The organism is Microbacterium awajiense (genome assembly GCF_039536545.1).
Lineage (GTDB): Bacteria > Actinomycetota > Actinomycetes > Actinomycetales > Microbacteriaceae > Microbacterium > Microbacterium awajiense.
Window position 1 is genome coordinate 1009062 of record NZ_BAAAYU010000005.1, and the last position, 113170, is coordinate 1122231.

General features: G+C 69.9%; 106 protein-coding genes and 1 riboswitch (1 of these 107 running past the window's edge). Of the genes, 59 read left to right on the plus strand and 47 right to left on the minus strand.

All coding sequences use genetic code 11. From position 1 onward, the window contains the following. The 4 genes from ABD663_RS11455 to ABD663_RS11470 form a co-directional block, all read left to right on the plus strand. Nucleotides 1-870, plus strand: partial view of a substrate-binding domain-containing protein gene (locus ABD663_RS11455; protein WP_344738617.1) — the 3' portion only. 174 nt of this gene lie to the left of the window's left edge; only the last 870 of its 1044 coding nucleotides appear in the window; its start codon lies beyond the left edge, outside the window; it ends in the stop codon at nucleotides 868-870. A 138-nt stretch (nucleotides 871-1008) separates the two neighbouring features. Continuing rightward, on the plus strand, nucleotides 1009-2151 hold the full coding sequence (locus ABD663_RS11460; RefSeq protein ID WP_344740223.1) for a Gfo/Idh/MocA family protein: 1143 nt from the start codon (nucleotides 1009-1011) through the stop codon (nucleotides 2149-2151). A gap of 30 nt (nucleotides 2152-2181) precedes the next feature. Continuing rightward, the gene (locus tag ABD663_RS11465; protein WP_344738619.1) at nucleotides 2182-3186 is read left to right on the plus strand and encodes a sugar phosphate isomerase/epimerase family protein; all 1005 of its coding nucleotides are present in this window, start codon (nucleotides 2182-2184) and stop codon (nucleotides 3184-3186) included. Between the two features lie 49 nt (nucleotides 3187-3235). Beyond that, nucleotides 3236-4408 (plus strand): thiolase family protein, encoded by a 1173-nt coding sequence (locus tag ABD663_RS11470; RefSeq protein WP_344738621.1) that lies wholly within the window; start codon nucleotides 3236-3238, stop codon nucleotides 4406-4408. A gap of 25 nt (nucleotides 4409-4433) precedes the next feature. Here ABD663_RS11470 and ABD663_RS11475 read toward each other — a convergent pair whose 3' ends face one another. Genes ABD663_RS11475 through ABD663_RS11485 form a run of 3 tightly spaced genes read right to left on the minus strand, consistent with a single transcriptional unit; the run spans nucleotide 4434 to nucleotide 8829 of the window. Then, a complete protein-coding gene (locus ABD663_RS11475; RefSeq protein ID WP_344738623.1) occupies nucleotides 4434-6020 on the minus strand; it encodes a peptide MFS transporter in 1587 nt (528 codons plus the stop codon). A 42-nt stretch (nucleotides 6021-6062) separates the two neighbouring features. Then, nucleotides 6063-7466, minus strand: coding sequence for an MFS transporter (locus tag ABD663_RS11480; protein ID WP_344740225.1), 1404 nt, complete (start codon nucleotides 7464-7466; stop codon nucleotides 6063-6065). Between the two features lie 46 nt (nucleotides 7467-7512). Then, entirely contained in the window at nucleotides 7513-8829 is a 1317-nt protein-coding gene (locus ABD663_RS11485) for a peptide synthetase (RefSeq protein ID WP_344738625.1), read from the minus strand. Between the two features lie 73 nt (nucleotides 8830-8902). Here ABD663_RS11485 and ABD663_RS11490 point away from each other — a divergent pair, with 73 nt between their 5' ends. From ABD663_RS11490 to ABD663_RS11535, 10 genes are all read left to right on the plus strand, one after another. Further along, a complete protein-coding gene (locus ABD663_RS11490) occupies nucleotides 8903-9706 on the plus strand; it encodes an alpha/beta fold hydrolase (protein ID WP_344738627.1) in 804 nt (267 codons plus the stop codon). Between the two features lie 39 nt (nucleotides 9707-9745). Next, on the plus strand, nucleotides 9746-10465 hold the full coding sequence (locus ABD663_RS11495; protein ID WP_344738629.1) for a GNAT family N-acetyltransferase: 720 nt from the start codon (nucleotides 9746-9748) through the stop codon (nucleotides 10463-10465). A 29-nt stretch (nucleotides 10466-10494) separates the two neighbouring features. After that, complete coding sequence (locus ABD663_RS11500; protein WP_344738631.1) at nucleotides 10495-10890, plus strand: hypothetical protein; 396 nt, start codon at nucleotides 10495-10497, stop codon at nucleotides 10888-10890. Between the two features lie 28 nt (nucleotides 10891-10918). After that, a complete protein-coding gene (gene menC / locus ABD663_RS11505) occupies nucleotides 10919-12052 on the plus strand; it encodes an o-succinylbenzoate synthase (RefSeq protein WP_344738633.1) in 1134 nt (377 codons plus the stop codon). Continuing rightward, nucleotides 12049-12942, plus strand: a complete 894-nt coding sequence (locus ABD663_RS11510; protein WP_344738635.1) for a hypothetical protein — start codon at nucleotides 12049-12051, stop codon at nucleotides 12940-12942. Before menC ends, ABD663_RS11510 begins: the two co-directional genes overlap by 4 nt. A gap of 53 nt (nucleotides 12943-12995) precedes the next feature. Beyond that, entirely contained in the window at nucleotides 12996-14345 is a 1350-nt protein-coding gene (locus ABD663_RS11515) for an alpha-hydroxy-acid oxidizing protein (RefSeq protein ID WP_344738637.1), read from the plus strand. Between the two features lie 16 nt (nucleotides 14346-14361). Next, on the plus strand, nucleotides 14362-15378 hold the full coding sequence (locus ABD663_RS11520) for a sodium:calcium antiporter (RefSeq protein WP_344738639.1): 1017 nt from the start codon (nucleotides 14362-14364) through the stop codon (nucleotides 15376-15378). A 40-nt stretch (nucleotides 15379-15418) separates the two neighbouring features. Further along, a complete protein-coding gene (locus tag ABD663_RS11525) occupies nucleotides 15419-15805 on the plus strand; it encodes a DUF4870 domain-containing protein (RefSeq protein WP_344738641.1) in 387 nt (128 codons plus the stop codon). A 118-nt stretch (nucleotides 15806-15923) separates the two neighbouring features. Further along, nucleotides 15924-17309, plus strand: a complete 1386-nt coding sequence (locus ABD663_RS11530) for a glycine--tRNA ligase (RefSeq protein WP_344738644.1) — start codon at nucleotides 15924-15926, stop codon at nucleotides 17307-17309. Nucleotide 17310: 1 nt separating this feature from the next. Further along, a complete protein-coding gene (locus tag ABD663_RS11535) occupies nucleotides 17311-18003 on the plus strand; it encodes an aspartate/glutamate racemase family protein (protein WP_344738646.1) in 693 nt (230 codons plus the stop codon). A 94-nt stretch (nucleotides 18004-18097) separates the two neighbouring features. Here the strand turns inward: ABD663_RS11535 and ABD663_RS11540 are convergent, their stop codons facing one another. The 17 genes from ABD663_RS11540 to ABD663_RS11620 all read right to left on the minus strand — a co-directional run bounded on the left by ABD663_RS11540 (nucleotide 18098) and on the right by ABD663_RS11620 (nucleotide 33302). After that, nucleotides 18098-18586, minus strand: coding sequence for an Imm61 family immunity protein (locus ABD663_RS11540; protein WP_344738648.1), 489 nt, complete (start codon nucleotides 18584-18586; stop codon nucleotides 18098-18100). Continuing rightward, nucleotides 18583-18936, minus strand: a complete 354-nt coding sequence (locus ABD663_RS11545; RefSeq protein ID WP_344738650.1) for a hypothetical protein — start codon at nucleotides 18934-18936, stop codon at nucleotides 18583-18585. The genes ABD663_RS11540 and ABD663_RS11545 overlap by 4 nt, the downstream gene beginning before the upstream one ends. Nucleotides 18937-19002: 66 nt before the next feature. Further along, a complete protein-coding gene (locus ABD663_RS11550) occupies nucleotides 19003-19512 on the minus strand; it encodes an Imm61 family immunity protein (RefSeq protein ID WP_344738652.1) in 510 nt (169 codons plus the stop codon). Continuing rightward, nucleotides 19509-20012: an Imm61 family immunity protein gene (locus ABD663_RS11555; protein WP_344738654.1), complete on the minus strand. Its 504-nt coding sequence runs from the start codon at nucleotides 20010-20012 to the stop codon at nucleotides 19509-19511. The genes ABD663_RS11550 and ABD663_RS11555 overlap by 4 nt, the downstream gene beginning before the upstream one ends. Then, a complete protein-coding gene (locus ABD663_RS11560) occupies nucleotides 20009-22495 on the minus strand; it encodes a glycohydrolase toxin TNT-related protein (protein WP_344738656.1) in 2487 nt (828 codons plus the stop codon). Before ABD663_RS11560 ends, ABD663_RS11555 begins: the two co-directional genes overlap by 4 nt. After that, a complete protein-coding gene (locus ABD663_RS11565; RefSeq protein ID WP_344738658.1) occupies nucleotides 22496-22840 on the minus strand; it encodes a DUF6507 family protein in 345 nt (114 codons plus the stop codon). A 21-nt stretch (nucleotides 22841-22861) separates the two neighbouring features. Beyond that, nucleotides 22862-23173: a pore-forming ESAT-6 family protein gene (locus ABD663_RS11570; protein ID WP_344738660.1), complete on the minus strand. Its 312-nt coding sequence runs from the start codon at nucleotides 23171-23173 to the stop codon at nucleotides 22862-22864. A 14-nt stretch (nucleotides 23174-23187) separates the two neighbouring features. After that, nucleotides 23188-23523: a hypothetical protein gene (locus tag ABD663_RS11575; protein WP_344738662.1), complete on the minus strand. Its 336-nt coding sequence runs from the start codon at nucleotides 23521-23523 to the stop codon at nucleotides 23188-23190. Nucleotides 23524-23654: 131 nt separating this feature from the next. Beyond that, entirely contained in the window at nucleotides 23655-24044 is a 390-nt protein-coding gene (locus tag ABD663_RS11580) for a hypothetical protein (protein WP_344738664.1), read from the minus strand. Continuing rightward, on the minus strand, nucleotides 24034-28020 hold the full coding sequence (eccCa, locus tag ABD663_RS11585) for a type VII secretion protein EccCa (protein WP_344738666.1): 3987 nt from the start codon (nucleotides 28018-28020) through the stop codon (nucleotides 24034-24036). The genes ABD663_RS11580 and eccCa overlap by 11 nt, the downstream gene beginning before the upstream one ends. After that, nucleotides 28017-28802, minus strand: coding sequence for a hypothetical protein (locus ABD663_RS11590; RefSeq protein WP_344738668.1), 786 nt, complete (start codon nucleotides 28800-28802; stop codon nucleotides 28017-28019). Before ABD663_RS11590 ends, eccCa begins: the two co-directional genes overlap by 4 nt. A 4-nt stretch (nucleotides 28803-28806) precedes the next feature. Next, complete coding sequence (locus ABD663_RS11595) at nucleotides 28807-30111, minus strand: EsaB/YukD family protein (protein WP_344738670.1); 1305 nt, start codon at nucleotides 30109-30111, stop codon at nucleotides 28807-28809. Further along, nucleotides 30108-30374, minus strand: a complete 267-nt coding sequence (locus tag ABD663_RS11600; RefSeq protein WP_344738673.1) for a hypothetical protein — start codon at nucleotides 30372-30374, stop codon at nucleotides 30108-30110. The genes ABD663_RS11595 and ABD663_RS11600 overlap by 4 nt, the downstream gene beginning before the upstream one ends. Next, complete coding sequence (locus tag ABD663_RS11605; RefSeq protein ID WP_344738675.1) at nucleotides 30374-31465, minus strand: DUF6177 family protein; 1092 nt, start codon at nucleotides 31463-31465, stop codon at nucleotides 30374-30376. The genes ABD663_RS11600 and ABD663_RS11605 overlap by 1 nt, the downstream gene beginning before the upstream one ends. After that, nucleotides 31462-32229, minus strand: a complete 768-nt coding sequence (locus ABD663_RS11610; RefSeq protein WP_344738677.1) for an FHA domain-containing protein — start codon at nucleotides 32227-32229, stop codon at nucleotides 31462-31464. The genes ABD663_RS11605 and ABD663_RS11610 overlap by 4 nt, the downstream gene beginning before the upstream one ends. 66 nt (nucleotides 32230-32295) lie before the next feature. Next, nucleotides 32296-32721 (minus strand): DUF1801 domain-containing protein, encoded by a 426-nt coding sequence (locus ABD663_RS11615; protein ID WP_344738678.1) that lies wholly within the window; start codon nucleotides 32719-32721, stop codon nucleotides 32296-32298. After that, a complete protein-coding gene (locus ABD663_RS11620) occupies nucleotides 32718-33302 on the minus strand; it encodes an HhH-GPD-type base excision DNA repair protein (protein ID WP_344738681.1) in 585 nt (194 codons plus the stop codon). Before ABD663_RS11620 ends, ABD663_RS11615 begins: the two co-directional genes overlap by 4 nt. A 122-nt stretch (nucleotides 33303-33424) precedes the next feature. Here ABD663_RS11620 and ABD663_RS11625 point away from each other — a divergent pair, with 122 nt between their 5' ends. The 7 genes from ABD663_RS11625 to ABD663_RS11655 all read left to right on the plus strand — a co-directional run bounded on the left by ABD663_RS11625 (nucleotide 33425) and on the right by ABD663_RS11655 (nucleotide 38742). Continuing rightward, on the plus strand, nucleotides 33425-34900 hold the full coding sequence (locus ABD663_RS11625) for a protoporphyrinogen/coproporphyrinogen oxidase (RefSeq protein ID WP_344738683.1): 1476 nt from the start codon (nucleotides 33425-33427) through the stop codon (nucleotides 34898-34900). A gap of 81 nt (nucleotides 34901-34981) precedes the next feature. Next, nucleotides 34982-35374: a hypothetical protein gene (locus ABD663_RS11630; RefSeq protein WP_344738685.1), complete on the plus strand. Its 393-nt coding sequence runs from the start codon at nucleotides 34982-34984 to the stop codon at nucleotides 35372-35374. 2 nt (nucleotides 35375-35376) lie between these two features. Next, nucleotides 35377-35778, plus strand: a complete 402-nt coding sequence (locus ABD663_RS11635) for a phage holin family protein (RefSeq protein WP_344738687.1) — start codon at nucleotides 35377-35379, stop codon at nucleotides 35776-35778. Next, nucleotides 35768-36046 carry a hypothetical protein gene (locus ABD663_RS11640; RefSeq protein ID WP_344738689.1) on the plus strand — a complete coding sequence of 93 codons (279 nt, stop codon included), beginning with the start codon at nucleotides 35768-35770 and terminating at the stop codon, nucleotides 36044-36046. The genes ABD663_RS11635 and ABD663_RS11640 overlap by 11 nt, the downstream gene beginning before the upstream one ends. 158 nt (nucleotides 36047-36204) lie before the next feature. Next, entirely contained in the window at nucleotides 36205-37005 is an 801-nt protein-coding gene (locus tag ABD663_RS11645) for a uroporphyrinogen-III synthase (protein WP_344738691.1), read from the plus strand. After that, nucleotides 37002-37997, plus strand: a complete 996-nt coding sequence (cofD, locus tag ABD663_RS11650) for a 2-phospho-L-lactate transferase (protein WP_344738693.1) — start codon at nucleotides 37002-37004, stop codon at nucleotides 37995-37997. Before ABD663_RS11645 ends, cofD begins: the two co-directional genes overlap by 4 nt. 1 nt (nucleotide 37998) lies before the next feature. Then, entirely contained in the window at nucleotides 37999-38742 is a 744-nt protein-coding gene (locus ABD663_RS11655; protein ID WP_344738695.1) for a sulfite exporter TauE/SafE family protein, read from the plus strand. Here ABD663_RS11655 and cofC read toward each other — a convergent pair. From cofC to cofG, 4 genes are read right to left on the minus strand one after another with little or no spacing between them, the layout of a single operon-like run. Beyond that, nucleotides 38735-39418 carry a 2-phospho-L-lactate guanylyltransferase gene (gene cofC / locus ABD663_RS11660; RefSeq protein ID WP_344738697.1) on the minus strand — a complete coding sequence of 228 codons (684 nt, stop codon included), beginning with the start codon at nucleotides 39416-39418 and terminating at the stop codon, nucleotides 38735-38737. The two genes, ABD663_RS11655 and cofC, sit on opposite strands and share 8 nt — an antisense overlap. Then, entirely contained in the window at nucleotides 39415-40428 is a 1014-nt protein-coding gene (gene fgd, locus ABD663_RS11665) for a glucose-6-phosphate dehydrogenase (coenzyme-F420) (RefSeq protein WP_344738699.1), read from the minus strand. The genes cofC and fgd overlap by 4 nt, the downstream gene beginning before the upstream one ends. Continuing rightward, nucleotides 40425-41903: a flavin-containing monooxygenase gene (locus tag ABD663_RS11670; RefSeq protein WP_344738701.1), complete on the minus strand. Its 1479-nt coding sequence runs from the start codon at nucleotides 41901-41903 to the stop codon at nucleotides 40425-40427. The genes fgd and ABD663_RS11670 overlap by 4 nt, the downstream gene beginning before the upstream one ends. Continuing rightward, nucleotides 41900-44302, minus strand: coding sequence for a 7,8-didemethyl-8-hydroxy-5-deazariboflavin synthase CofG (gene cofG, locus ABD663_RS11675; protein ID WP_425561799.1), 2403 nt, complete (start codon nucleotides 44300-44302; stop codon nucleotides 41900-41902). The genes ABD663_RS11670 and cofG overlap by 4 nt, the downstream gene beginning before the upstream one ends. 101 nt (nucleotides 44303-44403) lie before the next feature. Here cofG and ABD663_RS11680 point away from each other — a divergent pair, with 101 nt between their 5' ends. Continuing rightward, nucleotides 44404-44859, plus strand: a complete 456-nt coding sequence (locus ABD663_RS11680; RefSeq protein WP_344738705.1) for a hypothetical protein — start codon at nucleotides 44404-44406, stop codon at nucleotides 44857-44859. Nucleotides 44860-44937: 78 nt separating this feature from the next. Here ABD663_RS11680 and ABD663_RS11685 read toward each other — a convergent pair whose 3' ends face one another. After that, a complete protein-coding gene (locus tag ABD663_RS11685; RefSeq protein ID WP_344738707.1) occupies nucleotides 44938-45759 on the minus strand; it encodes an ABC transporter permease in 822 nt (273 codons plus the stop codon). Beyond that, nucleotides 45756-47084 (minus strand): ABC transporter ATP-binding protein, encoded by a 1329-nt coding sequence (locus ABD663_RS11690; protein ID WP_344738709.1) that lies wholly within the window; start codon nucleotides 47082-47084, stop codon nucleotides 45756-45758. The genes ABD663_RS11685 and ABD663_RS11690 overlap by 4 nt, the downstream gene beginning before the upstream one ends. A gap of 70 nt (nucleotides 47085-47154) precedes the next feature. Between ABD663_RS11690 and ABD663_RS11695 the strand changes: the two genes are divergently transcribed. The 4 genes from ABD663_RS11695 to ABD663_RS11710 are packed head-to-tail and all read left to right on the plus strand — an operon-like array spanning nucleotide 47155 to nucleotide 50503. Further along, nucleotides 47155-48216, plus strand: a complete 1062-nt coding sequence (locus ABD663_RS11695; protein ID WP_344738712.1) for an enoyl-CoA hydratase/isomerase family protein — start codon at nucleotides 47155-47157, stop codon at nucleotides 48214-48216. Then, nucleotides 48216-49061, plus strand: coding sequence for an LssY C-terminal domain-containing protein (locus ABD663_RS11700; RefSeq protein WP_344738714.1), 846 nt, complete (start codon nucleotides 48216-48218; stop codon nucleotides 49059-49061). The genes ABD663_RS11695 and ABD663_RS11700 overlap by 1 nt, the downstream gene beginning before the upstream one ends. Then, nucleotides 49058-49573 (plus strand): hypothetical protein, encoded by a 516-nt coding sequence (locus ABD663_RS11705; protein ID WP_344738716.1) that lies wholly within the window; start codon nucleotides 49058-49060, stop codon nucleotides 49571-49573. The genes ABD663_RS11700 and ABD663_RS11705 overlap by 4 nt, the downstream gene beginning before the upstream one ends. Before the next feature lie 3 nt (nucleotides 49574-49576). After that, the gene (locus ABD663_RS11710; RefSeq protein ID WP_344738718.1) at nucleotides 49577-50503 is read left to right on the plus strand and encodes a J domain-containing protein; all 927 of its coding nucleotides are present in this window, start codon (nucleotides 49577-49579) and stop codon (nucleotides 50501-50503) included. A gap of 121 nt (nucleotides 50504-50624) precedes the next feature. Here ABD663_RS11710 and ABD663_RS11715 read toward each other — a convergent pair whose 3' ends face one another. Beyond that, nucleotides 50625-52229 (minus strand): D-alanyl-D-alanine carboxypeptidase family protein, encoded by a 1605-nt coding sequence (locus ABD663_RS11715; RefSeq protein WP_344738720.1) that lies wholly within the window; start codon nucleotides 52227-52229, stop codon nucleotides 50625-50627. A 62-nt stretch (nucleotides 52230-52291) separates the two neighbouring features. Beyond that, nucleotides 52292-52401, plus strand: a riboswitch (TPP riboswitch). Here ABD663_RS11715 and ABD663_RS11720 point away from each other — a divergent pair. The 6 genes from ABD663_RS11720 to ABD663_RS11745 all read left to right on the plus strand — a co-directional run bounded on the left by ABD663_RS11720 (nucleotide 52394) and on the right by ABD663_RS11745 (nucleotide 57879). Then, on the plus strand, nucleotides 52394-53053 hold the full coding sequence (locus ABD663_RS11720) for an ECF transporter S component (RefSeq protein WP_344738722.1): 660 nt from the start codon (nucleotides 52394-52396) through the stop codon (nucleotides 53051-53053). It overlaps the preceding riboswitch by 8 nt. Continuing rightward, the gene (locus ABD663_RS11725) at nucleotides 53050-54516 is read left to right on the plus strand and encodes an ABC transporter ATP-binding protein (RefSeq protein WP_344738724.1); all 1467 of its coding nucleotides are present in this window, start codon (nucleotides 53050-53052) and stop codon (nucleotides 54514-54516) included. The genes ABD663_RS11720 and ABD663_RS11725 overlap by 4 nt, the downstream gene beginning before the upstream one ends. Continuing rightward, a complete protein-coding gene (locus tag ABD663_RS11730; RefSeq protein WP_344738726.1) occupies nucleotides 54513-55298 on the plus strand; it encodes an energy-coupling factor transporter transmembrane component T family protein in 786 nt (261 codons plus the stop codon). The genes ABD663_RS11725 and ABD663_RS11730 overlap by 4 nt, the downstream gene beginning before the upstream one ends. A 160-nt stretch (nucleotides 55299-55458) precedes the next feature. Beyond that, complete coding sequence (locus ABD663_RS11735; RefSeq protein WP_344738728.1) at nucleotides 55459-56220, plus strand: SDR family NAD(P)-dependent oxidoreductase; 762 nt, start codon at nucleotides 55459-55461, stop codon at nucleotides 56218-56220. 11 nt (nucleotides 56221-56231) lie between these two features. Further along, nucleotides 56232-57002, plus strand: coding sequence for an enoyl-CoA hydratase/isomerase family protein (locus tag ABD663_RS11740; protein ID WP_344738730.1), 771 nt, complete (start codon nucleotides 56232-56234; stop codon nucleotides 57000-57002). Nucleotides 57003-57042: 40 nt separating this feature from the next. After that, complete coding sequence (locus ABD663_RS11745) at nucleotides 57043-57879, plus strand: SDR family oxidoreductase (protein WP_344738732.1); 837 nt, start codon at nucleotides 57043-57045, stop codon at nucleotides 57877-57879. Nucleotides 57880-57892: 13 nt separating this feature from the next. Here the strand turns inward: ABD663_RS11745 and ABD663_RS11750 are convergent, their stop codons facing one another. Further along, nucleotides 57893-58717: a hypothetical protein gene (locus ABD663_RS11750; RefSeq protein ID WP_344738734.1), complete on the minus strand. Its 825-nt coding sequence runs from the start codon at nucleotides 58715-58717 to the stop codon at nucleotides 57893-57895. Nucleotides 58718-58770: 53 nt separating this feature from the next. Continuing rightward, nucleotides 58771-59409, minus strand: coding sequence for a LysE family translocator (locus ABD663_RS11755; protein ID WP_344738736.1), 639 nt, complete (start codon nucleotides 59407-59409; stop codon nucleotides 58771-58773). A 39-nt stretch (nucleotides 59410-59448) separates the two neighbouring features. Here ABD663_RS11755 and rlmN point away from each other — a divergent pair, with 39 nt between their 5' ends. The 4 genes from rlmN (at nucleotide 59449) to ABD663_RS11775 (ending at nucleotide 62664) form a co-directional block, all read left to right on the plus strand. Then, nucleotides 59449-60678, plus strand: coding sequence for a dual-specificity RNA methyltransferase RlmN (gene rlmN, locus ABD663_RS11760; RefSeq protein WP_344738738.1), 1230 nt, complete (start codon nucleotides 59449-59451; stop codon nucleotides 60676-60678). A 9-nt stretch (nucleotides 60679-60687) separates the two neighbouring features. Then, a complete protein-coding gene (locus ABD663_RS11765) occupies nucleotides 60688-61701 on the plus strand; it encodes an aldo/keto reductase family protein (protein WP_344738740.1) in 1014 nt (337 codons plus the stop codon). A 10-nt stretch (nucleotides 61702-61711) separates the two neighbouring features. Further along, nucleotides 61712-62194, plus strand: coding sequence for an NUDIX hydrolase (locus ABD663_RS11770; protein ID WP_344738742.1), 483 nt, complete (start codon nucleotides 61712-61714; stop codon nucleotides 62192-62194). A gap of 98 nt (nucleotides 62195-62292) precedes the next feature. Continuing rightward, complete coding sequence (locus tag ABD663_RS11775) at nucleotides 62293-62664, plus strand: VOC family protein (protein WP_344738744.1); 372 nt, start codon at nucleotides 62293-62295, stop codon at nucleotides 62662-62664. On the opposite strand, the gene ABD663_RS11780 is transcribed toward ABD663_RS11775, so the two are convergent. From ABD663_RS11780 to ABD663_RS11790, 3 genes are read right to left on the minus strand one after another with little or no spacing between them, the layout of a single operon-like run. After that, on the minus strand, nucleotides 62631-63146 hold the full coding sequence (locus ABD663_RS11780; RefSeq protein WP_344738746.1) for a GbsR/MarR family transcriptional regulator: 516 nt from the start codon (nucleotides 63144-63146) through the stop codon (nucleotides 62631-62633). The genes ABD663_RS11775 and ABD663_RS11780 overlap by 34 nt on opposite strands. Continuing rightward, nucleotides 63146-64756: an ABC transporter permease gene (locus ABD663_RS11785; RefSeq protein ID WP_344738748.1), complete on the minus strand. Its 1611-nt coding sequence runs from the start codon at nucleotides 64754-64756 to the stop codon at nucleotides 63146-63148. The genes ABD663_RS11780 and ABD663_RS11785 overlap by 1 nt, the downstream gene beginning before the upstream one ends. Next, nucleotides 64753-65736 carry an ABC transporter ATP-binding protein gene (locus ABD663_RS11790; protein WP_344738750.1) on the minus strand — a complete coding sequence of 328 codons (984 nt, stop codon included), beginning with the start codon at nucleotides 65734-65736 and terminating at the stop codon, nucleotides 64753-64755. The genes ABD663_RS11785 and ABD663_RS11790 overlap by 4 nt, the downstream gene beginning before the upstream one ends. Before the next feature lie 163 nt (nucleotides 65737-65899). On the opposite strand from ABD663_RS11790, the gene ABD663_RS11795 reads away from it, so the two are divergent. Next, nucleotides 65900-67342 carry a sulfatase family protein gene (locus tag ABD663_RS11795; protein ID WP_344738752.1) on the plus strand — a complete coding sequence of 481 codons (1443 nt, stop codon included), beginning with the start codon at nucleotides 65900-65902 and terminating at the stop codon, nucleotides 67340-67342. A 12-nt stretch (nucleotides 67343-67354) separates the two neighbouring features. On the opposite strand, the gene ABD663_RS11800 is transcribed toward ABD663_RS11795, so the two are convergent. The 5 genes from ABD663_RS11800 to ABD663_RS11820 are packed head-to-tail and all read right to left on the minus strand — an operon-like array spanning nucleotide 67355 to nucleotide 72259. After that, a complete protein-coding gene (locus ABD663_RS11800) occupies nucleotides 67355-68311 on the minus strand; it encodes a sugar kinase (protein WP_344738754.1) in 957 nt (318 codons plus the stop codon). Further along, nucleotides 68301-68939 (minus strand): bifunctional 4-hydroxy-2-oxoglutarate aldolase/2-dehydro-3-deoxy-phosphogluconate aldolase, encoded by a 639-nt coding sequence (eda, locus tag ABD663_RS11805; RefSeq protein ID WP_344738756.1) that lies wholly within the window; start codon nucleotides 68937-68939, stop codon nucleotides 68301-68303. The genes ABD663_RS11800 and eda overlap by 11 nt, the downstream gene beginning before the upstream one ends. Then, the gene (locus ABD663_RS11810; protein WP_344738758.1) at nucleotides 68936-69712 is read right to left on the minus strand and encodes an SDR family oxidoreductase; all 777 of its coding nucleotides are present in this window, start codon (nucleotides 69710-69712) and stop codon (nucleotides 68936-68938) included. Before ABD663_RS11810 ends, eda begins: the two co-directional genes overlap by 4 nt. After that, complete coding sequence (locus ABD663_RS11815; protein WP_344738760.1) at nucleotides 69709-70737, minus strand: zinc-dependent alcohol dehydrogenase; 1029 nt, start codon at nucleotides 70735-70737, stop codon at nucleotides 69709-69711. Before ABD663_RS11815 ends, ABD663_RS11810 begins: the two co-directional genes overlap by 4 nt. 28 nt (nucleotides 70738-70765) lie before the next feature. Then, nucleotides 70766-72259, minus strand: coding sequence for an aldehyde dehydrogenase family protein (locus ABD663_RS11820; RefSeq protein WP_344738762.1), 1494 nt, complete (start codon nucleotides 72257-72259; stop codon nucleotides 70766-70768). Nucleotides 72260-72435: 176 nt separating this feature from the next. On the opposite strand from ABD663_RS11820, the gene ABD663_RS11825 reads away from it, so the two are divergent. The 10 genes from ABD663_RS11825 to ABD663_RS11870 all read left to right on the plus strand — a co-directional run bounded on the left by ABD663_RS11825 (nucleotide 72436) and on the right by ABD663_RS11870 (nucleotide 85483). Continuing rightward, entirely contained in the window at nucleotides 72436-73518 is a 1083-nt protein-coding gene (locus ABD663_RS11825; protein WP_344738764.1) for a LacI family DNA-binding transcriptional regulator, read from the plus strand. A 158-nt stretch (nucleotides 73519-73676) separates the two neighbouring features. Then, nucleotides 73677-75014: an ABC transporter substrate-binding protein gene (locus tag ABD663_RS11830; RefSeq protein WP_344738766.1), complete on the plus strand. Its 1338-nt coding sequence runs from the start codon at nucleotides 73677-73679 to the stop codon at nucleotides 75012-75014. A gap of 42 nt (nucleotides 75015-75056) precedes the next feature. Next, nucleotides 75057-76016 (plus strand): carbohydrate ABC transporter permease, encoded by a 960-nt coding sequence (locus tag ABD663_RS11835; RefSeq protein WP_344738768.1) that lies wholly within the window; start codon nucleotides 75057-75059, stop codon nucleotides 76014-76016. A gap of 15 nt (nucleotides 76017-76031) precedes the next feature. Continuing rightward, the gene (locus ABD663_RS11840) at nucleotides 76032-76913 is read left to right on the plus strand and encodes a carbohydrate ABC transporter permease (RefSeq protein WP_344738770.1); all 882 of its coding nucleotides are present in this window, start codon (nucleotides 76032-76034) and stop codon (nucleotides 76911-76913) included. 20 nt (nucleotides 76914-76933) lie between these two features. Continuing rightward, nucleotides 76934-78052, plus strand: coding sequence for a glycoside hydrolase family 117 protein (locus ABD663_RS11845; RefSeq protein WP_344738772.1), 1119 nt, complete (start codon nucleotides 76934-76936; stop codon nucleotides 78050-78052). Beyond that, nucleotides 78052-79143 (plus strand): mandelate racemase/muconate lactonizing enzyme family protein, encoded by a 1092-nt coding sequence (locus ABD663_RS11850; protein WP_344738774.1) that lies wholly within the window; start codon nucleotides 78052-78054, stop codon nucleotides 79141-79143. The genes ABD663_RS11845 and ABD663_RS11850 overlap by 1 nt, the downstream gene beginning before the upstream one ends. Nucleotides 79144-79304: 161 nt before the next feature. Then, complete coding sequence (locus ABD663_RS11855; protein WP_344738776.1) at nucleotides 79305-82112, plus strand: glycoside hydrolase family 2 TIM barrel-domain containing protein; 2808 nt, start codon at nucleotides 79305-79307, stop codon at nucleotides 82110-82112. Nucleotides 82113-82218: 106 nt separating this feature from the next. Further along, nucleotides 82219-83142, plus strand: a complete 924-nt coding sequence (locus tag ABD663_RS11860) for a carbohydrate ABC transporter permease (RefSeq protein WP_344738778.1) — start codon at nucleotides 82219-82221, stop codon at nucleotides 83140-83142. Continuing rightward, complete coding sequence (locus ABD663_RS11865; protein ID WP_425561778.1) at nucleotides 83139-84068, plus strand: carbohydrate ABC transporter permease; 930 nt, start codon at nucleotides 83139-83141, stop codon at nucleotides 84066-84068. Before ABD663_RS11860 ends, ABD663_RS11865 begins: the two co-directional genes overlap by 4 nt. Nucleotides 84069-84139: 71 nt before the next feature. Next, entirely contained in the window at nucleotides 84140-85483 is a 1344-nt protein-coding gene (locus ABD663_RS11870) for an ABC transporter substrate-binding protein (RefSeq protein WP_344738780.1), read from the plus strand. Nucleotides 85484-85562: 79 nt separating this feature from the next. Here ABD663_RS11870 and ABD663_RS11875 read toward each other — a convergent pair whose 3' ends face one another. From ABD663_RS11875 to dgoD, 3 genes are all read right to left on the minus strand, one after another. Then, nucleotides 85563-88586 (minus strand): glycoside hydrolase family 2 TIM barrel-domain containing protein, encoded by a 3024-nt coding sequence (locus tag ABD663_RS11875; protein ID WP_344738782.1) that lies wholly within the window; start codon nucleotides 88584-88586, stop codon nucleotides 85563-85565. A gap of 74 nt (nucleotides 88587-88660) precedes the next feature. Further along, nucleotides 88661-89416 carry a FadR/GntR family transcriptional regulator gene (locus ABD663_RS11880; protein WP_344738784.1) on the minus strand — a complete coding sequence of 252 codons (756 nt, stop codon included), beginning with the start codon at nucleotides 89414-89416 and terminating at the stop codon, nucleotides 88661-88663. A 62-nt stretch (nucleotides 89417-89478) separates the two neighbouring features. After that, a complete protein-coding gene (dgoD, locus tag ABD663_RS11885; protein WP_344738786.1) occupies nucleotides 89479-90624 on the minus strand; it encodes a galactonate dehydratase in 1146 nt (381 codons plus the stop codon). A 146-nt stretch (nucleotides 90625-90770) separates the two neighbouring features. On the opposite strand from dgoD, the gene ABD663_RS11890 reads away from it, so the two are divergent. Genes ABD663_RS11890 through ABD663_RS11915 form a run of 6 tightly spaced genes read left to right on the plus strand, consistent with a single transcriptional unit; the run spans nucleotide 90771 to nucleotide 96385 of the window. After that, on the plus strand, nucleotides 90771-91634 hold the full coding sequence (locus tag ABD663_RS11890; RefSeq protein ID WP_344738788.1) for a fumarylacetoacetate hydrolase family protein: 864 nt from the start codon (nucleotides 90771-90773) through the stop codon (nucleotides 91632-91634). Next, nucleotides 91631-92404 (plus strand): SDR family NAD(P)-dependent oxidoreductase, encoded by a 774-nt coding sequence (locus ABD663_RS11895; protein WP_344738790.1) that lies wholly within the window; start codon nucleotides 91631-91633, stop codon nucleotides 92402-92404. The genes ABD663_RS11890 and ABD663_RS11895 overlap by 4 nt, the downstream gene beginning before the upstream one ends. A 2-nt stretch (nucleotides 92405-92406) precedes the next feature. Beyond that, on the plus strand, nucleotides 92407-93399 hold the full coding sequence (locus ABD663_RS11900) for a phosphotransferase family protein (protein WP_344738792.1): 993 nt from the start codon (nucleotides 92407-92409) through the stop codon (nucleotides 93397-93399). Next, entirely contained in the window at nucleotides 93396-94688 is a 1293-nt protein-coding gene (gene eno, locus ABD663_RS11905) for a phosphopyruvate hydratase (RefSeq protein ID WP_344738794.1), read from the plus strand. Before ABD663_RS11900 ends, eno begins: the two co-directional genes overlap by 4 nt. A gap of 16 nt (nucleotides 94689-94704) precedes the next feature. Continuing rightward, nucleotides 94705-95496, plus strand: coding sequence for an SDR family NAD(P)-dependent oxidoreductase (locus ABD663_RS11910; RefSeq protein WP_344738796.1), 792 nt, complete (start codon nucleotides 94705-94707; stop codon nucleotides 95494-95496). A 31-nt stretch (nucleotides 95497-95527) separates the two neighbouring features. Then, nucleotides 95528-96385: an SMP-30/gluconolactonase/LRE family protein gene (locus ABD663_RS11915; RefSeq protein ID WP_344740229.1), complete on the plus strand. Its 858-nt coding sequence runs from the start codon at nucleotides 95528-95530 to the stop codon at nucleotides 96383-96385. A 93-nt stretch (nucleotides 96386-96478) separates the two neighbouring features. On the opposite strand, the gene ABD663_RS11920 is transcribed toward ABD663_RS11915, so the two are convergent. Then, nucleotides 96479-97282 (minus strand): IclR family transcriptional regulator, encoded by an 804-nt coding sequence (locus ABD663_RS11920; RefSeq protein WP_344738798.1) that lies wholly within the window; start codon nucleotides 97280-97282, stop codon nucleotides 96479-96481. A 244-nt stretch (nucleotides 97283-97526) separates the two neighbouring features. Between ABD663_RS11920 and ABD663_RS11925 the strand changes: the two genes are divergently transcribed. From ABD663_RS11925 to ABD663_RS11935, 3 genes are read left to right on the plus strand one after another with little or no spacing between them, the layout of a single operon-like run. Further along, the gene (locus ABD663_RS11925; protein WP_344738800.1) at nucleotides 97527-98915 is read left to right on the plus strand and encodes an aldehyde dehydrogenase family protein; all 1389 of its coding nucleotides are present in this window, start codon (nucleotides 97527-97529) and stop codon (nucleotides 98913-98915) included. Continuing rightward, nucleotides 98912-99898 (plus strand): sugar kinase, encoded by a 987-nt coding sequence (locus ABD663_RS11930; protein WP_344738802.1) that lies wholly within the window; start codon nucleotides 98912-98914, stop codon nucleotides 99896-99898. Before ABD663_RS11925 ends, ABD663_RS11930 begins: the two co-directional genes overlap by 4 nt. Next, nucleotides 99885-100511, plus strand: coding sequence for a bifunctional 4-hydroxy-2-oxoglutarate aldolase/2-dehydro-3-deoxy-phosphogluconate aldolase (locus ABD663_RS11935; protein WP_344738804.1), 627 nt, complete (start codon nucleotides 99885-99887; stop codon nucleotides 100509-100511). Before ABD663_RS11930 ends, ABD663_RS11935 begins: the two co-directional genes overlap by 14 nt. A 78-nt stretch (nucleotides 100512-100589) precedes the next feature. Here ABD663_RS11935 and ABD663_RS11940 read toward each other — a convergent pair whose 3' ends face one another. The 6 genes from ABD663_RS11940 to ABD663_RS11965 all read right to left on the minus strand — a co-directional run bounded on the left by ABD663_RS11940 (nucleotide 100590) and on the right by ABD663_RS11965 (nucleotide 107853). After that, entirely contained in the window at nucleotides 100590-101750 is a 1161-nt protein-coding gene (locus ABD663_RS11940) for a mandelate racemase/muconate lactonizing enzyme family protein (protein ID WP_344738806.1), read from the minus strand. 119 nt (nucleotides 101751-101869) lie between these two features. Then, on the minus strand, nucleotides 101870-103165 hold the full coding sequence (locus tag ABD663_RS11945) for an ABC transporter substrate-binding protein (protein ID WP_344738808.1): 1296 nt from the start codon (nucleotides 103163-103165) through the stop codon (nucleotides 101870-101872). A gap of 119 nt (nucleotides 103166-103284) precedes the next feature. After that, nucleotides 103285-103971, minus strand: a complete 687-nt coding sequence (locus ABD663_RS11950; RefSeq protein ID WP_344738810.1) for a GntR family transcriptional regulator — start codon at nucleotides 103969-103971, stop codon at nucleotides 103285-103287. Between the two features lie 28 nt (nucleotides 103972-103999). Continuing rightward, nucleotides 104000-105919, minus strand: a complete 1920-nt coding sequence (locus ABD663_RS11955; RefSeq protein ID WP_344738812.1) for a glycoside hydrolase family 127 protein — start codon at nucleotides 105917-105919, stop codon at nucleotides 104000-104002. Nucleotides 105920-105984: 65 nt separating this feature from the next. Next, a complete protein-coding gene (locus ABD663_RS11960; protein WP_344738814.1) occupies nucleotides 105985-106893 on the minus strand; it encodes a carbohydrate ABC transporter permease in 909 nt (302 codons plus the stop codon). A 3-nt stretch (nucleotides 106894-106896) separates the two neighbouring features. Continuing rightward, nucleotides 106897-107853 (minus strand): carbohydrate ABC transporter permease, encoded by a 957-nt coding sequence (locus tag ABD663_RS11965; RefSeq protein WP_344738816.1) that lies wholly within the window; start codon nucleotides 107851-107853, stop codon nucleotides 106897-106899. Nucleotides 107854-107973: 120 nt separating this feature from the next. Here ABD663_RS11965 and ABD663_RS11970 point away from each other — a divergent pair, with 120 nt between their 5' ends. Genes ABD663_RS11970 through ABD663_RS11980 form a run of 3 tightly spaced genes read left to right on the plus strand, consistent with a single transcriptional unit; the run spans nucleotide 107974 to nucleotide 113086 of the window. Further along, nucleotides 107974-110862, plus strand: a complete 2889-nt coding sequence (locus tag ABD663_RS11970; protein WP_344738818.1) for a glycoside hydrolase family 2 TIM barrel-domain containing protein — start codon at nucleotides 107974-107976, stop codon at nucleotides 110860-110862. A gap of 53 nt (nucleotides 110863-110915) precedes the next feature. Then, a complete protein-coding gene (locus ABD663_RS11975; protein ID WP_344738821.1) occupies nucleotides 110916-111569 on the plus strand; it encodes a GntR family transcriptional regulator in 654 nt (217 codons plus the stop codon). Further along, nucleotides 111566-113086, plus strand: coding sequence for an MmgE/PrpD family protein (locus tag ABD663_RS11980; RefSeq protein WP_344738823.1), 1521 nt, complete (start codon nucleotides 111566-111568; stop codon nucleotides 113084-113086). The genes ABD663_RS11975 and ABD663_RS11980 overlap by 4 nt, the downstream gene beginning before the upstream one ends. The last annotated feature ends 84 nt before the right edge of the window (nucleotides 113087-113170 follow it).

Consider the following 113170-nt stretch of genomic DNA (forward strand, 5'->3'; position numbering starts at 1 on the left):
TTCTCGGGTCCGGCTGCCGACCACGGCTGGCTCGGCGCCATCAACTCCGGTGCCCAGGCCGCGGCCGACAGCTTCGACGACGTCGAGCTGCGGGTCGCCGAGGGCACCAACGACGCCAACGCGCAGATCGCGGCCGTCGAGACCTTCATCAACGAGGGTGTCGACGCGATCGTGCTGCTGCCGACCGACGGCGCCGCCCTCACCGAAGTCGCGATCAAGGCGATGGACGCCGGCATCCCGGTGATCAACGTCGACCGCGAGTTCTCGAGCCCGTTCGCCGCCCGCACCACGATCCTGGGCGACAACTACGGCATGGGCGTCTCGGCCGGCCACTACATCTGCGAGGAACTGGGCGGCGAGGGCTTCGTCGCCGAGATCGCCGGCATCGACTCGCTGCCGCTCACGCAGGACCGCTCGCAGGGCTTCGCAGATGCGCTGAGCGACTGCGGCCTCGAGGTGAACGCGCGCGTTGCGGCCGACTTCACGGTCGCCGGCGGCGAGGCGGTCACGTCGCAGCTGCTGGCCGCCAACCCGCAGATCGATGCGATCTGGAACCACGACGATGACCAGGGCGTCGGTGTGCTGGCGGCCATCAACGCCGCCGGTCGCGACGAGTTCATCATGATGGGCGGCGCCGGCTCGAAGAATGCGATGGACGCCATCGCCGCCGACGACTCGGTGCTCAAGGCCACGGTCATCTACCCGTCGACGCAGGCCGCAGACGGCATCGCGCTCGCACGCCTGATCGCCCAGGGCAAGACGATGAGCGACCTCATCACGCCGAGCGTGCCGAACCGCATCGTGCTCGACGCGCCGGTCGTGACCCAGGAGAACGTCGACGAGTACATCGACCTCGCCTTCACATCCTGAGAACACGGACGGGGCGCCCGCGCCGCGGCGCGGGCGCCCCCGTCCATGGAGTACGCGACGATGGGTCGCATGAAGAAAGGAACCCACGTGACCGACGAGCTCAGCGCAGCGGATGAGCCCCGGCGCCTGCGGGTGGCGATGATCGGCTACGGCTTCATGGGAGCCGCTCACTCGGTGGGCTGGCGGCAGGCGCCGCGCGTGTTCGACCTGCCGGCCGATGTCGAGATGGCGGTCGTGGTGGGCCGAAACGCGGAGGCCGTGGCGGATGCCGCAGCCAAGTGGGGCTGGGCCGAGTCGGCCACCGACTGGCGTGAGGTGATCGCGCGTGACGACATCGACATCGTCGACGTCGTCACCCCCGGTGACTCGCACGCCGAGATCACCATCGCCGCACTCGAAGCCGGCAAGCATGTGCTGTGCGAGAAGCCGCTGGCCAACACGGTGGCGGAGGCCGAGGCGATGCTCGCCGCCGCCGAGCGTGCCGCCGCGAACGGTCGGCGCGCGATGGTCGGGTTCACCTATCGCCGCGTGCCGGCGGTCACGCTCATGCGCGACCTCATCGCCGAGGGCGTCGTGGGCACGGTGCAGCAGGTGCGCGCAGCGTATCGGCAGGACTGGCTCGTCGACCCGCAGATGCCGCTCGCGTGGCGGCTGCAGAAGGAGCACGCCGGATCGGGCGCGCTCGGTGACATCGGCGCCCACATCATCGACATGACGCAGTTCGTCACCGGTCTCAGCGTCGATGCGGTCTCAGGGACCATGGAGACGATCGTCAAGGAACGGCCGCTGCTGGGATCCGGATCGGGACTGTCGGGCACCGCCGCCGAGGGCATGGGCGCGGTGACGGTCGACGACGTCGCGGTCTTCACCGGTCGTCTGTCCAACGGCGCACTCGCTTCCTTCGAGGCCACTCGCTTCGCCACCGGCCGCAAGAACGGACTCACCGTGGAGGTCTCCGGCGACAAGGGCGCACTCGCGTTCGACCTCGAAGACCTCAACGCCCTGCACTACTACGACCGCACCGCTGCCCACGACCGACAGGGCTTCACCAAGATCTTCGCGACGGAGGCGGCGCATCCGTACGTCGCCTCGTGGTGGCCGCCCGGTCACATGCTCGGCTACGAGCACGGCTTCGTGCACCAGGTCGTCGACCTGGTCACCGCCATCGCGGAGGGCACCGACCCCCACCCGACGTTCGCCGAAGGTCTCTCGGTGCAGCGCGTGCTCGACGCGGTCGAGCGCAGCTCCGAGGCGGGCTCGGTGTGGACCGAGACCAACTGAACTGACGTCATCGACGAAGGAGACACGACAATGCCACGCCCGATCACCTTGTTCACCGGCCAGTGGGCCGACCTGCCGTTCGAGGAGGTCGCACGCCTCGCGGGCGAGTGGGGCTACGACGGATTGGAGATCGCCTGCTGGGGCGATCACCTCGATGTGTCGCGCTGGGACGACGCCGACTATGTGCAGTCCCGCAAGGACATCCTCGAGCGCAACGGGCTCAAGGTCTGGGCCATCTCGAACCACCTCACCGGCCAGGCCGTCTGCGACGACCCGATCGATGCGCGGCATCGCGACATCCTCTCCGACCGGGTGTGGGGCGACGGTGATGCCGAGGGCGTTCGGCAGCGCGCCGCGGAAGACATGAAGGACACCGCCCGCATGGCCGCCAAGCTCGGCGTGACCCAGGTGAACGGCTTCACGGGCTCGTCGATCTGGAAGGCCGTCGCGATGTTCCCGCCGGCCTCCGACGAGTTCATCGCCGCCGGCTACCGAGACTTCGCCGACCGCTGGAACCCGATCCTCGACGTCTTCGAGGAGCAGGGTGTGCGGTTCGGCCTCGAGGTGCACCCGAGCGAGATCGCGTACGACTACTGGACCGCGAAGGCGACGCTCGAGGCGATCGACCGACCCGGCGTGTTCGGCTTCAACTTCGACCCGTCGCACTTCGTGTGGCAGCAGCTGGACTACGTCGCGTTCGTGCTCGACTTCGCCGACCACATCTTCCACGTGCACGTGAAGGAGTCGATCACCAACCTCGACGGCCGAAACGGCGTGCTCGGCTCCCATCTGCCGTGGGCCAACCCGCGGCGAGGGTGGACCTTCGTGTCGACCGGGCACGGCGCCGTGCGCTGGGAGCCGCTGTTCCGCGCACTCAACGCGATCGGCTACGAGGGTCCCACGAGCGTCGAGTGGGAGGACGCCGGAATGGACCGCCTGATCGGTGCGAAGGAGGCCGTCGGGTTCGTCCGCGCTCTCAACGAGATCACTCCGCCCGGCGCGTCGTTCGACTCGGCGTTCTCGACGAAGGCCTGACGCGCCCGCGTCGCTCGCGTTCGCCGACGCGGCGCGAGAGGATGCCGTCATGCAGACGTACATCTACGACGCCGTGCGCACACCGTTCGGCAGGGCCGGCGGCGCGCTCAGCGGCATCCGTCCGGACGACCTCGCCGCGACCGTGATGCGTGCGACGATCGAGCGAACGGGGCTGGACCCCGCCCGCATCGACGACGTGATCTTCGGCGACGCCAACCAGGCCGGCGAGGACAATCGCAACGTCGCACGAATGGGGGCGCTGCTGGCAGGATTCCCCACGACCGTGACCGGCGTCACGGTGAACCGGCTGTGCGCGTCGTCGGTCGAGGCGGTCGTCCAGGGCTCGCGCGCGATCGAGGTCGGCGACGCCGACATCGTGCTCGCCGGCGGCGTCGAGTCGATGAGCCGCGCGCCATACGTCATCGAGAAGTCTGCGCGGCCGTTCCCCGCGGTCGGCAACCAGACGCTGTGGAACACCGCGATCGGCTGGCGGATGGTGAACCGTCGCCTGCCGAAGGAATGGACGATCTCCAACGGCGAGTCCGCCGAGAAGATCGCGCGCGAGTGGGGCATCTCCCGGCGGGAGCAGGACGAGTTCGCCGTGCGTTCGCACCGCCTGGCGGCGCAGGCGTGGGACGCCGGCGTCTACGACCGCGAGGTCGTGACGGTGGACGGCGTCGACCTCGCCCGCGACGAGGGCATCCGTCCCGACTCCTCGCTCGAGAAGCTCGCGGGCCTGCCGGCACTGTTCGCGAACGACGACGCCGGGTCGGTCACAGCCGGCAACTCGTCGCCGATCAACGACGGCGCCTCGGCGGTGCTGCTGGGCGCCGAAGGCGCGATCGACGCCGAACCGCTGGCGCGCATCACCGGACGCGGCAGCCACGGCGTCGACCCCGACGTCTTTCCGATCGCGCCGATCGAGGCCGCGAACACAGCGCTGGCCCGGGCCGGGCGCACGTGGGCCGACGTCGATCTCGTGGAGCTCAACGAGGCGTTCGCATCGCAGTCCATCGCGTGCCTGCGTGGCTGGCCCGACCTCGACCCGGACACGCTCAACATCCACGGCGGCGCGCTCGCGATCGGGCATCCGCTCGGAGCATCCGGTGGCCGCATCATCGGCCATGCCGCGCACGAGCTGGCCCGCCGGGGCGGGGGAGTCGCGGTCGCCGCGATCTGCATCGGCGTGGGCCAGGGCCTCGCCGTGGTGTTGGAGCGCTGACCGGCGCGCACCTCCGAGGCAGCGGCTACCGCACACCCTTCATGAGCTTCAGCACCGGCTTGACGGCGGCGAGCATCGCGAGGCCGATCACGATCGCCAGCGCGCCGAGGAACGTGAAGTACGGCACCTCATCGTCGGGGTTGTAGAACTGTGCGAGCCATCCGGCGATCGCGGTGCCGAGCGCGACCGACAGGAAGAACAGCGCCACCATCTGCGTCGTGTACTTGTGCGGCGCCAGCTTCGTGGCCACGGACAGGCCCACCGGCGAGAGCAGCAGTTCGGCGACGGTGAAGACGAACAGGATCAGCACGATCGCCAGCAGGGGAGTGCCGTTCGGCCCCGACCCCGCCCACGGCAGGAACAACAGGAACGCGATGCCCATGACGATCGATGCGAGACCGAACTTCACCGGAGTCGACGGCTGACGGCTGCCCATCTTCGTCCAGATCGCCGCGAAGACGCCCGACAGGATGATGATGAACACCGGATTGATCGACTGCACCCACGACACCGGCATCTCCCAGCCGAAGATCGTGCGATTCAGCTGCTTGTCGGAGTAGATCGTCAGAACCGTGAACTGCTGCTGATACAGCGACCAGAACCCGACGCTGACGATGAACAGCGGGATGAAGCCGAACACGCGCGAGCGCTCGGTCGAGTCGACGAGCTTCGAGGTGAGGATCACCGCGAAATAGGCGACCGCGGCGACCACCGTGCCGATGATGACGACCACGGCGAGATTGTCGGCGCGCACCACCCCGATCAGCACCGAGACCACGACGACCACGATGGATGCCGCGGCGATGCCCCAGAACAGCGGATAGCGGTTCTTCGGCAGCGGGTTGGGCACGATGCGCGAGGCTGCAGGCAGCGACGTGCGGCCGAACGAGTATTGCAGCAGCCCCAGGCCCATGCCCACCGCGGCCAGGCCGAACCCCCAGTGGAATCCCATCGTGGTCTGCAGCAGCCCGGTCAGCAGCGGTCCGAAGAAGGCCCCGAGGTTGATGCCGAGATAGAACAGCGAGAAGCCCGCGTCGCGGCGGGGGTCGTCGGGGCGGTAGAGGGTGCCCACCACCGAGGTCGCGTTCGCCTTGAGGCCGCCCGATCCCACTGCGACGAGGATCAGGCCCGCGCCGAGTCCCCACACACCGGGCAGCAGCGCCAGCGCGATGTGACCGGCCATGATCACCCACGCGCTGATGAAGAGCACGCGCTCGGATCCGAGCATCCGGTCGGCGATCCACGCCCCCAGGATCGTCGAGAGATACACCGAGCCGCCGTATGCGCCGACGATGCCGGTGGCGACGCTCTCGTCGATCCCCAGGCCGCCCTCGGCGACCGAGTAGTACATGTAGATGAGCAGGATTCCCTGCATGCCGTAGAAGCTGAACCGCTCCCACATCTCGACGCCGAAGATGTGCGCCAGCGCCCACGGCTGCCCGAAGAACCGCGTGTCCGAGTCGCCCGGGCCGCTCGTGCCCGCCGCGTCCGTTCCGCTCTCGGACGCCGCTTCGGCGGCGTCCTTCGTCGTCGTCTCGCCGGCGGCGGTGGCACCGTCGGGCGGCCCGACCGGCACCTGCTCGGGGGACTGGTCGCGCTCGTCGGCCGTCATGCGCTCACGCTAGCGCGGAGGGCGGATGCGCGACAGGGCGGGTCAGTCGGGCAGTGACGGATGCCGCTCCTGCGGTGCCGGACGCGCGGGGATGAACAGTGCCGTCACCAAGGCGATTGCGGCGGCGGCGAGCCCGAGCGCGAACGACACCTGGAAGGCCGCCGGTGCGGGGACCTGCACGCCGTCCTGGTCGAACGACATGGCTGCCAGCACGGCGCCGATCACGGCGGCGGCGGTGCTGGTGCCCAGCGAGCGGAACAGGGCGTTCAGGCCGTTCGACGCGCCCGTCTCGGATCGAGGCACCGACCGCATGATGAGCATGGGCATGGCCGCATAGCCGAGCCCGATGCCGACGCCGACGAACAGGTTCGCCACGAAGATGTGCCACACCTCGCTCGACCACAGCAGCGTGAAGGCATACGCCACGATGAGCGCGACGGCGCCGAGCGCGAGCAGGCGCTGCGGGCCGATGCGGTGGGCGAGGCGACCGGCGACCGGCGAGAGCACCATCATCACCAGACCCGCCGGCATCACGACGAGGCTGGCCGCGAGCAGCGACAGGCCGAGCCCGGCGCCGGTGCCGACCGGCAGTTCGAGCAGCTGCGGATAGATGACGTTCGAGGCGAACAGCGCGAAGCCCATCGCGACCGAGGCGATGTTGGTGAGCAGCACCGGGCGCCGTGCGGCCACCCGCAGGTCGAGGAGGGGGGCGTCGATGCGCAGCTCGTACCAGCCCCACACCAGCAGCACCACGATGCCGCCGAGCCCGAGTGCGAGCACGGCGGGCGAGGTCCATCCCCACTCGTTGCCGCGCGAGATCGCGAGCAGGATGCCGAGCAGGCCGACCGCGAGCGCGACCGCGCCGACGTAGTCGAAGCGGCCGGGCGCGCGCAGCACGCTGACCGGCACGATCCACAGCACGAGCGCGAAGACGATGGCGCCGAGGCCCGCGGCGACCCAGAACAGCACATGCCACTCGAGGTACTGCGTGACCAGGGCGCTGATCGGCAGTCCGATCGCGCCCCCGACACCGAGAGTGGCCGAGATGAGCGCGATCGCGGTGTCGACGCGATTCTCGTGCAGCACGTCGCGAAGGATCGAGATGCTCAGCGGCACGACGCCCATCGCCGCGCCCTGCAGTGCGCGGCCGACCACGACCCCGACGATGCCGGGCGACAGGGCGGCGATGACCGAGCCCGCGACGAGGGTGAGCAGCAGCACGAGCACGATGCGCCGCTTGCCGTAGAGGTCGCCCAGACGCCCCGAGATCGGCGTGAAGATCGCCGAGGCGAGCAGCGTGGCGGTGACGACCCATGCGGTGTCCTCGCGTGAGGCGTCCAGCAGTTCGGGCAGCTCGGACTGGATCGGCACGACGAGTGTGAACATGAACGACGCGCACAGACCCGCCGTCGCCAGCACGGCGACGATCGCCCCCTGCGAGGGCATCCGGGTCAGGCGGCGCCGATCCTCGTCGCCGCGTCCACCCATCAGGTCAGGCTATCGGCGCCGCAACCGGCACGGGCCGCCGGGCGGCGTCTTGGAACGCGCGCGCGACCGCATCCACCCAGCGGCTCACGCTCGCATGGGCCTCGGGGGTGTCGGGATGCCGCGACCGCAGGTGCAGCCCGTCGTCGTTGACCACGAACCAGATCATCACGCCGTCGGTGCGGATCGCCGCCGAGATCCACTGTCCGCCCGCCTCGGCGGGCAGGTCGACGGGGATTCGTCGGGTGTCGAGCCACGACAGCGCGAACATGCCCGGCGGCGCCGGCATCCCCCCGTGCGGTGCGAAGACCGGTGCCAGCGGGTACGAGCCGAGCCGCAGTGCCTGCTTGACGGCCGCGGCGCCCGCACGCGGGTCAGGCTCGTCGCACGTGAGCACCGAGTTCGTGATGAACCAGCCCACGGCGCCGTGCCAGCGGGTCTCGAAGCGGCTGTGCACCGGGAACACGGCGCGCAGGCGGGTGCCGGCGAGCTGTCGCGTCACCTCGGCCATCAGGCCGATCGCGAGCGAGGTGATGCGCACCCGCTGCGCGTCGGCGTGGTCGTTGAGCCGTGCGAAGGCGTCCGAGTCGAGCACATCCTGCACGGTGACGACCTCGGGTCGGGGCTCGGAGAGATTGCCGAGCGGGAGCGGGAAGGTCGGCAGGAGCGCGGGCTCCTCGGCGAGCAGGTGAGCCCACTCGTCACGCACGTCGGCGGGGGCGGGCGGCATCCCCTCCAGCAGTGCGGTGTGCACGGCGAACGCCTCGACGGGCCCGTCCAGGGGCACGCCCTCCACGTGCGCCAGCAGATCACGTGCGAGCACGAGCAACGACCACATGTCGACGTGGGCGTGGTCGGCCCCGATGATCGCGATCGGACGGCCGTCGGGCTCGCTCGGATCGGGTTCGAGCAGGCACACCCGATGCGACGGCGCCGCGTAGGGGCGGCACTCGCGGTCGAAGACGGCGCGGACGCCGTCGCGCGCCGGGGTGCCTTCGGGCAGCGGATGCCGCACCCACTCGGCGCCGGTCACCTCGGCGCTGTGCAGCTGCGGACCGGCGGGGGTTTCGCTGAACACGGTCCGCAGGGTGCCGTGGCGGCCGACCACGTGCAGCCACGCGGCCTCGAGCACCGTGGGTGACGTGCCGTCGGGCAGGCGGAACGAGATGGCCATCCACGATCCCGGACGGTCGCCGAGCTCGACATGTCGACGCTGGTCGAACGACACCGGCAGCGGGCTGTCCGCGCGCACGCGCATCTCCACCCTGAGGCTCGAAAGGCTGCCGTTCGGGAGCGACAGCCGGGTGACATTCGTCAGGCGCATGGCGTCGTAGTCTAAGGGTCCGGTATTTCACCTGTGCGACACCTCATTTCGGATTCGGACGACGGGAGCGGACGTGCCCACCCTCGAGGTCGACGACGCGACGCTGGACTACGAGATCATCGGCGACGCCGGCCCGCTGGTCGTGCAGCTGCACGGACTGATGTCGAGTCGCACGCGCGACGCCCACCTCGGACTCGACCTGGGGCGCGCGTTGCGCGACCACCGCATCCTGCGCCTCGACGCGCGCGGCCACGGCGGGTCGACCGGGTCGCGCGACGAGAGCTCCTACGGATGGGATCGCCTCGCCGACGACCTGCTGACCGCTCTCGACGCGATCGCGCCGGGAGAGCGCGTGCACGGCATCGGACCGTCGATGGGCACCGGCACTCTGCTGCATGCCGCGACGCGCGAGCCGGGCCGATTCGAGACGCTCACCCTCGTCGTACCGCCCACGGCGTGGGGCAGCCGCCGCGCGCAGGCCGACACCTACCGCGCGAACGCCAAGCTCATCGAGAAGAGGGGCATCGCCGCGTTCGTCGAGCTGGGGACCACGACGCCGGTGCCGCCCGCGCTCGCCGACGCGCCCGAGACGCGCCCCGCCGTCGACGAGGAGCTGCTGCCGACGATCCTCCGGGGGGCGGCGGCCACCGACTTCCCCTCGCGTGAGGCCATCGAGACGATCGACGTGCCGACCCTGATCCTCGCGTGGACCGGCGATCCGTCGCATCCGCTGCGCACCGCGACCAAGCTCGAGCAGCTCATGCCGCAGGCGCGGCTGGTCGTCGCCCGCACACCGTACGGCGTCATGGCGTGGCCGGGGCTGTTCGCCGAGCACGTCTTCACCGGTGGCCACGTCACCGCCGACGACCACGCGTGACCGCGGTGTCGGGGCGTCGCCGGCGTTAGGGTGTGAGCCATGGTCGACCCGCACCAGCCCTCACCTCCGGACGTCGAGATCCGCGAGCTCGAGACGGTGGACGAGGTCTTCCGCGCCTCGGAGGTTCTCGCCGAGGTGTGGGGCGGCGATCGATCGGGGATGCCGCCCAATCTGCTGCGCGCGATCGCGCACTCGGGCAACTACGCCGTCGGCCTGTACGACAGCGACCGCATGATCGGCGCATCGGTCGCTTTCTTCGCCGCGCCCGCCCGGCGATCGATGCACAGCCACATCACCGGTGTGCTTCCCGGATTCCGCAGCCGGGGTCTGGGCCGCCTTCTCAAGCGCCATCAGCGCGAGTGGGCCCTCGCCCGTGACGTCGGTCACATCACGTGGACCTTCGACCCGCTGGTCGCCCGCAACGCCCACTTCAACCTGCGTGTGCTGGGCTGCGAGGTGACCGAGTACCTCGTCGACCACTACGGACCCATGGACGACGGCGTCAACCGCGGCGACGAGACCGACCGCATCATGGTGTCGTGGGCACTCGCGTCACCGCCTGTGCCGACACCACCAGCCGATCGTGTCGTCGCCGCCGTCGCCGTGCCGCCCGACATCGAACAGGTGCGCCGCCGCGACCTCGACCAGGCCCGCGCCTGGCGCGTGCGCGTGCGCGACGGCATCCTGAGCGAGCTCTCCCGGGGGCGCCGTATCGGCGGCTTCGATGATCTGCGCGGCTACCTGCTCGTCGAGGGCTGACGCGCACCGGCATCGGCTACCGTGTCGGGGTGACCACCACCGACTGGACCCCGCACCGCCGTGAGGACGGCGAGCTGCTGGGGTGGATCCGTCCCGACGGCGAGGACTGGGTCGCCGTCGACCTGCTGGGTCGTGCGGCATCCGACGCGGGCGACTGGCTCGATGCCGAAGAGGCGCTCGAGGCATCCGGCCTCGCGTGGCTCGCCGAGCCGTGGATGCTCGAGCTCGACGGCGCCGACGCGGTGCGGGTGAAGATCGCCGAGGTGGTGCCGCCCGGCGAGCAGGCTCCGGGTCGCGTCGTCGTGCACACCGACGACTTCGGCGCGATCGACGCCCCCGTGACCCGCTACGAGCTGCCGTGGCCCGCGCCCGGGGCGCTGCGGCCGAAGCGACCCGGTGAGGTCGGCGCGGCGCCCTTCGCCTGAGACCGCGCGGCGCGCGTAGCCTGGGCCCATGACCACGCGCGCCCCCGCCGCACCCGTGTCCCTCGACGGCGTCGAGCTGCGGGTGCTGCACCTGCCCCTCGTGTCGCCGTTCACGACCTCGTTCGGCACCGAGACGGTGCGCGAGGTGATCGTCGCCCGGGCGCTCACGCCCGACGGCGACGGCTGGGGCGAGATCGTCACGATGCCCGCGCCGCTGTACTCGAGCGAGTACACGCAGGGTGCGTGGGACGTCGCGCAGCGCTGGCTCATCCCCGCCCTGCTCGAGCGCGGCACTCTGGCTCCGGAAGAGGCCGCGACCGTACTCGAGCCGTTCATCGGCCACCGCATGGTCAAGGCCGGCCTCGAACTGGCGGTGCTCGATGCGTCGCTGCGCTCCGAAGGACGTCCGCTCGGCGAGTACCTCGGCGCCGTGCGCGACCGCATCCCGTCCGGAGTGTCGGTGGGGATCCAACGCGACCCCGCCGCGCTCGTCGATGCCGTCGGGGGCTACCTCGATGAGGGGTACGTCCGGATCAAGATCAAGATCAAGCCGGGCCGCGACGTGGCCGACACGGCGGCGGTGCGCGATGCCTTCGGCGCGATTCCGCTCCAGGTGGATGCGAACTCGGCGTACACGCTCGCCGACGTCGATACGCTGGCCGAGCTCGACCGCTTCGATCTGCTGCTCATCGAGCAGCCGTTGCAAGAGGACGACCTGGTCGACCACGCCGCGCTCGCCCGGCACCTGCGCACCCCGGTGTGCCTCGACGAGTCGGTGACCTCGCGCAAGGCCGCCGCCGATGCGCTCGCGCTCGCAGCGGCGTCCGTCATCAACATCAAGGCGGGCCGCGTCGGCGGCTATCTCGAAGCCGTGCGCATCCATGACCTGTGCCGGGACGCCGGGGTGCCGGTGTGGTGCGGCGGGATGCTCGAGACCGGCATCGGCCGTGCCGCCAACGCCGCGCTCGCCGCTCTGGAGGGCTTCACCCTGCCCGGTGACGTCTCGGCGTCGTCGCGGTTCTACACGCGCGACATCGTGACCGACCCGATCGTGGTCGAGGACGGCCACGTGCGGGTGCCGACCGGGCCGGGGCTCGGCATCGAGATCGACCGTGTCGCGCTCGACGACGTCACGGTCGAACGCGTCGAGTTGCGGCGATGACCCGCGCCGGCCGAGCGGGGATCGCGGCGCTCGTCGCCGGAGCCTTCCTGCTGGCCGGCTGCACCGCGGCGCCCGACGCCGACCCGAGCGGTCGGGAGTCTGCACACCCCGCGCTGGCGCCCGACGGGCTGGAGGTGTCACTCCTTCAGCTGCGGGCCGACGTCGCACCGCGGCAGGCGCAGGTGCACGTCGTCAACGACACCCCCGACACCCTCGTCGTCGGCGCGGTGCGCGTCGAGGACCCTCGTCTCGACGGGCCCGCCGCGCGGGTGGTGGCCGACCGCACCAGCCGCGTCGCGCCGGGAGGCGTGGTCGACATCCGGGTGCAGCTGCCCGGAGTCTCCTGCCCCGCGCCGGCCGATGCCGCCCCGATCGTCGTGCTCGAACTGCTCGACGGGGATGGCGCCGTGACCGAGGTGGAGGCGCCCGCCGCGGTCGCGCTCGGCTTCCTCGCGCCGCTGCACGAGCGCGAATGCCGCGCACAGGCCCTCGCCGAGGCCGCCGATGTCTCGTTCACCGACTTCGAGCCGGGTGCTCCGGGCGAACCCGCCCGACTCGAACTCACGATCACACCGACGGGCGCCGCAGCGGCGACGATCGTCGGTGTGCAGAGCACGAACCTGATCGGCTTCGACGCCGAGACCGTCGACGGGGCATTCCCCGTCGATGTCGACGCCGCCGTCGGCGACACGACCCCGATCGTCGTCGATCTGCCGTTGGTGCCGTTCCGCTGCGACCCGCATGCGGTGCAGGAGGACAAGCGCGGCACGATCTTCGACGTGCGCATCGTGGTCGGCGGCGAGGCGGGAGAGATCGAGCGCTTCGTCGGCGAGGACATGCGCGGGCGCATCCTCAGCTGGGTCGCCGCCTGGTGCGGCTTCGGTCGCTGAGAGCAGGCACCCCGAGCCGCCCCACCGTCCGGGTCGCCCGTAGGCTGGCCGACATGACCCCGAGCAGTGCAGATCCATCCGATCCCGCCGCCGCCCGCGGCATCTCGCGGCGGGCGCAATCCGACATCTACCGCGCGGGCATCAGCGGGTCGACGCCGCGCGTCCCGGTCGCCGGTGATGCGCTCGAGGCCGCCGCCCGCTCTGCGATGAGCGCTGAGGCGTTCGCATACATCGCAGGAGGCGCGGGCGCCGAGCGCACCGTCGATGCCAACCGGGCCGCGTTCGGACGCCGGCAGCTGTGGCCGCGGCCCCTGCGCGACGTCTCCACTCGCGATCTGTCGACGACGTTCCTGGGTGTGGATCGGCCTTCGCCGCTGCTGCTCGCCCCGCTGGGGGTCATGGAGCTCGCCCACCGCGACGCCGACCTGGCCGTCGCGCGTGCGGCCGCAGCACTCGGCGTGCCGTACACCCTGTCGAATCAGGCCTCCGTCGCCATGGAGGACGTGGCGGCCGCGGCTCCCGGCGGCTCGCGGCTGTTCCAGCTGTACTGGTCGGCTTCGGACGAACTGAACGCCTCGCTGCTGCGGCGGGCCGAGGCATCCGGCTGCGAAGCGATCGTCGTGACGCTCGACACGCACCTGCTCGGCTGGCGCACGCGTGATCTCGACCTCGCCTACCTGCCCTTCACGCGCGGGCTCGGCATCGCCCAGTACACGAGCGACCCCGTGTTCCAGCAGCTCGTGCGCGACCGCGTTCGGCGCGGGCCGGATGCCGCAGCCCCTGCGGCCCCGCCGGTGCGGCTGACGCCCAAGACGGTCGCCGCGGGTCTCACGATCGCCCGACGGGCCGGTGCGGTGACCGGGTCGGGCAGCATCCGCGACAACCTGCGCTCGCCGCTGCCGCGGGCGGCGGTCGAGACCTTCCTCGACGTGTTCTCGACCCCGGCGCTGACGTGGGACGACCTCGCGCGGGCCCGGGAATGGACGACGCTGCCGATCATCCTGAAGGGCATCGTGCACCCCGACGACGCCATCCGCGCGCTCGATGTCGGCGTCGACGGCGTGTGGATCTCGAACCACGGCGGACGCCAGCTCGACCAGTCGGTGCCCACGCTCGACGTGCTGCCGACGATCGCCGAGCGCATCGCCGGACGCGTGCCGGTCGTGTTCGACTCGGGCGTGCGCCAGGGCTCCGACGTCGCGATCGCCCTCGCGCTCGGTGCGGATGCCGTCGCCCTGGGTCGCCCGTACGCATACGGTCTCGCGGTGGCCGGCGAAGAGGGGGTGCGCGAGGTGGTGCGCAATATCCTCGCCGAACTCGACATCACCCTCGGACTCACCGGGCACACCGCCGTCGGCGACCTCGATCACCACGCGCTGCGCGACGTGCCGGGCGGTTCATGACCGGGCGGGGGGACGCATGACGGGCACGTGGCCGCTGTGGCCGAGTGTGCTCGCCCTCCTCGCGAGCGCCGCGGTCGTCGTCTTCGCCGGCAGTCGGCTGGCTCGCACCGCGGACGAACTCGCAGACCGGACGGGGCTCGGCGAGGCCGTGGCGGGCGCGGTCTTCCTCGGCGCCGTGACGTCGCTGTCGGGCATCGTGACGACGGCGACCGGGGCGCTCGACGGAGACGCGGCCTTCGCGCTGGCCAATCCGATCGGAGGGATCGCCCTGCAGACGGTGTGGCTCGCCGTCGCCGACCTCGCCTACCGCCGCGCCAATCTCGAGCACGCGGCGGCGTCGCTCGAGAACCTGCTGCAGGCCGTCATCCTCGTCGCGCTGCTGTCCCTGCCGGTCATCGCGTTCGCGACACCCCAGCTGCAGATCGGCTGGGTGCACCCGGTCACCTTCGCGATCCCGCTCCTCTACCTGTACGGACTGCGGCTGGTGCGTCGTACGCACGAGGCGCCGATGTGGCGCCCCACGCGCACGGAGGAAACCCGTGAGGACGAGGGCGGCCCCGTGCGCACCCAGTCGCTCACCCGACTCTGGGTGACGTTCGGCCTGCTCGCCGTCGTCGTCGCGGGCATCGGCTGGGTGATCGCCAAGGCGGGAATCGGCGTGATCTCGGCCACCGGCTGGTCGAGCGGCGTGACGGGCTTCACCCTGACGACCGTGATCACCTCCCTCCCCGAACTCGTCGTGCTGATCGCGGCGATACGGATGGGCGCCCTGACGCTGGGCGTCGCCAACATCATCGGCGGCAACGTCTTCGACGTGCTGACCCTGTCGGTCGCCGACGCGTTCTACCCCGAGGGGTCGATCTACGGACCCGCCGGTCCGGTGACGCTGGTGCTGCTGGGCGGCACCCTGCTGATGACCGCGGTGCTCACCGCCGGTCTGCTGCTGCGCGAACGCCGGGGGGTCGGGTTCGAGGGTGCGGCGATCCCCATCGTCTACGCCGTCACGATCGCGCTCGCGGTGTTCGCCGTCTGACGGGTCGCACAGGCCGCGTCGCGGACTCTAGGCTGGCGACGTGACCGTCCCGCCGCCGTACTATCCGCCACCGCCGCCGTACGGCGGCGCGTACGTGCAGCCGATGTCTCCCGCAGACGAGAAGCTGTGGGCGACGCTGATCCACCTCGGCGGGCTCTTCTTCGGGTTCCTCGCGCCGTTGATCGGATACCTGGTGCTCAAGGATCGCGGCCCGTTCGTGCGCGCGCATACGGCGACCGCGCTGAACTTCCAGCTCACGCTGCTCATCGCCTATTTCGCGGGTGTCGTCCTGACCGTCTTCATCATCGGCATCTTCGTTCTCATCGCCGCGTACGTGCTCAACATCGTGCTGTGCATCATCGCGGCAGTGAAGGCGAACCGGGGCGAGTGGTACACCTACCCGCTGTCGATCACGTTCGCTCGCTGACCGCCGCACGACTCCGCGCCGGCGCCGGACGGCACCGGCTCGACGACTAGAATCGACGGATGCCGCGACCCGCGGCTCTCCGCGACATCCGCGACCTCTCCCGACCATTGGAGCCACCGTGGCCGAGCAGTCCCGCCTCGACAAAGTCATCGCCCTCGCCCGCCACCGCGGGTTCGTGTTCCAAGCGGGTGAGATCTACGGCGGATCGCGCTCGGCGTGGGATTACGGACCCCTCGGTACCGAGCTCAAGGAGAACATCCGCCGCCAGTGGTGGCAGAACTTCGTGCGCGGCCGCGGCGACATGGTGGGCCTGGACTCGTCGGTGATCCTGCCGACGCGCGTGTGGGAGGCATCCGGGCACGTCGAGACGTTCACCGACCCGCTCGTGGAGTGCCTGCAGTGCCACAAGCGCTTCCGCGCCGACAACCTCATCGAGGACTTCGAGGCGCGTAAGGGACGCACGGCCGAGAACGGCCTCGCCGAGGTGCCGTGCCCGAACTGCGGCACGAAGGGGCAGTACACCGAGCCCAAGGCGTTCTCGGGACTCGTGAAGACCTACCTCGGCGTCGTCGACGACGAGTCGGGCCTGCACTACCTGCGCCCCGAGACCGCGCAGGGCATCTTCGTGAACTTCACGAACGTGCTCACCGCCAGCCGCAAGAAGCCGCCGTTCGGCGTCGGCCAGATCGGCAAGGCGTTCCGCAACGAGATCACGCCGGGCAACTTCATCTTCCGCACGCGCGAGTTCGAGCAGATGGAGATCGAGTACTTCGTGCCGCCGGCCGAGGCCAAGGAGTGGTTCGACCACTGGGTCGAGGAGTGCTGGAACTGGTTCACCGACCTCGGCATCGACGAGGCGAACCTGCGGCGCTTCGACGTGCCCGAAGACGAGCGCGCCCACTACTCCGACGGCACGATCGACCTCGAGTACCGGTTCGGCTTCTCGGGCAAGGAGTGGGGCGAGCTCATGGGGGTCGCCAACCGCACCGACTACGACCTGTCGCGGCATGCCGAGGCATCCGGTCAGAAGCTGTCGTACTTCGACCAGGCCTCGGGTGAGACCTACACGCCGTACGTCATCGAGCCGTCGTTCGGCCTGACGCGCGCGATGATGGCGTTCCTCGTCGACTCGTACCACGAGGAGCAGGCGCCCAACGCGAAGGGCGGCACCGACACCCGCACCGTTCTCAAGCTCGACCCGCGGCTCGCGCCCGTCAAGGTGGCCGTGCTGCCGCTGAGCCGCAACGAACGCCTGTCGCCGTTGGCCCGCGAGACCGCCGACGCGCTCCGCGGCCGGTGGACGGTCGACTTCGACGACGCCGGGGCCATCGGACGCCGGTACCGCCGGCAGGACGAGATCGGCACGCCCTTCTGCGTCACGGTCGACTTCGACTCGCTCGACGACCACGCCGTCACCGTGCGCGACCGCGACACGATGGGCCAGGAGCGCGTGCCGCTCGAGGGGCTCAACGCCTACCTCGCGGAGCGGCTGCCCGGAGTCTGACGTGCGCGTCATCGGCATGCTCGGCGGCATGAGCTGGGAGTCGTCGATCGAGTACTACCGGCTCGCCAACGAGCGCGTGCGCGAACGCCTCGGCGGCGTGCATTCGGCGCGCATCCTGCTCGACTCGGTCGACTTCGCCGAGGTCGAGCGCTTTCAGGCCGAGGGGCGGTGGGACGAGGCGGGACGCATGCTCGCGGGCCGTGCGCAGGCACTTCAGGCGGGCGGCGCCGAGCTGATCGTGCTCTGCACCAACACGATGCACAAGGTCGTCGATGCGATCGAGGCCGCGATCGCGATCCCGGTGCTGCACATCGCCGATGCGACCGCCGACGCGATCACCGCCGCGGGCCTGGATCGGGTCGGGCTGCTGGGCACCGCGTTCACGATGGAGCAGGACTTCTACCGCGAGCGCCTCCGCGCCCGCGGTATCGATGTCATCGTGCCCGACGCCGACGACCGCGCGCTGGTGCACCGCGTCATCTATGACGAACTCGTGCAGGGCGTCGTGTCGGATGCCTCGCGCGACGCCTACCGCGCCGTCATCGGCCGTCTCGTGGCTGCCGGGGCGCAGGGCGTCATCCTCGGCTGCACCGAGATCGAGCTGCTGGTCACCGCCGACGACAGCCCGGTGCCGGTCTTCCCGACGACGCGCATCCACGTGGATGCCGCGGTCGACGCCGCGCTGCGCGCGTAGCGGCATCCGGTTCGGTCGGAGAATCACGCTCCGGTCGGAGGAATCCCGCTCGACAGTCCGGCCGGCGACCGATTCTCCGACCTGGGTGCGGGCGTCAGGTGGGCAACCGGCCGGCGGGGGCGGTGATCAGGGCGCGCACGTCGTCGGGCGCGAGGTGCGCGTAGCGGCTGTAGCGAGCAGCGTCGACGTCGCTTGCGAACGTCCACGACCGCCCCGATGCACTGTCGGTGAGCACGAAGCCGTCCGACAGGTCGCCGGTCAGCGTGTAGCCGGGTTGCGCGACAGACGTGCCGTCGTCGAGTTGCACATCGTTGCGGAGGCGTTCAAGGCCGAGACGGGTGCGCACCTCGCCTGCGCTGATGACGGCGAGGTAGCGGTCGACGTCGGCTGCGGCAGCGGCGGCAAACGTGACGCCCCGATCCTGGTCCCGCCAGAATTTGCGGACCGTCCACCCCTCACCCGAGGAGCGTACCTCCAGGACAGTATCGTCGCCGCCCAGGTCGAGCCCGGTCTCGGTGAGCCGAGCCGACTGGCCGTGGTCGGTGAGCCATCGGGCGATTGTCGAGAGCGTCGTTGCCGTCACCAGCCCCGGGCCTCGAGGAACTTGTCGGGCACCCACAGGCGCGCGGTATCGGCAAATGCATCCACCATCTGGGCGACATCCTCGGGGCTCGCGATCCCGCTGGTCGGCTGCGGGACGTTCATGCCGATCCTCCGGGCCCCGTAGTCGACGCTGAAGCCGCCCCGGCCACGGTCGTAGACGAAGACCACGGGCAGGTAGTCGAAGACACGGAACTCGAGGGTCAACCATGGCGTCGGCTCATCGCGCGTCTCCGCGACCACGAACCCGGCGACGGCCGCGCCCAACCTCGCTCGGAGCGAGTCGATCACGACGTCCTCGAGACGCGTCATCGACTCGGGGAAGGTGGGCATGCGCCTCAGCATCTCACGCGCGGAACACGTACCGGCGTCGGCTCGGCCCGGTACCTTTCGAGTCGCTCACGTCATCCCGGCGAAGACCGGTGCCCCCGATTCCGCGACCAAGGAGCTGCGCAGATCCTCGAGCTCGGCCTCGGCGTAGTACGAGAACCTGACGGCGGGGTGCATCGACCAGTCCCGGAACCGCGCAGCGATCGGCCCACGATCCTCGCACAGTAGTGTCGCCCAGCCGCCGTCCAGCGCGGCGAACACGAATCCGGGTGCGCATCGGTCGATGGCGAAGGGGAGGCGAAGCCGCGGAAGATCTGCCTCTGCTCGCAGATCGATCCCCAGCTGGACGGTGAGATACCGCTCGATATCGGCGGGCTGCGTCGACACCATTTCGGGTTGTGGTGGCTCGGCGCGCTCCGCTCGGGACAGATGGAACTCGTCGTCGAACCGGCGGACCGTGTAACGGATCTCACCGCCGGGTTCGGTGGCGACGGTCGTGGCGTCGTCCTCTCGGGTCACGGCGTACCCGGCGCGTCCCGCCCATGCCTCGAACGCATCCGACAGCACGCTGGTGGTCATCGATTTCGAGCATCCCCGAAGTCGGGATGGGGCGATGTGATCGCCCTTCGCAACAGGTCGGGGGGCGTGGAGGCGTACCGGCTGAATCGGGACGCCTCGATATCGCTGGCGAATCGCCATGCGCGGCCCGTGGCACCGTGAGTCAGGACGAACCCCGCCTTCAGATCGCCTGTCAGGACGAAGCCATCGGCGGGCATCGCGATGCCATCCGCGTCGGTTTGCACGCCGTGGCGACTCCGCGGGAGTCCGAGTCGAGCGCGCACCTCGTTCGCCGACGTGAGGGCGAGATAGCGATCGACGTCCGTCGCGTCAGAAGCCGCGAACACCACGCCGCGGTCCTGGTCGCGCCAGACCTTGTGGACGATCCAACCGTCGGCGCGGCGACGCACTCTCAGCTCGACCTCGCCGTCTGCGAGGTCGAGCCCTTCGTCTGTGCTGACGACCGTCTGCCCGTACTCAGCGAGCCAGCCGGCCACCGCAGTCAAACCCTTGGCGTTCACAGCAGAACCTCCAGATCGATCAGCTCATCGACGCTGAGGTAGGTCGGCGTGCCGTCGTGCGCGACACGGAAGAAGCGGATCTGCCAGCCGCCTCCGGGGAATCCGAGCGCCTCTGCGACGACGGAGACCTCGATTCGTACACCCGTTGGCAGGGTGGGTGCCAGGTCGAACGTGGAGTACTCCATCGCTCGGTGCCCCGGAGTGAGTCCGCGCTGCTCGAAGGATGTTCCCTCTACCGTCAGGTAGTCGCCGCGCCAACCCCCGATTCGGTCGAGGTCTGAGAACTCGGGGTAGTCGCGGGTCAGCGCCTCGACGCTGTCGTACTGCACCCGCGTGCCGGCGACCGCGCCGTCGTTCGCCGGCCAACGAACTCCACCGGGGCTGCCGTCAGCGTGATCGGTGTAGGTGTAGCGCGAGTTCCAGTCCGCCTGATCGGCGATCGGCGTGCCGTCGGCGTCGCGTCCGAAGGGAGCGGAGGGGTCTTCCACAAGCGCCGCAATATCGGGGTTGTCGACCTCGGAGCCGGCGTACCAGGGCTGTGGAGTTCCACTGTCATCGCGGTGCTTCCCATAATCGGGATCGACCGAACCAGTGTCAGGCGTGCGTGACCACCCAGGCCCGGACTCGGCATCGGAGTACAGCGGGCCTTCGGCTCTCGCGACGGGCTGCTCGGCAGTCGGGTCGCGAGGGACATCGCCGTCAGTCGGACCGCCGTGATTCGCTGACGTGCCGGCGGGAGGTGTATCGCCGCCGTCGCCGGCGGATCCTGCGGAACCGCCCGAGTCGGATCCGCCACCGCCACCGCCACCGCCACCGCCACCGCCGGAGTCGGAGCCGCCGCCAGCCGGACTCGGCCCGTCACCCGGGGAGCCTCCGCCACCGTGCGCCGGACCGGAGTCGACCACCGAACCCGACCCGCCCGACCCGCCGGCGCCGACCAACTCGGGCTCGCGCACGGTCGCGGGAACCTCCACGCCGCCGTCCGCTCCGCGCACCGACCCGAGCGCGTCGTCGAACGCGCCCGCCGGAAGCTCGATCGCGCCGCCGGGGAACTCCAGGACAGGGATGCCATCGTCGACACGAGCGGTGACGGTGCCGAGGTCGACACCCCAGTCGTCGAGCATGTCGATCGCGGATGCCGCATCCGTCGCGGTGTGCACCTCGACGTGCGGCGGGTCGAAGTGGGGCAGCGTGCCGTTGAGGCGCGCGACGAGGTTGTCGATCGAGCCCAGGGTGAGGTTGCCCACGCCCCCGGCGCCGCGGAACGCCCACGTGGCCGGGTCGACGAGGTCGACGATGCGGGCCATGCGCCCCATGACGCTGGCAGCGCCACCGGCCGTCTTGACACCGGTGATGGCGGCGCCGGCCGGCACCAGGATCGTCGCGACATTGAACACCGACTCGCCGAGCGCGGTGCCGGGGTCGTCCTCCCACGAGTCCCACGCGATGAGGCCCTTGCCCATCTCGAGCGCCACCTCGTCGGCGCGGGCCTTGAAGTCGCGCACCTCCTGCGGCAGGAACCCTCCGCCGCCCCAGGACTCCATGCCCTGGTCAGCGAGCATGATCGGCATGAACAGCGGGGAGTTCATGACGCTGCCGGCAGCCAGCATCCCGAGCCCGCCCCACGCGGCGCCGTAGGCCTCGCCCGAGAAGAAATCCCCGGTCGCGGGGTTGTAGCCGAGCGTGAGCGTGCCGAGGCCCTCGACGGTGCCCCAGATGCCGCCGACGACGACGCCCTCCCACAGGAAGTCCTTGACGACGAAGTTGAAGGTCGCCTCGCCGCAGCCCTCCGAGCGCTCGACTGCGGCGCCCCACGGCATCTCGGTGCCCTCGGGGATCTCCTCCAGGCCGTACCCGAGCGGGTCGTCCTCGGACTGGAATGCGCGCAGCGGGGCTGCGCCGTACAGCGCCCGGATGGTATTCGCGCACGTGCGCTCGGCGTCCCACAGCCGCACCTGCGCGGCGTTGACGGCGGCGATCAGCTCGTTGTTGCGATCGACCGACTCCTGGTGCTCGTGCCACGCTCTGTGCACGTAGTGGTACTGCGGGATGTTCGCACCGCCGCTGCCGTCGGCGCGACCCGGGCGCGAGCGGCTGCGGATCCACGCCGGGTTCGTCTCGCGCACCTGCACGCCGGGGCCCACAACGTCGTCGACGAACGCGGTGGCCTGGGCGCGCAGCGAGTCGAGCTCGGCCTTGATGGGTCGCACGTCCTCGGCGAAACGCGACAGCGCACGGCCGAGCGTCTGGAGGTTGTCGCCCGCGGTCGTCGCCTGCGTGCCGACCGGCGACATCACGTCGAGCAGCTGGCCCGACTCGGGTGCGTCGTAGACGCCGGCGAGCGCCTGCCACTTCGTGTGCACGTCAGAGCCGTTGTCGCGCACGCTCGCGCCGGCGGCGGTGATGACCGCGGCCTGCTCCTCGATGACCTCGGGCAGGATCTCGGCGCCCGGGATCTCACCGGGCTTGATGGCGTCGGGCACTCAGCGCACCCCCGGTGGCAGGGGTGCGGTGCGGAACGCGTCGATGCTCGCGGACTGCGCGGTGGCCGCCATCTCGAGATCTCCGGCGACGTAGGCCTGCGTCGCCGCGACGACGCCCGAGGACGCCGCGGCGATGCGCTCGCTCATGGCTTCGATGCGGGGGCCCTCCTCGCCCTCGAAATACTCCTGCACGGCCTGCGAGATCGCCGCGGACGAGGTCGCGGTCACGCCGGCCTGCAGGGCGGGCACGAGCGTGTTCAGTGCCTCGCCCAGAGCGGTGGCGGGCACGTTGACGTCTTCGAGGACACCGGCCACACCGGTGGGATCGATGCTCCAGCGCGACATGGGTCAGCAGCGCCGGAGGGGTCAGCCGATGGCTTCGACCGCGGCGCGGGCCTTGCGAAGGGCCTCCTGCGCCGACTCGTCGTTGCGCTCCAGCGACGAACGGAGGGTCTGGATGATGCCGCGCACCTCGGCGGCGGCGTTCTTCCAGCGCAGCTCCTTCGCGCGGTAGTCCTCGGACACGCCTTCGGCGGCGTAGTCGGCCATGGCCGCCTGCACGTCGCGATCGCGCTGGTCGATGAGCGCCTCGAGCTGGGCGGCGACGCGGTTGAAGTTGTCCTGCGCGTTCTGGGATGCCGCGATGTCGTAGTCGCGACGGTCGTTCTGATTCGCCATGATCGCCTCTCCCGTCAGCGTCCGGAACCGAAGCGGGCAGCGTCGAACGACGACCCGGACTCCAGTGACTGCGTCGAATCCACCATCTGCGATTCGCCCTCGAGGAACGAGCGGTTCATGCCGCCGATACCCGCGAGCACGCCGTCGAGCGCCGCCTTCAGCTCGGCGCTGATGGCGTCGGTGCGACCCTTGAAGCGGTCGAACGCCGCGCGTCCCGCGCCCTGGAACCGGCCCTCGAGCGGCTCGGCCGCTTCGAAGAGCTGGCGCACCAGCGTGGAGAGCTCGTCACTCGATCCCGATGTCGCCTTTCCGAGCACGCTGAGCGTGTCGGCCCCCATTGCGAACTTCATCCCGTGAATCCCTTTCCGCAGTGCGGCCGAAGTCGACCGCCGATCACCGATGGCGAGGTCTGTCCAGGCTAACCCAGGTCGCGTCCGGGGCCGTGTCCCCCATTCGGCGGACAAGCCGCGAAAAGTCCAGGTCAGCGGATGTCTCGGCCGAAGCCCTGATGCACGGCGACGCCGCGCGCCCCCGACGCGGCATCCAGAATCGCCACGCCGATGCGACCCTCGTCGGTCCACGGCGTGTAGGCCTCGGTCCACCACGACACCGGCGGCAGCGGGTCGCGCGCTTCGGGCAGCAGCCGGAAGACCTCCTCCACGGTCGGGAGCATGCGCGGCCGCAGCACCGTGAGCACCGGGACCCCGGCGGCGAGCACCTGCAGGGCGGCACCGCCGTCGACGGTCTGCAGGGTGAACGCATCGGCGTCGGGGTCGAGACCGTCGCCGGCGGCCCAGACCTCACCGGCGGCGCGTGCGATCGCATCGCCGTCGACGGGGCCGGGGGTGAGCAGGACGCTGCTACGAGGCATCCGACCTCCTCGCGCGGCGGGTCGTGGGCATGGCTTCGGAGTCGAGCCCGGCCGCGACGCCGTCGGGCTCGACGGCGGCACCGAACTGAGCGATCTGCACGAGCGTCGGCCGCTCGCCGCGGCGGGCCAGCCGCCCGCGGCCCGCGATCATCGGCTCGGCGTACAGCTTGGGCAGCAGTTGACCCTCGGCGCGGTCTCCCGACATCACAAGGGCGGTGCCGCCGGTGTCGCGCACGCCCTGCAGTGCGACGTCGAACATCGCACGGGAGGCGCCGGCGACCGGCCGGGCGACGACGACGTTGAGTCGCAGATCGCGTGCCGACGCGAGGTAGGGCAGCAGCGGGCGCAGCGGCTCGGCGCCGCCGGCCGCCAGGATGTCGAAGTCGTCGGCGACGACGAGGATGCGAGGGCCCGGCTTGGTGCGATCGGCCTGGCGACCCGCGAGCTCGACCGCGATCGACTCCGCCAGCTGCCGTGCCTGCGCGCCGCTGGTCGCGTGTCCGCCCAGGTACGCGTCGGGGATGTCGGCGGCCAGATCGCCGCGACTGTCCATGAGCCCGATGACGAGCTCCTCGGGGGAGTGGCGGTCGATCGCACCCTGCACGACGCCGCGCAGCAGGGTCGTCTTGCCGCATCGGCTGTCGCCCAACACCAGCAGGTGCGTGTCTCGTGAGGCGAGGTCGAGGGCGACCGGCGACATCGTGTCCTGTCGCAATCCGATCGGAATGACGTCGGGTTCGTCGAGCGCGTCGGGCAGCTCGGACGGCGGCAGGTTCTCGGGAAGCAGGCGGATGGGGGCGGCACCCGGTCCGCCCCACCGGGTCGCCGTGTCGCGCGCTATGCGCTCGAGCGCGTCCCCGATGTCGGCTCCGTCGACTTCTTCGAGCAGCGGCAGCGCGACCTGGGCGAACAGCTTGCCGTCGGTGAGGACGCGGCCGGGCTCGTCGGCGCGCAGCGTCGCGGCGAGCTTGCGGGCGATCTGCGAATCCCCGGGGTCGTTGAGCTTCAGTTCGAGCCGCGTGCCCACGAGACCCTGCAGGTTCATGCGCAGCTCGCTCCAGCGCGAAAGGGTGACGACGACGTGGATGCCGAAGCTGCCGCCGCGCTCGAGCAGCTGACCGAGCGGCTGCTCGAGCTCTTCGAACTCGCTGCGCAGAGCCCCCAGTCCGTCGACGAGCAGGACGATGTCGGCGCTGGGCAGCTCGGGCAGTCGGCCGTCGGCGTGCTGGCGACGCATGTCGGCGAGCGAGTCGAGCCCGCGGTCGCGGAACAGCCGCTCGCGCGTCGCGAGCATCGCCGTCAGCTCTTCCAGCAGGCGCTGGAGGCGCTCGCGGTGGCCGCGGGTGGCGACGCCGCCGACGTGCGGGAACGGCTCGATGCGCGCGAGGCCGCCACCGGTGAGGTCCATGCCGTAGACGCTCACCTGTCGCGGAGAGTGGGTGAACGCGAGGGATGCCGCGAGGGTGCGCAGGAAGGTCGACCGGCCCGACTGCGGGGCGCCGGTGATCGACACGTGACCGCCCGACCTGGTCAGGTCGAGCATCCACGGCTGCTGCGTCTGCCGTGCGGGGTCGTCGAGCAGGCCGATCGGGGCGCGCAGCGCTCCCCCTTCGCGTTCGGCGCTGGGCAGAACGGCGCCCAGGGTGAGCACCGGCGGAAGCGGCGGCAGCCACACCGGCCGCGTCCGCTCGACGCCGCGCGCCAGCCGCGATGACGCCGCCTGCACGAGCGTGCGGCCGGTCGTGGGTTCGTCGGGCATCGCCGTCGTCACGTCGTCTGCCGCGTCGTCGGCGGTGTCGGGCAGGTCGTACGCCGGAAGCTCGGCGACCACGGGACCGTCGTCGACGACGATCTCGGGGGCTGCCGCATCGGGTACGGGCCCGGACACGTACCCCGCGCGGAACCGCGTGTAGACCGAGGTGTCGACTTTGAGATAGCCGAACCCGGGGATGGCGGGCAGGTGGAAGGCGTCGGGCGTGTCGAGCACGACCGCCGACTCCGACTCCGAGAACGTGCGCAGGCCGATCCGGTACGACAGGTACGTGTCGAGACCGCGCAGGCGTCCGCCCTCGATGCGCTGGCTCGACAGCAGCAGGTGCACCCCGATCGACCGGCCGATGCGTCCGATCGTCAGCAGCAGTTCGACGAAGTCGGGCTCGGCCGTGAGCAGCTCGCCGAATTCGTCGATCACGAGGAACAGGTGCGGCAGTGCGGGCAGGTCGGGACGGTCGGCGCGCATCCGCCGGTAGTGGCCGATGGAAGCCGCGTTGCCGGCATCCTTCAGCAGTCGCTGGCGTCGCACGACCTCGCCGGCGATGCTCGCCCGGGCACGCTCGGTGAGCTGCGGGTCGTCCGCGAGGTTGTCGATGATGCCGGCGACATGGGGCAGGCCCGCGAACGGGGCGAACGCCGCGCCGCCCTTGTAGTCGACGAGGATCATGTTCAGGTCGTCGGGCGAGTGGGTGAGTGCCAGCCCGAGGATGAGCGTGCGCAGCAGTTCGCTCTTGCCCGACCCGGTCGCGCCGATGCAGATGCCGTGCGGGCCCATGCCGAGCTGTGCGGACTCCTTCAGGTCGAGCAGCACCGGGCTGCCCGCGTCGTCGACGCCGATCGGCACGCGCAGGAAGTCGCCCGCCGAACGCGGCTTCCAGGCGCGCGCGAGGTCGAGGTCGTCGACGTCGCCGATCGCGAGCAGCTCGGTCACGTCGGGAGCCAGCGAGGTCTGCGCGTCGACGGCGGAGGTGCGGGTCAACCGCAGCCCGGCGAGGGGACGGGCGACGACGGTCAGCAGTGCGGTGTCGACCGGGTCCACGCGGATGCCGGTCACGGCCGGCTCGCCGGTGCCCGGCATCTCGATCATCGCCGATCCGTCGGCGAGCGTGATGCGCGCCGACACGGCCGAGGGCTCCTTGAGCCGGTCGTCGACGATGTGGACGACCGTGATTCCGAGCTCGGCCAGATCGAGCGCGGAGTCGAGGCGGGGGAACCCGGTCGCCGTCGCGGTGCCCTCGTCGACGAAGACGACCAGTCGCGCGGGTCGCGCGCGGCGCCCGCTGCGGCGCGCGGCCGACGCCTCGGCGACACGGTCGCGCAGGTCGGCGTGCAGCAGCCCGAGCAGATCGGGAAGCGTCGGCGCGACCAGTCGCGCGCTCACCCGACCGTCGACGGGGGCGGGCCGGTTCGCGTGCGGGAGCAGGTCGAAGCCGACCCATGCGTCGCGCCGCTCAGGCGGCACGACGGCGGCCAGCTGCACGTCGTCGGGGGCATGCAGCGCCGCGAGCTGTGCGACGAGTGCGCGCACCGCCGTCATCGTGTCGGCATGTTCGCCGACGATCGACACGTGACCGCCGCGGTCGAGGTCGACCGTCGCGGGCAGGTCGACCGCGACGCCGGCGAGGTTCACAAGCCGCTCGGCCGAGCCCTTCATCACGGGGTCGAACGGCTGCACCGGGTTCTGTTCGTCGGGCAACCGCACCGGCACCGCCCGCAGGTCTGCGGTGCCCAGCCGCAGGCGCAGGAAGTCGATGTCGCCCCGGCGGCGCTCCCAGCGCCGAGCGGGATCGACGGCGATCTGCACCAGTGCCGCCGGCTCCGGGTCGAGCAGCTCGACGGCCGCGCGGTGATCGTGGGCGCGCTCGCGTACGGTCGCCCGGGTGGTCTCGAGGTAGTCGAGGTAGCGCTCGCGCTGCACGCGGCGCTGTCGGGCCGCGTTCCCGCGCGCGGTGAACGCCATGCCGATGCCGCCCACGAGCGCGACGACCAGGATGACCGCCCCGATGACGACGAACACCGGATTGTTGCGCAGCAGCACGATCATGGTGATCGACGAGAGGCTGCCCACGATGGGCAGCAGCGACTGCAGGGGGAACCCGCCGGCATGGTCGCCGAGCGGCGGGGGCGGGGCGAGCACGGTCTCGGCGGGGGGCTCGACGGGCACCGTCGCGCGTGCGGGGCGGTGGACGACGTGAACGGTCATGCCGGTACCGCCTGTGCGCCGATGGCCGTCGCCGACAGGCGCAGCAGCGCGCGGCGCGCGCGTGCCGTGCGCGCCGCGGATCCGCCGCGCAGGCCGGCGTCAAAGGGCACCCCCACGACCGGGTACGGGTCGGTCGCCAGCGCGCGTGCGACCGCATCGCCTGCGCGCGCATGGTCGACCAGCGCGAGCACCGGACGAGGGGCTTCGGGCAGGGCGGCGATGGCCGGTGCCGCGGCGCGGGCGAGCTCGGCGGGCCCGCGGCGCGCATCGGCGACGAGCACGACGACGTCGCAGAGGGCGGCACACGGTGCCAGGTCGACGAGCGGATGCCGCACCCCGAAGTCGGTCACCGACACTTCGAAGAACCGCGTGATGGGTGCTGCTTCGGCCAGCCAGGCGTCGACGGCGTGGCCGGAGTCCGTCCGCAACCCGAACCAGCCGGCACCGGACGCGAGGCCCGACTGAGCATCGGACGAGGTTCGTGCCACCGCCCGGGTGTCGTCGATGCCGGTGACCGGGATGCCCAGCCGTGCTCCGAGCCCGGTGGTCGCGGCGGAGACGTCGACTGCGAGCACCGGCTCCGACCGCCTCGCCGCCGCCGTGCGTACGATCTGCTCGGCGAGGGTCGACCCCCCGGCACCCGGCGAGAGCGACATGACGCCGATCCGCTGAGCCGTCGACCGCGGACCGCGGATCGCGGCGTCCCACGCCGTGAGCGCGCGAGCCGAGGCCGCGGCACTCGTGAAGAGCGTCGCGGGCAGCTCGCGCAGGTCGACCGTCACCGCGTCATCCCCCGAACATCCCGAGCAGCTCGGCGTAGACGCCGAGCGCGCCGAGCAGCAGCGGAAGCAACGACACGACCGCGAGGGTTTCGAGCACATTCCCGAGTCCTCGCAGCCGAGCCCGCGTGTGGGGGCGCGGTTGGGCGAGCACGACGAACGCGATCACTATCGCCGATCCGGCAGAGACCGCGGAGCCGACCCAGCCGTCCAGCAGAACGACGGCGGCGACGGCGATCGCGGCGACCGCCGTCCACAGCGTCCACCCCTGCATCCGCAACGGGAAGGCCCGCGTGCGCATGGCCGCCACGAGTGCGACGGCCAGCGCGAGGAGGCCCGCCCACAGCTCGGCGGCGAGCACGAGGGAGACGCCGGCGACCCCGATCGCCGCCGCGACGAACGCGACGCTCCACGAGAGACTCGCGTAGGCGTCATCGATCGCGGCGGCCGCGCGTGCGCGCGTCGCCGGGTCGCCGTCGGCCGCGCGCTGGTCGAGTTCGGTGAGACCGGCGGCCGACAGCGCGATCCACGGCAGCGGGCCGGTCGCGAACCCCGCGACGACGGCGACGACCGCGGCAGCCGCGGTGGGCGGCACGCCGACCAGCAGCAGGATGAGCAGCAGCGTTCCGAGGACGCCGCCCAGCGCGCCGCCTGCGGCGGCGCCACGGTTGCGCCGAGCGACCCCGATACCGACGAGGACGACCAGGCCCGCGCTGGCGAGCGCCACCGCGGCCGCGGTGAGCGGCCCCGACGCCGTCGTCGCCGCCAGGGCGAGTGCGGGAACGAGTCCTGCGGCCGCCGCCGCGGCACACGTGGCACTGCCGCGCACACCGCCCAGACCGAGCCCCGCGGCGATCGCGAGGAGTGCGACGAGCCCGCCGAGCATCCACCAGGCCGCGGCGACGTCGTCACCGTACGGCGGGAGCGTCGCCGCGAGCGCGGCGGCGATCGCGATCGCCGTGCCTCCGGCGGACATGCGCGCGCGGGCGTCCCAGCGGTCGGCGCGGATCTCGAGGGCGTCCGCCGCCGCGTCGGTCACATCGATGACGACGGGCGGAGGGGGTGCGGCATCGAGGCGGACCAGGCGCAGCAGCGTGCCGTCCCGCAGCTGCAGCTGCGACGGGGTGCGCGCGATGTCGACGGGCTCGCCGTCGGCGGTCACGAGGCTCAGCGGTCGGGCGACCGTGCCCCCCGCTTCGCCCAGCAGGTCGAGCAGCTGCGGCAGGGCCGAGCCGAGCGGCTCGGCGTCGGCCACGACCACCTCGGCTCGGCGGGTCGCGCCGCTCAGGGTGAGACGGGTGAAAGCGGTCACGGCGTGCCTCCCGAGGTCGGGGCCGCGGTGCTGACGGCGGCCGGTGCCGCTTGCGCCTGCCCGGTGAGCAGATCGGCGACGAACGAGATGCCGACGCACACGGCGCAGGCCACGGCGGCGAGGATGAGCGAACCCATGAGGCGCTTGGCGTGGTCGTTCACGGTGCGCCTCTCGTCGATGCGCCCGTACAGCAGCGCGGCGGCCAGACGCTGACGCTGGATGCGGGCCTGCTCGATGAGCGCGGTGTCGCGATGGTCGGCCATCAATCGTCCCTCCCTGCCCGCGGTCCGCGCCCGAGCTGGGCAGCGGCCGCCGGCGCAACGGCGAGCAGTTCGGCGACCCGGTCGGGGCCGAACGCGGCGAGCACCTCGTCGAGTCGGCGCCATCCGCCACCCTCCACCGAGCCGAGCGGCAGGAGGAGTCCCGGCAACCGGGGGCTGCCCACGAGGGCGGCGCCCAACTCGTCGGCCCACCGGTCGACCGGCGACCCGAGGGCCCGCACTCCTGGCGGCCCGATCATCAGGGCGAGCGGTTCGGGAGGAGGCGTGCCCGTGCAGCGGCGGGCGAGGTCGTCCGAGCCCAGGGCGGCCATTGCGACGCCCATGAGCGGCATCCCCACCGCGGCCGCATCGGCGAGGAACAGCCGGGCGCGCTCGCCGAGATCGGCGGCGGCGTCGTCCCGGGCGCCGGCGACGTCGGCGTGCACGCGGGTGGTCTCTTCGAGGCCTTCGACGGTGCGTGCGACGTGGAGCGTGCCGATGAGGGGATGATCGGATGCCGCAACCGCCGCCCAGCGGCTGTCGCGCGGCATCCGCCGCCGGGTGCGCTCGGTGAGGTCGTCGCGGTCCCACGGTGCCACCAGCGGCTCCGTCGCACCCCACGCGGTGGGTGCGGTGCCCGCGAACCGGGTCGCGGCGGCCTCGATCACGCCGCCGAGCCGCACCGGCCGGCTGACGCGGTGCCGTGTCGAGACGGTCGCGGCCAGCTGCAGCCGGGTCGTGATGCCCGACCGCGCGAACGCGGGGTGCGCGTCGGCCGTGCGCGGGATGCCGTCAACCTCGAGGACGTCTTCGGGGCGGGCCAGTCGTCGGCCGGTGCGGGCGTCGTAGCATCCGTCGTCCGCGGTGCGCACGACCCAGCGCCCGCGCACGGACGACAGGGCATCAGCCAGCGGCCGCGTCATGCGCGCGTGGTCCCCGCTCACCACGATCGGCCGGTCGCCGCCGGTGGCGGTGCGGGCGAGGAAGTCGCTCATCCCCGACGTGAGCGCCACGACATCGGCGCGCGTCTCGGTGGCCGCCCACCCGGGGCCGGCGCCGTCGAGCAGCGGATGCCTGATCGCCGTGGTGCTCATGCCGACCTGACCGTCACGATCCGGTCGCCGAGTTCGAGGGTGGCGCTCGCGGGCAACGGAGTGCGCTGGTGAGGCAGCAGCGTCTGCGGAGCGCCGGCGGCCCGCAGCACCGTCCCGTTCGTCGACCCGAGGTCCGTCACCCACACCAGGCGACCGTCCCACTCGAGGCGCGCGTGCGACTTCGACAGCGTCCGCGAGAGGTCGGGCCATCGGTACAGCTCGTCGTCGAGGACGCTCGGCGACGGATCTCGACCCAGCACGAGCGGTGTGTCGAGCGTGAGCCGCTGCCCCGAATCGAGCTCGATGCTCGGGGCGCGACCACGCAGCGTGATCGGTCCGGTCTCGGGTGCGGGGCCGGGCTCGGGGAAGACGTAGGGAGCCAGCGCCGGCGCGAACGGATCGCGCCCCCGTCGCAGGTCTGCAGTGCGCAGCCGCCCGCTGACGAGGTCTCGCAGGATCGATCCGCCTGCCGCGGCCCCCGATGCCGCCTCCACGGTGCGCAGTCCTGCGAGCGCCGCGCCGGGGGTGCGTCCGGTGCGGGCCAACAGGACGACGACGATCGCGGTGACGACGAGCGCGAGGATCAGCAGCACCCACGCGATCGAGGGATCCCCCGCCGCGGCCATCGCGATCGCACCCGCAACGAGGGCGATGGGGGCGGCGGCGTCGACGGTCCCGCCGAGAAGTCGTCGCCCGACCGATGGGCGGGCGACGAGGACGAGCGGATCCACCTCGGCTGGGCGGTTCGTGTCCGGTGTCGTCATGGGCTGCGCTTCCGTCCGCGGGGACGAGATGAGTCTAGACGCGCGCCCGGGCGCGGACCCGGCCGCTCAGTCGATCACCGTGATGTTCGCGTACTGCCCGCCGCCCGAGCGCACGTACTGCTCGGCATCCGAGAGGATGCGCTTCAGGGCATCGCGGTCGACCGCCTCGACGTCCGGGATGTAGAGGCATCCCACGCCCGTCTTGTGCGGGCCCAGCGACGTCAGATCGTCGCGGTGCGCGTCGACCCCGTCGAGCAGGTAGACCGTCGTGGCCTGCTTGCGCGGCGAGAACCCGATGATGGGCGAGTCTCCCTCGTTGCCCGTGGGGTAGCGGTAGTGGCACGCGCCGAAGCCGATGATCGTGCCCCACAGTTCGGGCTCGAGGCCGGTGACCTCCGTCACGAGGTCGACCATGCTGATCGCGTCCTCACGCCGCTTGGCCGGGGTCACCCCCGCGATGAACTCGGCGACGTCGCCTCCGGTCTTCTTCATCGTGCCTCCTTCGCGGCGCTCTTCGCGGCGCGCTTGGTTTCGCGCACCTTCGCGAGCGACTCGGGCGAGGTGATGTCGGCGACGCTGCGGAACGAGCCCGGCTCGCCGTATGCTCCTGCCGCCTCACGCCAGCCGTCGCCGCCGTACCCGCACTGCTTGCCCAGCAGCGCGAGGAAGATCTTCGCCTTCTGCTCGCCGAAGCCGGGCAGCTTCTTCAGCCGCTTCAGCACTTCGGCGCCGGTCGGGGTCGCGCCGTCGCCGCCGTCGGTCCAGATCCGCGCGGCGTCGCCGCCCCAGTCCCCGACGACAGCGGCCGCGAGTGCCTGGACGCGACCCGCCATCGACCCGGGGAACCGGTGCACGGCGGGGGTCTGCGAGAACGCGGCCGCGAACGCCTCGGGGTCGTACCCGGCGACGGCCGCGGGCTCGAGCGTGCCCACGCGGTCGAGGATCTTGCGCGGACCCGCGAAGGCGGTCTCCATCGCGACCTGCTGGTCGAGCAGCATCCCGACCAGCAGCGCGAACGGGTCGTCCTGCAGCAGTGCGTCCGCCTCGGCGTCTCCGGTGATGTGAAGCGTCATGTCGCCCAGTCTTCCACCCGTGGTGCCGTGTGTCCCGTCCTCCACCGGCGGCGCGTGCCGGGTCGACGCGGTCGACCCGCCGGACGTGGAAAGGCCCGAAGGGCCGGTGGGAGGATGGAGGGATGGTCGACGTCCCCGAAGACATGCCCGAGCTCGCGGCGCAGGCGCATGCGACCCACGTGGTGGTGGTGGGGGCCGGGATCGCCGGGCTCGTCGCGGCGCGCGAGTGCGCCAAGGTCGGCCTGCGGGTGACCGTGCTCGAGGCGCAGGAACGGCTCGGCGGCATCGTCGAGACCGCCGACGTGGGCGGCGGCCCGGTCGACCTCGGTGTGACGTGCTGGTCGGGGCGCACCGGTGCGGTCGACGCCCTGGTCGGCGAACTCGACCTGTCGGACGATGTGATCGCTCCGCGAGACGGAGGGCAGTGGATCGCGGGTCTTCCCGGCGGGGCGGCGGCGCCGATGCCCGCCGACTCGATCGCCGGCATCCCGTCGAACCCGTGGGCCGAAGACGTGCGCCGCATCGTCGGCACCCGCGGTGCGTGGCGTGCCTACGTCGACCGGCTGCGCCCGCCGCTGACCATCGGGCAGGAGCGCAGCCTCGGCCGACTCGTCACCCACAGGATGGGGCGGCGCGTGCGCGACCTGATCGTCGCGCCGCCGTCTGTGTCGGGTTTCGGCGTCGACCCCGACGACATCGACGTCGAGGCGGTCGCCCCGGGGCTCAGCGCCGCCTTCACGCGCGGCGGCACCCTCAGCGGCGCCGTGGGACAGCTGGCCGCGCACGAACGTCCTGGTCTGCGCTCGCTGCGCGGTGGCATGACGCAGATCGTCGACCGGATCGGTGCGCACCTCGCCCAACTCGGCGCCGACGTGCGCACCGGCACGCCGGTGACGTCGCTCACGGCGACCGAAGACGGGCGCTGGCACGTCGAGACGGCTTCGGCCGGCGACGACCCCGCCGCCCGCGGCGAATCCGCTCCGGTGGACGCGCCTCCGCTCGAGGATGCTCATGCGGTGATCGTCGCCACCGACGAGGCGACCGCGCGGATGCTGCTCGCCCCCCTCACGGGCATCTCGACCGCGTCCCGGTCTCGGCATCGCGACACCGTCACGCTCGTGCTCGCAGCCTCGGCACTGGACGCCGTGGAACGGGGTCCGGTCATGCATGTCGTCCCCGGCAGCCGTGCGGCCTCGGGCCTCGTCCACGAGAGCGCCCGGTGGGGCGAGGCGCACGGCCAGGTCGTGCACGTCTGGTTCGACCGTGCCGACGGTGCCGGTCTCGCACGCGACGACGCCGACGTGATCGCAGAGGCGCTCGCCGAGGCATCCGCTCTGCTCGACGTTCCGCTCGGCGACGGCGACCTCGTCGCCGCGGAGCGACGCGTGTACGCTCTCAGCCTTCCCGCAGCTGCGCTCGACCAGCCTGCGATCCGTGCCGAAGCCCGGCGCACGCCTGCGGGCCTCGCGGTGATCGGCGGCTGGGTGTCGGGCAGCGGACTGGCCCGGGTCGTCGGCGATGCGCGGGCCGAGGCCGAGCGCGTGCGCCGCAGCGTGCTGTGGGGCGCGGAGGGCGCATCGAACGCGGGAAGTCGCTGAATGTCAAGGGTGGATGCCGGAATCGGAATGCGGCGTTACGCTGGGTAACGACCAGCAGCCGGACAAGCGTGAGGAGACCCCATGCGGGGCAAGACAGGGCTCGTCGTCGGACTCGCGGTCGGGTACGTACTCGGTACTCGCGCGGGGCGTGAGAGGTACGAGCAGATCAAGACCCAGTGGCTGAAGCTGTGGAACCTTGATCCAGTGCAGAAGCAGGTGACCAAGGCGAAGGACTTCGCCAAATCGAGCGCGATGGCGCTGCCGAGCACGCTGTGGGAGGCCGGCGTCAAGGTGACCAAGGCCGCCACCGCCAAGGGCACCCCCGGTGAGCGTCTCGACGCGACCCTGAAGGCCGGCGCCGACTCGGCGGAAGAGGTCGGCAAGGCCGCCAAGACCACGGGCAAGGCCGTGAAGGAGGCCGCCGACGACGCCCTCGAGGATGCGACCGAGTCCGGCGAGCGCAACGGGGCCTGACGATGACAACCCCTCGCGGATTCCGCGACAAGGCCGACGACAGCCTGTTCACGCTGATCGGCGAGATCCCCGAACTCGTCCGCAACCTCGTCATCGCCGAGGTCAATTCGGCGAAGGCGTGGGTCTCGCGCACGGCGAAGGACGCGGGAATCGGTGCGGGCTGGATCGCGGGCGCCCTGTTCGTGCTGTTCTGGTCGATCCCGGTGCTCGGCACCTTCATCATCGCCGGCCTGTCGTCGTGGTGGCCGGTGTGGCTGTCGGCGCTCGTCGTCTTCGCGGTGATGCTCGTCGCGACGGCGCTGCTCGTGCTGCTCGGGGTGTTGCGCTTCCGCAGGATCGCCACGTCGCAGAACCCGGTGCAATCCATCGCGGAAGACGTCAAGGAGGTGCGCGATGAACTCTGAGGCGCCCGTTCCCGTGCCCCGCACAGGTGTCCCCCTCGGTATCGACGACCCGGTCGAACGGGCCCGTGCCGAACTCAAGGCGGCCCTCGCGGCGATCGAGCAGAAGGCCAACTTCCCGCGGCGCATCGCGCAGCGCATCGACGCGACGATCGACGCGGCGCAGTCGTTCACCAAGCAGAGCCCGGGCGTCGCGATCGCCGCGGTGGTCGTGGTGGCCGGCGCGGTGGGCGCGGGCGTATGGGCGGCCGTGCGCGCGTACGTCCGCTGATCCGCGATGACCTCGCCCCGACCGCCCCGCGCGGTGCGGGGTATGCTCGGGGTCAGGCAGTGCGATGAAGCGGATGCTGCCGACAGCGCGAACCCGATTCGTATCGCGCGTCGGCTGCTCATGCGGGCGGCCGACTGAGTACCACGAGAGTCGACCCCATGCACAGCCTCCACCATTCCCCGGACGACAAGCCGCTCGTCGGTCGACGCGTGCTGGTGCCCCGGGGCGGCCCGTGGGGTGACGGAGTCGCAGCGAACCTGCGGCGCAAGGGGGCGACCCCGGTCGTCGCGCCGCTGATCAACTTCGCGCCCACCGAAGACCAGAGCACCCTCGAGCGTGCTCTGGCAGACCTCGCCGCCGGCTCGTTCGACTGGATCACGCTGACCAGTGCGACGACCGTCGATGTGCTCTACGCCTACCGCGCGGTCATCCCCGCCGCGACCAAGGTGGCGGCCGTCGGCGAGACGACCGCAGCGGCGTTGGCCGCCGTCGGCTACCGCGTCGACCTCGTGCCCGACCTCGACAACTCGGCGGCGGGCATGGCCGAGCAGATGATCCAGCTCGAGCCGGAGGCCCGCGACATCCTCACGCTCCGCAACGAGAACGCCAAGCCGGTGCTCACCCGCATGCTCGCCGAGGCGGGGCACCGCGTGCGCAGCGTCGTCGCCTACCGCACCGTGGGCGTGCCGGTCACCGATCGGATCGCCGCTGACGTGCGCAGCGGCCGCATCAACGCGATCCTCGTCACCAGCGGCTCCGTGGCGGAGCAGGTGCGCGCGCAGTTCCCCGAGATCCCCGACTCGACCGTGATCGCCGCGATCGGCCCGCGTACGGCCAAGGACGCCAAGCGGACGGGGCTTCCGATCGACATCGTCGCGGCGGCGCAGACCGTCGATGCGCTGATCGACGCCGTCGCGCAGACCCCGCTGCCGCACGCCGCCGACGAATTCGCGCCGTGACCGCGGCGTCCCCGCGCGTCGTCGTGCTCGCCGGCGGGGTCGGCGGATCGCGCTTCACGGCGGGGGTGAGATCCGCCCTGCGTGATCGCGACGTCGTCGACACGGCCGCGGCGCTGACCGTCGTCGTCAACACCGGCGACGACCTCTGGCTGTCCGGGGTGCGACTGCAGCCCGACGTCGACTCGATCCTCTACGCCCTCGCCGGAGTCAACGACACCGGGCGCGGGTGGGGCCGCGCCGGCGACACCGAGCGCGTCAACGGGGAACTGGCCGAGTGGGGCGCCGGCTGGCCGTGGTTCACCCTGGGCGACCTCGACCTCGGCACCCACCTCGCGCGCACCGGCTGGCTTCGCGACGGGGCATCCGTCGGCGAGGTCGTGGCGCGGCTGGCATCCCGCTGGCCGCTCGGCGCCCGTCTGCTGCCGATGACCGACGCCGAGGTCGACACCCGCGTGACGGTGCGCGAGGGCGCGACCACTCGCACCCTGCACTTCCAGGAGTGGTGGACCCGTCATCGTGCCGCCCTCGCCCCGATCCGTTTCGCCAACCCCGGTATCGACGAGGCCGCACCGTCCGCCGGCGTCGTCGACGCGATCGCCCAGGCCGATGTCGTCCTGCTCGCGCCGTCGAACCCCGTCGTGTCGATCGGGCCGATCCTCGCGGTCGCCGGCATCCGCGACGCGGTGGCGTCCACGTCGGCTCCCGTCGTGGGCGTCTCGCCGGTCATCGCAGGGGCTGTCGTGCGCGGCATGGCCGACGTGTGCCTGACCGCGATCGGCGTCGACACCGACGCGGCGGCCGTCGCCGGGCACTACGGTGCGCGCGCCGATGGCGGGGTGCTCGACGCGTGGCTGCTCGGCGAGGAGGACGCGGCGTCCGCTCCCGACGTCGAGGCGGTGGGCATCCGACCCATCGTCGCCCCGCTGTGGATGCGGGATGCCGCGACCGCTGCGGCATTGGGCGAGGCCGCGCTCGCCGCGGCAGGCCTCTGACGTGCCCGAACTGGCCTGGTACGCCTGGGCGGCGCTCGCCCTCGCGTCGGTGATCATCGGTCTGTCGAAGACCGCCGTGCCCGGTGCGGGAACGCTCGCGGTCGCGCTGTTCGCGGCGGCACTGCCCGCCCGCGCCTCGACGGGCACGATCCTGCTGCTGCTGATCGTCGCCGACATCTTCGCCGTCACGATGTACCGCCGTGACGCCAACTGGCGGGCGCTGCTGCGCCTGGCGCCGGCGGTCGTCGCCGGCATCCTGGTCGGTGCCGTCTTCCTCGCCTTCGCCGATGACCTGTGGGTCAAGCGCACGATCGGTGCGATCCTTCTCGCCGTGATCGCGATCACCCTGCTGCGGCGGCGGATGGGCGCCGCCGTGTCCGAGACGGGGCCGCACCGCGTCGCCGCAGCGGCCTACGGCGCGTCGAGCGGCTTCACGACGATGGTGGCCAACGCGGCCGGTCCCGTGATGTCGATGTACTTCCTCGCAGCGCGATTCCCGGTCAAGGAGTTCCTCGGCACCGCCGCGTGGTTCTTCGCGATCGTCAACATCGCCAAGGTCCCGTTCTCGGTGGGCATCGGCATCATCACGCCCGCGTCGCTGCTGATCGACGTCGTGCTCGCGCCGGGTGTCGTCATCGGTGCGCTCGTGGGCGGCTGGATCGCGGGGAGGATCGACCAGGTCCTGTTCGAACGTCTCGTCATCGGCTTCACGATTCTGGGCGCGCTCTACCTGCTGGTCAGCTGAGGGCGAGCAGGGCCGAGGTGCGCTCGCCGACGCCGAGTGCCGCGGCGGCCTCGAGCTGCGCGGCGGTGTCGACGTCACGGCGCACGGTCGAGGTCGGGGCGATGTCGAGGGGAGCGCACCCCAGGCCGACGTGGCGCGCGAACGAGCCCGCGCCGAAGGCCGACCGCCAGCTCACGCGGGGCGCCGCGGTGACGAGCGTCGACCCGGTGCCCTCGCCGTCGGCGACGACGGCGCGGTCGACGGATGCCGCGGTCCGCAATGCCGCGGCGAGGTCGTCGGGGCGCAGCGCCGGCAGGTCTCCGAGCAGCGCGGCACGCGGCATCGTCTCGCCGGCTTCGGCCATGCCCAGCGCGACCGCGCCGTCGAGCCCGGCTTCGGGCAGCGTCGCGGCGGCACCCCCCGCGCCTGCCGCGGCGAGGCGCTCGCGTGTCGCGGTCTCGTCCACCCACCGCAGATGCGGGATGCCGACCGCGTGCAGCGGAAGGGCCGCGTCATCGGTCACCACGATCACGCGCTCGACCTCGGGGCACGCGGCCGCGGCGGCGAGGGTGTCGAGCGCGATGGCACGGGCCAGCGCGACCCGGTCGACGCCCGCGACCTCGAGCCGCGACTTGCCGCGGGCCGGGTCCTTGACCGGGACGACCACAGCCCACCGCGTGGGGTCGGCTGAGGTCACGCGGCGAACCGCGCGCGCAGCCGCGGCAGGATCTCGGCGCCGTACCGCCGCAGGAAGGTCTCCTGGTCGTGGCCGGGGTCGTGGAAGACGAGGTGGCGGAAGCCCAGCGACACGTACCACGCGATGCGCTCGACGTGCTCGTCGGGGTCGTCCGACACGATGAACCGCGACGCGGCGCGCTCGATCGGCAATTCCTCGCCGAGGCGCTGCATCTCGAGGGGATCGTCGATGCCCATCTTCTCGTCGGGCGTCAGGGCCAGGGGAGCCCAGAAGCGCGTCTTCTCCTGCGCCGCGTCGAGGCTGTCGTCGAGCGACACCTTGATCTCCATGAGGGTGTCGATGTCGTCGCGGGTGCGACCCGCCTTGCCCAGCCCGTCATCGAGCGCGGGCAGCAGCGTGTCGGTGTAGAGCTCGCGCTTCTTGCCGCTGGTGGTGATGAAACCGTCGGCGAGGCGTCCGGCCAGTCGCGTCGCCGCGGGACCGGCAGCGCCGATGTAGATCGGCACCGGCTCGTCGAGCTTGTCGTAGATGGTGATGTTCTTCGCGTGGTAGTAGGTGCCGTCGAAGTTCACCCGATCCTCGGACCACAGCCGGCGAATCAGCCCGATCGCCTCCTTGAGTCGCTGGAACCGTTCGGGCGGGTCGGGCCACACGATGCCGAGATTCGCTTCGTTGAGGGCTTCGCCCGTGCCGACGCCGAGGATCACCCGGCCGGGGTTGAGCACGCCGAGCGTCGCGAAGTCCTGCGCGACGACGGTCGGGTTGTAGCGGAAGGTCGGCGTGAGCACCGAGGTTCCGATCAGCACCTTCGACGTGCGTGCGCCGAGCGCACCGAGCCAGGGGATGGATGCCGGGGCGTGCCCGCCCTCGTGCAACCAGGGCTGCAGATGGTCCGAGATGAAGACCGAGTCGAAGCCGACCTCTTCGGCGAGCACGGCATAGTCGATCAGCTCACCCGGCCCGAACTGCTCGGCGGACGCCTTGTACCCGAACCTCAGCGGAATCGTCATGATGCTCCTCTCATCGTGCGCGCCGGGACGGCGGCGAACTCGGATCCGTCGGCACGGGCCAGTCGCGCCCGGAAGGCGTCGACCGTCCCGGGCCACAGCAGCGTGAGCCTGCCGGACCGCTCGTCGACGTACCAGTTGTGGCAGCCGCCCGTGATCCAGGGGGTGGATGCCGCGGCTCGCGCGATCTCTTCCGTGTAGGTGTCTTCCGCGTCGGGGTCGACCCGCAGCACGCCGCCGACGCGGTCACGCAGCGCGAGCGAGCGGGCCACGTACGCGGCCTGCTCCTCGATCATGAGCACCGACGACGAATGGCCGAGCGAGGCGTTCGGGCCGTTCAGCACGAACAGGTTGGGGAAGCCTGCGACGACCGTGGAGCCGAACGACGTCATGCCCTGCGACCAGTGCTCGGCCAGGGTCACGCCGTCATCGCCGCGCACGAGGTCGGCGTAGGGCTGCTGCGTCGAGGCGAACCCCGTGGCGAGGACGAGCACGTCGGCGCGGTGCGTCGAACCGTCGGCCGCGGTCAGCACCTCGCCGTCGACGGCGCCGAGTGCGGAGGGCACGAGTTCGACGGCGTCCGAGGCGACGGCGGGATAGAACGTGTCCGACAGCAGTACCCGTTTGCAGCCGAACGCGTAGTCGGGAGTGAGCGCGGCGCGCAGGGCGGGATCGGTGACCTGGGCCCGCAGGTGTGCGACGGCGTCGGCGCGCGCGGCCGCCGCGGCCGCGGCATCCCCCGACCGTGACGCGAAGCGCGACTCGCCCTCGGAGTACAGACGCGCCCGCAGGGCCGCGAGCTCTTCGGGATGGTCGGCGAAGCGGGCTCGCTCGTCGTCGGAGTAGAGGGCCCCGCCGCGGGGCACGATCCAGGCGGGCGTGCGCTGGAAGAGGGTCACGCCCGCGCCCAGTCGCGCCAATTCGGGCACGAGCTGCACCGCGCTGGCGCCGGTGCCGACGACCGCGACACGGCGCCCTTCCAACTCGGTCGTGTGATCCCAGCGCGACGAGTGGAACAGCGGACCGGGGAACGACTCGAGGCCGGGGATGTCGGGGATGAGCGGCTCGGTCAGCCGGCCGCACGCGAGCACCAGCGCGTCGGCGACGATCTCACCGCGCTCGGTTCCGATGCGCCACACCGCCGCACCCTCGTCCCACATCGCGTCGCGCATCGTGGTCGACAGCCGCAGCCGGTCGCCCACCTGCTCGCGCTCGGCGACGTCGCGCAGGTAGCGGTGCAGCTCGGGCCCGGTCGCATAGACCCCCGACCAGTCGGGGTTCGGGTAAGCGGCGAACCCGTAGAGGTGGCTGGGGACGTCGCACGCGATGCCGGGGTAGGTGTTGTCGCGCCAGGTTCCGCCGACCGACGCGCCGCGCTCGATCAGCACGAACGACTCGCGCCCTGATCGTCGCAGCGCCATCGCGACGCCGAGCCCGGCGAAGCCGGCGCCGACGATCGCGACCTCGACGCGCGTCATCGGACCTCACCGCCCTCGGCGAGCCGGTAGTCGGTCGTGCGCAGGCGGAAGGGGCGGAACAGCGGCGCGACCAGACGTGCGGCATCCGCCACCGGCAGCTCGAGACCGCGCTCGATGCCCGCTTCCGGCTTGACGCGCCCGTCGAGCAGGGTGCCGCCCAGGTCATCGCCGCCACTGCGAAGCAGCACGGCCGCGACCGGTCGGCCCACGCGCGTCCACGGGATCTGGATGTGCGGGATGCTGCCCGACAGCAGCAGCCGCGACACGGCGACCATCGCACGGTGCTCGTCGACCGCGGCGCGACCCTCGACGAGGGGCACGCCTCCCGCGGGACCGGGGAGCGGGATCGGCACGAACTCGGTGAACCCGCCGGTCTGCTCCTGGATGCCGCGGATCGTGCGCAGATGTGCGACGCGTTCTGCGGCCGTCTCGACGTGGCCGTAGAAGAGCACGCTCGTCGAGCGGAATCCGACGCGGTGCGCAGCGGTGATGGCCTCCACCCAGCGGTCGATCTCGAGGTCGCCGGGTGCGACGACGGCGCGGACCCGTTCGCTCAGCACCTTGACGCCGGTGCCCGGCACGGTGTCGACGCCCGCCTCGCGGAGGCGGTGCAGCGCACCGTCGAGGCCGAGTCCGGTGCGGTCGGCGAGGTCCCATACGTCCTGAGGGCGATAGGCGTGCAGATGGATGCCGCCGGCACCGGCGCGCAGCGCGCGGACGAGCTCGATGTACGCGGCGGGTTCGTCGGCGGGGATGAGACCCTGCACGCAGATCTCGGTGGCGCCCAGGTCCGCGGCATCCGCGGCGATCGCCTGCGCGTCGGCGAGGTCGAACTCGGCGGGGTCGGTGCCCGGGCGGGCGCGGAGTCCGCTGGAGGTGAGGTTGCGGTTGACCACGAGGGTGACCGCTTCGCCCACCGTGTAGCGACGCACGTCGTCGGCGGTCGCCGTGAGCGCGTCGAGGTCGTCGCCGGTCGCTTCCAGCAGAGTGGTCCACTCGGCGTCGTCGAGGGTGGCGGGATCGTCGGCCGCGCGCTCGGCGAGCCGGCGCACCCCGTGCGCGGCGGCGGGGCGTGCAGTACTCCACAGATCTGCTCCGTCGCGGCCGGAGTCGAGCTTCGGCGCGACGCCGGCGGCCGACTCCGTGGAGTTCTGCACGGACGTGGTGCGCGCCAGCCCTGTCTCGGGATCGGCGAGCGCGGCGACCGGCGCCCGCATCGCGGGGTCGAGCCACGTCTCGGCGTCGCCGACGTACTCGGGGTGGGCGGTCAGGCGCTCGCGCAGCGTGAAGCCCAATTCGGCGGTGCGCGCGGCGAGGTCGTCGAGGTGCGGCCACGGACGTTCGGGATTCACGTGGTCGGCGGTCAGCGGTGACACCCCGCCCCAATCGTCGGCGCCGGCTCCGACCAGCAGCGCGAACTCGGTGGCGTCCGAGAGGTTCGGGGGCACCTGGATCCGCATGTGCGGTCCCATCACGAGCCGCGCGACGGCGACGGCCGCGACGTATTCGCGCAGATCCGCGTCGGCCGCATCCTGCATCGCGGTGCGCGGCTTCGCGCGGAAGTTCTGGACGATCACCTCCTGCACGTGCCCGTGCCGCTCGTGCGTGTCGCGCAGAGCGATCAGTGAGGCGGCGCGGTCGGCGATCGTCTCGCCGATGCCCACGAGGATGCCGGTGGTGAACGGAACACGCTGCCGACCGGCGTCCTCGATGACGGCGAGGCGGACGTCCGGGTCCTTGTCGGGGGAGCCGTAGTGCACCTGCCCCGGCTCGTCGTAGAGGCGACGCGACGTGGTCTCGAGCATCATGCCCATGGAAGGTGCGGTGGGGCGCAGCATGCGCAGTTCGTCCGCCGACATGACGCCGGGGTTCAGGTGCACGAGCATGCCGGTCTCGGTGGTGATCAGCCGCGCGATGTGGGCGACGTAGTCCAGGGTCGATGCGAAACCGTGCTCGTCGAGCCACGCGCGGGCTTCGGGCCAGCGGTCTTCCGGGCGGTCGCCGAGGGTGAGCAGCGCCTCCTTGCATCCCATCGCGGCACCCTGTCTCACGACCTGCAGCACCTGGGCGGGAGACATGTAGGCGGGCTTGTTCTTCTTGAGCAGCTGACCGGGGGTGTCGACGAAGACGCAGTAATGGCAGCGGTCTCGGCACAGGGTCGTCAGCGGCACGAACACCTTGCGCGAGTATGTGATCACCCCGGGCTGGCCGGCGTCGTGCAGCCCGCGGTCGCGTACGGATGCCGCCAGTCGGCACAGCTCGTCGAAGTGCGCACCCTCGGCCTCGAGCATTGCGGTCGCATCGTCGAGTTCGACGCGCCGGCCCGCGCGTGCGCGACGCAGGGCGTCGGCGGTCTGCGCGGACCGCGCGGGGTCAGCGGAACGCGACGGCTCGAGCAGGGTCACCCGTCCAGTCTCGCACCGCCGTTCAGGACACGGGGCCGTCGATCGTTGCGCTCTCGTGAGCATTCGGCGGTGTGCGGACTGGCAGACTTGGGGCCATGGTGACCCTGCTGCTCGACTCGACCCGCCTCGAGGTCGCGCTGTCGGGCACGGAGCGCCTGCTGGCATTCCGAAAGGGGAATGTCCTCATCGAGCGGGACACGATCGCCAAGGTCCAGCTCACCGACGACGCGTGGACGTGGCTGCGCGGGGTCCCGAGCCCGGGCACGCAGGTGCGCGGCGTCATCGCGATGGGAACATGGCGCTCGGCGGGGGGCGGCGACGACTTCGCGATCGTGCGGCGCCGTCGACCGAGCGTCGTGATCGACCTCGTCGGGCACCCCGAGTTCCAGCGCGTCGTCCTCACGACCCAGCACGGCCGCGACCTGGTGACGGCGCTGCGCCTCGATGTGACCGACGAAGCCGCCGAGGTGACCGAGATCGTCGACACCGCCCCGGTGCCCACGCTCAAGCCCCAGCCCAAGCCCCAGCCCAAGCCCCAGCCCCGGCGCTGAGAATCGGCATCCCGGGTGGAAATCACCCGCGCGCCGCCGATTCCCGTCCGGCACACCGATTCTCGGTCAGAGGGGTGGTCAGCCGACGTCGCGCCGCCAGCTCACCAGGTGGCCGATCACCAGGAGGACCGCCGCGTACCCCAGCAGTACGAGGCCGCCCGCCCACCACTCGAGAGGGTCGGCTGCGCCGCTGCCGGGCAGTGACGTGAACACGCTCGCACCGACGAGGGCGTCACCGGCGGCCCCCGGCAGGAACCGCGTGACCTGGTCGAGCCCCTCGACGAACGACGCCACCGCGCGGAAGACCGGCTCGAGGAACTGCGTGAACACCAGCACCCCGACCACCGCGCCGACCTGATTGCGCACCAGCACGCCGACGCCGATCCCGATGAGCACCCACAGGACGTACGCGATCACCATGCGCCCGAGCAGCGCCCACGTGTCGCTCGAGTCGAGTTCGGTCTCGAGGCCGAATCCCGCGAGGAAGCCCGCTGAGGGTGCGACCGATGCGACGACGCCGATCGCGGCGTAGACGAGTCCGAGCAGAACGCCGACGAGCAGCTTGGCGGCGAGGACGGTCCCGCGCCGCGGGGTCGCGAGGAACGTCGGCGTGAGCGTCTGGTGGCGGAACTCGGAGGTCACGATGAGCGTGCCGATCAGCAGCGGGAACACGTACCCCACCGACGTCGCGGTGCTGTAGAGCACCGGCGGGAGGGATGCCGCATCGATCGGCGGCACGTTCCCGCCCGGCAGTGCACCATCCGCGGCCGCGGCGAAGACGACGCCGAGCACCGATGCGGTGAACCCGATGTAGGCGGCGAGGACGATCGCGAGGATCCACCACATCGCGGTGCTGAACTGCTTCGTCGACTCGGCGCGGGTCGCCGCGGCGAGGCTCATCGGTCGTCACCTGCCTCGGTCGAGCCGGGTTCGGCTTCTTCGTCCGCTTCGCGCCGCTCCTCGTCGGCGGGCGCCGTCGCGGGCTGCTGTGCGGAGTCCGCCTCGTCGTCGTACGACGCGAAGAACGCGTCGGCCTCGTGGTCGGCGTCGGTCTTGACGTAGTCCTCCCACGGCCGGTCACCGACCGGCGGCTCCTCGGGCTCACCGGCGTCGGAAGTCGGCTCTTCGACGCCGGAGTCGGAGTCGGGACCGGAACCGGGGCCGGAGTCGGAGTCGGAGTCGGAGTCGGAGTCGGGGTCGGGGTCGGGGTCGGGGGTGGAGGCGGGGGGCAGGTCGTCGGCGCGCTCGGTCTCCACCTCGGCGTCCGGCGCCACGTGCATCACAGCCGACGTCGCCTCCGGCGTCGAGACCGGCGAGGCGGTCTCGTGCACGCGGATGCCGTCGACGAGCTCGAGGAAGACCTCCTCGAGCGCGGGACCGCGACGCTGCAGAAGAGAGAGGGCGACGCCCGCCGCGGCCGCGGCGGCGCCGACGTCCGCCGTTCCCGCGCCATGGGCGATGAAGCCCGAGCGCAGCACGTCATGGCCGATCCCGGCCTCGGCGAGGGCGGCGGCCAGTGCCGCCCGATCGGGCGAGTCGACCACCGTCGCGTACTCGCCCGGGTCGGCGAGTTCGTTGAGAGCCCCCTGGAACACCAGCCGGCCGCGCGAGATGATCAGCAGCGCGTCGACGGTCTGCTGCACCTCGGCCAGCAGGTGCGATGAGACGAGCACCGTGCGGCCCTCGCGGGCCAGCTGCCCGAGGAACCCGCGCATCCACCGGATGCCTTCGGGGTCGAGGCCGTTCGCCGGCTCGTCGAGCACCAGCACGCCCGGGTCGCCCAGCAGCGCGTAGGCGAGCCCCAGGCGCTGGCGCATCCCGAGCGAGTAGCCGCCGACTTTGCGGCCCGCGGCATCCGCGAGGCCCACCAGGCCCAGCACTTCGTCGACACGCGTGCGCGCCAGCCCCGCGGCCTGCGCGTAGATCGTGAGGTGCGCGGCGCCGGTGCGGCCGGGGTGGAAGCTCGACGCCTCGAGGGTGGCCCCGACGGTCCGCAGCGGATGCTTCAGCTGGGCGTAGCGCTGTCCGCCGATCGTCGCCCGGCCGGAGGTCGGCGCGACCAGACCGAGCAGCATCCGCAGGGTCGTCGTCTTTCCGGCGCCGTTGGGTCCGAGGAATCCGGTCACGACACCGGGAGCGGCGCGGGCGGTGAATCCGTCGACGGCGGTGATCCCGCCGAATCGCTTCGTGATCCCGGCGAAGTCGATCACCTGGCCGTCGGGCATCCCGCACCCTCCCGTCATCGTGGCAACCCACACATTATCGCGACGGTTTGCGCCGGGTAACGTTGCCGACGTGACCGATGCCGCTTCCTCACGAGTCCTGGTCGGATCCGACCACGGAGTGGGACACCTGACCCTCAATCGACCCGAGGCGCTCAACGCCCTCGATCACGACATGGTGGTCGCGATCTCGGCGGCGCTCGACCGCTGGCGGGACGACCCGGACGTGCAGCTCGTCCTGCTCGACGGCGCAGGGGAGCGCGGATTGTGCGCGGGCGGCGATGTGCGCGGCCTCGCGCGGCAGATCACCTCGGGCGACCCCGAGAGCGCGGCGATCTTCTTCCGCGCCGAGTACGCGATGAACGCGCGCATCGCAGAGTACGCGAAGCCGGTGGTCGCGATCGCCGACGGCGTCACGATGGGCGGCGGTATCGGTCTGGCCGGCCATGCCGCCATCCGCGTGGTGACCGAACGGTCGAAGCTCGCAATGCCCGAGACCCGCATCGGCTTCACCCCCGACGTCGGGGGAACGTGGCTGCTGGGCCGCGCGCCGGGTCGCGTCGGCGAATACCTGGGCGTGACGGGCATGACGATGGATGCCTCCGACGCGATATACGCCGGGTTCGCCGACCACTTCGTCCCGAGCGACCGGCTCACCTCACTCGTGGACGCACTGCAGACCCGTGCCGATCCGACCGGTCCGACCGAACTCGTCCTGCTGTTCGACGAGACCGCCGCACCGTCGCGGCTCGAGGCGGCGCGGCCGTGGATCGACGACGCGTTCTCGGCGCCGACGATCGGTCAGGTGATCGCCCGCCTGCGTGCGCGTCCCGAACCCGAGGCGGCGCAGACCGCTGAACTCATGGAGGGCCTCTCGCCGACCGGGATGGCGGTGACACTCGAGTCGGTGCGCCGGGCGCGCGACGCGGCGTCGGTGCGCGACGTGCTCGCGCAGGAGTACGGCGTCGTGATGTGGTTCGTCACCACGCAGCCCGACCTGCCCGAGGGGGTGCGGGCGCAGCTGATCGACAAGGACCGCTCGCCGCACTGGCAGCCGGCATCGATCGCCGACCTTCCCGACGACCTCGTCGAGATCGCGTTCGGGCACACCCCGCAGCAGGCGCTCTGGGACTGATGGTGGACGCCGAGAACGAGGAGCGGATGCCGCATCACCGGCGCGCGTTCTCGATCGGCATCGCGATCGACTGGTTCTTCTTCGTCTTCGCGGGCGTCGCGGCGCTGTGGCTGGCGTACCTCAGCCTCACCGAGACGTTCCGGGTGGGCTGGTGGGGCATCCCGTTCGCCATCGCGTTCTGGGTTCTGCTCGCCTACCTCGTGCTGCCGCGGCTGCATCGCATCCTCACCACCATCTACGTGCCCGACTACTTCATCGGGCGTGCGCGCACGAGCGACGGGCTGCTCGGCGACCCGGTCAACCTGGCCCTGCTCGGCGACGCTGAGCAGATCCACCACGTGATGCAGCAGGCATCCTGGACCAAGGCCGATCCCGTGACCCTCGGCTCGTCCTGGCGCATCGTCATGTCGACCCTGACGCGCCGCAGCTACCACGAGGCGCCGGTGAGCCCGCTGTTCCTCTTCGGCCGGCAGCAGGACTTCGCCTACCAGCAGGAGGTCGACGGCAACCCCGCCCAGCGGCACCATGTGCGGTTCTGGCGGTGCCCCGACGGATGGCTGCTGCCCGGCGGCTACCGCGTCGACTGGCTCGCCGCGGGCACGTTCGACACATCGGTGGGGCTGTCGCTGTTCACGCTGCAGATCACCCACCGCATCGACGCCGACACCGATGTGGAGCGCGATCACATCGTCGAGACGGTGACCACGGCCGACCCGGTCGTGGTCGTGTCGGTCATCGAGGACTTCTCGACGGGCTATCACGCGCGCAACGGCGGCGGCGACAGCATCCGCACCGACGGCGATCTGCCGATCGTCGACGTGCGTGCGGTGGAGGTGGACGCATGAGCGAGCACCCGCACAAGCGGCCCGCCTTCGAACCGGCCGAGCGCCTGCTGCAGCCGGTCGAGTACGACCCCGAGATGCGGCGTCCGCTGTCGACGGTCGCGGGTGCGGCGCTCATCCTGCTGCGCCAGCTCGTCGGGGTGGTCGTGCTCGTCGGCTTCGCCATCGGCTGGGAGTCGATCCTCGACGCACTCGCGTCGGTGTCGGAATTCGATCCGCCCGCGGCCGACGACAACGACGTGGTGCTGTGGTTCGTGATCGCCGCGGGTGGCACGATCCTCGCCATCAACTCGGTGCTCGCGATCCTCGTCTACCTCGGGCGCAACTGGCCGCGGGTCATCGTGATGTCGTTCACCGTGCTCTCGATCTCGACCGTCTTCGTCGCGTGGTGGGTGCAGGGGCAGGAGATCACGATCAACGGCGCGCTGGTGTCGGTCGGACTCGACATCCTCATTCTGCTGGCATTGTCGAGCCGGAGCGCGGCGGCCTACGCGCGACGCAACGAGAGGCGGTGACGGATGTTCGACAGTCCGCTGTCGGCATCGGCGTACGAGGTGCTCGGCGTCGAGCCGACCGTCGACGCCGAAGAGCTCAGGCGCGCCTACCGGCTGCGCTTGAGGCAGACGCATCCCGACACGGGAGGGGATGCGGCGCTGTTCGTCCAGGTGCAGCGCGCGTGGGAGCTCGTCGGCACCCCCGAACGGCGTGCCGCCTACGATCGCGGCCACGGCTTCGGCGTGCACGAGGCTCCCGAGTGGTCGGGATGGCGCGCACCCGCCGTGCGCACCGACACCCGACCGCGGGCGCGCTCGTACGGGCATCCCGGGGGATGGCGGCGTGAGCGCTACTTGGCACTGATCCGCGAGTGGGCCGGGCGCGGGGTCACGCTCGACGATCCGTACGACCCGGCGCTGGTGCGTTCGGCTCCTCACCACGTGCGCCGACTGCTCGCCGATGCGCTCGCCGAGGAGGAGACGGCCCGCACGGTCGCGGACCTCGGCATGGGCTACACGGTGTGGCACGACGTCGCCGCGGGCGGACGCGACCCCGACCCCGACGCGAAGGTCGACCACATCGTGCTGGGCCCGAGCGGGTTGTACGGCATCCTGTCGGAGGACTTCGGCGGTCCGGTGCGGGTGCGCCGCGGCGAGTTGATCGGCGACGGCGTCTCGGGGACTCCGGTGGCCACCCTCGTCGCGCGGTTGCGGACGCTGGCCCGCGCGGCCGGGGTGCGCTTCGGCGGCGCGATCGTGGTGCTGCCCGACGACGATGTGATGCAGCCGATCACCGAGCTCGGAAAGGTGCGCGGCCTGCCTGTGGCGGTGGTCTCGCGCAGTGCGCTGTCGGACGTGCTGCGCCGCGGCGTCGCCGGAGCCCGCTCAGTGGGCGGCAACGAGGTCTTCGACGCGCGCACGCGCCTGCAGCAGACCGTCCGCTTCGTGTGAGCCGTGGCCGGGCTCACGTCCCGCCACTGCGGCGCCTGATTCCGGGAGTGGCGCACGAAACCTACGGCGCCGCACCAGGAAACAGCAGCCAGAACGAGCGCGACAGGCGAACGGAGGCCGCTCAGCCGGCGAGGCCGAAGAGCTCGAGCGGGTGGGTCAGGCGCCACCAGGCGCTCGGGCCCTCGATGTCGGCGGCCAGTCGCAGCTCGACCGTCATGTCGTCGAGCGGGCCGCGGACCGACAGGGTGCCCACCTCGTCACCGGCATCGCGGTTGTCGCCGAGCGCGTACGTCGTCGTGACGGTGCCGCTGCCGCCGTTCCAGAGGATGACCGCGGCGTCCGCCGCGGTGACGATCGCGACCTGTTCGCCCCACGCGGTGTCGACCATTCCGGCCGTGGTGCCCGCCGTCACGGACGGCACCAGCTGCAGCTCGGCCTCGAGCTGGTCGTACAGCGCTCGTGACGCATCCAGTCGCGCTTCGTCGTCGGGCTGTCCCATGACCGCCGCATACAGCCGTACGGGCGTCTCACCGACGACGATGTCCTTCGCCGACAGCAGTTCGTAGGTGTTGAGCGTTCCGGTCTTGATGCCGACGACGCCGTCGTCGGCGAGCAGGCCGTTGGTGTTCTCGACCAGCCCCGCGCCGGGCAGCTCGACGACCTGCTTCGCCACGATCTCGGCGATGACGGGGTTGGCGAGCGCACGCTGCGCGAGGGGGATGAGAGCGGCCGGGTCGGCGATGTTGCCCGGGTCGATCCCGGTCGGCTCGACGACCGTCACCCCGGGCACGCCGTGTCGGCGCAGCCAGTCGTTCGCGGCATCGGCGTAGACCGCGTCGGTCGGCCAGAGATTGCCGGCGAGCCGGTCGGCGTAGTTGTTCGCCGAGCCGACGAGCATGCCCTCGAGCAGCTGGTACTCGGTCAGCACGCCGCCCGACGGCACGTCCAGAGCGGATTCACCTCTCGCGAGGTAATTCCAGTAGTCGACGGTGTCGGCGTAGCCGAAGCGGAACTCGAGGCCCTGCTCGCCGGGCTCGAGGGGCATCTCGTCGAGTACGGCGAGGGCCGTGACCACCTTGGTGATGCTCGCGATCGACGATGCGTCCAGCGTGGTCGCGGCCGTACCCGGGATGCCGCCCACCGAGATCGCCGCGCTCCCCTGGGCGGGCCAGGCGGGCGTCGCCGCGGGCGCGGCGATCGGCTGCACCGGGACGGCGGCGACGGTCGGTGCGATCGCGTGCAACGGCCACAGCAGGGTGGTCACCGCATACGCGGCGACGACCAGCAGCACCGAGGCGATCGGTACGAGCACCGAGGCACGCCAGGGCGAGCGACGCGGCGGGTCGGCGAGCAGGTCGGCGCTCGCGGGCTCGTACCCGGTGTCGGCCGCGGACGGAGCGGTGCGGATCGGCGACGTGAGCGTCGACTCGTCGAGCCACGCGAGCGCGGCTGTCACCGGCGCCGGCTCGGCGACGCGGACGCCCTCGTCGTCAGCGGGCGACCCGTCGTCCGGATCGGCCGGATCCGTCCCGGCGTCGGCGCCATCGTCATCCGCGGTCCCGGTGCCGGCGTCCGCTTCTTCGACGGTGCGCACTCCCGTGGCGGACTCGATCTCGTCGAGGCCGACCTCGGCGGCGGCGTCCGGCGCTTCGACGGGCGGTGCGCCCTCGGCGGTCGCCGTGCCGAAGTCATCGGTCGACGCCGCGCGCCGGGCGCGACGCGTCATGCCCGGCCCGTCTCCCATCCGCATCAGGCCAAAGTACCGTGCCCGCGCGCCGGTATACTCATCGGCACAACCACGGGAGTCCGGTGAGCCGGGCTGAGAGGAAGCGATCCACGCTTCGACCGTCGAACCTGATCCGGATCATGCCGGCGCAGGGAGGAGAAACAATGCACAGTTCCGCATCCGCATCCGCATCCGCATCGACGGATACCGCGCGACCCCCGCGCAACATGCGCTGGCGGGTCGTCGACATCGTCGTCGCCAGCGTCATCGGCGTCGCCGCGGGCGTCGTCTTCTGGCTGTGGGGACTGGCCTGGCCGGCGCTCGACGCAGCGCTCGCGTTCACGCCCGGACTGTCGGGCCTGCTCGCGGGCGGCTGGCTGTTCGCCGGCGTGCTCGGCGGACTCATCATCCGCAAGCCGGGAGCAGCGCTCTACGCCGAGGTGGTCGCCGCGGTCGTCTCGATGGCGATCGGCACCCAATGGGGCTTCACGACGCTGATCTGGGGTCTCGTCCAGGGCGCCGCCGCCGAGCTCGGCTTCGCGCTGTTCCTGTACGTGAACTGGCGCCTGGTCGCCGCGATGACCTCGGGCGCGCTCGCCGGCATCGCCGTGGGCCTTCTCGACACCACGTTCACGTCGATCGCCGCGCTGTCGTTCGAGGTGCGCGCCGTCTACTTCGTCTCGGCGATCGTCTCGGGCATCGTGATCGCGGGCATCGGCTCGTGGCTGATCACGCGCGCCCTCGCGGCCACCGGCGCGCTCGATCGATTCGCCTCGGGCCGCGCCGCGCGTGCAGCCGAGCCGGACGATCCCGACGCCGCGTGACGGGTTCCGCCGCCCCGGCGCGCGCGGTCGCGCGCGGATGGGGCTGGCGTCACGCCGGCCGCCGGCGCTGGGCGGTCTCCGACCTCGATCTCGTGATCGAGCCGGGTGAGAAGGTGCTGCTGCTCGGCGCGAGCGGCTCGGGCAAGAGCACGCTGCTGCGCGGGCTCGCGGGCATCCTCGGCGACGCCGAAGACGGTGAGGATGCCGGCGAGCTGACCGTCGACGGTCGTCCCGCCGGCGCGGCGCGGGGTCGCGTCGGTCTCGTGCTGCAGGATCCCGACGCCCAGGTCGTGCTCGCGCGCGTCGGCGACGATGTCGCGTTCGGCTGCGAGAACCTGGGCGTGCCACGCGACGAGATCTGGCGCCGGGTGGATGCTTCGCTCGAAGCCGTCGGACTCGACCTGCCGCGCGATCACTCGACTGCGGCGCTGTCGGGCGGGCAGAAGCAGCGGCTCGCGCTCGCGGGAGCCCTCGCGATGCAGCCCGGCCTGCTGCTGCTCGACGAGCCGACCGCGAATCTCGACCCGGCAGGCGTGGTCGAGGTGCGCGACGCCGTGGTGCGCGCGACCGCGGACTCGACCCTCGTCGTCGTCGAGCACCGCGTGGATGCGTGGGTCGACCACGTCGACCGGGTGATCGTGCTCGCCGAGGGCGGGGGTGTGCTCGCCGACGGCGCGCCCGAGGCCGTGTTCGCCGCGCACGAGCGCGCGCTGACGGATGCCGGCGTATGGGTTCCGGGCATCCGTCCTGAGATCGCGCGTTCGGGTGCCGCGGGGGCGGGCGACCCGCTGCTGCGGGTGCGGGGGCTCGCCGTCGGTCGGCGCCGATTCGGCGCACGTGAGCCGACGATCGCGGCATCCGGCATCGACCTCGATGTCGCCGCCGGTCGCGCGCTCGGCATCACGGGGCCGAACGGTGCCGGCAAGTCGACGCTCGCCCTGACGATGGCGGGTCTGCTGCCGCGGGTCGAGGGAGACCTCATCGCGTCGGCCGAGCTGGCCGGGAGCGCACGGGGAGTCGATCCGGCCGCATGGTCGTCGCGCGAACTGCTCACGCGCATCGGCATGGTGTTCCAGGCGCCCGAGCACCAGCTGCTGTCGACGACCGTGCGCGCCGAGCTCGAGGTCGGCCTGCGGGCGCTCGGCCTCGAGCCGGCCGAGATCGACCGGCGCGTCTCGCCGCTGCTCGAGCGGCTGCGGCTGTCGCGGCTGGCCGCCGTCAACCCGTTCACGCTGTCGGGGGGCGAGAAGCGGCGGCTCACCGTCGCGGCGGCGCTCGCGACCAGGCCTCGGATGCTGGTGCTCGACGAGCCGACGTACGGGCAGGATGCCCGCACCTGGCGCGAACTGGCCGACCTGCTGGCACGCCTGCGCGACGAGGGGTCGGCGGTCGTGTTCGTGACGCACGACCTCGGGCTCGTCGATGCCGTCGCCGACGACCGGTACGCGGTGGGGGCGCCGTGAGCCTCGTGACGATCGATGCCCGTCACAGCGTGCTCGGGCGCACCAACGCGCTCGCGAAGCTCGCCGCGACGCTGGTCATCTCGGTGACGCTGCTGCTGTCGATCGATCCCGTCTCGGCGGGTGTCAGCCTCGTTCTCACGCTGCTCGTGCTGCCGTTCGCGCGGCTCGACCCCCGGCAGCTGTGGCTGCGCCTGTGGCCGATCGTGATCGCCGCGCTCATCGCCGGCGCCGCGACCGTGCTGTACGGGCGACCCAGCGGCGAGATCTACCTCGAGTGGGGTGTGTTGCGCATCAGCGACGGGTCGATCGCCCTCGCCGCCGCGATCGTGCTGCGCGTGCTGGCGATCGCGGTGCCCAGCATCGTGCTGTTCGCGACGACCGACCCGACCGATCTCGCCGACTCGCTCGCGCAGCTCGCGAAGCTGCCCGCGCGGTTCGTGCTGGGTGCCCTCGCCGGACTGCGCCTGGTGGGTCTGCTCATCGACGACTGGCGCGAACTCGCGCTCGCCCGCCGCGCGCGGGGGATCGCCGACACCGGGCGCCTGCGGCGCTTCCTCGGGCAGACGTTCGCGCTGTTCGTGCTGGCCATCCGACGGGGGACCAAGCTGGCGACCGCCATGGAGGCGCGCGCGTTCGGCGCCCCGATCGAGCGCACCTGGGCGCGGCCGTCTCGACTGCACGCGCGGGATGCCGCGCTGGTCGCGGTCGCGGTCGGCATCGCCGCGGCATCCGTCACCGCCGCCGTGTGGGCCGGCACCTGGACGTTCGTCTTCGCGCTGTAGCGCCGCCCGGGTCGCGAGTAGCCACGTTGCGCGGAACATGTCGACGGGCGTGCGCTCGCGGCGGCGTCGCGCGGAAGGCTAGCCTGGACGCGGGATGCGCGTCGTGGGACGCGGTGTCACCTAGAGTGGGATTCGATCCCGACTGTTCGAAGGAGAACGCATGGAGCTCTCGGGCGCTTCGGCCCTGGTCACCGGCGGTGCGAGCGGACTCGGCCTCGCCACCGCACAGCGCCTCGCCGCGGGAGGCGCGGCCGTCACGATCGTCGATCTGCCCTCGTCTCCCGGAGCCGAGGTCGCCGACCGGCTGGGCGGCACCTTCGCCCCCGCCGACGTCACCGACCCCGAGCAGGTCGCGGCGGCCGTCGAGGTGGCATCCGCCGCGGGTCCGCTGCGCGTCGTCGTCAACTGCGCCGGCATCGCCCCGCCCGCCAAGGTGCTCGACCGCGACGGCAACCCGGCGTCGCTCGCCGACTTCGAGCGCATCATCCGCATCAACCTCGTCGGCACCTTCAACGTGATCGCCCAGGCATCCGCCGCGATCGCCAAGACCGCGCCCACCGACAGCGGCGACCGCGGCGTCATCGTCAACACCGCCAGCGTCGCGGCGTTCGATGGTCAGATCGGCCAGCCCGCCTACTCGGCGTCGAAGGGCGGCGTGCACGCGATGACGCTGCCGATCGCGCGTGAGCTGGCGCGCTACGGCATCCGGGTCGTCACGATCGCCCCGGGCATCATGCAGACACCCATGCTGGCCGGCCTGCCGCAGGCCGCGCAGGACTCGCTCGGCGAGCAGGTGCCCTACCCCGCACGGCTGGGCCGCCCCGACGAGTACGCCGACCTCGTCGCGCACATCGTCGCGAACGGATACCTCAACGGCGAGACCATCCGCCTCGACGGCGCGATCCGCATGGCACCGAAGTAGAGGAGCACCGCATGTCCGAGGCACTGCTGCTGTCCGTCGACGACGGACTGGCCCGGCTGACCCTGAACCGCCCGACCCGGCTCAACGCGTTCGATCCCGAGATGGCGGTGGCGTGGCGGGATGCCGCGACCGCGGCCGTGGATCGCGACGACGTCGGCGCGATCCTGCTCGAGGGCAACGGCCCCGCCTTCTGCGCCGGCGGCGACGTCGTGGCGATGGCCACGGCCGGCATCGAGTCGGGCGCGGCGATCCGCGAACTCGCCGGCGTGATCAACGAGGGCATCCGCGCCCTCACCGAGTCGTCGGTCCCGGTGGTGGCGGCCGCGCACGGCACCACGGCGGGTGGCGGGCTCGGCATCCTCATGGTGAGCGACTACGCGATCATCGGCGAGGACTCGCGTGTGGGCAGTCTGTACGCCAACATCGGTCTGACCCCCGACCTGTCGGTGTCGGCGCAGCTGGCCCGCGCGGTCGGCCAGCGCCGTGCGCTGCAGCTCGTGCTGCAAGACCGCCTGCTCACCGCGCAGGAGGCCCTCGACTGGGGACTCGTCGCCGAGGTCGTGCCGGCCGACCGCGTGAAGGCCCGCGCCGAGGAGATCGCCCGCTTCTGGCTGTCCGGCGCGCACGGCGCCTACGGGCAGGCCAAGCGCCTGGTGCGCTCTCAGCCCGAGCGGTCGTTCGCCGAGCAGCTCGCCGAGGAGGCGCGCTCGATCGGCGCGGCCTTCGACACCCCCGACGCACGGGCCCGCATCGCCGCCTTCGCCGCCCGTTCCGCCCGCTGACCAGCCCCCGCCCACACGCACACCAGAAGAGAGCACGAGGATGACCGAGAGCACCCTGGCCGGAAAGACCATCCTGATGTCGGGCGGCAGCCGCGGCATCGGCCTCGCGATCGCGCTGCGCGCCGCGCGCGACGGCGCCAACGTCGCGATCCTCGCGAAGACCGACACCCCGCATCCCAAGCTCGAGGGCACCGTGCACACGGCTGCGGAGCAGATCCGCGCGGCGGGCGGTCGGGCGCTGCCCATCGTCGGCGACGTGCGCAACGACGACGACATCACCGAGGCGGTGCTCACCACGCAGGGCGAGTTCGGCGGCATCGACATCGTCGTCAACAACGCGAGCGCCATCGACCTGTCGCGCTCGCTCGACCTCGACGCCAAGAAGTACGACCTCATGCAGGACATCAACGTGCGCGGCACGTTCATGCTCTCGCGCGCGGCGATCCCGATGCTGAAGGATGCTGCGAACCCGCACATCCTGTCGCTCTCGCCGCCCCTCAACATCACGCCGAAGTGGCTCGGCGCCCACACCGGCTACACGCTCGCGAAGTACGGCATGTCGATGGTGACGCTCGGCATGGCCGCCGAGTTCGCACGCGACGGCATCGCCGCCAACACCCTGTGGCCGGCGACGACGATCGCGACCGCGGCCGTGCAGTTCGCGCTCGGCGGCGACCGGATGATGAAGGTCAGCCGCACGCCCGAGATCTACGCGGATGCCGCCTACGAGGTGCTGCTCAAGCCCTCGCGCGAGTACACCGGGCGGTCGCTCATCGTCGAGGATGTGCTGGCCGAGGCGGGCGTGACCGACCTGTCGGGCTATGCCGCGACGCCGGGCACCCCCGACGACCAGCTGTTCCCCGACATCTTCCTCTGAGCCGCCGGGACGGTCACGGCTCGGGGATCTCGGCCCCGAGCAGCACCGTCACCTCGCGATCCTGATACCACCAGAACCCGATCCGCGTGGTCGGTTCGAGGCCTTCGGGTCGTTCGGACGCGACGACGTCGGCGTACGAGAGCGGCACGACCAGCGCGCTCTGGGCGCGCAATGTCGCGGGCACGCACCTGCCGATGGCCTGGGCGTCGCGGCGCGCGAGGATGCAGTGCTCGTTCTGCAGCGCACCCTTCGCACCGCCGATCCACAGCTCCCACCCGTAGTACGTGCCCAACGGCGAAGCCCAGCTCAGCGGTCCGCTGGCGGGGAACTCCGGCACACTCGGCGAGAGCGGCAGATCGATGTAGTTACCGAACGAACCGTCGAGCGGGATGCGCAGCAGCACCGTGGTCTCGAAGTCGCGCGCGAGCGAATACGCCTGCCGCGCCGACACCTCGTGCACGCCGCTGCTCGGGCCGTCCAGAGCCGTGATCACCGGGTCGGACGCGGGCGCGTTCGCGGTCATCGAGACGATGACGGCCACGGCGGCGGCCACTGCGGCACCGCCCGCGAGCATCCACCCCCGGCGGCTCCGCCTCCGTGCGACCGGCAGGTCCCGACCGCTGTCACCGGCGGTGACGGATGCCCGCGCACGGGCGTCCGCGGCATCCGGTGTCCGACCGTCACCCGGCGATGCCGGCGGGTCGTGGGCATCCCGGTGCAGCGCGTGCTCGAGCACCGCGAGGCGGGCCATCGCCTCGGGGTCGCGCTGGATGTCGGCGTCGGGTCCGTACGCCCGACGCCGCAGCGCGTCGAGTTCGGCGCGGACGTCGGCATCCACCTCTCCACGGTACGCCCGGCTGCCGGCCTGCGACAGCGCGTCGGGCCCGTGGACTACGGCTCGGAGTGGCTGAGCAGCAGCACTCCGCCGAGGCCGATCATCATGCCGCCGCCGACCGCCGACAGCGTCGAGAGGCGACGGGGGGATCGGCCGAACCACGAGCGCGCCGCCGCGGCGACGAGCGCCCAGACGCCGTCCGAGAGCAGCGCGATCACGAAGAACACCAGTCCGAGCGTCATCATCTGCAGCGGTACGGCTCCCGCCGACAAGTCGACGAATTGCGGCAGCACCGCGACGAAGAACGCGATGGTCTTGGGATTGGTGATTCCGACGAGGAAGCCCTGGCCGAGCTGGCGCCAGTGCGATGCCGGCAGCGCGGCGCTCGCGGCCGCGTCGGCGGCCCGGTGCCGGTGACGGATCGCCTGTACGCCGAGGTAGGCGAGGTACAGGGCGCCGATGATCTTGACCGCGGTGAACAGCACGACCGATCGGGCGACGATGCCGCCCACGCCCACGGCGACCAGGGCGATGATCGGCAGCAGTCCCAGCGCGTTGCCGAGCACGCTCAGCAGACCGCCGAGGCGGCCGAGCGCGAGCGAACGGCCGATCGTGAAGAGCACACTGGGCCCGGGGATGACGATCAGCACGAATGCCGCGAGCGTGAACGCCAGCAGATTCTCGATCGGGACCATCCTCAGACTCTAGGCCCCGTCGTCGCCTACCCTGAGTCCATGGAACCCAAGCGGCCACAGGTGCGTCCGGCGACCGAGGGCTGGACCCAGCAGAAGGATGCCGCCGGCCGGCCCCTGCTGCAATTCGCGAGCCCGAAGCGGGGCAAGCCCCCCGTGCACCTCGCCGACCTGAAGCCCGAGGAGCGGGTGGCGAGGGTGGTCGAGCTGGGTCTGCCCGGCTTCCGCGCCAAGCAGCTCGAGAAGCATTACTTCACCCACTACACCAGCGACCCGGCGCTCATGACCGATCTTCCGGCGACCGGTCGCGACGAGTTCGTCGCCGGCATGCTGCCGCCGCTGCTCACCGAGGTGCGACGTCTCGAGACCGACCGCGGCGACACGATCAAGTTCCTGTGGAAGCTGCACGACGGCGCACTCGTCGAGTCGGTGCTCATGCGCTACCCGGGCCGCATCACCCTGTGCGTGTCGAGTCAGGCCGGATGCGGCATGAACTGCCCGTTCTGCGCCACCGGACAGGCCGGACTCACCCGCAACATGTCGGCGGCCGAGATCGTCGACCAGGTGGTGCGGGCCAATCGGCTGATCGCCGAGGGCGGCCTGGGCGATCCCCGGGGGCTCGGCCATGACGGCGAGCGCGTGACCAACATCGTCTTCATGGGCATGGGCGAGCCGCTGGCCAACTACGCGCGCGTCATGCAGGCGGTGCGGGTGATGACCGACAAGACGCACGGCATCGGCATGAGCGCGCGCGGCATCACCGTCTCGACCGTCGGCCTCGTGCCGGCCATCCGCAAGCTCGCCGACGAAGACATCCCCGTCACGTTCGCTCTGTCGCTGCACGCGCCTGACGACGAGCTGCGCGACGAACTGATCCCGGTCAACTCGCGGTGGAAGGTGGGGGAGGCCCTCGACGCCGCCCGCGCCTACTTCGAGCGGACGGGCCGTCGGGTGTCCATCGAGTACGCCCTCATCAAAGACATGAACGACCACGGCTGGCGGGCCGACCTGCTGGGCGACAAGCTCAACGCACGCGGCCGCGGGTGGGTGCACGTCAACCCCATCCCGCTCAACCCCACCCCGGGGTCGATCTGGACGGCATCCGACCGTGCCGTGCAGGACGAGTTCGTGCGTCGGCTCGAGGCCAAGGGCATCCCGACCACCCTCCGCGACACCCGCGGCAAGGAGATCGACGGCGCGTGCGGGCAGCTCGTCGCCACCGAGGACGACCAGCGCGCCGCGGCGGCGACCGAGGTCGCCGGGCCGCACTAGCCTGGAGGAATGGTCGGATATCGCTACCTCGGCAACAGCGGGCTCAAAGTCTCGGAGATCACGTACGGCAACTGGGTGACCCACGGGTCGCAGGTCGAGAACGATGCGGCGGTGAAGACCGTGCATGCGGCGCTCGACGCCGGGATCACCTCGTTCGACACCGCCGACGTCTACGTGAACGGTGCCGCTGAGAGCGTGCTGGGTGAGGCGCTCTCCGGTCAGCGTCGTGAGTCGCTCGAGATCTTCACCAAGGTGTACTTCCCGACCGGTCCCAAGGGTCCGAACGACACCGGGCTGAGCCGCAAGCACATCCGCGAGTCGATCGACGCGTCGCTGATGCGCCTGCGCACCGACTACGTCGACCTCTACCAGGCGCACCGCTTCGACTACGAGACTCCGCTCGAAGAGACGATGCAGGCGTTCGCCGACCTGGTGCGTCAGGGCAAGGTGCTCTACATCGGGGTGTCGGAGTGGACCGCAGAGCAGCTGCGCGAAGGCCACGCGCTGGCCAAGGACCTCGGCATCCAGCTCGTGTCGAACCAGCCGCAGTACTCGGCGCTGTGGCGCGTGATCGAGGGCAAGGTGGTGCCGACGTCGCGGGCGCTGGGCATCTCGCAGATCGTGTGGTCGCCGATGGCGCAGGGAGTCCTGACCGGCAAGTACCTGCCGGGTCAGCCGATGCCGGCCGGGTCGCGGGCGACCGACGAGAAGAGCGGTGCGAAGTTCATCCAGCGATTCCTCGACGACGACACCCTGACGGCCGTGCAGAAGCTCAAGCCGATTGCCGACGAGCTGGGCCTCACCATGGGGCAGCTGTCGATCGCGTGGGTGCTGCAGAACGACAATGTCGCCGCGGCCCTCGTCGGAGCCTCGCGCCCCGAGCAGATCGCCGACAACGTCAAGGCGTCCGGTGTCGTGCTCGACGCCGAGGTGCTGACCGCGATCGACGACGCGCTGTCGGGGGTCGTCGAGGACGACGCCGAGGACACCTACACCACGTCGCCCGCGAAGCGGCTCGTCTAGCGACCGCCCCGTGCCCGTCCACAGCGCCGGCATCCTGCTGTACCGGCTGACGCCGGACGGTGCGCTCGAGGTGCTGCTGGCACACATGGGCGGTCCCTTCTGGGCGGCGAAGGACGAGGCCGCCTGGTCGGTGCCCAAGGGCGAGTTCGACCCCGACGCCGAGTCGGCGCTCGATGCCGCACGCCGGGAATTCCGAGAGGAGCTCGGCGTCGACCCGCCCGACGGGCCGTACGCCGAGTTGGGCACCTACTCGTACTCGTCGGGCAAGCGCGTCACCGTCTTCGTCGCCGACGGGGCGTCGCTCGCGCTCGATGACCTGGCGTTCGGCGAGTTCGAGGTGGAGTGGCCGCCGCGATCCGGTCGCGCGCAGAGCTTCCCCGAAGTCGACCGGGTCGAGTGGATGACCCCGGATGCCGCGATGCCGCGGCTGGTGAAGGGTCAGCGACCGGCGCTCGAGGCGCTGATCGAACACCACGGCACGGTCGCGGGCTGAGCGAGAAGCCGCACCCCTTGCCGGTGTCGGCGGCCCGCGCGAGACTGGCGGCGCCCCGTTTCAGTGCAGACGCGGGAACCGACGACGAGGAGGGCGCCATGGCCCACGGAGACATCACGCACATCGACATCCCGGTCACCGATATGGCGAAGGCGGCCGAGTTCTATTCGGGCCTGTTCGGCTGGCAGATCGCCGAGATGCCCGGGTTCGAGGGCTACCCGATGTGGCAGGCGCCGAACCAGATCTCGGGCGGTGGGTTGGCGCCGCGCGACGACGGCTTCACTCAGCCGCGGTCGTACGTCGAGGTCGACTCGATCGACGAGACGGTCGCGAAGGCGAAGGAGGCCGGCGCGACGGTCGCGCGCGAGAAGTCCGAGATCTCGCCGACGAGCTGGTGGGCGGTCATCATCGACCCCGACGGCAACGCCATCGGACTCTACGAGGGCACCACCGACGCGTCCGGATCCTGAGCGTCGCCGTCGGCGCGGGCGTCCCACTCGGCGACGAGCTGCGGCATCCGCTCGGCGAGGAATGACAGGAAAGCGGCGCTCTCGTGTGCCCTCGCCGTCGACACCGGGGCATCCGTGTTCTCATCCGCGATCCGGTGCATGAGCGCGCCGAGCTGCGCGTACAGCGGCACGTTGGCCGTGATCACCCCGCTCCAGACGTCGTCGGACAGGTCGTAGCGGTCGCGGCGGTCGCCGGGCCGTGACAGCCGCTGGATGAGACGCATCGCCTGCAGGTTGCGCACCGCCCCCGACACGGCCGCGGCCGAGACGCCGAGGCGGTCGGCGAGGTCGGCCGCCGTATAGCCGTCGTCGGGCGAACCGACCAGGGCCATGAGCACGCGCGACTGCATGCGCGGCATGCCCGACGATGCCAGCAGCGCCGCCGCCTGCTCGGCCGGTTCGATCCCCGGATGTCGCATCGGCGCGCTCGCGTCGTCGACCATCAGCTCGTCGCCACCAGCTCGCGGCGGCGCATGAGCACGAGGGACGCGCCGACGCCCAGCACGCTCACCGCCAGCAGCCATCCCAGCCCGCGAAGCTCGACCTCGCCGCCGAGCACCGTCGGCGCCTGCGCCACCGGCGACAGGTCGACCAGCCACTGGGGGAACCCGAAGAGCGGTCCGAACAGGCCGAGGATGAGGCCCACCATCACCAGGCTCCAGGCGAGCGCGATCGTCAGTCGCGGCGCCAGCACGAAGACGAGGGCGGTGATCGCGAGGAACACGGCCGCCGCGGCCGCCTGTCCGGCACCCATGACGAGCACGTCGCCCATGAGGCCGGAATCGTCGCCCAGCGAGGCGATGCCCACGGCCGCGCCGACGACGGCGCCGGTGATCACCAGCACGATTCCGAGCGCCGCCACGATCACGTAGTCGGCCAGCCACCGGACGCGCGAGATCGGGCTGGAGAGCACGGGCTCGGCCGTGCCGTGCGCCTCCTCCTGCCGGGCGTGACAGGCGATCTGCACCGCGCAGCACGCCGCGAGCACTCCGAGCATCGTGAAGAACACGGCCACCGTCGCCGAAGCGGTGTCGGCACCGCCGGTCATCTGCGCGATGAGGTCGCGGATCGCCTGGTTCTCCTCAGTGAACTCGTCGATCACACCGCTCAGCGAGGTCGCGAGCACGCCGACGAGCAGGCCGCCGATCGTCCAGCCGAGGATGCCGCCTCGGGTCAGCCGCCACACCAGTCCCGTCGGCGACGTGAGCACCCACCCCGCCGTCGCGCGGCCGCGGCGCGCTGCGACGAACCCCTCGCCCAGATCGCGCACCGACTGCAGCGCCACGGCGACGCCGGCCAGCACCGCGCCGAGCCCGAACAGCGGCAGCAGCAGCGCCCAGTTGTCTTCGTCGAACGCCCGGCTGTTCTCGGCCCAGCCGAACGGCGAGAGCCATGTCAGCCACGAGCTCTCCATCCGTTGCAGGTCGTCGCTCGGGGTGCCGAGCGCGTTGCCGAGCCCGCACACCAGGAACAGGGCGGTCACCGTCCATACCGACAGGCCGTTCGCCCCGCGCGAGGTGCGCATGATCTGTCCCGCGACCAGCGCGACCCCGAGGAACGCGACACCGACGCCGCCGACGGCGAGTCCCGCGAGGAACGACCCGCCGGCATCGAGACCCGACGCGATGAACGCGAGCGACACCAGCACGGCGAGGACGACATCGGCGAGCACGCCGTGCAGGATCGTCGCCACGAGCGGGGAGGTGCGGGATGCCGGAGTGGCTGAGACGAGCTCGGCGCGCCCCTGCTCCTCCTCGGCGCGCGTGTGGCGCACGGCGAGGAAGGTGCTCATGAGAGCGGCGAGGAACATCAGCACCGGCAGGATGAGGAAGATGACGACCTGATCCTGATCGGCGCCCGAGGGGAGCCCGCGGAACAGCAGGATGACGGGGTTGCCGATCGCGGCCGCGAGCAGGCCGACGCGGGCCTCCTGCGTGCCGAACGAGTCGGCGACGGCGACGTTGCCCATCGCGGCGAGCAGCGCCGTGCCGGCGATCCACAGCGCGAGTTGGCGCCAGTCGCGGCGCAGACGCTGCCGGAGCAGCGTGATCACGACCGGCTCCCGGTGCGCCGTGCCGCCCGACGCGTCGTCGGCCGGTTTGCGTCGTCGTCCGCGGGCATGGGCGCGCCCTCGGTGAGGTCGTCGCCGTAGTGACGCAAGAAGAGCTCCTCGAGCGACGGCGGCGCCACGCGCAGGCTCTGCACGTTCTGGGCGGCGAGACCCGGCAGGATGCCCGCGATCTGGTCGCTGTCGATGGTGAAGCGCGCGCGTCCGTCCGTGACCTCGAGGTCGTGCACGCCGGGGAGCGCGGTCGGTGCCCCCTCGCCGTTCACGGCGTACGAGACCTCGGTGCGCGTGAGGTGGCGCAGGTCGGCGAGCGTTCCCGACTCGACGATCCGCCCCGCCCGGATGATGCTCACCCGGTCGCACACCTGCTCGACCTCGGAGAGGATGTGGCTCGACAGCAGCACGGTGGCACCGGCATCCCTGACACGCCGCAGTTCGCGCTGGAACACGACTTCCATGAGCGGGTCGAGCCCGCTCGTGGGCTCGTCGAGGATGTACAGGTCGGCGGGCACGGCGAACGCGGCGATGAGCGCGATCTTCTGACGGTTCCCCTTCGAGTAGGCCCGACCCTTCTTGCGCGGGTCGAACCCGAACGCATCGAGCAGTCGCGCGCGCTCTTCGCGGTAGTTCGACGACGTCGTATCGGCGCCGCGCAGGCGGGCGAGGAAGTCGATCGCCTCGCCGCCGGACAGGTTGGGCCAGACGCTCACGTCGCCCGGCACCGAGGCGATGCGACGGTGCAGGGCGACCGCGTCGTTCCACGGATGCATTCCGAACACGGTCGCCTGGCCGCTCGTGCTGCGGGCGAGACCCAGCAGGATGCGGATCGCGGTCGACTTGCCCGCCCCGTTGGGCCCGAGGAAGCCATGGATCTGGCCGGCGTCGACGGCGAGGTCGAGGCCGTCGAGGGCGTGGACGCTGCCGTAGTGCTTGTGCAGGTCGCGGGTCTGAACGACGGTGGTCATGGAGCCTGACGCTACACCGATTTCATGAATTTGTGAATAGTTTGTGCTGCTGCTTCCGTCAGCCCCCGGCTGAGTAAGAACCAGGCAGTTGAAAAACCGGTTTGCTATGCTTCCGGTGACTGCGCGGGCTTCGGAAGCGCTCGCTGCGTCGGAGGAGCTCGGAGTGGACAGACCTCACATCATCGTCATCTACATGGATGACCTCGGGTACGGTGACGTGGGCGCCTACGGAGCGACGAGGGTCGCGACGCCGCACATGGATGCGCTCGCAGCGGACGGGATCCGCTTCACCAACGGCTATGCCACGTCGGCGACGTGCACGCCCAGCCGCTATGCGCTCATGACGGGGCGCTACCCGTGGCGGATCGAGGGCGCCGAGATCCTCGCGGGCGACGCCTCGCTGATCATCGGCACGGACGACATGACACTGCCGAGGATGCTCTCCGAGGCCGGCTATCGGACAGGGATCGTCGGCAAGTGGCACCTGGGGCTGGGCCGCGAGGGTGAGTCGATCGACTGGAACGCGCACGTCTCACCCGGGCCCAACGACGTCGGGTTCCACGAGAGCTACATCATGGCGGCCACGCAGGATCGCGTGCCGACGGTCTTCATCCGCGACGGCGACGTCGTGGGGCTGGACCCCGGCGATCCGATCGAGGTCGACTACGAGCGGAATTTCGACGGCGAGCCGACCGGGATCGACAATCCGGAGCTGGTGCGGATGCCGTTCTCGCACGGGCACGACAACTCCATCGTCAACGGCATCCCGCGCATCGGATTCATGCGCGGCGGCAAGGCGGCGCGATGGGTGGACGAGGAGATCGCCGACCGCTTCGTCGAGGTCGCGACCGAGTTCATCCGCCGCGACAGCGAACAGCCGTTCTTCCTGTACCTCCCCCTGCATCAGCCCCACGTTCCGCGGACCCCTCACCCGCGATTCGTCGGAGCGACCGACATGGGCCCGCGCGGCGATGCGATCGCCGAGGCGGACTGGTGCGTGGGACGCATCGTCGACGCGCTCGACGAGCTGGGGATCCGCGACGACACCCTGATCGTCTTCACGAGCGACAACGGGCCGGTCCTCGACGATGGCTACCAGGACGACGCGGTGGAGCTGGCCGGCGACCATCGACCGGCGGGACCACTCCGCGGCGGGAAGTACAGCCTCTTCGACGCCGGCACGCGGGTGCCGTTCATCGTGTCATGGCCGCGGCAGATCACTCCGCAGACCAGCGATGCGCTCATCTGCCAGATGGACCTGCTGCCGTCGCTCGCGCGCATCGTGGGGTCGGCGATCGCAGCTCCCGACGGCGAAGACCTGAGCCGCGCACTTCTGGGGCGGGAGCCCGAGGGCCGATCGTCACTGGTCGTCGAGGCCATGTCGAACACCGCGCTGCGTCACGGTCGCTGGGCCATGATCCCGCCCTCGGAGGGGCCGCGGCGCATGGCGACGACGGGGATCGAGACCGGGCACGCGGGCGACTATCAGCTCTACGACCTCAGTGCCGACGACGCAGAAGCACATGATCTGGCGAAGACGCACCCGGCGCAGCTTCACGAGCTGATCGAGATCTACCGGTCGATCATCGAGCCGGCTGATGCCTGACGAGCGTCGTGGTCAGCGAGAGACGGGGTCGAGGGCGGTGAGGGACAGGAGGTCGCTCCGGGTCGGGAGCGACTCCCAGTCGCCGGGACTGGTGCACGCGAACGCGCCGGCGGCGGCGGCCGTGCGCAGGCAGATCTCGGTCTCCGCTCCGGCGAGCCTCTCGGCGAGGTAGCCGGCCACGAACGCATCGCCTGCGCCGACCGTGTCGACCACGTCGACAGCGAGCGCGTCGACATGCAGCCTGCGCCCGTCGCAGACGGCATCCGCGCCCTCGGAGCCGCTCTTGATGATCGCCTCGGACGGGCCGAGCCGGGTCAGCATCTCGGCGAGCGCGTGCGGGTCCGACTCGTCGGTGTCCAACAGGAGCGCGGCTTCATCGACACCGGCGAAGACGATGTCGCTCGCCTCGACGAGCTCCCGATAGACGGGGCGGGCCGTCGATGCATCCCAGAGCCGAGAGCGATGGTTGACATCGAGAGCCACCTTCACGCCGGCATCCCGTGCTCGCCGAAGCGCGTGGTCCACGGTGTCCCGTGCGCTCGGCGAGAGCGCCGGTGTGATCCCCGTCACGTGCAGCACGCGGGCGCTCTCGATGACGCCCGCAGGCAGGTCCGTCGGGGTGAGCCGGCTCCCGGCGCTGCCGCTGCGGTAGTACGTGACCGAGGTCTGCGTCGACGATCGGCGTTCCTTGACCATCAATCCGGTGGATGCACCCGGATCGACGACTCCCACGACATCGACCGATTCGGCCCGGAGCGTGCGCAGCACCCGTTCGCCGAACGCATCGGCCCCGACCCGGCCGATCCATCTGGTCGCGACGCCCAGACGCGATAGGCCGATGGCGGTGTTGGACTCGGCGCCGCCGACGCTGACGCCGAGCAGAGATGCGAGGTCGAGGCGGCCCGGCTGCAGCGAATGGAGCAGGGCCATCGTCTCGCCCAGCGTGACGACATCGACCTCACTGCTCATCTGTGGCCACCTGCTGCACGGCCTTCCGTGAGAGCTGCTCGACGAGTGCCCAGTCGCGGGCGCGCATCGCATCGGATGGGACCATCCAGCTGCCGCTGATCGCGAACACGGCGGGGTGGCTCAGGTACTCGCGGGCGTTCCGGGCGCTCACCCCACCGCTCGGCATGAACGACATCTCGGGGAACGGCGCGGCGAGGGCGCGGACAGCGTCGAGCCCACCGAGCGTCTCGGCGGGGAACAGCTTCACGTGGTGGAGTCCCAGCGACCAGGCCTCCAGCAGCTCGCTGCCGGTTGCGATGCCCGGGAGCACAGGCACCGCAAGGTCAGCGGCCGCACTCACGATCTCGTCGGCGAGGCCCGGGCAGACGACGAATCGGGCGCCGGCTGCCACCGCGGCATGAACGTCGTCGGCCGAACGGACGGTGCCGGCGCCGACGACGATGTCCGTCCGGTCGCGTAGCGCGGCGATCGCATCGAGTCCCGCGACCGTGCGGAGCGTGACCTCGATCGACGTGATTCCGCCCGCCACGAGCGCTGTCGCGAGGGCGGGCGCGCCCGCCGCGTCGTCGAATGTCACAACCGGAACGATGGCCGGAGCGTGCACCAGGTGCCCGATGTCATCGGTCATCGTCCGAGCCAACCTCCGTCGACAGCGAGGATCGTTCCCGAGATGTAGTCGGCTGCGGACGACGCGAGGAACACGGCGGCACCCTTCAGATCGTTCGGGCTGCCCCAGCGTCCAGCGGGGATTCGCTCGAGGATGCTGCGCGAGCGCTCGGGGTCGTCCTGCAGCGCTCGGGTGTTGTCGGTGGCGATGTATCCGGGGGCGACAGCGTTGACGGTGACGCCCTTCGCCGTCCATTCGTTCGCGAGTGCGCGGGTGAGGCCGGCGATCGCCGACTTCGACGCGGCATAGCCCGGAACGGTGATGCCGCCCTGAAAGCTGAGCAGGCTCGCCGTGAAGATCACTTTGCCGCGGCCTCGGTCGAGCATGTGCCGGCCGATGGCCTGCGTGAGGGCGAACTGGCTCGACAGATTCACCTCGAGGACGTGGTCCCAGTCCTCGAGCGGATGCTCGGCCGCCGGCGCGCGTCGGATCGTGCCGGCGTTGTTCACCAGGATGTCGACGGGGCCGGCCTCGAGGACCTCGTCGGCGAAGGCGAGGACAGCCCCACGGTCCGAGAAGTCGACTGCGTGTCCGCTGAAGGTGCGGCCGGTCGCCTCGACCGCCCGGCGGGCGGGACTGTCGCCGGACGGAAGCGTCGCCGAGACGCCGACGATGTCGGCTCCTGCCTCGGCGAGACCCTGGGCGATCGCGAGACCGATTCCGCGTGCGGCGCCGGTCACCACGGCACGCTGACCGGTGAGATCGAACGCGGACAGGTGGCTGTGAGATGTCATTTCCGGTCTCCTGCCTGCACGTCGACGAGGATCTTCATCGCGCCGCCGGACTGCAGCTTCTCGAACGCGACCTGCGTGGCCGTGAGCGGCTCGACGCCGGTGATGATCGTCTCGTGGGGGATCGCCCCTTGCTCGAGCAGGTCGACGGCACGCTCGAAATCCTGTCGCTGGTAGACGCGCGCGCCCAGGATGCGCAGCTCGCGCCAGAACACGCGCTGCAGATCCAGCGGCCGGGGGTCCGGATGGATGGCGACGATCACGATCGTGCCCCGTACCTTCGCGAGCGACGTCGCTCCGAGCGCGGCCGCAGCCGCGCCCGACACTTCGAAGACGACATCCGCGCCGGCGCCGCCCGTCCACTGCTCGACGACGGCTCGCTGGTCCTGTTCGCGAGGATCGATCACGGCGAAGCCGAGGCCGCGGGCGACCTCGGACCTGCCTGCGTCCAGTTCGACGATGCGCACGTCGGCACCCTCGGTGCGCGCGACCGAGGCGATGAGCAGCCCGATCGGCCCCCCACCGAGCACCACGACTCTGTCACCTGGCCGAACCTCGCCGCGACGCACGTCGTGCACCGCAACCGCGACGGGTTCGGCGAGGGCGGCCACGCGCAGGTCGAGACTGTCCGGGAGCCGGACGAGCGTCGATGCGGGGACGTTCCATCGACCCTGCAGCGCGCCCGGCGAGTCGATGCCGATGAAATCGAGGTTCTGGCAGATGTGCTCATTGCCCTCGAGGCACGCGGGGCACGAGCCGTCCCACGCGAGCGGCATCACCGTGACCGCATCGCCGACCCGCCAGCCGTCGACACCGGCGCCGACTGCCGCGATCGTCCCGCTCATCTCGTGGCCGATGATCGCCGGCATCGTGACCCGGGCATCCATGTGCCCGTGGAGGATGTGGAGATCGGTACCGCATAGGCCGACGTAGGCGACGTCGATCTGGACCTCGTCGGTGTCGGGCGCCGACTCGGGGGAGTCGACGATGCTCATCGTGCCGTTGCCGGCGTAGGCCGCTGCGCGCATCGCGAGTTCCTTTCGTCTGGAGGAGGGGTCAGCCGCCGTATGTCGGGCCGTAGCCGACGTACGCCGTCTTGCGTCGGACATAGCGCTCGTACCCGTGCGGGCCGTCGTCACCGCCGATGCCTGAGGCTTTCCACCCCGTGTGGAAGCCCTGCGGGCGCTCCGGGCCGGCCTTGTTGACGTAGGTCTCGCCGAACTCGAGGTCATCGAGCGCGCGCATGACGGTATGGAGGCTGCCGCTGTAGAGGTACGCGGCGAGGCCGAACGGTGTCGAGTTCGCGCGCTCGATCACCTCGTCGTATGTCGAGAACGTGGTGACCGAGAGCACGGGACCGAAGACCTCGGCGCGGGTGATGTCCATGTCGGATGCAACGTCGGTCAGAAGCGTCGGCGCGAACCAATTGCCTGCCGCGAACTCGTCGCCTGGGGGGCGGTCGCCGCCCATCGCGAGCGTGGCGCCCTGCGCGACGGCCGTGTCCACCATGGACTTCACCTTCGCCCACTCGCGCGCGGCGACGAGCGGACCGAGGGTCGAATCGGGATCGAAAGGATCGCGCGGTGTGATCGCAGCGAGGTGAGCCGTGACGCGCGCGAGGAACTCGTCGCGGACGTCCTCATGCACATACGTGATCTCGTTGCATGTGCACACCTGTCCGGCGTTCCACAGACGGGCCTCGACGGCATCCTTCGCGGCCTGCTCGATGTTCGCATCGGGGAACACGATGAACGGAGCCTTGCCCCCCAGCTCGAGCGAGACGGGAATGAGCTTCTCGGCCGCCTGCGACATGATCTCGCGTCCGCCGCGAGTGGAGCCGGTCATCGTGATCATGCCGACATCGCGGTGACCGACCAGCGCAGCGCCGGTCTCTCGGCCGGGTCCGCACACGACACTCAGCAGTCCGTCGGGAAGTCCTGCGCGCCGACAGAGTTCGGCGAGCGCCATCGCCGAGAGCGGTGTGAACTCGCTGGGTTTGACGACGATCGCATTGCCGGCCATGAGCGCCGGCGCGACCTTGCGCGCGAAGATGGCGGCCGGGAAGTTCCACGGCAGGATGGCGCCGATCACGCCGATCGGCACCTCCCGAACGGTGAGCTGCTCGTCGGGCTCGGTCGCCACCACCTCACCGATGTCTCGGTACTGCTGGCTGATCGCGAACTCGAAGAAGTTCTGCGCGCCGCCGATCTCGCCCACGGCGTCCCGGAAGGGCTTGCCCTGTTCGACCGAGACGATGCGTCCGATCTCCTCGGCGTGTTCGCCGAGCAGAGTGTGGATGCGACGCAGCACCTTCGCGCGGTCGGTGTGGCTGCGACGTCCCCAGTCGCGTTGAACGGCGACGGCGAGCGTCACCGCCTCGTCGACGAGCTCTGCGGACGCCGTCGGAACGTCGGCGACGTGCGTGCCGGTCGCGGGGTTGATGACGGGCAGCGGATCTCCGCTTCCGTCGGTACGGCGCACACCACCGATGACATGGGCCGGCTCGATACCGAGCAGGCTTCCCGGGGTGAAGATCGAACGGTGGTCCACGCGACTTCCTTCCTCGGCGTCGCCGGTGCGGTGCGACCCCGATGTCTCAACGATCCGATCCTGAAGAGAACCGGTTTTCCACCTTACCTGAGCGCGGTCCTGATGACAACCTCCCTATGCTATGGGGAGTCCGGCCCCGCGTGGACCGGGCCGTTTCGACCGAGCTAGGACCAGCAATGAGAACGAGCACCACCCCAGGCGCGTCGGCTGAGGAGACCGGTTCCCCGGTCGTCCGCGGGCGGGCGCGACTGATCGACGTAGCCGAGCGCAGTGGTGTCACCAAGTCGATCGTTTCCCGGATCATGAACGACGACGAGACTCTGCGGATCCGTCCGGAGACCCGAGATCGCGTCAAGGCCGTCGCGGAAGAGCTCGGCTACCGGCCGCACGCGGGCGCGCGAGCGCTGTCGGTTTCGCGTACGGGGGCGTTCGCGCTGCTGATTCCGGACCTGACGAACTCGGTGTACGCCGCCATCATGCGGGGCGCGTTCCGGCGTGCGCGAGAACGAGGGTACTTCCTCTTGATCGCCGAGGACACGCCCGAGTCGCCGGCAGGCCCCGACGACTACGCCGACCTCGTCGTGTCCGGTCGCGTGGACGGGTTGCTCGTGGCCTCCGCGAGGCCGGGTAGCCCCCTGGTCGAGCGTCTCATGGACGACCCCGGATCGATCGCACACGTCTACGTCAACCGAGAAGTCGAGGGGTCCGGGCGCAATATCGGCCTCGACATGTACGGCGCGAGCGCGCTCGCCGTCGACTACCTCGCAGGTCGCGGACACGCCGACATCGGCATCACCGCAGGTCCGGTCGACCTGCATCCGGCGCGATCACGTCTGGCCGGGTTCGTCGACCGGATGACGGAGAAGGGGCTCGACGCCTCACGGATCGAGCACGGCGACTTCACGGAGCGCGGCGGGTTCGATGCCGCCACGGCGCTGCTCCAGGCCCACCCCCAACTGACGGCGATATACGCGTCGACCTTCGGTCAGGCCGTCGGCGCGCTCAAGGCTGCCCGGCAGCACGGCCTTCGCGTTCCCGAAGACCTGTCGGTCATCGGCTACGACGATCTCGCCGTCGCCGACTACCTGGACCCGCCGCTGACGACTGTCGCGATGCCGCTCGACGCCCTTGGCGTCGCGGCGGTCGATGCCCTGGTCGAGCAATTGGCGACCCAGACGCCGACGGGTGTACGAGTGCCGGACGATTGCAGGATCGTCGAGCGGGAGTCGGTTGCGGCCCCGCGGGCGAGCGTCCGCTGACCACGGCCCGGGTTACGGGCACGGCATCCGCGTCCGTTCCGACCCGAGGCTTGCGCTCAGCCAGACTTCGTGTCTACACTCTGGAAAACCGGTTCTCTGATCGGCCGGAGAAGCACCACCATCTGTGTTCTGGCAATGACGCACCGAAAGGGATTGCAATGACGAAATCAGCTTTCGATTCTCGCGGGATCTCACGGCGAGGGTTCCTCGTCGGGGGCTTGGGCGCGGCGAGCATCGCGATGCTCGCGGCCTGCTCGCCGGGCGGGGGAGGCGGTGCTGCGGGCGGAGGAGGCTCCAACGCGCTTCCGTTCTGGGACATGCCGTGGGGCTCGCCTGGCCAGGCCTACATCGACGCCGGCAAGTCGATCACGAGCAGCTTCACGCCTGCCAGCGGCAACCCTGGGGCCACCTACCAGTCGATCCCGTGGAACAACTGGCTGCAGACATTCAGCTCGGCGGTCGCCGCCGGCACCGGCCCCGCCGTCAGCACCGGCGGCGCCTTCCAGTCGCTGCAGTACTACGTGCAGGACGCCATCCACCCCGCCGACGGCGTGCTGAAGAAGCTCGAGACTGCCGGAAAGCTGGGCGAATTCCTCCCCGGCACGATCGACCAGTTCGCGTATGACGGCGTATACACGGCGCTGCCGTGGAATGTGGACGCCCGCATGTTCTGGTACCGCAAGTCGCTGCTCGAGGCGGCCGGCGTCGACGTGCCCACCACGTGGGATGAGCTGCACAAGGCCGGTCTGGCCCTGAAGAAGAACGGCGTGTACGGCATGATCGCGTCGGGCGGCGGCGGCGGAAACGCATACCAGACGATGTTGTCGGTCGTCTTCAACAACGAGGGTGGGCTGTTCAACTCGGCCGGAGAGCCCGACACCATGACCGACCGCAACCTCGAGGCCGTCGAATTCATGCGGATGCTCAGCATCGACGGCATCTTCGACCCGGGCAGCGTGAGCTACTCGACGGCGAACGTGAACGAGCAGTTCATCGCCGGCAAGGCGGCGATGTCCATCCTCCCGCCCGACCTCGATCAGTCGCTCGAGGATCCCGAGCTGGCGGCGGACACGCTCATCGGCAGCCCCCTCGCGAGCCCCAACGGCACCTACGGCACCCAGGCGTACACGAGCGACCTGATGATGTACACCGGTCGGGGCGACTGGGACATGGAGGCGGTGGAGGACTTCGTCGTCTACTACCTGGGCGCGATGGAGGAGTACTGGAAGCTCGGCGTCCTCAACAAGATCCCGGTGCTGCAGAGCACCGTCGACCTGCCCGAGGTGCAGGAGAACGCGAACCTCATGAAGGCGATCGAGGAGTGGCTGCCTGTGGGTCGCCCGCTGTTCTCGAATGCGGACCAGGCGTTCCCCGAGATCAACGCGATCGACGGTGGCCAGGCCATCACGACCTGGGCACAGGAGGTCATCCAGGCCCAGAAGTCCGCTGAAGAGATCATGCAGACGCTGCAGAACGAGATCGAGAAGGTCATGTAGTCAGCGCCGATGGCGAACACCGGACGCGACAGGCAGGCAGAGATGACAACGACCGAACGGCTGGTCACCGAACGACCGGAACGGCGGACGACCGCTCCGCGCGGGCGGGGGGCGTCGGGGGCGCGCCGATCGCTCGCGCCGGGACGCAACGCCACGATGGCAGGGCTGCTGGCGCCGTCGATCATCCTTCTCGTCGCGATCAACGCCTACCCTCTCGTGTTCGCCATCGGCCAGTCGCTGCACGACGGCGGCATCACGGGCGCTGGGGACTTCGTCGGGCTCGAGAACTACGCGACCGCGCTCCAGGATCCTGCGTTCTGGAACGCGGCGTGGTTCACGCTGATCTTCACCGTGGCATCCGTCGGGATCAGCTGGGTGATCGGAATGACGTTCGCGCTCGTGCTGCGCAGCGACTTTCCCGGTCGTTCGATGTTCCGAGTGCTCCTCCTGCTGCCGTGGGTCGTGCCGGTCGTGGTCGCCACGACGAGCTGGAACTTCCTGCTCGCGACGCCGAGCAGCCCGATACCGACCTTGTTTCGCACCTTGGGGTTCGGCGACGTGCAGTTCCTCGCAGATCCGACGTGGGCCATGGTCACCGTCATCGTCTTCAAGATCTGGGGCAGTTTTCCGTTCATGATGCTGATGATGAACGCCGCGCTTCAATCCGTCGATCACAGCGTGGAGGAGGCGGCGCTCATCGACGGTGCCACGTGGTGGCAGAAGTTGCGGCACGTGATCCTCCCGATCATCGCAAGGCCGATCTACATCAGCTGGGTGTTGGCCGCGATCTTCACGGTGAACGACTTCCCGACCATCTACCTGCTCACCGGCGGCGGTCCGGTCGGCGCAACGAACACACTCGTCGTGTTCGCGTACCGGCTCGTGTTCCAAGACTTCCGCACGGGCTACGGCGTAGCCGTCGCCTTCCTGATCACGATCGTGATCGTCGCCGTGTCCGTGTTCTTCTTCCGGCGCATCAACCGCGCTGCCATGGCGAATTGATCTGAGGACGCGACCATGAGTGCAACCCAAGCGATCGTCAGCAATCCCGGCGGCTCATCTCGGCGAGGCGAGCCTGTCTCCCGACACGAGCGGCGCCGACGGGTGCGCGGCTGGATCACCTTCGCGGTGATGTCCGTCGTGACCCTCATCCTTCTGGCACCGATCTTCAACATCGTCATCTTGTCTTTCCAGGGACCTCAGACACTCTCGGGTGACCCCGTCTGGACAGTCGACAACTTCGTCGAGATCTTCACGCAGACACCCGTGCTGACCTACTTGACCAACAGCCTGCTGGTCACTCTCGGGACCACGGTGTTCGGCGTCGTGATCGGTGCGCTTGCCGGCTACCCGCTGTCCCGGTTGAGGAACAGGTTCGCGCGCGGATACTCGCTGACCCTGTTCGTTGTGCAGGGGCTGCCGGTGATCGTGATCGTCATCCCCCTGTTCGTGGTCTTCGCGGCCATCGGCCTGGCCGACACCTTGTCGGGGGTGGCGATCATCTTCATCGCCGGCAGCATGGCGGTCACGTGCTGGATGATGGCCTCCTACTACGACAGCATCCCGTACGAACTCGAAGAAGCGGCCTGGGTCGACGGGGCGAGTGTCTTCGGCGCCTTCGTCCGCATCGTGCTGCGCAACTCGTACCCGGGCATCCTGTCCGCGGCGATCTTCAGCTTTCTCGTGGCATGGAACGACTATCTCGTCGCCGTCGTCTTCTTGCGCAGCGAGTCCAACTTCACCTTGCCGATCGGACTGCAGTACTTCTTCCAGCAGAACTCCACCGACTGGGGCCCGGTCATGGCGATGAGCGTCGTCATGCTGCTCCCGCCGGTCATCATCTTCGCGACCCTCAACCGATACTTCTCCATCGGGGGCATCGGTGGGGCGATCAAGTAGCACGGAAAGGCACGACACACATGTCCGACATCGCGCTCAGCGCCGCCACCCGACGCGCAGCCGCGTACTCACCCGATCCGACGTGGTTCTGCGATTTCGTCGAGGAGGACATCTCAGGCCTGATTCCCGAGCCGGGGGTTCACAGGCGCGATCCCTCCAGCGTTCTCCTGATCGACGGGACCTACCACGTCTGGTACACCAAGTCGACGGGTGATGCTGTGGGCTTCGGCAGCGCCGATCCGATGGCGAAGGTCTTCCCGTGGGACTGGTCCGAGGTGTGGCACGCCACCAGCGTCGACGGGAACCACTGGGTCGAACAGGAGCGGTCTGTGGGCGTCGGCGAACCCGGCTCCTTCGACGATCGCAGTGTCTTCACGCCGGAGATCCTGCTGCATGACGGTCGCTACTATCTCGTCTACCAAGTGGTCCAGTCTCCCTATCGGCTGCGCAGCTTCGAGTCGATCGCCATGGCGTGGGCAGACGATCCGGCAGGTCCGTGGACAAAGGTCCACGCCCCCCTGCTCACCCCGGCCGCCAATGGCGAGTGGGCAGGAGAGGACGACGACCGGCTCGCGGTCCACTCCCAGGGAGACTTCGACAGTCACAAGGTGCATGACCCGCTGCTCCTGCCCCTGAACGGGCGCTTCTACCTCTACTACAAGGGGGAGCAGATGGGTGAGCGCTTCACCTCGGGGGGGCGCTCCACCAGATGGGGAGTCGCGATCGCCGACGACATCGACGGGCCCTACACGCGCTCGCCGCTCAATCCGATCACCAACAGCGGACACGAGACGTGCCTGTGGCTGCACGATCGAGGGGTCGCCGCGATGCTCACCACGGACGGTCCCGAGCGGAACACACTGCAGTACGCCGCCGACGGAGAGAACTTCGAGATCCAGGCCTACGTGCCCAACCCGCCGATCGCCGCCGGTCCCCTGCGCCGGGCCGAGCCCACACGGACCCCGCTGGACGGCCTGCGGTGGGGACTGTGTCACGACGTCAGGGGCGAGTGGGGCTACCTGAAGGCCTTCCGCGCCGACGAGAGCCAGAAGCTGAAGTACGAGCTGAAGGTCAGTCCCGAGATGGGCGAGGCGGCGTTCCTGGCGAAGCTCGCGGACGTCACCGGAGGATCGCACTGATGGCCACGATCGAACGCGTCCGCACCGACCTCTACCGAGTTCCTCTCGCCAACCACCTCACCGACAGCACGCACGGCGTGATGATGGACTTCGAGCTCGTCACCGTCCGTATCGATGACAGTGACGGCGCATCCGGAGTCGGCTACACGTATACGGTCAACCACGGCGGTGCGGCCGTGGCGATGATGATCGAGCGGGATCTGTCCACGTGCCTGCTCGGCGCCGACGCGGATCGCATCGAGCAGCGCTGGCAGGACATGTGGTGGTGCCTGCACTACGCGGGACGCGGCGGGCACCAGACATCCGCGATCTCGGCAGTCGACATCGCACTGTGGGATCTCCTCGGCATGAAGGCCGGCATGCCGCTGTGGAAGCTCTTCGGCGGCTACGACCCGAGAGTCCCGGTGTACGCGGGCGGCATCGACCTCGAATTCCCGACGAACCGTCTGCTCGACCAGGCCGATGGATTCCTTGCCCAGGGCTTCCGTGCGATCAAGATGAAGGTGGGCCGTGCCGATCTCCGTGAGGACGTCGCACGGGTCGCGGCGATGCGCGAGCATCTCGGCGATGGGTTCCCTCTGATGGTCGACGCGAACATGAAGTGGAGCGTCGATGAGGCTCTCCGTGCCGCGAGGGCGTTCCTGCCGTTCGATCTCACATGGATCGAGGAGCCCACGATCCCCGATGATCTGGCAGGGAACGCGCGCATCGTGGCGCACGGTCAGCATGCCATCGCAGCCGGCGAGAACCTTCACACGATCTACGACTTCGCCCAGGCGATCGATCGGGGGGCTCTCACCCTCCCCGAACCCGACGTGAGCAACATCGGGGGCTACAGCGGGTTCCGTAAGGTGGCGGCTCTCGCCGAGGCGCACAATCTGCGACTCACCTCGCATGGCGTCCACGACCTGACCATTCATTCGCTGGCTGCCGCCCCGCACCGCACGTACATGGAGGCGCACGGGTTCGGTCTCGACGACTACATCACCGAGCCGATGCGCATCGTCGACGGTTTCGCGACGGCGTCCGACCGACCCGGCCACGGGGTGGAGCTCGACTTCCACGGACTCACAGCGCTCGACGCCGCATAGCCCGCCGGGCCGGCAGCCCGCACACACTCACCGCCACCGCCTCCGCCTTGACGAGCGCGGCGGTCCTTGCGACATCACTCTGAAGGAGAAGCATGCTTCCTGTCGTCGGCGCGTTCCGCCCTTGGGCAGACGCCACCCAGACAGCGATCGGCCGGTTGCCGATGACAACCCGAGGGCTCGATCCGACCGACACCCGGCTCGACGGGGCGTGGCGTTTCCGTCTCTTCGAGCGTCCGGATGAGATCTCGGATGACGCGGTCGTCGGATCCGCCGCAGGCGATGAATGGATGACCGTCGAGGTGCCGGGGAACTGGTCGTTGCAGGAAGGCGTCGGGGACACCCCGCACTACACGAATGTGGAGATGCCGTTCGAGGGGCCACCGCCGACATTGCCCGAACGGAACGCGACCGGAGTGTACCGCCGAGCGTTCTCGGCGCCGAGGCGTGCACCGGGGGATCGGGTGCTCCTGTCCGTGGGCGGCGCGGACAGTGTTCACATCGTCTATGTCAACGGCGAGTTCATCGGCTACGGCACCGACGCCCGCCTGGAGAGCGTCTATGACGTGTCGCACGCCATCCGCGACGGTGAGAACGATCTGGCGATCGTCGTCGTGCGGTTCAGCGCGCACAGCCACGTCGAGGACCAGGACGGATGGTGGATGGCGGGGCTGCATCGCCCGGTGGGATTGATGGTGCGGCCGCCGTCATCCTTGACGGATGTGCGGCTGGGCGCGGATTGGGATCCGTCGGCCGAGCGCGGTTCGCTGAGCGTGCGTGCTGAGGTGTCATTGGAGGCACTGGACGAGGGGTGGTCCGTGCGCGCGTCTCTGACCGATGGCGCAGGCGTCTCCGTCGCGGACGCGATGTCGTCGGTGGATGTCGGGCACACCGACACCTACCGGTTCACGGGGTTCGCGGCGGAGATCGACTCGGGTGATCTCGGCGTGGAACCGTGGAGTGCGGAGTCGCCGGTGCTGTACAGGTGCCGGATCGAACTGCTGAACCCCGAAGGCGTCGTCGTGGACTCGACGTCGCAGCGGGTGGGCTTCCGTCGGGTGGAGGTCGTCGGCCCCGATCTGCTGGTGAACGGGCGACGCGTGTGGATCCACGGAGTGAACCGGCATGACCATCACCCGGAGCGGGGCGCGGCGGTGTCGGTGGCGGACATGCGCGCGGATCTGATGCAGATGCGCCGTCACAACATCACCGCGGTGCGGACGTCGCACTACCCGAATCGCCCGGAGTTCCTCGATCTGTGCGACGAGCTCGGCTTCTACGTGGTGGATGAAGCGAACATCGAGTCGCATGCCCACAACTGGCATGTCTGCGACATGCCGGAGTACCGGGAAGCCTGGGTCGAGCGCGTTGCGCGGATGGTCCAGCGCGATCGCAATCATCCGAGCGTGATCATGTGGAGCCTTGGAAACGAGTCGGGCTACGGGGCGAACCATGACGCGGCTGCAGGGTGGGTTCGCCGTGCGGACCCGTCGCGGCCGCTGCACTACGAGGACGCAATCCGCACGCAGGGATGGATCGACGGCGGCCGGCACGCAACGCATGTCGTGTGCCCGATGTACCCCACGGTCCCCGAGGTCGCGGACTACGGGCGCGCCGTCGCGGAGGGGCGGGCGGACCGGCCGTTCATCATGTGCGAGTACAGCCACGCGATGGGCAATGCGAACGGTTCGCTCGCGGACTACTGGGATGTGATCCATGCCTGGCCAGGGTTGCAGGGCGGCTTCATCTGGGAGTGGAAGGATCACGGGGTGCGCCATCCGGAGGCCGGCGATGACCGGCTGCACTACGGCGGCATGTTCGGGGAGTCCCCGCACGATGGGAACTTCATCGCGGACGGCCTGGTGTCAGCGGACCTGGAACCCCACCCCGGTCTGGCCGAGGTCGCGTGGGTGTATCGCGATGTCGCGACCCGGGTCGAGGGTGACCGTGTGGTGGTGGAGAACCGTCGCTCGTTCGCCGGGCTCGGCGATCTCCGTGCACGGTGGACGATGACGGCGCGCGACACGGTCACGTCGGGTGACCTGGACGTCGGGGAAGTGCCGCCTGGGCAGAGCCGGGAGGTTCCGTTGCCGGTCAACGTCCCGGTGGATCGACTGGGGGTGTTCACGGTGAGCTGGGAGACGCGCGAAGACTCCTGGTTCGCGCCCGCGGGCCATGTGGTCGCGTGGGACCAGCACGTCGCCGACCTCTCACTCGCGGACGATCCAGCGACGGTCGGCTCGGCGCCGGTCACGTCTACCGCTTCCGGTGTGGTGGCCGGCCCTGACCCCCAGCTCTGGCGTGCAGCGGTCGACAACGACGGATTCAAGTTGATGCTGGAGCGAGCAGCGCGGGAGTCCAAGGGATCGCAGCGCCTGCATCGGTGGCTGAGTCAGGGCATCCCCACCAGCGAGCCCTCACAGCTCATCGGCTATCAGCGCGAGACAGTGGGCGACATCGAGCGCCACGTGTTCGACGTACCTGCGTCCCTCGAGGGCCTACCTCGGGTCGGAGTCCGGTATGTGATCGATCCTCGGTTCACCCGGATGCGCTGGTTCGGGCGCGGGCCGGGGGAGAACTACCCCGATCGGAACCGAGGCGCCATGGTGGGGATCTGGGAATCGGGGATCGATCAGCTGCCCTACCTCATTCCCCAGGAGTACGGGCTCCGCACCGACACGCGATGGGCCGAGCTGCACGACCCCGACACCGGGGATCGGATCCGCGTGGAGGCACTCGACCAGCCGTTCTCGTTCTCCGCCATCCGCCATACCGCCGAAGATCTCTACGACGCCACCCATGCCGCCGATCTGCGTGAGAATCCCTGCCTGATCCTCAGTCTCGATGCCGCGCACCGTGGCCTCGGAAACGGAGCCTGCGGACCCGACGTCGACGCGCGATACGAGATCCAGCCCGGGCGTCACACGCTCGTCTACAGGGTCACCACACGACGAGCCGCCGACAGGCGGTGAGTCCCGCGCGGACCGCGAGTGCTCTCAGGTCCCGCGAACTGTGCTCGCAAAAGATATCTGATAGGTTTCGTGAAACCGGTTTAACGATGAACAGGAAGGGTGCACGATGACGACACACGCCCCTGCGCACACGGGTCATGTCGTGCGCAACAGGATCCGTCGGTCACAGGCTCGGGCAGGTCTCGGATTCCTCGCGCCCTTCCTGATCGTCTTCACGCTGGTGTTCATCGCTCCGCTGCTCTACTCGGTGTATCTGAGCTTGTTCAAGACGCAGCTCATCGGAGGAACCGCCTTCGTCGGACTCGAGAACTACGCGCGTGCACTGGGCGACGAGAAGTTCTGGAGCGGCCTGGTCCGCGTCTTCCTGGTGCTGCTGATCCAGGTTCCGATCATGCTTGCCGTCGCGGTCCTGGCCGCGCTCGCGATCGACAGCGGACGGCTGGCCGGATCGCGGTTCTTCCGCATCGGGATCTTCCTGCCCTACGCGGTACCCGGGGTGGTTGCGGTGTTGATGTGGGGGTTCATCTACAGCGAGCGGTACGGCCTGACCGGCAACGTCAACGCGATGATCGGCGCCCAACTGCTCGACCCGTTGTCGCAGGAGTGGATTCTGGTGGCGATCGGCAACATCCTCACGTGGGAGTTCGTCGGCTACAACATGATCATCTTCTACTCCGCCCTGCGGACCATCCCGACCGAGCTCTATGAGGCCGCCGCCATCGATGGCGCGGGGGCCGTTCGTGTGGCGTGGAGCATCAAGCTGCCCGCGCTGCGGGGCGCACTGGTGATCGCGACGATCTTCTCGATCATCGGCAGCTTCCAGTTGTTCAACGAGCCGAACATCCTGCAGACGCTCGTACCCACGCTCATCTCGACCTTCTTCACACCGAACATGTATGCCTACAACCTCAGCTTCGTAGGCCAGCAGTTCAACTACGCCGCGACCGTCGCGATCATCATGGGCGTGATCACGGCGGTGATCGCCTACGCCGTGCAATTGCGGGGCGCGAAGGAGGCGCTGCGGTCATGACGGTGTCGGTGAATACGCAATCGACCCGGGCGATCGTCACCCGGGCCGCCGACCGCGCATCGCGGCGACGCGGTGGCGCACCGCGATCGCGATCGTCGTTCATCCTGACGCTGGCCATGGGTCTGATGATCGTCTATTCGCTCTTGCCGCTCGTATGGCTGCTGATCAGCTCGACGAAGACGCAGGAGGAGCTGATCACATCGTTCGGACTGTGGTTCTCGGGGCCGTTCGCGTTCTTCGACAACATCGTGGCCACGCTGACCTACAACGACGGCATCTTCGTGCAGTGGTTCGCGAACACCGTGCTGTACGTGGTGGTCGGCGCCGGCGGCGCGACGATCCTGGCCACCCTGGGTGGATACGGTCTGGCCAAGTTCGCGTTCCCGGGCAAGAGGGCGATCTTCGCCGTCATCCTGGGGGCGATCGCCGTGCCCGGCACGGCCCTGGCCGTTCCCACCTTCCTGATGTTCAGCGAGATGGGGCTCACGAACACCATCTGGGCGGTCATCATCCCGTCGCTCATCTCACCGTTCGGGCTCTACCTCATCTGGGTGTACGCGGCCGACTCGATTCCCACCGAGATCCTCGAAGCGGCACGCGTCGACGGCGCCGGTGAATTGCGCACGTTCCTCACGATCTCAGTGCGGATGCTGGTGCCCGGCATCGTCACCGTGGCGCTGTTCGCGGTCGTCGCCACGTGGAACAACTACTTCCTGCCGCTCATCATGCTCAGCGACCCCGCGCTGTTCCCCTTGACCATCGGCCTGCAGCAGTGGAACGCGCAGGGTGTGGGCTCGGGGGCAGACCCGATCTTCAACCTCGTCATCACGGGGTCGCTACTGACCATCGCGCCCATCATCGCGGCGTTCCTGTTCCTCCAGCGCTATTGGCAATCGGACCTTGGCGCGGGCGGGGTCAAGCAGTGAAGAGGGATCACTGCCTGTCCGCACCACAGCATTCCCTCCCGACGAAAGGACACAAGACGATGCGAGGACGCATGCGGAGAGCAACGCGAGCGCTGAGCACGATGGCGGCGGCAGCGCTGGCAGTGGGTGGGCTCGCGGCCTGCAGCTCCAACGGAGACGGCGACACCGTGGATGCCGGTTCCCCGGGGGACATCTCCCAGCTCGATGCCGCTCTCGAAGAAGGCGGGTCGATCACCTATTGGGGCTGGGCACCGTGGACACAGGACCAGATCGACGCCTTCGAGGCGGAGTACCCCAATGTGACAGTCGACTTCGTGAACACGACGTCAGCCAGCGATCACAACGTCAAGCTGCAGAATGCGATCCAGGCCGGCAACGGCGCGCCTGATGCCGTTCAGCTCGAGTATCAGTCGTTCCCGCAGTTCACGCTGCCTGGCGCCCTCGCCGATCTGTCTTCGCTGGGGATGGACGCACTCGAGGACCAGTTCACCCCGTCCACGTGGAGCCAGGTCTCCGAGAACGGGGTTCTGCGGGGTCTTCCGCAGGACTCGGGTCCGATGGCGATGTTCTACAACGCCCGCGTCTTCGAGGAGCAGGGGCTGGAGGTTCCCGCGACGTGGGACGACTATGTCGCCGCGGCCGAGGTGCTCAAGGCGAGTGGTTCGTTCATCACGAACGACGACGGTGGCTACTCCGGACTGGGTCTCGGAATGATCTGGCAGGCCGGTGGGCGGCCCTTCTCGGCCGATGGCGAGAACGTCAGCATCGACCTCCAGGATGAGGGCTCCGTCAGGTGGGCCGACATGTGGACCGAGCTGCTGCAGAGCGACTCGCTGGCGATGATCCCCGGCGGCACCGAAGAGTGGGGCAAGTCACTCGGTGACGGCACGATCGCCACCGTGGTGGCGGGCGGGTGGTTCGCCGGCCTTCTCGCGGGGGCGGCTCCCGACGGGGCGGGCGACTGGCGCGTCGCACCGATGCCGACGTACGACGGTGGTGAACCCGTCAGCGCGGAGCAGGGCGGAAGCGGGCAGGCGGTTCTCGAGTCCAGCGAGAACAAGGCGCTCGCCGCGGCGTTCCTGCGGTGGCTCAACACCAGCGAGACGTCCGTCGGCATCGTCATGGACTCCGGCGGATTCCCGACCACGCGTGCACAGCTCGAAGACCCCGGATTCCTCGAGGTGGAGTCCGAGTACTTCGGCGGGCAGAAGGTCAACGAGGTGCTCGCGGCTGCCGCTGAGAGCGTCCCGGCCGGGTGGCAGTACCTGCCGTGGCAGGCCTACGCGAACTCGATCTACGCCGATACGGTCGGGCAGGTCTTCCTCGAAGGTGGCGACATCAACGACGGGCTGATCGCCTGGCAGGACGAGAACGTCGCGTACGGCAACGACCAGGGGTTCAGCGTCAACGAGTGATGTGGTGACAACCCGAACCGGGCGGCGCGATGATCGCGCCGCCCGGTTTCGTGGTTCGGATGAGCACGGGCGCCGAACGTCACCCGAGACGCTCGAAGCGGAAGGAGAAGGTGCGTGCGCCGGGCCAGAGGGCGTGGCGGGGCTCGACGTCCGGCCCGCACGCACGGGATCCGAGACCGTGCACGGCGTCGTCGAGGTACAGGTGGTTCCGCGTCGAGGATGGAAGCTCGAACGGGTGGGTCGCGACATCCAGCTCGTGCGCCGACCAGCGTGAGTACACGAATCCGGGCAGGTCCGCTGTGCGGCGGGGGCCCGTTCGCACCCGCAGCCCGTGACCCGCATCGTCGGTGATGTCGACTCGCCGCAGGTTGCTGCGGTGTCCCGATTCCTGGGGTCGCGCATGCATCGTGTTGAGGACATCGATGTGGCGCTCATGTACACCGATCCAAGCCCCTTCGGCCATGTCGGGGTACGACTCGTGCGGGCCGGCCCCTACCCACGAGACATTGTCGAGAGCGGCCGGAAGGGTGAGATGCACTCCGACGCGCGGCCAGCTCGAGTCCCAGCCGGCGTCGGGCAGGATGTCGACGACGAGCAGCGGTGACGGGGCCTCGAGGTCGAGCCACTCGTAGGCGACCCGCAGCTGGCGCGCCTTGTCGGCGGCTCCCACCACCGACTCGATCCGCACGGCGTCGGTCGAACGGCTCACCGACGTCACGCGATGGCGCAGCCGATTCAGGCCGCGATCGCGCCAGCGCTTCTCGGACGGCTCGCCGGGAATCCGTCCCAGGCCGCGAAGGGTGGACTCGGGGGCGCCGAGCTCGAACGAACCCGCTCCCTTGCCGCGATCGTTGTCGGTCGGCGCACGCCACAGTTCCACGCGGGGCCCTTCGACGGGAAAGCCCAGCAGCTCGACGAGGCCGCCGGTCGACGCGTCGAACGTGGCCGCGGTGAAGGACAGATCATCGCCGGTTCGGACGACTGTCGGGAATGAGTTGGGAGAGGGAAGGGGCGGACGCGTCGGCACGGAGCGCTGGGCCCGCGAGACGACGTGCCCCGCACATGCCCACGCGGTGTCGGATCGCAGCGCCGCGGTCATGGACAGCCATGCATCGTCGGCTCCGGAGGCAGCCTCGGCGATACGGGCGGGGATGGCGAACGCGGATGTCTCCCCCGGCGGGACATCGATCGTGACCTCTTCGGCGGCCAGAGTGCCCTCCGCCGACTCGGCCGACACCGTGAACACGTAGGGTGCCGTCGACAGCGAGTGGGCCCTGTTGCGAACCTCGATGGTCTCACCGGCGAAGGCGAATCGAACGGGCGCCGAGATCGCGGCGAACTCCACCAGCCCGGCCGTGGGCGTGCCGTCGGACAGCACCAGACCGTCGATGACGAAGTTGCCGTCATGCACCTCTTCGCCGAAGTCTCCGCCGTAGGCGAAGTGTCGGCCGCCGTCGATGGGCTCGACCTCGAGTCCATGATCGCGCCACTCCCAGATGAACCCGCCGTGCAGGCGCGAGTGGGCGTCGACGACCTCGTCGTACCAGTCGAGGCCGCCCGGTCCGGTGCCCAGCGCTGCACCGTACTCGCACATGAGCATCGGTCGCGTGCGCACGCGCGCGGCCTCTGCCGGGGCGCAGCCGAAGATGTCCCCCTCTTCGGCTGCGATGGTCTCGAGTTCGTGCGGGGTCGGGTACATGCGTGAGTAGACATCGGTGTAGGCGCCCGTGTAGTCGCCCTCATAGTGCACGGGACGGCTCGGATCGCGCCGTGCCGTCCAGCTCGACATCGCGGCGAGGTTCTGTCCCGTACCGGATTCGTTGCCGAGCGACCAGAGGATGATCGACGGGTGGTTCTTGTCGCGTTCGACAGTCCGCTCCATGCGATCGAGGTAGGCCGCGCGCCACGCCGGGTCGTCGCTCGGGTTGCCGACCCAGTCGACGAAGAAGAAGGCGTGGGTCTCGAGGTCGCACTCCAGGATGACCCACAGGCCGAGCTCGTCACACAGGTCCAGGGTGCGCGGATGCGGCGGGTAGTGACTGGTCCGGATCGCGTTCACATTGTGTCGCTTCATCGTCAGCAGATCTGCACGCACTGCCTCCTCGTCGAAGACACGACCGAGACGATGGTGGAATTCGTGGCGGTTGACCCCGCGGAAGGTGAGGGGGCGCCCGTTGACGAGCATCCGATCTCCATCGATGCGGACCGTTCGGAAGCCGGTGCGCAGGAGCATCGTCTCGCCCGCCGAGGCCACGATCGCCTCGTACAGGCGCGGTGACTCCGCAGACCACGGATCGACCTGCCCGACGTCGAACGACGGTGCCGCCTCGAGTGCAGCGCGGTCGCTGAAGACCGACTCGACGTCGAGTTCGGGAATGCGCACGGTGACCGGGAAGGCATCGTCCTCGGCGTCCAGTCTCACGGTGACCCGACCGTGACCACTGTCGTCGTCGAAATCGGACTGCAGCCAGACATCGTCGACGCTTCCGACCGGGCGTGCCAGCAGGGTCACATCGCGGAAGATGCCGGGCAGCCACCACTGGTCCTGGTCTTCGAGGTACGTGCCCGGCGACCACTGGTGCACGCGAACGGCCAGCACATTGCGACCGTCGTGCAGCATCTCGGTGACGTCGAACTCGCGCACGAGGCGGCTGCCGATGCTCCCTCCGACCTCCTGCCCGTTGAGCCACACGCGGAACGCGGACTCTACGCCGTCGAACCGCAGCAGCGTGCGCGCGCCGTCCCACTCTGAAAGGACGAAGTCACGTCGGTAGTCTCCGGTCGGGTTCTCGTCCGGAACGTGGGGAGGATCCAGCGGAATGGGCAGCTGGATGTTGGTGTAGATGGGGTTGCCGCGGTCGCCGCCCGAGGGGAGCACCCAATGGGACGGCACCGCGATCTCGCCCGCCGCCGGCGGTGCAGCCTCGGGATCGATGAAGTCGAGGGGTGCGTCGGCGCGAGGCGACAGGCGGAACCACCACGTCCCCGCCAGGTCGACCGCGGCGGCATCGGTCTGCACGCGAGCGCGTGCGCGCGAGATCCGTCCGTAGCCGGGCGCTGTCGTGTCGAGGACGGATGGTGGGAGGTCTGCTGTGGTGGGCACGGGGACTCTCTCTCAGTGAACCGGTTTCTTGCGGACGAAGCGCGGCTGGTCGTCCGAGCTGTACGGCGGTCCGGTCAGGCGGGCGGTGCTGTGCGGCTGAGGTGCGATTGCAGGTCGCGGGCCGTGCGCTCCAGGTGGCGCTTCATGGCTCGCTCGGCGCCGAGCGCATCGCCCTTGGCGACGAGCTCGAAGATCCGGCGGTGCTCGCGCACCGCGTCGTCGATGTCGCCGCCCGCGGCCATGAATCCGGCGAAGCTCTGGGTGAAGCTGTGGTGCAGCGAGGACGCAAGGCTCTCGAGCAGAAGCGAGAGCATGCGGTTGCCGCTGGCCATCGCAAGCGCCTCGTGAAAAGCGACGTCCGCGGTGTTGTACCGCGCGACGGACTCGTCGGTGCCATCGAGCGCGTCCGCCGCGCGCTGCATCTGGTCCAGCGCGGCGTCCATCGCGGCAAGCGCGGCGCGGCCGGCGTGCTTTGCGGCCTCGGAGGCGGAGAGCACCTCGAGCGAACGGCGGATGCTGAGCAGTTCGAGCACCGACCGCGAGTCGCGACGGATGGCGACGCTCAGGAACCGCGACATCACCGTGCTGTCGGGCTGTCGAACGGTAGGACGTCGCCCTCGACTGAGTTCGATCAGCCCCTGGCCGGCGAGGACCTTGAGTGCCTCGCGGATGGTGAGTCGACTCACCCCGATCGACTCGGCGAGCGCTGCCTCGGCCGGAAGCTGATCGCCCGCTTCCGCCTGTCCGACGATCAGCTCTTCGAGCTCTCGAAGAGCGATCGCGAGGGCGGTGTCGCCCGGAGGGGCGTCGTCGGCGCCAGCGGTCGGCATGGTGGGGATCGTATCCGCTTTCCGCGGATCCCACCTCGTGCTCGCCGTCGATGCCATGGGATTCACCACTCAGCGAGACTGCCGTCGCGATGGCGCCACACCGGCGCGCGCCAATCGTGTCCGCGCTTGTCGGCGCTGCGCACTGCTCGATCATCGATCTCGATGCCGAGTCCGGGGCCGGTCAGGCGCTCGATCGCGCCGTCGACGACTTCGAACACCGATCCGTCGAGCACGTAGTCGAGCACATCCCAGTCGTCGTTGTAGTGGATGCCTCGGCTCTGCTCCTGAATGAGGAAGTTCGGCGACGCGAAGTCGACCTGCAAGCAGGCGGCCAAGGCGATCGGTCCGAGTGGGCAGTGCGGGGCGAGAGAGATCCCATGCGTCTCCGCCTGTGCCGCGATCCTCCGCATCTCCGAGATGCCGCCGCAGTGCGAGACATCCGGCTGGGCCACGGCGATACCCGCGTCCATCAACGGAACGAAGTCCCAGCGGGAGTAGGCGCGCTCGCCCGTCGCGATCGGAACGGTCGACACCGCGGTGAGGCGGGGCAGGTGTTCGGCGGCGAGCTCGGGCACCACCGGTTCCTCGACGAACAGGGGATTGAGCGGTTCGAGCAGCGGTAGGGTGCGCCGGGCCATCGCCGGCGAGAAGCGTCCGTGGAAGTCGAGGGCGAAGTCGTCGTCGCCCATGGCTTCACGTACTGCGCTTGCTCGGGCGACGACGTCGGACACCTCCCGGGGGGACGGGATCGCGGTGAGCTCTGCGGATCCGTTCATCTTCACGCAGTCGAACCCCTGCTCGCGACGCACGTGCGCCTCGGCTGCGATGTCGTCAGGACGGTCGCCGGCGATCCAGGCGTACACGCGGGCGCGGTCCCGCACCGGCCCGCCGAGAAGCTCGTGGATCGGAACACTCAGCCGCTTGCCGGCGAGATCCCAGAGCGCTTGATCGATGCCGGCCACGGCGCTGGCGAACACGGCGCCGCCCCGATAGAAGCCCGCCCGTGTGAGTTCCTGCCAGATGTCTTCGATGCGGTTGGCGTCGCGTCCGACGAGCGGCTCGGAGAGCTCTTCGACGGCGGCCCGGACTGTGCGCGCGCGGCCTTCCACCACCGGCTCTCCCCAGCCGACGAGGCCGTCATCGGTCTCGACGCGGACGAAGAGCCAGCGCGGGGGCACCAGGAACGTTTCGATGCGGGCGATCTTCATGGCTGCCTCCTCGTAGATGTGGCAAAGGTATCAGATACTCATGCGCACAAGTGAGCGGCAATGCTTCTCTACAGGGCCGATGGGCAACTGAAAGTATCTGATAACTTGGCCTCGGTTGATCCATCCACACGGACGAGAGGACGGCGATGAAATTCCTTCGCGTAGGAGAGCGTGGCCACGAAGTGGACGTGGCCAGCTTCGACGGTCTCGTCGGTCTGGACGTTCGATCGGTGATCGCGGCCGGGGCCGAGCCGGCCACGATCGAAGGGATGCGCCAGATCCGCGCCGCGTTGCTGACGGGTCGCCCCGACATCGACCTGACCTCGACGCGTATCGGCTCTCCGATCGCACAGCCGGGCAAGGTCGTATGTGTCGGCTTGAACTACCGGCAGCACGCGGCGGAAGCGCAGATGCCGATCCCGGAGGAGCCGATCCTGTTCATGAAAGCTCCGTACACCGTGCAGGGACCGAATGACACCGTGATCATCCCGCCGGGGAGCGAGAAGACCGACTACGAAGTCGAGCTCGCCGTGGTCATCGGGCGCCGTGCGGAGTACCTCGCCTCACCCGCGGAGTCCCAGGAGTACATCCTCGGCTACGCGATCTCGAACGATGTCTCGGAGCGCCATTTCCAGCTCGAGCGAGGCGGTCAGTGGGACAAGGGCAAGAACTGCGACACCTTCAATCCTCTTGGTCCGTGGATCGTCAGCGCGGATGAGATCCCCGACCCTCAGGCGCTCGAACTGCGTCTGCGCGTCAACGGCGAGCTTCGGCAGAATTCGTCGACGGCCGACATGATCTTCGACGTCGACCACCTGGTCTGGTACGTGAGCCAGTTCATGACCTTGCTCCCCGGCGACGTCATCAACACGGGGACGCCGCAGGGCGTGGGGTCGGGATTCGCACCCGGAAAGTTCCTCACCGCGGGAGACGTCGTCGAGGTCGAGATCAGCGGCCTCGGCGCACAGCGTCACGCCCTCGCCGAATACTCGCGCGGGGGCGCACGGTGAGCGCGCCCGTCGCCATCGAGCAGTTCCCTCGCGACTATGCCGCCGTCGTGATCGGCGGCGGCGCCGGAATCGGAGAAGCCGCCGCGCGATTGCTGGGAGCGCGCGGCGTCGATGTGACCGTCGCCGATCGCGACGGCGACGCCGCTGAAGCCGTCGCGGCGGCGATAAGGGACGCCGGCGGGGCTGCGGCATCCGAGGTGTGCGACGTGACCGACGAAGTCGCTGTGCGGGGGGCGTTCAACGCGGCGGTGGATCGCTGCGCAGTCGTGCACGCGGTCGTCAACTCCGCCGGCATCCAGGGGCCGCTCGGGCGACCCAGCCACGAGGTGGAGATCGACGAGTTCGAGCGCACCCTCGCCGTGAACCTGACCCCCGGCCTGACGATCGCGCGTGTCGCCGTGCCCCACTTCCTCGAGCAGGGGTACGGACGCATCCTGCACGTCTCGTCGATCGCGGGCAAAGAAGGCAACCCGAACATGATCGGCTATTCCGCCAGCAAGGCGGGCCTCATCGGGCTGGTCAAGGCGCAGGGCAAGGAGTACAGCCGTGCCGGCATCACCGTCAACGCTCTGGCGCCCGCCGTCATCCGCACCCCCTTCCTCGACAGCCAGCCGCAGTCGGTCATCGACTACATGATCGAAAAGATCCCGATGGGTCGAACGGGTGAGCTGAGCGAGGTCGCCGAGATGATCGCGTTCATCGTGTCCCCTGCTGCCGCGTTCACCACCGGATTCGTCTTCGATCTCAGTGGCGGACGGGCGACCTACTGACCATGGGCGACGACCTCCTCGACGAGCGCACCGTCATCGCATATCTCGCGGGAAGAGGTGTCGTCGACGGCGCGCGCGCGAGGGCACGTCGGTTGGGTGGAGGCGTCAGCAACGTGGTCCTGGCCGTTGATGACGGATCGCGCCGGCTGGTTCTGAAGCAGGCGAGGGCGAAGCTCGCCGTCGCGGAGGCCTGGTACGCGCCGAGGACGCGTGTGCTGCGTGAGGCCGAGGGGCTGCGGGTGCTGTCGGGAATCGATCCCGAGGCCGCGCCCCACGTGGTCGATCTCGATCCGGAGGACCTCACCATGACGATCGAGCAGGCTCCGGATGGATGGACAGACTGGAAGAGCCGTCTGATGGCCGGCGACGTGGACGCCGGCATCGCTGCGCGACTGGGGGGAGCGCTCCGGCGCCTTCACAGCGCGACACGCGGTGGAAGCGGACTCAGCGCGGCGTTGGCCGCAGACACCGACACCTTCACGGTGTTGCGGGTCGAGCCCTACCACCGCACGACGGCACGGCGGAACCCTGACCTCGCGCGCCGGATCGCCGCCGTGGCGGACCGGATGAGTGAGACGCGCGAGTGCCTGGTCCACGGAGACTTCTCGCCCAAGAACGTGCTCGTCGGCGACCCGGGCGCGTGGGTGATCGATTTCGAGGTCGCCCACCTGGGCGACCCGAGCTTCGACGTCGCGTTCCTGCAGACCCACCTGCTTCTCAAGGCGATTCACGCGCCGCAGTGGCGCGAACACTATGCGGCCGCGTCCCGAGCATTCATCGACAGCTACACCGCCGGTGCCCCACTCTCCGACGCGGCCCACGTCTCGCAGCAGATCGGTTGCCTGCTGCTGGCGCGAGTCGACGGCAAGTCGCCGGCCGAGTATCTGCGCGCGCACGAGCAGCGGCGCGTGCAGGCACTGGGACGCACGCTGCTCATCGAGGCGCCGGCTGAGCCTGAGGCCGCATGGACACTGATGGAACAGGAACGGGAATGACCGACGATCGGATCGCTCGAACGCACGCGTGGGAGGCACTCGACTCGCGCGGGCGCCCCACGGTCGCGTGCACGCTGACCCTGGCGAACGGCGTGGAGGGCCGAGCCGTGGTGCCGTCAGGCGCCTCGACGGGACGCCACGAGGCGCTCGAGCAGCGCGATGGCGGTGAGCGCTACGGGGGATGGGGCGTCTCCGGTGCGGTCCGTGCCGTCAATGAGGAGTACGCGCGGGTCGTCGAGGGCCGTTCGGTCGCCGACCGCGTGGGCATCGACGCCGCCGTGGAAGAGCACGACGGCACCGACAACCTTGGACGACTGGGATCGAATGCCGCGCTCGCCATCTCGCTCGCGGCGACCGTCGCCCATGCGGCATCCGAGCGCACCCCCCTGTGGTCGACGCTGACAGGTCCGCGACCGGCGAGCATACCGATGCCGATGGTGAACATCCTCTCCGGCGGAGCACACGCCGGCCGGGCCGTGGATGTGCAGGATTTCCTCGCCGTTCCCGTCGGTGCCGCATCCTTCACCGAGGGGATCGAACAGGTCGCCCGCGTGCGTGCTGAGTGTGCGCGGCTGCTCGACCAGCGCGGCGGCTGGTCGGCGCTGGTCGCCGATGAGGGCGGGTTGGCGGCCAAGCTCGACAGCAACGAAGCCGTACTCGCCTTGCTTGCAGACGGGATCGACGCGGCGGGCTTCGGCGCCGACGAGATGGCGATTGCGCTCGACATCGCTGCCACGCAGCTCGTCGAGGGCGGCGCGATCGTGCTCGCCGGACAGGGCGAGCGGCTCGGCGTCGCCGAGTGGCTCGACCTGGTCGCCGGGTGGACCGAGCGCTATCCGATCGTGTCGATCGAGGACGTCGTCGGCGAGGACGACTGGGAAGGGTCGCGGGCCGCGACGGCGCGCCTGCCGCACGTGCAGATGCTCGGGGACGATCACTTCGCGACCAACCTCGACCGCGTTCGGCGCGGCATCGACGAGCGCTCCGCGAATGCCGTTCTCGTGAAGGTGAATCAGGCGGGCTCGGTGTCGCGGGCGGAACGCGTCGTGTTCGAGGCGATCGGCGCCGGCTTCGAGACGGTCGTCAGCGCCCGGTCCGGCGACACGGAAGACTCGTGGCTGGCGGACCTCGCCGTCGGCTGGGGTGCGCGACAGATCAAAGTCGGATCCACGATGCGCAGCGAGCGCACCGCGAAGTGGAACCGTCTGCTCGAACTCGAGAGCGTCGGTGACCTGCCGTTCGCGGGTCGCGAGGCACTGGCGGGGCAGCGGTCGGCTGAGCAAGGCTGAGGGCGGAGGAGAAGACATGGACGTTGCAGAGTCGATCGGCGCCGGCCCGTCAGGGCGGCTGTGGGAGGGCAAGACGGCCATCGTCACCGGCGGCGCCTACGGGATCGGCGCGGCGATCGCCGCGCAGGGGGTCGCAGACGGCGGTCAGGTCTGGATCTTCGACGTCGACGATGAGGCGGGGGAGGCCACCGCGCAGCGCATCGGCGACGCGTGTCGGTACCTTCACGTGGACGTGACCGACGAGCAGGCGATCACCGCCGCTGTCGCCGAGATCGTCGCGGCGACCGGACGCGTCGACATCCTGGTCAACAACGCCTGCGGCGACGCGAACGAGGACGCCGTATCGATGAGCGTCGAGCGCTGGGACGCCATCATGCGCCTGAACCTCACCTCGGCGTGGCTCGTCTCGCGCGCCGTTCTGCCGTCGATGCTCGAGGTGGGCGAAGGGAGCATCGTCAACATCGGCTCGCTCCACGCTCGGCTCACCGAAGAGGGTGCGTTCCCCTATGCCGTCGGCAAGGCGGGTCTGGGGGGTCTGACGCGCTCGCTCGCGTTGGAGTGCGGGCCGAAAGGTGTGCGGGTGAACATGGTGTGCCCGGGGTGGACGCGCAGCGAGCGGGTCGAGGCGATGTTCGAACGGGTCGGCTCTGAGCGGGTCGCGGAGATCGAGAACACCCACGCGCTGCGGCGGGTCGCGACCCCGGCCGATATCGCGCCGACGGTGTCGTTCATCGCCTCGGACCGCGCGGCGTTCGTCACCGGAGCGACCTGGGAGGTCGACGGCGGCCTGGGATCGCGCTTTGCCTGAGGGGAATGCGGTGGGCTCGTCGTCCCATCGTGTGCTGAGGCGGTGCGGGGGCGGGAGGTATCGGCTCGGCGAGGGCCCCGTGTGGGACGCCCGCCATGAGCGTGTGCTGTGGGTCGACATCGACGGATGCGCGGCGTGGGCGCGGCCGTGGCCAGACGGCCCGGTGACACTGATCCATCGGGCGGAGAGGGCCGTGTGCGCGATCCTGCCTGCCGACGACGGTGGCCTGGTCATCGTGGAGGCCGACCGACTCGTGCGCCAGGATGAATCCGGTGCAGTGTCGGGAGAGCGAGTCGTCGACCTCGGCGATGCGCGCCGATTCAACGACGCGACCGTCGACCCGCAGGGGAGACTGCTGGTCGGCACACTGAGCCTCACGGGGCGGAGTGAGTCGCAGGAGCTGTTCCGACTCGAGCCCGACGGACGGTTCGCGCGGGTGCGGGAGGGTCTATCGCTGTCGAACGGTCTCGGCTTCTCTCCCGACGGGACGCGCATGTACCACGTCGACACGATGCGACGCCGGATCGACGTGCTCGACGCCACTGACGACGCGCCGATCGCGATCACCGAGTGGACCGTTGAGGGCGGGTATCCCGACGGACTTGCCGTCGACGCGGAGGGGTTCGTCTGGGTCGCGCTGTGGGGAGGTTCGGCGGTGGTCCGGCTCGACCCGAGCGGTCGGGTCGTCGACGGTGTTCCGGTGCCTGCGCCGCACACCACGTCAGTCGCGTTCGTCGGCTCCGCCCTCGATGAGCTTCTCATCACGACGGCGTTCGTTGGCCGGGCGGAGCCGGCAGACGCGGACGGGGGCGTGTACCGGTGCCCGGCCGGGGTGGCGGGGGTCGACGTGCCGGCGTGGAGGACCCAACCGTTGAGCACGATGTCGTAGCGTGAAACGCTCAAACATGCGTAAAGGCGGTCGGGTTCGACGAGAGCATCATGGCCGCTCACCCGCCGTCCGGCTGCGCGGTCTCATCGAGATCTACGAATCGATGAGAGGCTCGCGCAGCTGAGCATCCGTCACGGCCCCTGCCGCTGCCGCGGGCGTGGGACGTCCCAACTCCGCTGAGATCGCGTCCGCCGCGCGCCGGATGCGGGATGCGTGCCGCTCGAGAACGGATACGGGCGCAATCGAGCGGACCGCAGTGACCGAGACCGCGCCGCGCACCTCGTCGCGCAGTCCGAACAGCGGGAAGGCGATGCAGTTGATGTAGTCCTCGCCCTCCGCGTCGTCGATCGCCCACCCCCGGGCCCTGATCCGCGCGAAGTCGGCGCGCAGCCCATCGGCATCGGTGATGGTGCTCGCAGTGAACCGCTCGAAGTCGCACGCGACGATCGCCGTGTCCTGGACGGCCGCGGGGGCGTACGCAAGAGCGGCCTTGGCGACACCGGCGGCATGGGCGTTCGCCTTCGCGCCGACGCGTGAGCGCATCTTCACGGAGCCGAGGCCTTCGATCTTGTCGACGTAGACGATGTCCGATCCGACGAGCTCGGCGACGTGGACGGTGTGGCCCAGTTCGTCGGCGAGGGACTGGATGTGGGGGCGTGCGGCATCGCGAAGGTCGATGCCGTCCAGGGCGCGTTGACCGATCTCGACCAGGTCGAACCCGATCCCCCACCTTCCGTCCGGGAGTCGGCGCACGAAACCCCGGCTCTCCATGCTGTGCAGGAGTCGCACCACTGTCGAGCGGTGCACGTCGAGCATCTCGCTCAGTTGCCGAGGGCCGTCCGGGCGCACCGATAGCGACTGCAGTATGTCCAGAGCGCGCTCCAGTGACGTCGACATCGTCCTCCCTCCCCACCGCCAGTTGCGTTCGCCGTTGGGCACTGGGAACGAGTAGGTGTGCAGCAGGCGCACAGCGTATCAAACATCGGCCGAGGCGCAATGAGTGGGCTCGACTCGAGGGAGAGATCGTGCGAGAATCGATCTAGCTGCACAAGGGTGTGCATGTTACGCACACTAGGAGGAGTGGGAAAGCATGGCCGAGACAGGACGGCTCTATATCGGCGGGCGCCTTCGCGATACCGGCGTGACACGCGAGGTTGTGTCGCCTGCGACGGGCGATGTCGTCGGTCGGCTGGCATGGGGCGGCGCCGATGATGCGCGAGACGCCCTGGTGGCGGCACGGGACGCCCAGCAGATGTGGGCTGCTGCGGGAGGGGACGCACGCGCAGAGTGGATGGACCGGCTCCGTGAGCGGGTAATCGACGCAGAGCGTGAACTGCGAACCGCCGTGGTCGCCGAGACCGGCAAGACCTGGGGGCAGTCCGAAGAGGATTATCAGCTGCTGGTCGACTCTCTATCGTTCTACGCCGCCGCAGCGCGTGATCTCGCTCCCGAACCGCTCGCCGATCGCGCAGGCACGCACACCCACGAACTGCGCAGCGAACCCATCGGTGTCGCCGTTGCTTTCGTCGCCTGGAACTTCCCTCTGCTGAACATCGCCTACAAGCTCGGTCCAGCGATGGCCGCCGGAGCACCGTTGGTGGTCAAACCGTCGGCGAAGACCTCGCTCTCGGCTGCCGTCCTCGGCCGGCTGTGCTCCGAGGTAGGGCTCCCGGCAGGCGTCGTGAACCTCGTATGGGGCGACGACGTCGAGATCGGGGACGCGCTCTCGTCGTCGGAGATCCCCGCGCTGATCACCCTGATCGGCTCGGCCGATACCGCCAAGCACGTGATGCGAGTGGCATCCACTTCGGTCAAGCGCTTCTCGTTCGAGCTCGGCGGCAACGCGCCGGTCATCGTTCTGCCCGATGCCGACCTCGACCGTGCGGCGGACATCGTCGCCACCCTCAAGTTCGCCAACGCCGGACAGGTCTGCGTGGCGCCGAACCGGGTCCTCGTCCATGACGATGTCGCGGACGACCTCGTCGCACGCCTCGTCCATCGTGCACACGACGTGCGCGTCGGAGCGGGCGGCCCGGGCGCGGTCGATATGGGACCTCTGATCGACGAGGCCGCGGCGGACCGCGTGCTGAGCCTCGTCGACGACGCCGTCAGCGCCGGCGCGCGCGTCGTGGCGGGGGGTCGGCGACTGCCGGATGCGCCGACGAACGCCTTCGTTCAGCCGACGGTGATCGTCGATGTGGAGGCGGATATGCGTGTGGCGGCGGAGGAGATCTTCGGGCCCGTCATCGGCGTGCAGCGGTTCAGTGATACGCGCGATGCGATCGATCGCGCCAACGCGACGACGGCCGGCCTGAGCGCCTTCGTCTTCGGGTCGGACGCGAGCGAGATCGCGCGATGCGTCGATGCGCTGCAGTTCGGCGAGGTGCACGTGAACGGCGTCAAGTACGCGATCGAGTTGCCCCACGGTGGGATGAAGCAGTCGGGTTCCAGCTGCGACTGCTCCCTGCGGGCACTCGACGACTACCTGGTGACCAAGCGGGTGTCGCGCCCGGTCTCGAGTCCCGCATGACGGTGCTCTGCGTCGGCGAGACGATGGCGCAGATCGTCCCGATCGACGGCGCGCGGCTGGTCGATGCCGAGACCTTCGCCATGACCGCGGCGGGCGCTGAGTCCAACGTCGCGGTGTCGCTGTCGCGGCTCGGGTCGGCCGCGCGCTGGGCCAGTCGTGTCGGCGATGATCCGGTCGGCACGCGCGTCGTCCAGGCCGTGACGGCCGCGGGTGTCGACACCTCCCTCGTCGAGCGGGTGGCGGGTGCTCGCACCGGCATGTTCCTCAAGGACCCGTCGTCCGGTGGTTCCGCTGTGCACTACTACCGAGTCGGGTCCGCGGCATCCCGGATGGATACTGCGTTCGCCGACGTCATGCTCGCGACGGCACCTCGCTGGATCCACTTCACCGGCGTCACCGTCGCCTTGTCAGAGTCGACCGCCGCGATGGCCGATCGGCTGCTGGACGGCGCCGGGAGGTCGGGCATCCCGGTCAGCTTCGATGTCAACTACCGCTCGTCGCTGTGGTCGTCGCGCCCAGAGGCGGCACGCCGCTTGCGCCAGGTCGCGTCGCGCGCCGATGTCGTCTTCGTCGGGCTCGACGAAGCCCAATCACTGTGGGGGATCGAGACCCCTGACGATGTGCGAGCACTGTTGCCCGCGGTGAAGACCGTGATCGTCAAGGACGGCCCGGTCGAGTGCGTCTCGTTCGACGGCGAGCGGGTGCTGCGGATGCCCGCGCTCGAGGTCGACGTCGTCGAACCCGTCGGAGCAGGCGATGCCTTCGCGGCAGGGTACATCCACGCGCGCATCGCCCGGCTCGAGCCCCTCTCCCAGCTGCGGCTGGCCCATCTGAATGCCGGAGTGGCACTTCGCTCGCACTCCGATACGGGACCCCTCGACGGTGCCATCGGTCTTGTTTCGCGGGCCTGCACCGGCATCGACTGGCCGGATGCGCTCGCGGCGACCGCGCAGCAGAACAGGAGAGACCATGCATCGATTTGAGGTGGCCCAGGCCATCGCCGACAACCGGAGCGTCGCGATCGTCAGGTCCGGCGACGCTGAGACAGCGGCGTCTGTCGCGGAGGGTCTCATCGTCGCGGGCCAGCGCATCCTCGAGATCTCGATGACGACCCCGCAGGCGCTGGAGATCATCGCGGATCTGAGTCGACGGTTCCTGCCGGCCAAGGCGATCATCGGCGTGGGGACCGTGCTCGACGCATCGACGGTGCGGCTCGCGCAGATCGCCGGTGCGCGGTTCGTCGTCTCGCCCACACTCGACTTCGGCGTGCTGCGCGCGGCACATCGCTACGGGTTGGCGACTCTTCCGGGTGTCGCATCGCCGACCGAGGCCATACGGGCTCTCGAGGCGGGCGCCGACTTCGTCAAGCTCTTCCCGGCGAGCGCATACGGCCCGGGCAGCCTGGCTGACCTGCTCGCTGCGTGCCCCCAGCTTCCCGTCGTCCCCACGGGTGGAGTGACACTCGACAACGCGCCCGACTACATCCGCAGCGGTGCGGTCGCGGTGGGCATCGGCGGCGCCCTCACTGGTGGGAGCGCAGATACCGTCGCACAACGAGTCGACGGGCTGCGCGCCGTGCTTCACACGGCGCGGTGACGACTTCGGGCCCCACCCTCGACCCGGTGAACCGAGCGGAGAGCGGGGCCCGAAGTCGTGGCGCGCTCGATGGCGGCGTCAGCGGTCGATTTCGAAGTGGCGCATGAATTCCTCGTTGATCGCGATACCCAAGCCCGGACCGGTCGGCGGCGCCGCGCATCCGTCGGCGGCGACCTGACCCCGGATGTCCAGTGGAACCTCGAGGAGCTCCTCAAGGAAGCGGTTGTCGGTCGTGTCGAACTCGAGCATCGGCGACGCCGGATGCGCGCCACCGGGAAGGTCTGGCATCGCCGTGAGCAGGTGCAGGTTGGCCGCCACCGCGACCGCTGAGCCCCACACATGATTGACGACGGGCACGAAATGCGCGTGCGCCATCGCGAGCACCTTGAGGTACTCCGAGACGCCACCCAGCGCGCAGACCTCCGGCTGCGCGATGTCCAGAGCCCTCTTCTCGAGCAGGTTTCGCCAACCCCATCGGGTGAACTCCGCCTCGCCGCCCGAGATGCTCACATCGAGGTGGGTGGTGAGGTAGCGGTAACCGGCGTGGTCCTCCGGCGCCACCGGTTCCTCGAACCAGTTGACGTCGAGTCGCTCCAGCTCGCGGCCGACACGGAACGCCTCTTCGGTTGTGTAGCAGTGGTTCGCGTCGACCATGAGACCCATGTCGGGCCCGATGGCCTCGCGTACCGACTCGACGAGCTTCACATCCTGCTTGACCCCGAGCCCGATCTTCATCTTCGTGGCGACGAAGCCTGCTGCCTTGATCTGCTGGGCTTCGTCGCGGAAGCGGGCAGCGAGGTCGTCGACGCGCTGCAGCATCATCCCGTACCCGTACACGGGCACTCGTTCGCGGAACTGCCCACCGACGAGCTGGTGGAGCGGGAGTCCTGCCGCCTTGCCGGCGATGTCCCACAGGGCGATGTCGATGCCCGACAGCGCCTGAATCGGCATGCCGCCTCGCGCGTGGTCGCGCAGCCCGTTATAGACGCAGTGCCAGACAACCTCGCGCTCGAGCGCGTTCATGCCCACGATCATCGGCGCGATCACCTTCTCGACGATCGTCGCATTGGCGACGGCGATCGTGCCCGGACCGAAGCACTCGCCCCAGCCGACGATCCCGTCGTCGGTCTCCACGCGCACGAGGTGGGTCGACCGGGTGTCGTAGTACTTCTGCGAGAAGCCCAGCTGCTCTTTGAGGTCGTACTGCAGCACATGACTGCTCACTCGAGCGATCCTCATCGTGCCCTCGTCTCGCGCGCGCGACGTGTGATGTCCATGGTTCCGTTCCTGCTCGTGGTCTGTGGTGCGTCGAGAGCAGTCGGGTGCGGTCCCGCGGGGACCGCACCCGACTGGACGGGTCAGCTTCCGAAGGCCTGCTGCGACGCCTGCTCCAGCGCCTCCAGCACGCGCTGAGCCTCATCGGGGTTCGCGAGGAACCGTGCGAACTCGCGCTTGGCGACATCGGTCACCTGCGGTGACGTCGCCAGCTCGAGGTTCTGCTGGAACGATCCCTCTTCCGTCAGCGCCTTCCACCCCTCAGCGAAAGGCCGCACCTCGTCGCTGAAGACGTCGAGCGTCACCTCGCGGTTCGGAGAGAGCACCGGGAACTCCTGGACGTACTCGGTCGCCTGCGCAGTACTCGAGAAGCAGTCGAGCACCGCGTAGACATCCTCCGCGTTGTCGCGAGCGCCGCTGGTCGCCCAGCCCTCCATAGCGCCCTCGGCCGAGGGGCCGGCGCTCGGGTCGATCTCGGGGAAGGGGAAGGCCTCGAAGTCCTGGCCCGGCACGAGACCGGAGTTCGTGAGTGCGTCCACCGCCCACGGACCCATGAGCATCATCGCCGCGCGCCCATCGGCCATGGCCGGGGTCATCTCGTCCCACGAGATGCTGGTGATGTTGTCGTTGAACGCGCCCGCCTCGAGCAGATCCGCCCACAGGTCCATCGCCTCGACGACCTTCGGGTCGAGATAGCTCTCCTCGCCCTGCATGAGGCGCGCCCGGAACTCGGGTCCGGCCGTGCGCATTACCAGGTAATCGAACCACAGCAACGGCTCCCAGCCGAGGGACGAACCCAGGATGATCGGGGTCACGCCGCTTGCGGCGATCTTCTCGGTGACGTCGACGAACTCGTCCCACGTCGTCGGCGCACTGAGACCGAGCTCCTCGAACACGTCCGTGCGGTAGTAGAACTCGTTCGGTTGCACGTTGAACGGCATGACATAAACTTCGCCGTCCACCTCGGTCGCGCCGAGGTTGACGCCCTCGACGTAGCGCGGCGCGACCGTCTCGTTGTAGAAGTCGGTGATCGGGGCGATCACGCCGTTCTCGGCCTGGAAGAGAGGACGACCGCCTGGCCAGAGCGCGTAGATGTCGGGCGGAGAGGCGCTGCTGAGCGTGACCGGCAGCTGCACCTCGTAGTCGCCGGGGGGCACACTGCTGATCTCGATCTCGATGTCGGGAAGCTCTGCGTTGCATCGCTCCAGGGTGTTCTCCACCGCGTCCTTGTGGCTTTCCGTCCAACGGTGGAAGACGGTGACCGTACCGTCGCCTTCGGGCTTGTCGCTGTCGCCGCCGGTGGTGCCGCCGCTGCAGGCGGTGGTGCCCACCAGGACGGCGGCCGTCGTGAGCGCGATCGCTCCGACTCGTCTGCGCATGTCGTACTCCTTCTTTGCAGTGTGTTCTTGCGGGATTTTGCGCGCGTTGGTGCGCCATCGGAGCGTGTGCGCCGATGTGGGATTGGGGTCAGTGCCCCAACGTCAGGGGGCCGAGACGGTCACTCGAGCAATCGAAGCTCGTTCCGGTGGATCGAGTCGGACATGTTCTGCTGGGCCATCGCCGCGGCCGAGGTCGCGTCACCTGCTTGGATCCGCTCGACCAAGCCCCGGTGCAGCTCGTAGGTCTCTTCCCAGTCGAATGCGTCGAAGCTTCCGTTCACGATGGCCAGGAAGATCGGTCCGCTCAGGTTGTGGAGTGTCTTGACGAGGTAGGGGTTGGAGGAGAGATTCCAAATCGACTCGTGAAGTGCGAGGTCGGCGAGGACGAACGCGCCGCGGTCTCGTTCTCGTATCGCGACATGCATCGCCTCCAGGTGACGCGAGATCGCGGCGTCGTGCGCGGCGTCGCCGTTGCATGCCGCCCGCGTCGCCGCGTGCACCTCGAGGGGCGCGCGCACTTCAAGCATCGCGACGATGTCCATCGAAGACGGCTGGATCACCTTCCGGCGTCCGCGCACGTTCTCCACCAGGCCCTGGATTTCCATCTCGAGCAGCGCTTCGCGCACGGGTCCGCGGCTGATTCCGAGGAGTTCTGCCACGTCGCGCTCCACGAGCGCGGTGCCGGGCGGGATCGTTCCCGAGATCACGTGCGCGCGCAGTTTCTGCACGGCGAGATCTTTCAGGTTGCTGCGCTGAAGCGTGGTGTCCCCCAGATCGCTCAGGCGCGTCGACTCTGGACGGTTCATTCTGACTCCGCTCTTTCCTGGTTGTCACTCATGCGATCGGTAGCCATACGCTCATCTTCGACACCCCGCGATTGCCCCAGGTGAAGTAGGGAACCAGGTTCGCCGTCAGCGGCTGGCCCTCGTTCTCGACCGCCGGTGCATACAGCCTGCCGTGCGTCGTGCGCGGACGGTGGATCAGTTCCGCCGCGAGGCCCTGCGTGTCCCCGGGTGCCTCGGCGGTTGGCGTCAGGTTCGGCACGGCGTCCGCGGGGAGGTAGACGTCCTCAATGGCGACATCTGCCGGCAGGTCCACGGACTCGAGCGCATACACCACAGGCCCCCGCTGCACGGCCAGATGGTTCCGGGTGGCTTCGACGCGAGGATCGGCGGCGATCAGAACCGAGGCGAGCGGCAGGCCCAGCTCGATGGTGTCTCCGGGTGCCCACGAACGCTCTAGCCGAAGGTAGTCACCCGCCAGAACGCCGTCGACCGGCTCGCCGTTCACAGTCGCCGAGGCCCCTACCGCCCACTCGGGGATGCGCAGCACGAAGGCGAACTCGCCGATGGGAACCGCGTCCAGTGCCACCGTCACCCGCCCGTCCCACGGGAACTGCGTCGTCTGGGTGAACGCGAGGCGCTGCCCGTCCGGCAGGGTGGTGTCGACGGTCGATCCGCCGAATTGGTGGATCCATAGTTCGTTCTCGTCGAGCCCGTAGAAGAGCTCGTGCAGACGCGCCAGGAATCGGCTGACCTGGACCGGGCAGCAGTAGCACGTGAAGGTCGTCCACCGCTGGGGCGCATCCTGGCTCAGAAGCTCGTGCTCCCCGCCGTACCAGCGCAGGGGGTTGGTGTAGCAGAAGCTCTCGCCGTCGAGGCTCACTCCTGACAGGCCCGCGTTGTAGATGACCCGCTCGACGACAGAGGGGAACCGTGCGTCGCGCAGGATCCCGTTCATGCGGTGACCGAGCATCGCGAGCGAGAGGTTCGCGCACGTCTCGTTGTAGGCGGTCGAATTGGGGAGCTCGAAGTCGAGCCCGAACGCCTCCCACACCAAGTGGTGGCGCGTGCTTCCGGAGAAGTGGTGGCTCCCGATGCCGCCCGTGACGTACATCCGGCGCTCGGTCATGCTCTCCCAGATCCGCTCGACCGCCCGCACCAGCTCCTCGTCGCCGGTCTCGGATGCGACATCGATCGCGCCCGCCCATAGGTACGGGCCTGTCACCGCGTGCCCGACTGCCTGCGTCTCACGACGCAGCGGGACGTAGTCCTGGTTCTGATCGGTGCCTCCCGGCTGCCACCCGCGATTCTCGACGAACATCTCGGCGAGCTCGACGTACCGACGGTTCCCGGTGACGCGGAACAGATCGACCAGCCCCATGATGTGAGACGGGTTCCAGCAGAAGTGCGCGAGCTCCGGCGGGCGGTGCCCGAACGTCCGGTCGATGTACTCCGCGTTGCGGGTCGCGATATCGAGGAAGTTGCGTCGACCGGTCACTTCGAAGTGGGTGGCCGCGGCGGTGAGCAGGTGGCCCATGTTGTAGAGCTCGTGGTTGTGCGTGTTCGTCCACGGCTCGATCTCGGGCGAGAGTTGCACGTAGGTCGAGATGTAGCCGCTCGGCTCCTGGGCGCGTCCGATCATCTCCACGTGCTCGTCGACTTCGGCGATGAGAGCCTCGTCGCCCGTCCGCGAGTAGATGAGCGTCAATGCCTCGAGGTACTTGTAGCAGTCGCCGTCGCTCCACTCCACTCCGCGCGGGCCCGTGCCCGACGCGAGATTGGCCGCCCGGGCGAAGTTGCCGATGTACGTCGCGTTCGTGGGATCGTGCAACGCGCGCCGCTGGCTCGGGATCGTGCCCTCGAGCAGCGCGTCCCATCGGTCGGCCCAGAAACCAGTCGTCCAGGTGACCTCCTGCGCGTTCAATGAGCGGAGGCGGGGGCGGATCTTCGGGGCGGTCGTCGTGGCCGACATGGGGGTCCTTTCGGTGGGTCGTTCGGTCGCAGTGTCTGAGATCGGAGGGGTGGGGGTGCTCGCGGTCATCCCTTCACCGAGCCCATCGTCAGGCCCTTGATGAAGTGGCGCTGGAACACGAGGAACACGATGATGGTCGGCAGCGTGGCGAGCAGAGATCCCGCGGCCACGAGCGGCCAGTCCACCTGGTACTCGCCCTGGAACGCGATGATTCCGGCAGTGATCGGCTTCATGTTGTCGCTCTGGGTGAGGACGAGCCCCCACAGCAGGTCGTTCCAGACCCAGGTGAACAGGAAGATCGACAGGGCGGCGAAGGCCGGACGGGTCAGCGGGATGAAGATCCGGCCGAAGATCTGCATCTCGTTCGCGCCGTCGATCAGCGCTGCGTTGCGCAGGTCGCGGGGGACGGCGTTGAAGAAGTTCGTGAGGATGAGGACCGAGATGCCCAGATTGCGCATGCCGTGCACGAGGATCAGGCCGAGGTAGGTGTCGTACAGGCCGAGCGCATTGATGATGCCGAACACGGGGATCAGCTGCACGTGGATAGGGATGAAGCCGCCGGCGATGAGCAGGAGGAATATCAGCTTCCGGCCAGGAAACCGGAACTGGCTGATCGCGTAAGCAGCGAGTGCGCCGACCAGGCACGCGACGATGACGGCCGGGATCGTCGTCACGAACGACGCGAAGAAGTTCGGGATCAGCTCGGGGAAGGCGAACGTGTAGGCATCGAAGGAGAACGACTCCGGCAGCGCCCATGGGCCGTTCTGCGCGATGTCCTCCTGGGTTCGCAGCGAGATGAGAAAGGTTCCGACGATCGGGATCGCGAAGAGGATCGCGATCAGGATGACCGTCACGCTCGTCGCAGAATCCAGGAAGCGGTGACGCGAGGGGGTGCGGTGCCGACGCGAGGTCGGCGCGACGAGCGCCTGCGTGGCGGACACATCGAGCGGTGTGGTCGAGAGGTCGTTCGACATGGCTCAGTTCTCCTCTTCCTGCATTCGATTCATCCGCAGGAGGTACGGGACCACGAAGAGTGCGGCGATCAGCGTGATGACGACCGCCATCGCGGCCCCGTAGCCGAAGTTGCCGTTGAAGAAGGTCTCAACGTACATCCGGTATCCGAGTACGTCGGAGCTGCCGAAGGGACCACCTCGCGTCATGGCCAGTACGAGGTCGGTCGTCAGCAGTGCACCGATGAAGGCCGAGGACATCACGATCATCGTCGCGGGACGTAGCGAGGGCAGAGTCACGTGGCGGAACACCTGAAACGTGTTTGCGCCGTCGATCTTCGCGGCCTCGACCAGTTCGTGCGGGATGCCGGTGAGGCCGGCGAGGAAGATGACCATGAAGAAGGCGGTCTCGCGCCAGCCGCCCGCGATCATGAGTGACAGCAGCACCCACTCCGAGCCGAGCCACTCCTGCTGGAGCCCTTCGAGTCCGACCCCCGCGAGCGTGATGTCGATGAGCCCGGTGTCCGGCTGGTAGATGAATGTCCAGATCGCCGCGATCGCCGGCGCGGACAGCGCGAGCGGGATGAAGAACAGCGTCTTGATGACCTTCGACTGGATCGCGCGGTTCAGCATGAGCGCGAGGAAGAGTGCGAGGCCGACCGGAACCGTCAGATTGAAGACGATCCAGAGGATCGTGTGGGCGAACGCTTCGTGGAAGTACGGGTCACCCATGAGCCGGACGAAGTTGCCGAAGCCGATGAAGTCGCCATCGCCGCGTGTGCCTACCGTGTTGGTCAGGCTCAGATAGAAGGTGCGAATGATCGGCCACAAGCCCAGCGAGCCGAAGAGCACAAGGGCCGGCAAGACGAAGAACCAGGGTGTGAGCTTGGCGGTCGTCAGGGGCGTCCGGCGACGACGGGGTCGTGAGCCAGGGCGCGGAGCGCCTTCGTCGACCGGTGTCGATGGCGATGTCAGCGTTGACATGGAGCGACCTCTTTGGTGCATTGTATGATGGTTGACCAAATACTAAACACATGCTGCGCGGGACCGCAAGACTCGATCGAGCGTCGACTGCGTGGAGTTCTGTTCGAAGGTGAATTGCGGATGCTTCCCGTCATCGGGGCCGTGCGCCCCTGGGCCGACCCCAGTCAGACCGCCATCCGGCGTATGCCGGCACTCGCCCGGGGGTCTGCGGCTTCCCGCTACAGTCTCGATGGACTGTGGCGGTTCCGCTTGTTCGAGCGCCCGGAGGACGTGCCCGAGGCGGCGCTGCTCGGTGCCACCGACGGGGCGGAGTGGTCGACCATCGGTGTGCCGGGAGTGTGGACCCAGACGGGGGTGGACGACCTGCCGCACTATACGAACATCGTGATGCCCTTCGCGGGGCCGCCGCCGGCGCTTCCCGAGCGCAACCCCACCGGTGTCTACCGCCGCATTCTCGACGCCCCTGCGCGCCGCACGGATGATCGGGCCGTGCTTTCGATCGGTGGGGCCTTCAGTGTGCATGCCGTCTACATCAACGGCCGGTTTGCCGGGTACGGGACGGATGCCCGCCTGGCCAGTGAATACGACGTCACCGAACTTCTCATCGACGGCGCGAACGACATCGCGATCGTCGTGGTCCGCCACAGCGCCCACAGCTACATCGAAGATCAGGATGCCTGGTGGCAGGCGGGCCTCCACCGTTCGATCACCCTGTCGGTCGGACCCGCCGTCTCCATCGCCGATGTACGTGTCGACGCCGACTGGGACCCCGACGCGTACCGAGGAACCCTCGCCGTCCGTGCCGTGGTCGCAGGGGAGCCGGTGCCGGGAGCCACGTCCGTGCGCGTGACCCTGACGGGGCATGGCCTCGACGTCGGCACGGATCGGATCGAGGTCGATGGCGCACACACCGACACGTATCGCTTTCGCGACTTTGATGCGTCGGCTGCGTTCGGCGACTTGGCCGTGGAGCCGTGGAGTGCAGAGTCGCCGGTGCTGTACGACTGCCGGGTCGAACTGTTCGACGCGGCGGGGGCAGCGCTTGATGTCGTCAACGTGCGGGTTGGGTTTCGGCGGGTTGAGATAGTGGGTCCCGATCTGCTGGTGAACGGGCGGCGGGTGTGGATCCACGGCGTGAATCGGCACGATCACCATCCGGACCGAGGCGCTGCGGTGTCTGTCGGCGACCTGCGAGCAGATCTGGTGCAGATGCGACGGCACAACATCACCGCCATCCGAACAGCGCACTATCCGAACCGGCCAGAGTTCCTCGACCTGTGCGACGAACTCGGCTTCTATGTGGTGGCAGAGGCGAACATCGAGTCGCACGCGTACAACTGGCATCTCTGCGACAGGCCTGAGTATCGGCAGGCCTGGGTGGAGCGGGTCGCACGGATGGTGGAGCGCGATCGCAACCATCCCAGCGTGATCATGTGGAGCCTGGGCAATGAGTCCGGGTACGGAGCGAATCATGACGCGGCCGCAGGGTGGCTGCGACGGGCGGACCTCTCACGCCCGCTGCACTACGAAGACGCGATCCGCACGCAAGGTTGGCTCGACGGTGGCCGCCACGCGACCGATGTCGTGTGTCCTATGTATCCGAGCATTCCGGAGGTCGCCGAGTATGGCCGCGCAGTCGCGGAGAAACGGGCCGATCGGCCGTTCATCATGTGCGAGTACAGCCACGCGATGGGCAACGCCAATGGATCGCTCGCTGACTACTGGGACGTCATCCACGCGTGGCCGGGGCTGCAGGGCGGATTCATCTGGGAGTGGAAGGACCACGGGTTGCGTCATCCGAAGGCCCCGGATGGGCGGCTGCACTACGGCGGGATGTTCGGCGAGTCGCCCCACGACGCCAACTTCATCGCCGACGGTCTGGTTTCATCGGACCTGGTGCCGCACCCGGCGATGGCCGAGGTCGCCTGGGTGTATCGACCCGTCGCTACGCGCGTCGCGGACGGTGACCGTCTGGTGATCGAGAACCGTCGGGCCTTCCGCGGTCTTGACGATCTGCGCGCACGATGGGCTCTCATCGTCGATGACGCGCTCACGGAGGGGGAGCTTGACGTGCCCGAGGTGCCACCCGGTCAGTCGACGGCGGTCCCTCTCCCGGTCGCTGTCCCCACGGACCGCTTCGCTGTGCTGACCGTGACATGGGAGACCTGTGCGGACTCCTGGTTCGCGAAGGCCGGGCACCTTATGGCAGCCGATCAGCACGTTGTGGACGGCCCGCCGGGCGCCGACGCCCGCGGTGGGTCGGTGACGGACGTTCCAGGGGTGCTTTCGGGGCCCGAGCCGCAAGTGTGGCGCGGAGCGATCGACAACGACGGCTTCAAGCTCATGCTGGACCGTGCCGCCGCCGAACCGCTGGGATCGCAGTGGCTGCTGCGATGGCTCAAGCAGGGCTTGCACTCGACTCCCGCGAGCGAACTGATCGATCATCGACGAGTTGCGTCGCCGACGATCGAGCGGCACACCTTCGTTGTGCCCGAGCGGCTCGACGGATTGCCGAGGATCGGAGTCCGCTACGAGATCGCCCCGCGATTCACGCGCATGCGCTGGCTCGGGCGCGGGCCCGGCGAGAACTACGCCGACCGCAACCGGGGGAGCATGATCGGCATCTGGGAGTCGGACATCGACCGACTGCCGTACCTCGTGCCCCAGGAGTATGGACTCCGCACGGACGTCCGATGGGTCGAGCTGCACGACCCGAGGACTGGTGACCGCATCCGGATCGAGGCGGCCGCAGCCCCCTTCTCGTTCTCGGCGATCCGCCACACCGCGGAGCAGCTGTTCTCGGTCGAACATGCGTCGGACCTGCTCGAACACCCGTCGCTCGTGCTGAGCATCGACGCCGCCCACCGGGGCGTCGGCAACGGGGCGTGCGGTTCCGACACCCTCGCCGACCACGAGATCCGCGCCGGCGTGCACGAACTGAGCTACCGGATCACCGCGCATACGACGTCCAATTCTGTATACCGTCAGGACCGAAGCGCAGCACTTTGACGCCCTTCGGCCCTGCAGTGTATACATGAAGAGGGTCTTCGGGAGGTGATCGGATGCGCGCGAGCGATCGGGCGTACGCGACGCTCCTCGACGAGATCCAGAGCGGGATCCTGCCCCCGGGCACCGTGCTCGCCGAGACCGAGCAGGCTTCCCGCCTCGGCGTCAGCCGCACGCCGCTGCGCGAAGCGCTCGGCCGCCTCGCGGCCGCAGGCCTCGTGGTGCAGCAGTCGCCGCGGGTCACGGTCGTGAGCGCCATCGACGCCGACGACATCCGCGAGCTCTTCGAGCTGCGCCGCGCCCTCGAAGAGACCGCCGCCCAGCTCGCCGCACTCCGCGGCTCACGCACCGCATTCGCCGCCATCGCGACCGGCCTCGACGACGTGCGTCTGGACGCCGCCGCCGGCCGCGACACCTACTACGCCCTGATCGCCCGCTTCGACGCGGCGATCGACGACGCCGTCGCCAACGACTACCTCACCGCCGCCCTGCGCACGGTGCGCACCCACCTCGTGCGCGTGCGCCGCCTGGCCCGCGACAACCCCGACCGACTCGCGGCGTCCGTCGCCGAGCACCGGCTGATCGCCACCGCCATCGCCGCCGGCGACGCCGAGCTCGCCGCGCACGCCACCCACATCCACCTGCACAACGCCCTGTCGAGCATCCTCGCCTCGCTCGACGAGAACCACACCGATCAAGGAGCAGCATGACCGTCACCCACCACCTCCGCGTCCACCGCAGCGACGAGAACCTCGCGCGCGAGGGCCAGCTCGCCTGGCACATCGCCGAGGTCGCGGCCGACCCGGTCGCCGTCGATCCCGAGGTCGTCGACATGATCATCAACCGGATCATCGACAACGCGGCCGTCGCCGCGGCATCCCTCACCCGCGCCCCCGTCAGCGCGGCGCGCCAGCAGGCGCTCGACCACGCCGTGTCGGTCTCGGGCGCCGGCGCCACGATCTTCGGGTGTGCACTCGACCGCCGCACCAGCCCCGAGTGGGCCGCATGGGCGAACGGCGTCGCCGTGCGCGAACTCGACTACCACGACACCTTCCTCGCCGCCGACTACTCGCACCCCGGCGACAACATCCCGCCGATCGTCGCCGTCGCCCAGCACGTCGGCGCCGACGGTGCAGCGCTCGTGCGCGGTCTCGCGACCGGCTACGAGATCCAGATCGACCTGGTGCGCGCGATCTGCCTGCACAAGCACAAGATCGACCACGTCGCCCACCTCGGTCCCTCGGCTGCGGCCGGCATCGGCACTCTGCTCGACCTCGACGTCGAGACCATCTACCAGGCGGTCGGGCAGGCGCTGCACACCACGACCGCGACCCGGCAGTCGCGCAAGGGCGAGATCTCCACCTGGAAGGCGCACGCCCCGGCCTTCGCAGGCAAGATGGCCGTCGAGGCCGTCGACCGCGCGATGCGCGGTGAGACCTCGCCGTCGCCCATCTACGAAGGTGAAGACGGTGTCATCGCGTGGATGCTCGACGGCCCGGATGCCACCTACGACGTGCCGTTGCCGGCCGAAGGCGAGCCCAAGCGCGGCATCCTCGACTCGTACACGAAGGAGCACTCGGCCGAGTACCAGGCACAGGCGTGGATCGACCTGGCCCGCAAGCTGCACAACGAGGCATCCTTCGACCCGGCCGACGTCGACTCGATCGTGCTGCACACCTCGCACCACACGCACTACGTGATCGGTTCGGGCGCGAACGACCCGCAGAAGTACGACCCCACGGCGTCGCGCGAGACCCTCGACCACTCGATCCCGTACATCTTCGCGGTCGCGCTGCAGGATGGCGGATGGCACCACGTCGACTCGTACACGCCCGAGCGCGCGGGGCGCGAAGACACCGTCGCGCTGTGGCACAAGGTCACCACCGCCGAGGACGAGGAGTGGACGCGCCGCTACCACTCCGACGACCCGAACGAGAAGGCGTTCGGCGGCCGCGTCGTCATCACGCTGACCGACGGCACCGTGATCGAGGACGAGATCGCCGTCGCCGACGCGCATCCGCTCGGCGCGCGCCCGTTCGCCCGAGAGGACTACATACGCAAGTTCCGTCTGCTGGCCGAGCCGGTGCTCGACGCTTCCGAGATCGAGCGATTCCTCGAGCTCGCCCAGCGCCTGCCCGAGCTCACCGCCGACGAGGTGCGCGCGCTGTCGATCGTCGCCAAGCCGGGCGTCCTCGCCGGGGCGCCGGCGCCGAAGGGTCTGTTCTGATGCTGGCGCTCGTGGCTGCACGAACTTCGGAGAATCGCGCGAACCTCGGAGCCCAGCGCCCGAATCATCCGAAGTTCGTGACAT

Excerpts from the sequence above, each read along its gene's own strand:
- ABD663_RS11615 (WP_344738678.1), bottom strand. The coding sequence starts at position 32,721 with ATGAAGAAGACCGGAGGCGACGTCGCCGAGTTCATCGCGGGGGTGACC.
- ABD663_RS11935 (WP_344738804.1), top strand. The coding sequence starts at position 99,885 with ATGCATCGATTTGAGGTGGCCCAGGCCATCGCCGACAACCGGAGCGTC.
- ABD663_RS11825 (WP_344738764.1), top strand. The coding sequence starts at position 72,436 with ATGAGAACGAGCACCACCCCAGGCGCGTCGGCTGAGGAGACCGGTTCC.
- ABD663_RS11970 (WP_344738818.1), top strand. The coding sequence starts at position 107,974 with ATGCTTCCCGTCATCGGGGCCGTGCGCCCCTGGGCCGACCCCAGTCAG.
- ABD663_RS11705 (WP_344738716.1), top strand. The coding sequence starts at position 49,058 with ATGAGCGAGCACCCGCACAAGCGGCCCGCCTTCGAACCGGCCGAGCGC.
- ABD663_RS11860 (WP_344738778.1), top strand. The coding sequence starts at position 82,219 with ATGACGACACACGCCCCTGCGCACACGGGTCATGTCGTGCGCAACAGG.
- ABD663_RS11685 (WP_344738707.1), bottom strand. The coding sequence starts at position 45,759 with ATGAGCCTCGCCGCGGCGACCCGCGCCGAGTCGACGAAGCAGTTCAGC.
- ABD663_RS11975 (WP_344738821.1), top strand. The coding sequence starts at position 110,916 with ATGCGCGCGAGCGATCGGGCGTACGCGACGCTCCTCGACGAGATCCAG.
- ABD663_RS11735 (WP_344738728.1), top strand. The coding sequence starts at position 55,459 with ATGGAGCTCTCGGGCGCTTCGGCCCTGGTCACCGGCGGTGCGAGCGGA.
- ABD663_RS11815 (WP_344738760.1), bottom strand. The coding sequence starts at position 70,737 with ATGCGCGCAGCGGCCTACGCCGGCAACGGCACGATGAGCATCGTCGAC.
- ABD663_RS11460 (WP_344740223.1), top strand. The coding sequence starts at position 1,009 with ATGATCGGCTACGGCTTCATGGGAGCCGCTCACTCGGTGGGCTGGCGG.
- ABD663_RS11845 (WP_344738772.1), top strand. The coding sequence starts at position 76,934 with ATGTCCGACATCGCGCTCAGCGCCGCCACCCGACGCGCAGCCGCGTAC.
- ABD663_RS11550 (WP_344738652.1), bottom strand. The coding sequence starts at position 19,512 with ATGACCACCAGCGTGCTGTCGGATGCGTTCGAGGCATGGGCGGGACGC.
- ABD663_RS11850 (WP_344738774.1), top strand. The coding sequence starts at position 78,052 with ATGGCCACGATCGAACGCGTCCGCACCGACCTCTACCGAGTTCCTCTC.
- ABD663_RS11780 (WP_344738746.1), bottom strand. The coding sequence starts at position 63,146 with ATGGTCGACGACGCGAGCGCGCCGATGCGACATCCGGGGATCGAACCG.
- ABD663_RS11465 (WP_344738619.1), top strand. The coding sequence starts at position 2,182 with ATGCCACGCCCGATCACCTTGTTCACCGGCCAGTGGGCCGACCTGCCG.
- ABD663_RS11765 (WP_344738740.1), top strand. The coding sequence starts at position 60,688 with ATGGTCGGATATCGCTACCTCGGCAACAGCGGGCTCAAAGTCTCGGAG.
- ABD663_RS11515 (WP_344738637.1), top strand. The coding sequence starts at position 12,996 with ATGACCCCGAGCAGTGCAGATCCATCCGATCCCGCCGCCGCCCGCGGC.
- ABD663_RS11720 (WP_344738722.1), top strand. The coding sequence starts at position 52,394 with ATGCACAGTTCCGCATCCGCATCCGCATCCGCATCGACGGATACCGCG.
- ABD663_RS11810 (WP_344738758.1), bottom strand. The coding sequence starts at position 69,712 with ATGACATCTCACAGCCACCTGTCCGCGTTCGATCTCACCGGTCAGCGT.
- ABD663_RS11965 (WP_344738816.1), bottom strand. The coding sequence starts at position 107,853 with ATGTCAACGCTGACATCGCCATCGACACCGGTCGACGAAGGCGCTCCG.
- ABD663_RS11955 (WP_344738812.1), bottom strand. The coding sequence starts at position 105,919 with ATGTCGGCCACGACGACCGCCCCGAAGATCCGCCCCCGCCTCCGCTCA.
- ABD663_RS11625 (WP_344738683.1), top strand. The coding sequence starts at position 33,425 with ATGGTCGACGTCCCCGAAGACATGCCCGAGCTCGCGGCGCAGGCGCAT.
- ABD663_RS11565 (WP_344738658.1), bottom strand. The coding sequence starts at position 22,840 with ATGTCGCGCTGGAGCATCGATCCCACCGGTGTGGCCGGTGTCCTCGAA.
- eno (WP_344738794.1), top strand. The coding sequence starts at position 93,396 with ATGACCGACGATCGGATCGCTCGAACGCACGCGTGGGAGGCACTCGAC.
- ABD663_RS11960 (WP_344738814.1), bottom strand. The coding sequence starts at position 106,893 with ATGTCGAACGACCTCTCGACCACACCGCTCGATGTGTCCGCCACGCAG.
- eccCa (WP_344738666.1), bottom strand. The coding sequence starts at position 28,020 with ATGACCGTTCACGTCGTCCACCGCCCCGCACGCGCGACGGTGCCCGTC.
- ABD663_RS11710 (WP_344738718.1), top strand. The coding sequence starts at position 49,577 with ATGTTCGACAGTCCGCTGTCGGCATCGGCGTACGAGGTGCTCGGCGTC.
- ABD663_RS11840 (WP_344738770.1), top strand. The coding sequence starts at position 76,032 with ATGAGTGCAACCCAAGCGATCGTCAGCAATCCCGGCGGCTCATCTCGG.
- ABD663_RS11740 (WP_344738730.1), top strand. The coding sequence starts at position 56,232 with ATGTCCGAGGCACTGCTGCTGTCCGTCGACGACGGACTGGCCCGGCTG.
- ABD663_RS11510 (WP_344738635.1), top strand. The coding sequence starts at position 12,049 with ATGACCCGCGCCGGCCGAGCGGGGATCGCGGCGCTCGTCGCCGGAGCC.
- ABD663_RS11890 (WP_344738788.1), top strand. The coding sequence starts at position 90,771 with ATGAAATTCCTTCGCGTAGGAGAGCGTGGCCACGAAGTGGACGTGGCC.
- ABD663_RS11800 (WP_344738754.1), bottom strand. The coding sequence starts at position 68,311 with ATGAGCAGTGAGGTCGATGTCGTCACGCTGGGCGAGACGATGGCCCTG.
- ABD663_RS11950 (WP_344738810.1), bottom strand. The coding sequence starts at position 103,971 with ATGAACCGTCCAGAGTCGACGCGCCTGAGCGATCTGGGGGACACCACG.
- eda (WP_344738756.1), bottom strand. The coding sequence starts at position 68,939 with ATGACCGATGACATCGGGCACCTGGTGCACGCTCCGGCCATCGTTCCG.
- rlmN (WP_344738738.1), top strand. The coding sequence starts at position 59,449 with ATGGAACCCAAGCGGCCACAGGTGCGTCCGGCGACCGAGGGCTGGACC.
- dgoD (WP_344738786.1), bottom strand. The coding sequence starts at position 90,624 with ATGAAGATCGCCCGCATCGAAACGTTCCTGGTGCCCCCGCGCTGGCTC.
- ABD663_RS11880 (WP_344738784.1), bottom strand. The coding sequence starts at position 89,416 with ATGCCGACCGCTGGCGCCGACGACGCCCCTCCGGGCGACACCGCCCTC.
- ABD663_RS11635 (WP_344738687.1), top strand. The coding sequence starts at position 35,377 with ATGACAACCCCTCGCGGATTCCGCGACAAGGCCGACGACAGCCTGTTC.
- ABD663_RS11610 (WP_344738677.1), bottom strand. The coding sequence starts at position 32,229 with ATGACGACACCGGACACGAACCGCCCAGCCGAGGTGGATCCGCTCGTC.
- ABD663_RS11480 (WP_344740225.1), bottom strand. The coding sequence starts at position 7,466 with ATGCCCTCGCAGGGGGCGATCGTCGCCGTGCTGGCGACGGCGGGTCTG.
- ABD663_RS11855 (WP_344738776.1), top strand. The coding sequence starts at position 79,305 with ATGACAACCCGAGGGCTCGATCCGACCGACACCCGGCTCGACGGGGCG.
- ABD663_RS11945 (WP_344738808.1), bottom strand. The coding sequence starts at position 103,165 with ATGCGCAGACGAGTCGGAGCGATCGCGCTCACGACGGCCGCCGTCCTG.
- ABD663_RS11640 (WP_344738689.1), top strand. The coding sequence starts at position 35,768 with ATGAACTCTGAGGCGCCCGTTCCCGTGCCCCGCACAGGTGTCCCCCTC.
- ABD663_RS11580 (WP_344738664.1), bottom strand. The coding sequence starts at position 24,044 with ATGCCTCGTAGCAGCGTCCTGCTCACCCCCGGCCCCGTCGACGGCGAT.
- ABD663_RS11830 (WP_344738766.1), top strand. The coding sequence starts at position 73,677 with ATGACGAAATCAGCTTTCGATTCTCGCGGGATCTCACGGCGAGGGTTC.
- ABD663_RS11930 (WP_344738802.1), top strand. The coding sequence starts at position 98,912 with ATGACGGTGCTCTGCGTCGGCGAGACGATGGCGCAGATCGTCCCGATC.
- ABD663_RS11865 (WP_425561778.1), top strand. The coding sequence starts at position 83,139 with ATGACGGTGTCGGTGAATACGCAATCGACCCGGGCGATCGTCACCCGG.
- ABD663_RS11870 (WP_344738780.1), top strand. The coding sequence starts at position 84,140 with ATGCGGAGAGCAACGCGAGCGCTGAGCACGATGGCGGCGGCAGCGCTG.
- ABD663_RS11570 (WP_344738660.1), bottom strand. The coding sequence starts at position 23,173 with ATGGCGAATCAGAACGACCGTCGCGACTACGACATCGCGGCATCCCAG.
- ABD663_RS11575 (WP_344738662.1), bottom strand. The coding sequence starts at position 23,523 with ATGAAGTTCGCAATGGGGGCCGACACGCTCAGCGTGCTCGGAAAGGCG.
- ABD663_RS11630 (WP_344738685.1), top strand. The coding sequence starts at position 34,982 with ATGCGGGGCAAGACAGGGCTCGTCGTCGGACTCGCGGTCGGGTACGTA.
- ABD663_RS11790 (WP_344738750.1), bottom strand. The coding sequence starts at position 65,736 with ATGACCACCGTCGTTCAGACCCGCGACCTGCACAAGCACTACGGCAGC.
- ABD663_RS11910 (WP_344738796.1), top strand. The coding sequence starts at position 94,705 with ATGGACGTTGCAGAGTCGATCGGCGCCGGCCCGTCAGGGCGGCTGTGG.
- ABD663_RS11600 (WP_344738673.1), bottom strand. The coding sequence starts at position 30,374 with ATGGCCGACCATCGCGACACCGCGCTCATCGAGCAGGCCCGCATCCAG.
- ABD663_RS11495 (WP_344738629.1), top strand. The coding sequence starts at position 9,746 with ATGGTCGACCCGCACCAGCCCTCACCTCCGGACGTCGAGATCCGCGAG.
- ABD663_RS11620 (WP_344738681.1), bottom strand. The coding sequence starts at position 33,302 with ATGACGCTTCACATCACCGGAGACGCCGAGGCGGACGCACTGCTGCAG.
- ABD663_RS11920 (WP_344738798.1), bottom strand. The coding sequence starts at position 97,282 with ATGTCGACGTCACTGGAGCGCGCTCTGGACATACTGCAGTCGCTATCG.
- ABD663_RS11835 (WP_344738768.1), top strand. The coding sequence starts at position 75,057 with ATGACAACGACCGAACGGCTGGTCACCGAACGACCGGAACGGCGGACG.
- ABD663_RS11745 (WP_344738732.1), top strand. The coding sequence starts at position 57,043 with ATGACCGAGAGCACCCTGGCCGGAAAGACCATCCTGATGTCGGGCGGC.
- ABD663_RS11940 (WP_344738806.1), bottom strand. The coding sequence starts at position 101,750 with ATGAGGATCGCTCGAGTGAGCAGTCATGTGCTGCAGTACGACCTCAAA.
- ABD663_RS11470 (WP_344738621.1), top strand. The coding sequence starts at position 3,236 with ATGCAGACGTACATCTACGACGCCGTGCGCACACCGTTCGGCAGGGCC.
- ABD663_RS11680 (WP_344738705.1), top strand. The coding sequence starts at position 44,404 with ATGGTGACCCTGCTGCTCGACTCGACCCGCCTCGAGGTCGCGCTGTCG.
- fgd (WP_344738699.1), bottom strand. The coding sequence starts at position 40,428 with ATGACGATTCCGCTGAGGTTCGGGTACAAGGCGTCCGCCGAGCAGTTC.
- ABD663_RS11485 (WP_344738625.1), bottom strand. The coding sequence starts at position 8,829 with ATGCGCCTGACGAATGTCACCCGGCTGTCGCTCCCGAACGGCAGCCTT.
- ABD663_RS11670 (WP_344738701.1), bottom strand. The coding sequence starts at position 41,903 with ATGACGCGCGTCGAGGTCGCGATCGTCGGCGCCGGCTTCGCCGGGCTC.
- ABD663_RS11520 (WP_344738639.1), top strand. The coding sequence starts at position 14,362 with ATGACGGGCACGTGGCCGCTGTGGCCGAGTGTGCTCGCCCTCCTCGCG.
- ABD663_RS11475 (WP_344738623.1), bottom strand. The coding sequence starts at position 6,020 with ATGACGGCCGACGAGCGCGACCAGTCCCCCGAGCAGGTGCCGGTCGGG.
- ABD663_RS11690 (WP_344738709.1), bottom strand. The coding sequence starts at position 47,084 with ATGCCCGACGGCCAGGTGATCGACTTCGCCGGGATCACGAAGCGATTC.
- ABD663_RS11715 (WP_344738720.1), bottom strand. The coding sequence starts at position 52,229 with ATGACGCGTCGCGCCCGGCGCGCGGCGTCGACCGATGACTTCGGCACG.
- ABD663_RS11755 (WP_344738736.1), bottom strand. The coding sequence starts at position 59,409 with ATGGTCCCGATCGAGAATCTGCTGGCGTTCACGCTCGCGGCATTCGTG.
- ABD663_RS11980 (WP_344738823.1), top strand. The coding sequence starts at position 111,566 with ATGACCGTCACCCACCACCTCCGCGTCCACCGCAGCGACGAGAACCTC.
- ABD663_RS11645 (WP_344738691.1), top strand. The coding sequence starts at position 36,205 with ATGCACAGCCTCCACCATTCCCCGGACGACAAGCCGCTCGTCGGTCGA.
- ABD663_RS11605 (WP_344738675.1), bottom strand. The coding sequence starts at position 31,465 with ATGAGCACCACGGCGATCAGGCATCCGCTGCTCGACGGCGCCGGCCCC.
- ABD663_RS11545 (WP_344738650.1), bottom strand. The coding sequence starts at position 18,936 with ATGCCCACCTTCCCCGAGTCGATGACGCGTCTCGAGGACGTCGTGATC.
- ABD663_RS11775 (WP_344738744.1), top strand. The coding sequence starts at position 62,293 with ATGGCCCACGGAGACATCACGCACATCGACATCCCGGTCACCGATATG.
- ABD663_RS11900 (WP_344738792.1), top strand. The coding sequence starts at position 92,407 with ATGGGCGACGACCTCCTCGACGAGCGCACCGTCATCGCATATCTCGCG.
- ABD663_RS11700 (WP_344738714.1), top strand. The coding sequence starts at position 48,216 with ATGGTGGACGCCGAGAACGAGGAGCGGATGCCGCATCACCGGCGCGCG.
- menC (WP_344738633.1), top strand. The coding sequence starts at position 10,919 with ATGACCACGCGCGCCCCCGCCGCACCCGTGTCCCTCGACGGCGTCGAG.